Origin of the sequence: Bacillus sp. NP247 (assembly GCF_018966865.1) — a bacterium.
Classification (GTDB): domain Bacteria; phylum Bacillota; class Bacilli; order Bacillales; family Bacillaceae_G; genus Bacillus_A.
In genome coordinates this window covers 3,586,697-3,702,039 of sequence record NZ_CP076653.1, presented here as the reverse complement: position 1 = coordinate 3,702,039, position 115,343 = coordinate 3,586,697, and the positions used below count along the sequence as shown (strand labels likewise).

The following is a 115,343-nucleotide window of genomic DNA, read 5'->3' as shown; positions in this document are numbered from 1 at the left end:
TAACTTAACTCGTAGCTATCGCTCAACAAAACCGATTATTGAATTTACACGGGATCTCGTACCTGAAGGAAAGAACATTCACGCATTTGAACGTGACGGCGAGAAACCTACAGTGACTAAAGTTTCTGATTACAGCGAACTGCATAATTGTATTACTTCCAAAGTTGCTGAACTACAAGAACAACAGCACAATACGATCGCAATTATATGTAAATCTGCAGCTGAAAGCGCCGCTGCCTACGAAGCACTCAGTCATATCGAGAATATAAAACTCGTGAAAAGTAACTCAGCCGAATATGAGCAAGGCATTGTTGTTATCCCTGCTTATTTGGCGAAAGGTATCGAATTTGACGCTGTTATTATTTACAATGCCTCTCAAGATGTGTACAGTGATGCAAGCCTTCGTAGATTGTTCTACACTGCTTGTACGCGCGCAATGCATGAGTTACAGCTTTATAGCGTTGGTGAGGTTAGTCCTTTTGTACTTGGGGCTGATACGGAGAGTTTTGAACTTATTACACCTTGATATTAATCAAGGTGTTTCTTTTTTATGCAGGATTTACAACTTTAAAATAGAATATATCATTTTAGAAAAAAACAAGGAGTGGAAAAATGAATCATTATTTCATTGCTATTTATGACGGTGATTTTTCTACCGAAAAATTACATACCATTTTACAATCTAATCCCACTTTTACCGAACTAAACGTCCGCACCATTTCAATCTCATCATCAAGACCTTTCACCTTATTAGTTGGCGCAGAAAATGATGCACTCACAACTGGACTTACAGACAAATACCACTTATTAACGAAAGAATTACAATCACTTGAACAGCAAGAGAAGTACTATTACGTATACGATTATAAAATTAGAAAGACCATCGAGAACCCTATCCAAAAATGCTTTCCATTAGCCAAAATTAATATAAGTGTTACGAAATTCCATAAGATGATTCAAAAAGTAAAAGACTTAAAACGACCTGTATTTGCGGGCTATAATATCTCTTCTCATGATTCAGACATACTTACAATTGATGTACTTCTTTCTTCACCTTTATTAGATCCTAACACTTCCGAAAAAGATGCGAAAGAATACTTATATTTACAACAACTAGCTGAATCAATTTCTCGTTCTGAATTATGTATTTCTATTGAGGCTAGTTCACTTATTTAAATACAACAAGAGGGTTATTTGTCATAACCCTCCACTACTATCTATTTACGTTTATACTTGATCATAATAATGAATTCTTTTATATACAACTTATATAAGTATCAAGGTGTCTTTTTCCTTCTAAATGAAATATCTTTACGTCGATATACACTTAGCACGATTCCCATTATAAATGCGTGAAACAAAGTTGGTATCAAGCCGTAACTAATAAAGGGTAATGATATAGAAACACGCGGTAATATCCCAAGGATCATGCCAACGTTATAAACGAAATGGAATACGAAAAGAGTTACTCCACCAACGAGAAGCAATTTACCGTATCGATCATTTATTTTATAAGATATAACCATTATTCTTACTACAAAAAGAGAAAGAATTAAGACAAGAATTAGCGTAAGCACATATCCATAATAATAAGTTAAACTTGCAAATACAAAATCAGTATGCGTAGCAGGGATAGACTTTATATTTCCATATGTACCAAACCAACCTGCCGATGACATTGCCTCTTTTAAACGTAAATACCATTGATCATGTTCTGGGTTTAAAAATCCTAAAATTCTAGCTATCCGGTATTCTTTTACGGCAGACCAGGAAAATAAATCCCTGATAATAAAGAAACAAATTGGTAACATTGTAATGAGCCATGCCGTTTTCTTTCCTAGCCTACTCCACCAAAGCATAACGAATACCATCGTGATGTAGATGAAAATTGGTAAAAGAGTTGATGTAGTTAGAAATAGATATAAAGAAAATACGTACAACATGAGAAGATGTATAAACTTTAATCTACTGTTATTAAAAAATGAAGCCCAGGCTAGAAAAAAGAATGGTATTGTCATTAAACAATCAATTGTTATGGAACCAATTTTCATTAATGGTTCTCCATTCAAAGAAGCAGTCGGAAAACATTTTATCATTAACAAGATAAGTACTCCAATTGTATAAAACAGCCACCCGAGTTTCTCTAATCTCCGATAATCAAGTAGCATCAGCCCAATCGCTGTTGCAACGCCGAGAATTACAAATATCATCTTATTCATTAATAATTCAGCATGTCCAAAAGCTATAATTGGCAAAAATCCTAGCCCCATCGCAGCCACTAATAAACCAATTAAGAACCAATCAACCTTTGGCTTATGCAGTTTGTTAAGCTCTTGCCCAAGTTTGACCGGACTTCCCATTTGTTCAACAGCCTTATCTTCAGCAACTTCCTCACTTAAGCCTTTCTCTATCCACATATTCTTCGCCTGTTTCAAGTGAAAATCTAGTTCCGTTGCCACTAAGTCCTTCGCTTCTTTTGATTTAATATGGTTCGTAACTTCTTTTAAAAAACGCTCCCCTTTTTTATTCAATTCCGCCTCACTCCTGTACTAAGCCTTTTAATATAAACCGTGCCTTTGTAGAATCTTTCTCTGCCTTTCGTAGCATCTTTCTTCCTTTATCATTTAATTGATAATATTTCGCCCCTGCATGATCCCAACTTGATTGGATAAAACGATTCTGTTCCAAGCGGTGTAATAAAGTGTATAAAAAACCTTCATTTCCTTCGAATTTTTGAATTCCTCTCCCTCGCAATAGCTGCCCCAGTTCGTACCCTGTTTTTTCATTCATAAGAAGTTGTAAAACCGCTAAAGAGATGTCTTCTTCATTTTCGTATGATGCATTGATTTTTTCGCGCACCTGCTTTCGATGCTGATTAGAAAAACTCAAATGTTTAAACGTTGTATTCTCCATTGATTTTCGCAGGCCTTTTAATCGATCTTCCATTTGATTATTCCTCCAATCCTTTCTTCAAAAGTTCCTTCGCTTTTTTCAGTCTTGTTTTTATCGTGTTTTCCTTCACTTCTATTACAATAGCAATATCTTTAATTGATAATTCTTCATAATAAAATAGATAAATGACTTCTCGATATTTTATCGGTAAATTCATTACTGCAGAAGCCAACCTATGGTCCTCTGCATTTTGAATAACCGTTTGTTCAACACTTTCTTTTTGACTCCCCATAAAAGTAGATTCATCTTCTGTAACGATGACCTTTTTGTTATACCAACTTTTTAAATAGTCCTTACAATGATTAATGGCAATTCTCCACAACCACGTTTTCACATTTGATTTCCCTTTGTATGTATGAAGAGATTTATAGCATTTCACAAATATATCTTGCGTTAAATCCTCCGCAACCTCTTTGTTATTCACATATGAATACACAAGCTGTAAGACTTCTTGTCCATACTTGTTCATTATTTCATCGATAAGGTCCTCCTTATCTTCTATTTCAAACGCTTCTACCGTTAATTCATCCACATTATTTCCTCCTTCCCATATATTAGACGACGCACTGTATGGAAAAGTTTTATAAATTCATAAAAAAAAACGGTTGGCAATGTCCATACCGTTTTATTCATCCTCTACTATTTAATTGTTTCTAAAACAAAACTTTTAATATTCCCCGCACTTTTTATAGCTTGCGATACGTCTGTTTTATTAAGTTCTTCAAAATAAGGATATCTGACTTCAATCGCATAACTATTTAACTCTGCACAATCATCTATCAAATCATTGAATTCCATATTAAATTCAGCACATTCCTTTGCTAACAGCAATAAATTATGCGTTTTAGGCGGATGAGTTCCTTTAAGCGTTAAATACCCCTTTAGATATTTCTCAGCACACTGTTGACAATGATAACAGATAATTGCAAAAGGAATAGGTATTAAAGACAATAAATGATTAGAAGCTCTAAGATCTGAATCTGCAATTTCAAACCATAAATTTGCCTCACTGAAATTTTTCATACAATACCTTACCTTCTTCAGCAATCTTGTATTCCATTGTTACAGGATTACCAGAACGCTCATTAAATTCTTCAGAACCGTAAACAAGTAAATCGACTGGTGTTTTCATTACATCGAATATACTTAAATTCAATTTCTTTAAGGCTTCTCTTTTCCTCTTACCAATACCATCAACCACTACACACAAATCAAAATCACTATCCTCATTAGGCATACCGTAAGCATGAGACCCAAATAAAATAATTTTATTAACATCAGAAAGAGAGGAAGTCATTTTATCTACTAATTGATTTAACTCTTTTTGAACATTAGTATTCATTCCATTCACCTCTTTAAATTAATCATTCTCAATAAATCCTAACTGTAGAAGCAAATTAATAAATTGATTCATTTCAACTCCAATACACTACTACAATTGTTAAGTTATTCAAACGGTATAATAATACTTATTATACCTTTCATATTCATATCCTGTTAAGCAACAAAAATCTACACTCAGCTAATTTCAGTACACTCTGTACAAATATAATAAAAATAATAAAACAAAAAACCACCTAAAGGCTCCCCTTCAGGTGGTTCTCTATTTTTAAGCTAACGCAGCCGCCTGTTCTTGTTGATCTACAGGAATTACAGCGTCTCTTAACGCTTTTTCTAATTCAGCTGTGTATTTCATTTGTTCTTCTTTGCTCCAGCCAAGTTTCGCAGCCATATAGTTGATTACCGCTTCTTTCCACTCGTATACCCAGTGGATGTTGAAGAATACAGCACCTCTGCGGCGTACGAAGAAGTCAACTGGTTTTGCTGTCATTTCGTAATCCATTGCGTATACAAGCGGGATTAGAACGTCTAGCGGCATGTTGTATTCTTTCGCTTCGTCTTTATGTTTTTTCGCTAAGTCAAACAGTACGTCAACGTTAGAGCCGTAGAATTTCGCGAATTCTTCCGCTTGCGCTGTCGTTAAACCGTATTTCGTACCTTCGCCTGCTTTTTTCGCAACGAATGCTGAGAATCCGTGTGAACCACTTACATGTCCACCAGAGATTGGCATATGTTTCGTGTCACTCTTCGGATATGCACTATGACCTTCTTTTTGTAATAGATTCGTTACGTAGTCTACTACCATTTCAGCCATTTTGCGGTATCCTGTTAATTTACCACCTGCGATTGTAATTAAACCAGATTCAGAAGTCCAAATTTCATCTTTACGAGAAATTTCAGATGCGTTTTTACCTTCTTCGTAAATTAACGGACGTACACCAGCCCAGCTTGATTCCACATCTTTTTCTGTAATTTTCACGCTTGGGAACATGTAGTTAATCGCATTAATGATGTATGTGCGATCTTCTGTTGTCATGTGTGGTACAGCTGCGTCTTTATCATAGAACGTATCTGTTGTACCTACGTACGTTTTTCCGCCGCGCGGAATCGCGAATACCATACGTTTATCTGGTGTATCGAAGTAAATCGCTTGGCCTAATGGGAAACGTTTTTGATCAATTACTAAATGAACACCTTTTGATAATTGAAGTACTTTCCCTTTTTTAGAGTTATCTTTTTCACGAAGTGTATCTACCCAAGGGCCAGCCGCGTTTACAATTTTCTTACCGTAAACTTCGTACACTTCTCCGTCTAGTAAATCGATTACACGTACACCGCATACTTTTCCATCTTTATATAAGAAACTGTCTACTTTTGCGTAGTTAACAGCTTTCGCACCATGCTCAATCGCTTCTTTCATTACTTCAATTGTAAGACGCGCATCGTCTGTACGATATTCTACGTAGTAACCGCCGCCCTTTAGTCCTTCTTGTTTTACAAGAGGCTCTTTATTTAGCGTTTCTTCACGGTTAAACATCTTTCTGCGCTCGCTTCGTTTTACACCTGCTAAGAAGTCGTATACACGAAGACCAATTGATGTACTGAATGATCCGAACGTACCGCCTGTATGGAACGGAAGTAACATCCACTCTGGTGTTGTTACATGGGGACCGTTCTCATATACGATCGCACGCTCTTTCCCCACCTCTGCTACCATTTTCACTTCAAGTTGTTTTAAATAACGTAAACCGCCGTGTACAAGTTTCGTTGAACGACTTGATGTACCTGCTGCAAAGTCCTGCATTTCAAACACAATTGTTGATAAACCGCGTGTTGCCCCATCTAATGCAATACCAGAACCAGTAATACCTCCACCAATTACGATCACATCTAACTCTTGTTTATTTACTCCGTTTAATACGTCTTTACGTTGTTTACTTGAAAATTTCATGGTAATTCCTCCCTTTGATAACGAAAAAAGAGACCACGAACTCCGCTATAGATTTCGCCTCTATAGCGTGTTGTGGTCTCTCCAAATCTCCTACCGAATTATTAACTTGTCATCATTATAACACTGTTTATGATTATTTGAAAGCTTTTGTTGCTTCAATTGCTTTTTTCCATCCAGCATATAGCTCTTCGCTTGTTTCCGCTTCCATTGCTGGTGTAAAGCGTTTATCCATATGCCACTGCTCTTTAATTTCGTCTTGGTTTTTCCAATATCCAACCGCAAGACCAGCTAAGTATGCTGCACCTAAAGCTGTCGTTTCATTGATCACTGGACGCTCTACAGGAACGTCTAACATATCACTTTGGAACTGCATTAAGAAGTTATTCTTAACTGCTCCCCCGTCAACGCGTAATGTGTTCAGTTTAATACCTGAATCAGCTTCCATTGCACATAATACATCTTTCGTTTGGTATGCTAAAGATTCTAGCGTTGCACGAATGAAGTGCTCTTTCGTCGTACCACGTGTTACGCCAAACATAGCGCCGCGTACTTCACTATCCCAGTACGGTGTACCTAATCCTACAAATGCTGGTACAACGTATACACCGTCAGTTGATTCAACACGTGAAGCGTATACTTCACTCTCACTTGCATCTTTAAACATGCGCATTCCGTCACGTAACCACTGGATTGCAGAACCCGCTACGAAAATACTTCCTTCTAATGCGTAATTTACTTTACCATCTAAACCCCATGCAATTGTTGTTAATAGGCCATGCTCAGAAGCAACTGCTTTTTCACCTGTGTTCATTAACATAAAGCAACCAGTTCCGTAAGTATTTTTCGCCATACCTTCACCGAAACAAGCTTGTCCAAATAATGCTGCTTGCTGGTCACCAGCTACACCTGCGATCGGTACATTTTGACCGAAGAAGTGATAGTCAATTGTTTCACCATATATTTCAGATGACGGACGTACTTCTGGAAGCATGCTCTTTGGTACTGTTAACATGTCTAGAAGCTCATCATCCCACTGTAAGTCGTGAATGTTAAACATTAATGTGCGTGATGCATTTGAGTAGTCTGTTACGTGCGCTTTACCGCCAGACAATTTCCATACAAGCCATGTATCAATTGTTCCGAATAATAACTCGCCGTTTTCCGCTTTTTCTCTTGCACCTTCAACGTTATCTAAAATCCATTTTACTTTCGTACCAGAGAAGTATGCGTCAATTAAAAGACCTGTTTTTTCACGAACCATATCGCTATAACCTTTTTCTTTTAACTCATCACAAATTTCCACTGTTTGACGAGATTGCCATACGATTGCGTTATAAATTGGTTTACCAGTCGTTTTATCCCATACAACCGCTGTTTCGCGTTGATTCGTAATACCGATACCAGCGATTTGTTCTGGCTTCACATCTGCTTCACTTAAGCAAGTTGCGATAACTGCTAAAATAGATCCCCAAATTTCTTGTGCATTATGCTCGACCCAGCCTGGCTTTGGAAAATGTTGTGTAAACTCTTTTTGAGCTGAATGAACGATTTTTCCTTCTTTATTGAAAAGAATTGCGCGTGAGCTTGTTGTTCCTTGGTCTAATGAAAGAATATATTTTTTCATATCAGTTTCCCCCTATGCTACTTTTCTACTATTTGTAGTAGCTCCACTTTTTTTACTTGTCATATAAGAGATTGCTAGTACAATCACAGTTGTAATAATCACATAAATAAGTGCTGGATTTTGTTTCCCTTCAAATACAACTTGATGGAATAATCCTGCAAGTGATCCACCTAGAATTGGACCAACTACTGGAATCCATGCATACTTCCAATTTGAACCGCCTTTTCCTGCAATCGGAAGGAAGAAGTGTGCAATACGCGGACCTAAATCACGAGCCGGGTTGATTGCGTATCCTGTTGTTCCACCTAATGATAAACCAATACTTACAATTAAGAAACCTACGATAAATGGATTTAAACCATCTGCAAATTTATTTGCTCCAATTGCTAATATACCAAATACTAAAACGAATGTTCCAATCATTTCACTTAAAAGGTTTGTAAATGTGTTCGGAATTGCTGGACCTGTTGCAAATACACCTAACTTTGTTCCTGGATCCTCTGTTTCTTTCCAGTGTGGTAAGTAATGTAAATATACGAGAACTGCCCCGATAATTGCCCCAATCATTTGTGCTGCGATATACATAGGTACGTCACTCCATGGGAACGCTCCCTTAAAAGCAAGTCCTATCGTTAAAGCCGGATTCAAATGTGCCCCACTAATTGATCCAACTGCATACGCTGCCATAGCAACCGCTAAGCCCCAGCCCATTGTAATTACAATCCAACCAGAATCTTTCGCAAACGATTTCTTTAAACTTACACCAGCGCAAACACCGCCACCAAGTAAGATTAACAACGCTGTCCCTATTAATTCCCCTAAAAATGCTGACATAAAATCCCTCCACAATCAATTTAAATGCTTTCGAAAAGTGATAGAGGTAAAATGAATGGCCATTCGTTTTTTTTCAAAAGAAAAAGATCCACAGCTTACATGCTTCTATAATATATATATAGAAACAATAAAATGTGGATCTCTTCTTTTCTCCGTCACGTTTATTAACTTGTCTATAATGTTAACCTCTAATGAAAGCGGTGTCAATAGAATTTTTTCACATTTTCGTCACTTTTTTTGGTAATGTTTCCATAATTCTTTTTTCGATGTCGTAATTGCTGTCGCACCAGCATTTAACGCTCTTTCAACGTCTTCTACAGTTCGAATAAAACCACCTGCTAAAATCGGTACACCTGTACGCTCTTTCACCTCAGCGATTACACCCGTTAACGCACCGGGAAGCACCTCTATATAATCCGGCTTCGTCTTTTCTAACAAATTACAGCTCTTTTCCATTGCGCTAGAATCAATTAAAAAGATGCGTTGAATGGAGACGACACCTTTTTGCTTCGCCTTCATAATTACGCTCGCCTTTGTCGACAATAACCCGTACGGTTTATATTCCTGACATAAAAACTCCGTCGCATGCCCATCACTTTGTAATCCATGGATCAAATCCACATGTAAAAATACTTTTTTATTATGCTGCTTCGCAAGTGACACAACACTCTTCAATTGACCAACATGAATATCTAAAATAACAATATACTCATACGTACTATGTAATAGCTTTTCCAAATCTTTAATTTGCCTCACTGCTGGCAAAATCTTTTGCTCATGAAATTCCATTCTAAATGTCCCCTTCTTTATATCATCCTATCCTTTATAGTACACAATTTAAGTGAAAAGAACAGCTAGCGTGGAGAATTTCTTTCCAATCTTTCCTTTACCTATATATTTTCTTCAACTTATCAGAAACCGTACCACCTATAATCATTAATAAGAGAGGTAAAAAATTCATCACATATGGTGCATCCGCTACAATGGTAACGCTGGCTCCGGCAAACTTATTTAACATCCATATACCGATTTTTGTAACAAACAAAAATACGCCCATCATAAATAGACTATCAAAAAACACCTTCCATTTTGGATACGCCAATTGTTTACTGTCTTCAATTACTTTCTGCGTCAATTCCTCATCACTCCTTAGCAACTCATCAATCGTAATACCGAACAGATCACTTAAATGAATAATAATTTCAATGCTCGGATAGTTCTTTCCTGTTTCCCATTTCGAAACAGACTGCCTACTTACATGAAGTTTTTCAGCCAAATCATTTTGCGACCAATTTCTTTTTTCCCTTTCTTCTTTTACACGTTCGCTAAAAATCATACTGTTCTTATCACCTCTCTACGTCTAGTATGGTCAAATAAATGACCAAGAGTAAAGCTAGTTATCGTTGCGTAACCTGTGCAACTTGTGCGTTACACTTTAAAATGGCGCCATTTCATACTCTATGCCATTCAGATTTCACATGTTTTTCTTCTATAATAATTTCCCGAACAATAATACAAATAACGAATACTAGTAAAGACAGAACTAGACATAAAAAATACGCCATTCCTTCCTATCGTTCTCCAGAAAGAATAACGCATATATCTATGTTTACTCATCCGTTTTCGGTTTATAAGAAAACCCCGGATATTTCACAACAGGCCATTTTTGCTTACGTAAGGAATCCATCAATTGCGGGCCAACATGCACATTACTTTCCACTATTTCTTTAGGAGTCAGTGCCATCCATTGATTTAACGATACATCTTCAAAAAGATTACTTTTGAACATCTCTAAAAACCATAATGTTTCGCTACCAGTGTTTTGAATATAGTGTCCGGTAGCAAACGGTACATATCCAACATCACCAGCTCTATAATCAAATGTACGAGCTGCACCATCTCCAAGAAATACAGTCATTCTTCCTTGCCCAGTAAGATAATACTGCCACTCATCGTTGTTAGGATGCCAATGAAGTTCTCTCATTCCGCCAGGCCCAATTTCAACTAGTGCTGCTGCAATTGTTTTTGAAATAGGAAAATTAGTAGAGTCTACAATTCGGACACTACCACCAGGGGTCTTGATAGGTGTTTGTTTTAACAATTCGTGCTTGAAGGTTAAAGGAATTTCTCCTTCAGGTGACTGGACTTCCTGACTCTCAAGCGAACCCGGTACATCTCCTTGATAAATATAGATTTGCTCTGAAGGAATAGAGTTAAAAGTACTTTCTGGTACTCCGAAATTAGCCGATAGAACTTCTTTTGGCGTATGTGCAAACCAGTCGGAAATAGATAAAGTAGATAGATCAGAAAAATGTCCATCATCGAAGACAAGCAGAAATTCACAGTGTTCCAATCCTTGAATCGAATGCGGGATGCCAGGGGGAAAGTACCAAATATCACCTGGACCAACGTCAGCAATGAAATTTCGCCCTTCTTGGTCAACGGCAGTTATGCGTGCCTTTCCTAAAAGCATATATGCCCATTCTGCTTGTTTATGCCAATGGAGTTCACGTACTCCTCCGGCCGTTAAACTCATATTTACACCAGCAATCGTAGTCGAAACCGGAAGTTCCCGGACAGTAATCTCCCGAGACCACCCACCGTGTTTTAAAATCATAGAAGTGTCTGAGAATGAAAATTTCAAGTTAGGAACTAATCCAGCATCAGTTATAGGCGGAACGAGCATATTCGGATTTTGAATGTCCCGCATAACATTACGCGGCCCTGAATCAAGCGCACCAGCTCCATCGCTACGGATTGGCTGTGGTATACTCCCTCCCGCTTCGTTAACAGTACGTTTTTTCATCATTACACTCCTTTTCCATCCGATTTTTAAGTAAAAATCTTCCATCATAGTGTATGAATTGGACTTTGGATGGTTACTGTGACTATGGATACAAGGGGTTCTGCCTTAACAATCCGCTAAAGCTTGATGCTATCTTAATTTAAAAAGGAGTATCCAACACACTAACATATAAAAAAGAAGAGAAATCCCTTTCTCTTCTTTACAAGTTTTTATTAAAGCAGTACCGAATCCTTATCACTATCCTGATTACGTTTCTCTCGTTCTTCTTCTAAGCGCTTCATATATACTTCGCCTTCTTTTTCGATAAAATCATTATCCATCTCTTGCTCTTTTTTCGAAGTATATAAAACCATGTAGCCACTCAATACAATCCCAATGATTACAAGATAAATCCACCATGGTAAAATTTCCACTTTCGTTCATCCCTTTCCTTAGACAAGCCTTATTAGTTTCACTTTATGAGGAAAGAAGTGGATTTATGCTTAAAATTTTATTGTGGATTCTTCGCGAAGAACGCTTGTACATATTCCATAAACTCTATTGGTTCCTGGCGAAACGGTGCGTGGTATCCTTTTTCAATGATATGGAACGTACTATTTGCAAATAGCTCATGATACAGTTCACCATTTTTCCAAGAAACACTCTTATCGTGTCGTCCCCATATAATTAAAGTCGGTACCTTAATTTTATCTGCTTCCATCGCAATGCGGCGCTCTCTCATTTTCGTAAGCTGATCATAATGCTCTTTATCATCGCGACTATTTTTCACTTCATTTTTATTATAATCCGTAATCTCTGTTACAGTTTGTAAGTCCGTTGATAGCGGCGGCACTTCATAACTTTCTTTTTGCTGGAAAGACTCTATCCCTGTAGAATCCGCTAAAACGAGATGCGTTACTGCATCCGGATATAAATACGCTAAATTTAGAGACATCTCTCCGCCCATCGAATGACCAAGTACTGCGAATTGATCGTATCCGAGTTTCTTCATTAACTTATAATATAAATTCACTTGCGCAGGAAACGAATACTGAAAATCAACCGGCTTCGAAGAACGTCCAAATCCTAAAATATCAACCGCGATAATCGTATGGTCCTTTACAAGTTCCGGATAAATATCATTAAACCCATCTGAAGAACCACCGAACCCGTGAAGCATAAGTAAAGGCGGTTTCCCCTCACCAATTTGCTTAAAATAAATCGTCTGCCCATCAATCTGCGCCATACTCTCTTTCGTATTCAGCCTCATCATCACAGTATCTTTCACTTCTTCAACCTTCGCAATCGGCTTATCAACGAAGTTACATACTATTAATAAAACAAGAACAATACCGCTAATCATATAAAACTTAAACCGTTTCAAAATCCCCGTCTCCTTTCTCATGTTGCTATTTAAAGGTTTTACATTATTTGGTTGTTTTATGATTAATTTTAATTGTAACCAATGTAGTTACAATTATATTAAAAAAATATTACTCACTGCCATTAGTGATGGTTACTTTGTAACTATTATAGTTACACATTTAAAGTAAGTCAATTCTTTTTACGACCAAAAAGAAAAGGGACCTCGTTATGAGGTCCCTTCACTTTATTAATTAATTTAAAAATGGTCAGCGTGTGAGTCTTGCTTGCTAATACCGCCACCGTCACCTTTATTGAAGTTAACTGGTGCTCCTCCATCGCCTCTATTGTCTGCTGGTGCTCCTCCACCGTCACCAATACTTACATAGTCTGGTCTTGCTGGTGCTCCTCCGTCGCCTTTATTTAGTGCATTGTTACTAAATAGATTTGAGCTCAAGACCGATAACGTAAACACAAACCCTGCCACTGCAAATACAATTTTTCTCATTATTTTAACGCTCCTTTACTCATTTGTTTATGTCTAGCCTCTTTACTTATGTGATAATACTTACTAGCTTTTTCATGATTGTTCTCATTGTAAAATCTATCTGCCAAACGATCTGTATATTCTTCAATACAATCAAATAATTCTTCTTTTTCAAAGTACATAATTCCTGCTAAAACAGATTTTTCTAGCTCTTCAGTACTTGTACTCATTTCTTTTAAAATCGTAAAACGATATTGATATTCTTGATTTTCCAACTGATTACAAAGATATATTCCTTTCTCTATCAGCGGTTCAGCTCTACTATATTCATTTAATTTTAGATATTCATCCGCTTCCAAATATAGTGCTCTGAAATGATTTGGAGATTTTCTTGTAACTTCTGATAAGTGACGAATTGCAAGTTTTGATAAGTTTTGATTGGCATACATCAAACCTAAATTATTACGAACCATCAATGTAAATCGTTCAATACCTACTTGTTGAAACACATCCAATGATGTTGTAAAACTTTCTTCTGCTTGCTCAAATTGTCGTAAGTCAATACAAGCCATTGCAAAAATATTCTCACATAAAGCAATACAAACTTCATATCCAGCATGTTTTTCATATTCATTTTTTGCTAAACGTATTTGATCAATCGCCATCAATGGTTTATACGTTTGATAAGATAGATATGCAAATCTATAATTAAATTCAGCATGTTCCAACGAAGATGTTATATGTTTAAGTGATTTCCCAGCCTCTTCAATGTGATTTTGTGACTCAATATAATTTGATATATACATTGCATGAATACCTTTGAATAAGTAATAATAATGTGTTAAAAGTGCGTCATCAGGAAGTATAAGAGTATCAATTTCATCAAAACTATTCTTTGTAATACTCAAACTATCAATTAGCACATGATAACGGAATTTTAATAATGCATGATAAAATGCTGCATACTGATCTTCTTTAATATAGATAACCTTGGACTCTATTTCTTCATTTAGCGCTTTTGCTTTAACAACATCTTGTTTTAACATTGAATGATACCAATCATCCAATAAGTGTTTCATTTGCTCCTTCGTTACTACATCTGTTCCCATACCTTCGCATCCCCTTTTCTCCAAACTTACAAAATTAGGATATTTATACAATTATTCAAATTGTATATTATCACCTCTTTTCTATGTATTGAAAAATAATTGTCAGAAAATTTATAATTTAAATGAATTATACCAAATATTTCTGTTTAGAAAACTTGAGAAACATTTTTCAGAAAATTTTATAGACCAAATAAAAAAACAAGCAGTTCCAGTGATTCGCTAAAACTACTTGTTCTTCTACTTATTATTTCTATTTTTACTCTTTAATAAATTCCTTAGTACTTCTCACTGTATCAATCGGACGAACTAATTTTTCGATTTCTTCACGCTTTGGCTCTAAGAACGGAGGTAAAGATAATTTCTCTCCAAGCGTTTCATAAGGCTCATCTCCCATAAAACCAGGACCATCTGTTGCAAATTCAAATAAAATTTGTGGTGCAACTCTTGCGTATAATGACTCGAAGAAATGACGATTTACATAGCCAGATGATGGAAGTTGGGCGCTACCGATTCTCTCAATCCACTCTTCTAATACAGCGCGATCTTCTACGCGGAATGCAGCATGGTGCACTGTACCAAAACCTTGTTGTGCTTCAGAAAGAACCGTATTATGTTCTACAATAACAGATGCACCGTTTCCACCTTCATTCACTTCAAATAAATAAAATTCTCCTTCTTGAGCAATCTCTTTAAATAATAGAACTTTTTCTAACACTTCTTTGAAGAAACTAAAGTTCGCGATACGAATAAATACAGGTCCTAAACCAGTAATTGCATATTCTAATGGAACTGGTCCATTTTGCCACGGTGTACCTGATTCTATCCCGTTATCTAATTCATCTGAGATTAATTGATAGTGTTGATCATCAAAGTCAACGAAAGAAAGAGTTTTCTTACCAAATTGCTCTTTAATTCCTGTATGTTCCACTTCAAGACGGTCAAAACGTTTCACCCAATATGATAACGCTGCATCAGTTGGAACGCGGAATGAAGTTTTTGAAATTTCATTTGTACCGTGTACTCCTTTTGGAACACCTGGGAAGTCAAAGAATGTCATATCTGTTCCTGCACTACCTTTATCATCTGCAAAGAATAAATGATACGTTTGAATATCATCTTGGTTTACTGTTTTTTTAACTAAACGCATTCCTAAAACGTGAGTGAAAAACTCATAGTTCTTTTCTGCACTACTTGTAATTGCTGTAACGTGATGAATTCCTTTTAATTGGTTCATTTTATATTCCTCCAATGGTTTTAAATTTTATATTTTCTCTTCTATTATTTCTCTTCAATAGGGGCTAAATTTGCTTCAATTTCTGCGCGCTGTTCTTCTAAGAACGGCGGTAAATCAAGTTTTTCTCCTAAATGCTCTACATCTCCATCAACTGTAAATCCTGGTCCATCTGTCGCAATTTCAAATAGAATTCCGTTTGATTCACGGAAGTATAAGCTTTTAAAGTAGAAACGGTCGATAATGCCTGAAGAATGGAAACCTTTTTGTATCACCTGTTCTTCCCAATAAGCTAGCTCTTCACTGTTTTTCACGCGAATCGCTAAATGGTGAATGCTACCGCGGCCTGGCTTTTCAGTAGGACCATCTAAATATTTCACAACGATTTCTCCGAAGGCTTCTCCTTTAATAGACTGGAAAATCGCTTCTTCGTCGCTTCGGCTAACTTCTTTATAACCAAATATATCTGTTAATGTATTCGCTAGCTTATCAAGTCTACGCACTGTCATTTCCACTGAACCCATTCCTTGAATTTGATGTTCAGCTGGAACTTCGGATTTCTCCCACGTTTCCCAGTGCTCCACTTTTTCTCCGTTTGAAACGAGTAGCACGAGACGAAGACCTTCCGCATCCTCAAATTGCAAAGCAGGACGATTTGCATATGTTGTCATTTCACTATGTTTCACATCAAATTTCTCAAATCGTTCTTTCCAGTAATGTAAGCTTTCCTCTGAAGGAACGAGTAATCCGATTCGCGTAATTGCATTCGTACCACGGTACGTTTTTCCTACTAAAGGCATTTCAAAAAATGATAGTTCAGTACCTGGACTTCCTGTTTTATCTCCGTAAAATAAATGATACATGGATGGATCATCTTGGTTTACCGTCATTTTCACACGGCGTAAACCAAGCACGTTTTTATAAAAATGGTTATTCTCACTTCCGTTTTTTGTAACCATTGAAATGTGATGATGCCCTTTAATTTCATACATTGATAATTCCTCCGTTTCATTTTACTAGTCAAGTGATAACTAAAAAAATAACATTTCCCACCACTAATATGGTTTTTAGCTTTTCAATTTATTCTCATTATATTTTTGTAAATTCATCTTAGTTTTTACTGAATAAGTTACTTTGTTTTGTAAATCGAAAGCAAGTGAGTGTATGTTTTTCATATGACTCAATCGCTTTCGTTACTATCACTTTACACTTCAAGTGATTAAAAAGCAAGTAATTTATCTCAAATTCGAGATATTTTTTATTGCATAAAATTTCGGACTAAAAACACAAGAAATTCTCGGTTTGGAGACATTATAAAATTCATAAGTTGATGGATGTAGGATATCGCCAGCATTAAAAAAACACGCTAAGAAGTATGCAAGGTTTTATACAGTTTTTCAGCTAATTCAGTAACAAACAGAAATCTTAAAATCCCCTTCAGGATAGGAATGTATAAAAAAATGTATAGATCCATAGAACGTAAAAAGGAGGTTCCCTTGTGAGAGCAGGGTTCCTCCTTGTCCTTGCTACCGATAATGTTACGTTATATTAACTGAATGCGAATACCATATACATCCAAAAATCATAACAAATCGATTCTCCTAAATGGTACAATTAGGAAAAGGGGGAAAGGATATGTACGATTACAAATTCGTGAAAGTCGAAGTTAATAACTGGAAAGGGGAACCTAAAGAAGATTATAAGCGTATTATTGCCGAACATGCTGAAGACGGTTGGAAATTTGTTCAAATCTTTGCACCATCAATCGCAGGATACGCGCAATATTTTGAGATTATCTTCGAACGAATCAAATAACCCCTTTCGAGAACGAGAGGGATTTGCTTTGAATAACATAAAAAAAGAACTGAAATATTTGGGAATCTAATTGTTCTCAATTTAACTTATAAGACAAATAAGCTAATATTAATCAACTTCCAATAACGAGAATTATGTAAATAAGCTGCCCATATGGACAGCTTATTGTATTTTTTCTGAAATGCTGGCGTTACTCAACTAAAAAGTTGATATGCTCCCATTCTAGTGGCAAGATATGTTTTATTAGTTCTTCGTTACACCCATGCGTACTTCTTAACTATTTTATTTCATTTTCAATACAAAAACAGCCTCACTAAGCTCTTAACACTTAATGAGGCCATTCTATTCACAATCTTAATTATGGAAAGTTGGCTTATAGAACGAACGATTATCAAGCGCAAAGACACGTTCTGTGTATTCGCCTGGTTTTGTGCGTCCTAATGCGCGGTCCATCATGTTCATTTTTGCATCTAAGTTATCGATGTAGTGCAGAATTTCTGCTTCTTTCACTAATGGTGGTTTTGGGCTACCCCATTCTGCTTTTCCGTGATGGGAAAGGACGATGTGCTGAAGGATTAATACTTCTTCTGCATCGATTTGTAGTTCATCTGCTGCTTTACCAATTTCGTTCACCATGATAGAGATGTGGCCTAGTAAATTTCCTTCTAACGTATACGTTGTAGAGATTGGGCCAGATAGTTCGAATACTTTACCAAGGTCGTGTAAAATAACGCCTGCATAAAGTAAATCTTTATCTAACGATGGGTATAGAGCCGAGATAGCTTTCGCTAAATCTAACATCGATACGACATGGTAAGCTAGTCCAGATACGAACTCATGATGATTTTTCGTCGCTGCTGGATATTCTAAAAATTCATTTTGATGCTTATTTAATAAATGTCTTGTTAGACGCTGAATGTTCGGGTTTCTCATTTCAAATATGTATTGCGTAATTTTCTCAACCATATCTTCTTTTTTTATTGGAGCTTTTTCTACAAAGTCCGAGATGTCCGTTACTTCATTCTCATTCGCAACTCGAATTTGTTTCACACGTAATTGAATACGTCCTTTGTAGTTTAGAATATCGCCAGCTACTTTAACGATCGTTTCCGCTACATATTGTTTCTCAACTTCTGGTGATACATCCCATAGCTTCGCTTCAATATCTCCACTTGGGTCTTGTAAGATCACTGTTAAAAACGGCTTCCCATTACTTGCGAGACCTTTTGTCGCTGTTTTAATTAACAAGAAAACATCGACTTGTTCTCCAACTTCATATTCTACAATTTTCTTTTTCATTCGAATTCCTCCACCAAATCAATTACTTTTAGTATAGCATACTACAACTCATTTTCTTTAAGCTTACGCGTTAATTTTATAATCTGATTTTCTTTAAAATATGTTAATAAATGCGCATGGCATGTAAAGAAGATTACTTGTCTATCTTTCGCAATTTCCTTTATAAGTTCAATCGTTCGATTCGTCCTTACCGCGTCAAAATGTACGAAGCTATCATCAATAATAAATGGATAGTCATGCTCAAACGTTTTCGCTAGCGCAAATCGCAATGATAAATATAACTGCTCCGCTGTCGCTTGGCTTAGTTCATGGCTGTAAAAACGCATACCATCGTTACGTTCGACAATAAAAGGTTCCGCCTCTGACGGTGAGAATATTTTACTATATCGTCCGCCCGTTAAATACACGAAATACTCTTCAGATTTTTGTAAAATGCGCGGCAAATGCACTTCATGATAATATTGCTTCGTTTTCGTTAATACTGTCTTCGCGGCCGCATATGCAGCCCACTTCTTCACTTGTTCACGCACTTGTGATTTTTTCATTTCCCACTCATGTAGTAAATCACCATACGTACTGCCTTCTTCTAAATTCGCAATTTCTATTCGATGCTTCGCAATACGCTCTGTCAGTTCTTTCTCCCCTGCCAGACAGTTTTGCGCGGCTGTAATTTCTTGCTTTAATTTTTCATCATAACCGTCAGCCTCATAATGCTCAGCTAATGACAAACTCGTTAAGCGCTGTTCTAACAGATCAATTTGAGGTAATAAACGCCCCACTTGCTTATCTGCATCTTCACGTTTCTCTGCCAGTTTACCCGCTTCTAAAAACATCTCTTCATCTGTAGATTCTGCGATATGCCATAACCCATCTCGCTCTACTAGCAGTTGTTTTAATTGCTCTTGCATGAACTCATATTCTTCTTGCCATTCCGCCAGCTTCTCTTTCAGCAGCTTACAAGTTTGGTGCTTCTCTTTTTCATTTTGTATACGACTTTGCGCCTCATGTAAATTACTATACTCTTTACTACCGATAACAGTTTCTAGTTTATGCTCAAAGTGCGAAATCATTTCATACAATGAAGATTTCCGCTTACTTTGCTTCTCTAAATCACGATATAATTGCTGCATTTTTTCAATACGCTCAAACGCCGGTAATATGTGTGCATACGTATAAAATTCAGGGAACATATAGCGCGTTTTATACGCATCTACTTGTTCTCCTATTTGGAACGTTTCTCTCTCCCATTCCTCATAGGATGAAACGACTTTATCATACGCTCGCTCCATTTGCTGCAACTTATACGATTCACGCTCAAATAGCTTACGAATCTCTTCATCTTTTTCTAACTGATAACGAACGGACATCGCCTCTTCACTTTGACGCCCGCCAGCACTTTGCTGAAGAGTAAGAAGCTCTTCTTGTAATCCACCCGAAGGATCTTTATATAAAACGAGTGCTAAAACAATCCCTACAAAAACAATCACACTAATAAATAACAGCAAGCGGTTATCTATAAATAAACTCGTGAATAAAACAAGCGTGTTAATAAGAAGTAACAGAAGACAAATTCTTTGCCACTGTTTTTTCTTTTGCATAGCCGCCCCTGCTTTTTCCTCATACTTGCGCTTCATTCTCTCTGCACCCATTCCTAAAAATGCCGCATCCTGAAATGATTTTTCTTTCTCAACTAACGTATTTCGTTCTTCATCAGCTAGCATTTGCTGGCTGATTTCTCTTATATTTTCTTCTTGCTCTTCTAATTGCTCCTGAGCCGTTTTAAAACGTTCATCTAGTTGTGCTTTTTGCGATTCTAATTCACGCGCCTTTTGCACAGTTTGCGTAATTAATTCTTTCGTCGCTAAACTTATATCAAATGAAAGAACAGTCTCTTGTTCAAAAGTTGCACCAATTTGTTGCTCTAGTTCTGCGATTTCTTCTTTTATATTCGCAATACTTCCCGTCATATCACGCATTTCTTGGCGTGCATTTTCATAAGACATGTGCTGCATACGAAGTTCTTCTACGTAACTTTCTTTTTGTAAAAATGCTTCATCTATTTCTGTGGAATCAATTTCTGATTGCACTGTTTCTATCTTTTTTTGAAGTGAATCTACTTGTACTTGGAGCGGTTCTATCTTTGCCTTTACCGCCTCATAGCGCGCCATTCCGTTTACAGGAAACTGCCCGTTCTCGCTTTTCAACACTTTCTCGTGCGCACTCTTTTCAATAACGAGAGGCTCAAGCGCCGCTAATATTTCATAATCTTGCTTTCGTCTTTCGGCTGACTCTTTTTCCGCACGAACAGAAGCAAGTTTCTCTTCACTTTCTTTTAACTGCTCGACTTGTTTTTCATACGTGCCAATTTTCCCTTGCCACTCTTTCATCTTTTCCTCAATTTTCTTCATCTCTTGCAGTGACACATTAATTTCAGGATTACGACCACTCGGCTTAAAGCGCTGATTCATTTCTTTTTCTAATTTTTTATCTAACTGCAATAACGCATCACTTCCGACTGCGCTGGCCGAAAATAAATAATTGCCGATATCCGCTTCGCCGAGCTGATGAATATTTTGAAGACCATGCATATCAAATGAAAAAACAGAATCAAATAAGCTTTCATTCACACCGCTTAATATATCGTTTAAAATATCTTCGCCGCCAATTTTCCCGTCTTCAAAATAAACGGTCACCGCGCCTACTGCCGTCTTTGGCAATCGTTCAATTTTCAAACGGCCGTACTTCTCTGTTTGAACAGTCATCGCTCCGCCGTACTTCCCGCCTTCTTTCGGCTCATAACGGCGTTGTCCTCTCGTTGGAAAACCGAATAAGATACTTTTCATAAACGAGCGAATTGTCGATTTCCCCGCTTCATTTTCACCGTACAGTACCGTCAGCATTGACAGATCCATTTCCACATTTTCTAGTTTTCCATAGCCATAAATATGGAGTTTTTCAATTCTCATTTTTTATCCCTCTCTTGCTGGAATAATTGCTCTAAAATAATATTTTCCGCTTCCTTTTGAATCTCTTTCTTCTCTTCTTCCGTAAAAGCTTCAATACTATTACGTGCTACAGGAGATGTCCAAATGGTGCGCAATACTCCATCCATATTTGTGAAAGCTTCTAACTCTTTCAGCACACTACCGACGAAATGATTTTCTTCTTTCAAACGTTCAATTTCCGCAAAAGAAACCGTCTCATTTTTCCACTTCATCGCATACACAAAGTCTTTTCGCTCTTCGCCAGCTGCTAAAATATGAAAAATCTCTTCCACGCGCTTGTCTTCACGCAAATAAGGAGAAAGTGGCCCCTGCCCTGTAAATACGACAGTTAAAAGCGTGCCTTCCTCTTCTCTTCGACATTCATTCATCGCACTTGACGCGCTCGTCATAAGATCATCAACAGTTTCAAGTCCATCGATACTAACTTCAATCTCATCCCACACTACATCCCCAGTATGGAAAAACGAACAATGCGATCCTTGTTTCGTGAGTTCAATAAGGTACGCACCCTTCTCGCCTGTTTCCTTACGATGACGACCTTGTATATTACCTGGATAAATAATGCATGGCTCTTCTGATAAAATTTCACGTTTATGTATATGGCCGAGAGCCCAATAATCAAACTGCTTTTCCTTCAGCTCACGAATTTGAAACGGTGCATAACGATTATGTTCTGCATCCCCTTCCACACTTCCGTGAAGCATTCCAATATGAAAAGGCGCATCACTCATTTTCGTATACTGCACTGTCATATTATCCGTTACCGCTTGCTGCAAATAACTAAACCCGTAAATAGAAGCTAACAGCTCACCATTTTTATAAAACGACTTCTCTTCTACATAAGGCTCCGTAAACACATGAACATTTTCCGGAAACTCAATTGCCGCCCAGCTTCCCCCTAAATGATCGTGGTTACCGTGAATAATAAAAACGGGAATATCGTACTGCGAAAGTCTCTTCATTTGCTCACGTACAAACACTTGCGCCCTCAAACTTCTCGTCTCCGCATCATACAAATCCCCAGCTAATAATACAAAATCAACGCGCTCTTGAATCGCTTTATCAACAATACGCTCGAACGATTCAAACGTACTTTGCTTCATTCTCTCCCAAACAGACTGCGCTACATTCATTTCCATTCCTTTAAACGGACTATCCAAATGCAAATCAGCCGCATGTATAAACTTCACTTGTTTCACAAATAACGATCCTTTCTATAGTTCAAAAGTTTCATCTTATCCGCATGAACACAAACAATAAATGCTCAATTGGTGAAAACTAGTAATAAGCAGGAAATAAAAAATCCCCCACTGATTAAAGTTTCACTTTATTGTAACACGCAATGTCATATATTTCTTTGCATATTCTAGTGATTTATGCCAAAATAGTTATAAGATTCTGATTTTAATTATTGGAGGGAATTTTCATGGGAGTATACGTTCTAACAGTCTTTGAAAAAGATGGTTCAAAAGCATTAGATGAATCATTCGAGGCGGCAACTGAAAAAGAAGCGAAAGCAAAAGGCGAATCTATTTTACAAGAAAAAGGATTGTATGAAAAAACACATCGCTGCACATCTTCCGCAGGTAAGCTCGTTTTATTCCAGCGCTAAAAAAAGAAGCGTCATCCGCTTCTTTTTCATTCTACTATATCTTCGTCACACCACGTAAACTCCACATCTAGAATACGATTACCGATACGTACGCGCTTATTCCATTTTCCTGTTTGGATCTGATGTTGCAATTCTTTCTTCATCTTTTCCGTCCAGTCGTGAATCGTTTCACTACGGTCGTACGGATATACGCTCGGAAACTCTTCCTGCAGAAGATGAAGGCTCTCTGCATCAAAATGAAAATGGAAGAAGTAGTTTGCTGTAAGCGATGGTTCTTGCAATCGTAAAAAGTAATCGTCAATTTGCTTTCTATTTCGATAGAAAGTAAAGATATTCACTTTACCGCTCGTAATTTGGTCAATTTGAATTTCGTGCTTCTCTATAATCACGTCTTGCCCACCTCGTTATATACTACCCTTAGTATATATGTCTTTTGCAACAAAGTTAACCATTTTCGCGCGAAATTCATTTCCTTCATTATATTACCCGTACCTCCAAGTACAATCAGGACAAATAAAAAAAGTTGAAGGGGAGCGATCACATGTATTTCGGAAGCAAAGGTTGGTATGTAAAAGAACTAAAAAAATTAGGGATTCGTACTTATGAAGGTAAAAAACTAGAATCTTATCGTACGCATATTTTATCTAGTTTACTTGAGAGAATGAAGAAAGCTTCGGCTTGATAGAAGAAGGAAGCAACAATTTGTTGCTTCCTTTTAATTTTATTTACTAAATAAAAACTGGAATCATTATAAATTAACAATCTACCTTTACTATTATACTCTCTTGATAAAAACCATCTAATATCAATTGAACTTTTATTATCAAGTACTCTTCCAGATGATTATTCGTATATATTTTAAACTCTCCATACTCATTAACCCGTCCACTTCCAACAAGCATATCGCCGCTCGTTATGATAATTGTTGCATAAGGTTTCGCATGGCCCGATACATAATTATCACCATATTTCACAACATCTATCGTTATTTTCTCATGAATATTACTAACTGAATCTATACATTTCTTTTCATACAAATTAGCATTTAGTTCTTCGGCCCTCGAAAACGCTCGATTCCTGCTAACCTTTTCTGAAGAGAAAGCAAAACTCCCCAGCCAACTAAACCTATAAAATGTAGTAATAGGTAGCAACATCTGTGTTACCCCCCCATTTCTTATGAACTGTAATCTTTGAATGAATTTACAGCAATACGTTCTATGTTGGGATAAAAGAAAACAGCTTTGATTTTCCAGTCAATTTCGCACTGTTAATTTGTACAGAACACATAGAATACTGGTTTTCACCCCAGATGTAATGACAACACTACACAAAAGAAACCACGGTCCATTAAATGTAAATCCACCTTCAAATATATTAATAATAATTATGTTGCCAATTATTAAGAGAATCCATGAAATGGAATACTGTTTTCCATTTGTAATATATAAAATTTCATCCTCATAACAGACTGTAATTCCCCCACCTTGCCAAATACCAATAGCGAAAGAAAAAAGCGTAACTGCCAGTAGCTCTGCTTGTAAATCCCTAGTCATTGGTTGCGGCGCCGTATAAGTAATAATCCCTATCATCATGAGAAAAGTTATAATATCTATCCAGTTTATTTTTCTTTGTTTGCTTTGCAGCCAAATAAAGAAAATTAATACAGGAATTAAAAGCAAAGTTTCCATTTAATTATTCTTCTTCCTTTCCTACATTAGAAACGTCTGTAATTGTAATGCAATTAGATTGTTCTTAAATCTCTCATACTTTCTGAAGCATAACATGAGAAAGAAATAAAAAAATCGTACAAAAGGGCAAGCCTATAATGTACGATTGGGCATATATAATGTTTTAAAAATGAATTAACTTCCTTTCAATAGATACAGCTACTGCTTCTGACCGAGAATTAACACCTAATTTATTGTATATATTTGTTAAATATGCTTTTACCGTTCGCTCAGCTATCCCCATATCGAATGCAATTTCTTTATTTTTATATCCGCGTGCAATAGCTTTCAACACAAACAATTCTTTTTCTGTTAAGTTATTCCCTTCAACCTTATCAGCATGTACTTCTTTCCTTTTATACTTCACTATCTTTTCCATAATATCTGGTTGTAGTAAAATCTCACCTCGAATAGCCGCTTCCAACGTTCGAAACAAATTCTCACGATCCGTATCTTTTAGCAAATATCCTTTTGCCCCTAACTCAATTCCCTTTAACATTAATTCGTCTTCGTTATAAGTAGTTAATATGATAATCGGCGTATGGTTTTGTTTTTTATTCAAAGCCTCAATTGTTTCTAAACCACTCATTTTAGGCATATTTAAATCCATTAAAATGACATCAGGTTCCTTTTTCTCTATGAAAGAAAGGGCTTCTTCTCCGTTTGCAGCCTCACCTATAATTTGAAATGAATCACTCGTTTCTATTATTAGTTTCAGACCTTCTCTTACAACGAAATGATCATCCACAATTAATACGTTATACTTCATGGCTATCTCCTTCTTTATTTATAGGCACTTGAATATACACTTTCGTACCCTTCATCTTTTCACTCAATATATGTATTTCTCCCTTAATCAATCGAACACGCTCATTTAAGCCAATCAAACCATAATGTCCAGGATTCTTACCGATATATCCAGTGTCAAACCCAATTCCATTATCTTCAACTTCAATAGTAAGTTTTTCAAGATCATCGATATATTCAACTTTTAAATTTACATCTGTTGCCTGTGAATGTTTTGCGATATTCGTTAAACATTCACTAATTATATATAAACAATGCTCTTTTACTAAGCTTGAAATATGCGGGGGGCTTTGAATAGTAAATCTCACCTGTATAGACGTAGCCTCAGAAAAACGTTGAACCTCTTCCTCTACTGCTTCATTAAATGAATTAGTAGTATGACGCAAATCATCAATAACCAACCTTGCATCATGTAAAGTTTGTCTCGCTCTTATCATAGTTTGTTTCATAATCTCTTGAGATCGTCCTGTATTCCCTTTTTGCATATGGGCATCTATTGCTTCCAATTGCATAATTAAGCTTGCTAAACCTTGTGCTAACGTATCATGTAAATCTCTTGCCATTCGCTGCCTTTCATTAGCTAATGTCAATTCTTCCAATCTCATATATGCAGACTCTAACTCTTGAATATAACTCTGTATACGATTACGCGCATCAAATTGCTGCTTATTAATATAAGAAAAAGGAACAATAATTGCTAATACTAGAAGGAACATAGAGAGAAGAATAGCTACTTTATTCACACCATAATTAATACTAATTGCAGCACAAAATATTGCATACATGAGAGTAAAAACTGCCATTACTTTAAATATATTGTGATAAACATATAAACTTTGGGCAATTAAAATAGGAGTTAATCCAACAAAAATCGCTATCGAAGCATTTGTTGCAATAAATGCAGCCAAAAACACAATGAAGAGTTGTATAAAAAAGAAGTACAACAATTGCCTATTCTTTAATGAACTCGCATACCAATGAAAAATAGTATGAATAACAATGACTATTGTAAAAAAGAAACTATCCATAGAGAAAATATTATTACGAAATTCTAAAAGCATTGAAGCTATATATACGAGGATAATCCATAAAATAATAAACCTTCTTGGAATAAATACCGCTTCCAATACATTTGTATCCAAATCTATATTTGAATTTATTTTTTTCATATTCGACCTCCACCATTATATTATACAAGATACGACTTATATTTTGATAGGTTACTGATTCCTCATTACCGAATACAAATATAAAATATTGCATATCGAAATGCATTGATGTATTTGTAAGCGCTTACTATAATGAGAATATAAAGATTTATTACCTCTTACTATTTCAAAAAGGAGGCCATCTTATGGAAATCGCAATGGCAGTTTTAAAATTTGTAGGTGGAGTAATTCCATTGGTTCAAGAACTTTTAAAAGCATTTATGTAAAATTATTATTCAGCAATTATCTATAAGAATTATCATACAAATGATCTGTATATCAAAAAAATTGATACACAGATCATTTGTGTGATAAAACTTTAAACGAGAGCTATGTATCCTAACAGAACAATAATGATACATCTATCTCAAGTTGGAAAAAGGCGCTCACAAGGGCGTCTTTTTATTATATTACTATGTACCTAATAACTTATTCAGGAAATCGATTTTACAATCCATACAATGCTACATAATTAATGTATCTTTTTGAAATTTGCACAATAAAAATCCCCTCAAAGCATAAACTCCAAGGGCCGAGCCTATTTTTCATTAAATTTTTCAAACACAGCAATACCATTTTCTACGATTTTATCAGATGTATAAACGACGACTTTCTGTTCCCTTTTATTTAGTGCTAATGGAATAATCAATCCAACCAAAAATGCTATAATTAATCTAATCACACTAAGGGGGAACAATTATTTTGCTTGGAAAATGCATTCAATTTCATGAGTTTGGCAATCCGAAAGATGTGTTACAGGTTGAATATAAAAATATAGAACCATTAAAAGATAATGAAGTTTTAGTTCGTATGCTAGTTAGACCGATTAATCCATCTGACTTAATTCCAATAACCGGAGCGTATGCACATAGAATCCCTTTACCTAACATACCTGGTTATGAAGGTGTTGGTATTATAGAAAATGTAGGAGCTTTTGTTTCTAGAGACCTTATCGGTAAACGTGTTTTACCTTTACGCGGAGAAGGTACTTGGCAAGAATATGTGAAAACATCAGCTGATTTTATAGTCCCTATTCCTGATTCCATTGATGATTTCACAGCGGCACAAATGTATATTAATCCCCTTACAGCGTGGGTTACGTGTACAGAAACGCTAAACTTAAAACAGAATGATGTTTTATTAGTGAACGCTTGTGGATCCGCTATTGGACACCTTTTTGTTCAATTATCACAAATTTTAAACTTCCGATTAATTGCAGTAACTAGAAATAGTAAACATACAGAAGAATTGCTTCAGCTTGGTGCCCATCATGTAATAGATACTTCCACTGCCCCGCTTTATGAAACAGTTTTGGAATTAACAAACGGAATCGGTGCAGATGCTGCGATTGATTCTATTGGAGGCTCCGACGGGAATGAATTAGCATTTTGTGTACGTCCAAATGGACATTTTTTAACTATAGGCCTTCTATCAGGCGTACAAGTAAACTGGGCAGAGATTGTCACGAAAGCAAAAGTGCACGCGAATATATTTCATTTACGACATTGGAATAAAGAAGTGTCACCATATAAATGGCAAGAAACGTTTCGTCACTTAATCCGCTTAGTAGAAGATAAACAATTACGTTTCATGACAGTACATTCCACATATGACTTAGTAGATGTGAAAACGGCGGTTGATGTTGTGCAGTCTGCTGAAAAAACAAAAGGGAAAGTATTTTTGACGAGTGATTAAATAAAATTGAAGAAGTCTTTTTGATCGACCTTTTAAATAGATTAGATAATACGTTTAGGAGTACAGAATTGTAAGTATCTGGTATAATTCTATTGAAAGGCGAAAGGAGATTCTACATGTGGTTAATTACGGTAATTGCGCCTGTTGTAATAGTCGGAGGAATTGTAGTATATGTGATTGGAAGGCTTAAACATAAATATAACAACGGTAACTTAGGTAAGAAAAAATCAAAAAACGCTCAAGTTTTATTAGATAGTTTAATACCAATGGGAATGCTTTTAGGGTGTTTAATCGGTATAATTGTCGACATATTTTCCCCGGATTATTCACTGTTTACAGTTGGTTTAGGAGCTGGAATAGGCTATTTATTTGGATTTTTTGCTTATGAAATTTATAGCAAGACAGGAAACAATTATTCATAATCGAGAAACAGACGCGATTGTGGCATAAACGGGGGCAGTACATATGAGTCATATAAAGTGAAACCTTAATCAGCCCGCACCAATCGAGCGTTTACGGGCAGCCCGACTCCCACAAATAGCGGGATAAAATATGTGCTGTCCTTTCATTTATTCATCAACGTTATCCCCTCCCGCTTCAACTACCTAAAAAATAACATTGTCAACAGAACTTAAATTGGTTATCATAAAAGCGAATATAACAGGAGATGAGCAGATGAATATAAACGAAAAGAAATCTTTTTCAAAAGTTTCTCGACGGAAATTAGTCGATGAAGTGTTGGAACGTTTACAAGAAAAAATCTTTTCTGGCGAGTATGAAGTTGGTGATCGCCTCCCTACAGAGCCGCAATTAATGGAAGAATTAGGTGTAGGGCGTTCGACGCTGCGAGAAAGCATAAAGATATTAGTACATGCCGGCATCTTAGAAGTTCGACAAGGACAAGGTACTCGTATTGTCTCACTAAATACAACACAAGATTCATTTGAAAAACGATTGCAAGCAGCTAATATTAATCATGTGTATGAAGCAAGAAATATGCTAGATAAAGAAGTAGCGATGTTAGCGGCACAGCGCCGAAGCGAAGAGGATCTTTTATACTTAAAAGGACATTTGAATAAAAGAAAAAATGCCCTTCAAGAAGGAAATTATGTAGCATACATAGATGCAGATATTCAATTTCATCTAGCGATTGCAAAGGCGAGCAAAAACGAAGTTCTACTTGATTTGTATCAATCTTTCGTACCTGCCCTTCGCCACATTTTAAGCCAATTAATATTAAATACAGCGAACTATGAAGATAACTCTGAAATTCATGAAAAATTATTCCAAGCTATTTTAAAACAAAATACCGAAGAGGCACGAACATTCGCCGTTCAAAATTTGGAGCTGAAATAAGCTCCTTATATATTACACTAAAACATCAGATGATATACTCAATAACGTCTGATGTTTAAGATGGGAGAAAATTAAATTGAAACATCAAGGACGAACTTATTTGTATATACTAGCACTATTTTTTGTTTCCATTAATTTACGTATCGGAATTACATCTATTTCACCTTTATTAGAAACAATCCGACAAGACTTAAATATAAGCAATTTTTCCGTTAGTTTTTTAACAGCTATTCCTGTGTTTTGTATGGGGACATTCGCCTTACTGACTGGGAAGGTAATTAAAAAATATGGGGCAGAAAAAGCAATTATGGCTTGTCTTATTTTAATTGGCTTGGCAACATGTATGAGAGCTTTTACCTTTTCCATTTTCACATTATTCGCGAGCTCTTTATTTATCGGTATTGGAATTGCACTTGCAGGTCCGTTACTATCAGGTTTTATTAAAGAAAAATTCCCTACGAAAATCGGCTTAATGATTGGAATATATTCAGTAGGTATGGGGACAGGCGCTTCTTTAAGTGCAGGATTAACGATTCCTTTACAACATGTATTAAAAGACGATTGGAATATGGCACTCGCTTTTTGGGGTGTACTTACTATTATCGCTATTCTATTTTGGTATCCGGTTATGAAACGAAAAAAGAATACGAGTACACAAGATAAAAAGAATAATAGTTTACCTTTAAGAAATAAAAAAGCATGGTTGTTCACAATCTTTTTCGGACTACAATCAGGAATCTTTTACTCCATTACGACGTGGCTTGCGCCAGCAAATCAAAGTATGGGTGTCAGTAGCGAACAAGCTGGTACTCTTATAACTGTTTTTACAGTTGTTCAAATGATATGCAGCTTTTTAATTCCAACATTAGCGGATATTTATAAAAACCGAGCACTTTGGTTATTAGGGAGTATATGCTTCGTACTCGTAGGTTTATCGCTTATGGTTTACCCACTAACTACACCATGGATCCCTTCTATTTTACTAGGTATCGGGCTCGGCGGCGTATTCCCACTCGCTCTCATGCTACCGCTATATGAAACAAAAACTTCAGAAGATGCGAGTGCATGGACTGCTATGATGCAGTCCGGAGGGTACATTATGGGCGGATTTATTCCTGTCTTAGCAGGAATCGCTCGTGATTATTTTGATGGTTATACGCAAGTTTTTATTATAATGGCACTTTTAAGCTTAATTTTGTTCATTTTAACTTTAGTCATGAACAAAAGAAAAATAAAAGCGAAAGATCTTATAGCTTAAATTAAAAGAATGGGCTTTTTCCTAAAGGATCAAGCTCATTCTTTTTACTTCTACTACTTGAAAACAAAAAAATCCCCTTAAAGCATAAACTTCAAGGGGTGAGCCTGTATTTTTATTTAATTATATACGTACAGCTGTACCACTTACAGCAACCATTAACATTCCATCACGAACAACTTCATAATCTACGTCAATACCAACGATAGCGTTCGCACCTTTTTGTTTTGCAAGTTCTTTCATTTCATCCATCGCGATATCACGAGCTTCTTTTAGCTTGCTTTCATAAGAACCAGCACGGCCACCGACAACATCACGAACTGAAGCAAATAAATCACGAACAATATTTGCACCCATAATAGCTTCACCATTTACAATATCAATATACTCAATAATTTCTTTACCTTGGATTCCAGACGTTGTTGTTACAATCATGACTGACACTCTCCTAATAAGTTGTAGTTTTTAATGTGCTTTCTTATGTCTTTATTATGACATGGAAAAAGTATCTAATCTATTGAATTACCTTACATGAATGTGACAATTTTGTAAGGGTGAAATATTATTCTACCTTTTCCTTACAATAACTACCTAAATTAACAGAATATTGTTATAATTGAATTAGAGGAGGAGATAAAATGAAAAAAATCACTTACATATGTGCTCTAAGTTTTCTATCTTTAACTTTAATAGGTTGTACAAGCACTTCTACTACAAATAATACTCCAAAAACTAAGCAAGAAAATACGAAAAATGCCATTCAATTAAACTCTGCCGACATTACAAGTATTGAGTTACTTAGAACAACAAGTAATACTAGTTCCAAATCTCAAACAGATAACGAGGAAATGATACAATCAATCACTTCAGCAGTCCAAAAAGGAACAACGAAAACAATCACACTAGATCAAAAAAAGAGAGCATCTGCACATTCTACTATAACCGTTACATATAAAGATGACTCAAAAGAAGAATTTCTTGTGTGGGTTGATAATAAGGAGCAAATTACGATTGCTAAAGATGAGAAGAAAGATAAGGTAGAAGGTGTGACATTGAACGTTAAAGACGCTAAGATAATGAAGGATTTTTTTAAAAATGATAAAATGTAAAAGGATCCCCATCAACTTAAGGATTCAAAATTAGCACAAAATTTTGTTCAGAAATACTATAAAATTTTAGCCTAATAGGTCAGTGGCGAGAGCGTATATTATTAAACTTAAAATGTTTCAAATCGAAGGAGGACACCTTATAAGGTGTCTTTTCTTTATTTTCAAAAGGACCTGCTCAATTCATGCTTAAAAACATAAAGTAAAGTGAACCCGTTAAAATACATGAGTGACCCCTTGTTTTATCCTCTTATCTAAAGGAGGAACTATTATGGGCTTTGGTGGTAGTTGTGGTAGTTGCGGCGGTGGCGGCTTCGCTGGAGGATTTGCTTTATTAGTTGTATTATTTATTTTATTAATCATAGTTGGAGCTAGCTGCTTCTGCTAAAAAACTATCGGAAAAGACACTCATGTGAGTGTCTTTTCTTCATAAAAAAATCCCCGTGCTAAACAAAAAATAAAATAAGCTGCCCATATGGACAGCTTATTTATATAATTATCGTTATTGGAAGTTGTATGGACTGTTCTTTATTTACAGGCTTTGATACTGTTTGTTAAAACAGGTAACCCTAACTTCTCGGTCTTGGAATTGGATGGGCGTACTTGAATCTGTACCCCTTTCATTTCTGCTGTAATAATGTCAATTCTCCCGGCCCAAGTAGGACCATCATCTTCTTCAGAAGGATAAAGTCTGAATCGCCAACTAATTTTCTCTGGAATGAAGGCAAAACCTTCGTATGTATCATAATTACCCAAAGTGTTTGGGTCAGATAGGTGTACACCCAGAATGCTTATATTTGTTCGTGGAAAACTCGCTGTTAACTTCACTTTATAGACCAAAGCAACTCCTTTGGCATTTTTGTCTGCTTTGTTGAGTGGATTTAGTATAACACTGCATGGTAGGGATGCCGATGTACTCGCTTGTGCCTGATACGGATTTACAACAATGGTCATACATATTACTAATGCTACGATAAACTGTCTCATAAGTTCCTCCAAAGGCTTTTTAGGTTAGTTTGCCTTTACAGAATTTAATTATGAAAGAGCATAGCGAACGTGCCAAATTAAATGTATAGGATATTCATGTTAGGTTAACATAACGTCCCATTATCGGTAGCAAAAATAAGGAGGAACCCTAATCTCACAAGTAAATCTCCTTTTTTTGTTCTATGGATCTATGCATTTTTTATACATTCCTATCCTAGCGCGGTTTTAGGGTTCTCGTTTGTTATTGGATTAGCCGAAAAACTGTATAAAATCTTGCATGCTCTTAGCGGGGTACCGCCAACAAAACGCGATTTCGTACGCTAAGAAAAAAGCCTTGCTACATAGGTAATGTAACAAGGCTTTTTTAAGTTGTTTAATTCTCGCTCCACTATCGGCTTTGTTAACTAACACTTTAATTGTTTTAACAGCCTTTTGTTTAATTCCCACAATGCTGTTTTGTTACTATCCCATTTCAAAAGTGTTACTGCTTCCTCAAAGCACAGCCATTTATAATTGAAGTGTTCTTTAGATAATTTAATATTTTTTGTAGGAACTTTAACTCCAAAAGAAAATTCTTTTATTACATAAACATCTTCGCCCCAAAGAAATTCACCAACTACATCCTCTACTGGTAGTGAAGACACAGAATCTAGTTTTATATATGGACTTTCTCTTGTAATACCAGCCTCTTCAAACGCTTCTCGTTTTGCTGATTCAATAGGAGTCTCACCATCTTCTCCACCACCAGCTATTCCTTGCCAATAACCATAATCACTTCGATTAAAAATGGCATATTGAATGGAATCGTCAGTTTTTATATAAGGAAATATCAATACTTGATACGGTGCTCTCATTGCTTAACATCCTTCCGAAAAAATATGAACAATTTATTCACTAACTTGCTATTTTAGTAAATAAAGTATTTGCATTTAAACTTTATAAAACTCAAATGTATTTTTTTCTAAACATATTGTTTCATTGGAATTTTTGATAATAATATCAAAACGTTGACTATACGGATGCATAAACACTTCATACTGAATCCGACGTTCTTCATGAGACTTCCTTAAGTAATTAATATCGGCTCCTCTTTCAATAATATCACGGCTAGACCTTCTCATTAATTCTGTTTCTCCATCTGTATAGAAGTAAATTTTCAAATCAAATAAATTTGGATTAATAAATGCGACACTCATTCCTTCTACAATCGTCACCTTATTTTTCGAAGAAATTAACTCACTTTTTATATAATGTGTATCCATTGTATAAAAATCTAAACCAGCTCTTACCATTTGAACATCTCTTTCTAACGCAGACAAATGATGGGCTGATGGATGACAAGCTGTCATTTTATCATAATGATTTTCATTCTGATATGTATAGTGGATATTTGTATACTTTCGTACATTTGAACTAACAATGTATGGATCTGTATTAATATAACTCACTTTATTTTGATTTAATTGGTTTATGAGCTTATTGGCGAACGTTGTTTTTCCGGCAGCACCGTGTCCTGAAATACCAATAACAATCTGTTCATCGGTCATACTGATCCAATTTATAATTTCTTGTAATAACTTTTTCATTATTCTCCCCCTGTTACTAATATACCCTCTTATTCACATCATCTTAATATAGAGGTATTCTACTATAAAATCATACATGAAGCGAAAAAATGGTATTATTATCCATCATATCATCTCTATTTTTAAAAAACTATATTAATTTTCGAAGGATTTTATTGTTATTTTGGGTAGTACCCCTACTAAACGAGCAATTACCTGGTGTTAATTTACATTTAAGGTTTTCCCATCTATATTTTCATAAGATGGGCCTGCTGCTTGCATAACTATTTCGGTCATTATTGGAGCCGTGACACCTACTCCTAAATTGATTATTGAGAAAATAATTACTAATAACAAATGTAGCATATATGGATAAATTAACCAAAAATCCCTTTTTTGTTGTATGATTAATTAGGTGGTATTATTTCTAAAATTAATCACGGAATTTCTTTAGCAAATCCTGAACTGTTTAATAGCTTAGTCGAAAACTGGATTGAACATGATGCCCTGCCGAAAGAAGTAAAAGAAGTTAATTAAGTTCTCTTTTAACCCTAGATAAACAGCAATATATGTTCTAATTCCCTTAAATGTTGCAAGGAGGTGGTGAAATTATGAATAAAAAAACTTGGTTTATATTTACTTTTTCAGCTATTTTAGTAGCTGGTTATGCTGTTTTCCAATATTTTATTATGGATGGATTTCAAGCAGGGTTTGTTCAAATGAAGCTTATGTTTCTATCTAAAATGAGTGCGTTTTGGTACAATATGTTATTTCTACATATTGCAACTAGTGTAGTAGCGTTAGTAATTGGTCCTTTTACATTATCCACAAAATTTAGAGAAAAGAATATCAGTCGCCATCGAATGATTGGAAAAATCTATATGATTGGTGTATTATTTGGCGGCGTTTCAGGACTTTATTTATCCTTTTACGCTACGGGAGGCTTAGTAGGAAAGCTTGGTTTCGGTTTGTTATCCGTATTTTGGCTAACATCAGCATATCAAGCATTAAACAGAGTTAAGAATAAAAAAATTCAAGACCATCGGAATTGGATGATCAGAAATTATTCCTTAACCTTTGCGGCAGTTACATTAAGAATTTGGCTACCTTTATTTGTATTGCTATTTGGACTGAAGCATTTCGAACTTAGTTATGCTGTTATTGCTTGGTTAGCGTGGGTGCCAAATTTAATCATTGCAGAATTATTTATAAGACAAAGTCGTAATAAAGGACAACAACAGAAAAATGCTGATTTACATTTTTGATGCAATTTATACGTAACTCGGCTGAATCCCTTGATGGCAACCCGATGTCTTCCCACCCTACATAAGAAAATCACCTTAGGGTGTCTTTTTTTATTTTCAAAAGGACCTGCTCAATTCATGCTTAAAAACATAAAGTAAAGTGAACCCGTTAAAATACATGAGTGACCCCTTGTTTTATCCTCTTATCTAAAGGAGGAACTATTATGGGATTTGGTGGTAGTTGTGGTAGTTGCGGCGGCGGCGGCTTCGCTGGAGGATTTGCTTTATTAGTTGTATTATTTATTTTATTAATCATAGTTGGAGCTAGCTGCTTCTGCTAAACAAACTATTAGAAAAGACACTCATATATGGGTGTCTTTTCTTTATGGGATAGCGTCAGAAAAATGCTGATTTACAACGTTAAGGAAATTTCAATATTAAAAAGCCTAATTTCTCAATTAAATATGAAGAAATTAGGCTTTTTTCATTTAGTGATGAAACCCATTATCACATTTCGTATCATGTGGCATAGGCCCGTCCATGGAATCCAGAAAGGCAACGGTCTGTTTGAGGTTCCTCAAAAATAAATGCGCGAGATCCATGGAAAATCCATTTCGAACCACAACGCGCATAATCGTCACCGCTTCCATATCTGGAGGCAATGGATAGGCGGGTACTTGCCAGCCGAACACACGCAATTGTCGAGATAAATCATAAAGATTCCAGTTTAATGTGTAACCATCTTTCAGTCGCCAAGCGAAAACCGGAATATCCGAACCATCGGACAAAAGTTCGAACGGTTCCATCTTCTGAATCTCCTTGCTAAGAAAAAGAGCGACTTTCTGAGAAGCCCTTTGGACATCATAGTACCCACTTTTCCCCAAACGCAGATAATTGTAATATTGCAGGAGCACTTGTGCGCCAGGACGAGAGAAATTCAGGGCAAAAGTCGGCATGTTCCCGCCCAAATAGGAGACGCGGAAGATTAGATCCTCAGGGAGATCTTCAGCTTCCCGCCAAATTATCCAACCCAACCCAGGATAGACTAATCCATATTTATGTCCGGATACATTGATGGACTTCACCCTCGGTAATTGAAAATCCCAGACTAAATCTGGTTGAAGAAACGGTGCTATAAATCCCCCCGAAGCCGCATCCACATGCATGGGAATGTCGAGGCCCGTCCTCTCCTGTAAATCGTCCAACGCCTTCGCAATGGCGGACACCGGTTCGTAAAGCCCGGTATAAGTCTCACCGAGAATCGGTACTACACCAATCGTATTTTCATCCACGACAGCGAGGACCCCCTGAGGATCCAATCGGGGATGCTCAGGGCTAATCTTCACATAGCGTGGTTCAACCTCCCAATAGTTCGCGAATTTTTCCCAAACAACTTGAACAGCAGAACTAAACACAATATTGGGCCGATCCACCGGCTTCCCTTCGCTTTTGCGTGCATTTTGCCAGCGTCTCTTTAACGCAAGCCCCCCGAGCATACATGCTTCCGACGATCCAGTTGTTGAAACGCCCATAGTCGTAAGGGGGCTGGGCGAATGCCAGAGGTTTGCTAAAATGCGAACACACCGCTCCTCAATTTCGGCTGTCTGTGGATATTCATCCTTGTCAATCATGTTCTTGTCGAATGATTTGGCATATAAGTGCTCTGCGGCAGGCTCCATCCATGTGCTAACGAATGTTGCAAGATTCAAGCGGGCATTGCCATCAAGGGCAATTTCATCATGGACGATTTGATACGCTGTTTCTGGTAACATGCCTTCATCAGGCATGTGAAAGCGCGGAACGACTGATTCTCCTTCGCGGGCAAACAGAGGATTTACAGAAAATTCGTGAGGCAGCTCCATTTGCACGTGACGCGGTAGATATTGTGGATTATCTGGTATGATCTCTTTTCCTTCGTATGCATCGTTTTGAACTTCTGCTTTTCGATCCTTTGGCATACAAGTCCCCCTTAATTAATTTTTTAACAAACATATTATTTACAAAAAAGCAGTTGTTAAACCAAGGGGACAATTCTAATAAAAGGTGCTGCCACCATTCGAATTAAAGGAGAATCCATGAATGGACTTGCAAGAGCTATTTTCTTCGATAAACAAGGTGAGCTTAGGAAACGAACCATACAGCATCAATTGCAAAGAGCCAGTGCCTTAAACATAATTATCAATGCCATCAGTATCTGGAATACTTTACATCTAACAAAAGCAGTTAAATATCAAACACGGATAGGTAGTTTTGATGAGAACTTATTGCATCATATGTCACCTTTAGGTTGGGAACATATCAATTTACTAGGAAAATACCATTTTAATTCAGAGAAAGTGGTCTCATTAGATTCTCTAAGACCATTGAAATTTTCTTAGCGTTGTTAAAAATAGGGGAATCGTCTTGGAAATGGGCTTAGCGTTGTAAATCCGCATTTTCCTGACGGTCCCCCTCTTTATACTATTAATCATAGTTGGAGCTGCTTGCTTCTGCTAAAAAACCATCAGAAAAGACACTCTTATATGCAGTGACCCCTGTCAAGTAGACAGTATTTAAAAAGCGCAACTAAGCAACCTGAGTTCTATATTTATATGGACTCAGGTTATTTAATTTCTTTTGAAATCTTTGATGATTATAAAAGTGCATATATTTACGCACGGCAAGTTTGACCTCATTCGCTTTATGGAAGGAGTGTAAATGAAAACACTCTGCCTTAAAGTGACTGAAGAAGTTTTCCATACAAGCATTATCCCAACAGTTGCCTCTTCGAGACATACTTGCCTTCATCTGATATTTTTTAAGTAATTGATTATATTGACGAGATGTATACTGGGACCCTTGATCTCTATGTAAGAGGATTCCCTTCACATTTCGTTTTTTCTTTGCCTTTTTCAGTGTATCTAACACAAGTTTCAAGTCGTTTCTACGACTGGTTTCATAGGCAACAATTTCATTATTGTATAAATCCTTAATAGCGGATAAGTACAAGCGCTGTCCATTGAAAATCAAATAGGTAATATCGGTTACCCATTTCTCATTCGGTTTTGAAGCTTGAAACTCCCTATTTAGATGGTTCTCTGAAATCACATAAGCTTCTTTTTTTCCGTAATAAGGTCGTTTTTTCCTAATTACGGCTTTGATACCTAGTTCACGCATCAATCTTTGGATGCGCTTATGATTCAAATAAAGGTTATATGTGGCTTTCAGCCACACTTGTATTCTTCTATATCCATAAATTCCTCTTAATTTTTTATGACACGCCAATATCTTTTTCTTAATTTCGATATCCTCTGATTGTTTTTTTGAAGGCGTCGTATGCCGTTTTATCCATTTGTAGTACCCACTTCTGGTTACACCAGCAATATCGCATAGAATGGTCACTGTATAACCTGTTTTTGTCATTTCATGGATGACTTCGAATTTTTTCGTTTTGGATACGACTTTCATTCCTCCTTTTACATCCCTAAGAGCTTTTTTAACATTTCATTTTCCGCTTCTAATCGTCTGATCTTAGCTTCTGGATCTTCGGGTCTAACCCTTGGTCTACCTAAACCTGGTCCTTTCGCTTTACCGCGTTTTTCTTCTAGTCCTTTGATTCCTTCAGCTTCAAAGTGTTTCACCCAACGACTTACAACCGAGTGATGAATACCTAATTCTTTCGCAATGTTTTTATAACTCATGCCGTCTTTTAAGTATAAATCTATAGCTTGTTTCTTAAATTCTACATCGTAAGTGACTCTAATTTTTCCCATAAAAAATCCCCTCCATAGTAAACAGGGTAATGTGCTTTCTTTTTCCTGTCTACTATAAGGGGATCATATCAATATGGGGGTCTTTTCTTTATGCATTAAAAAGCCCACCTATTTCCGTAGGTGGGCTTTATCTTTATTACACAATACCAAAGTATACTCTCTTTTTCTCGTAAACTTAATGCAATTATACATATTCAGTAAAATTACACCAAATAAATATTACATGTAGTAAAATATAACTTGTGGACACGTTCTATAAAGCAGATTCTCCGATTAGAAGGCGTAACACATCTCAACCATATAGATGTGGCGTTGCTTTAATCTAGCCAAACAAACGATCTCGATTCTCTTGTATTTGTACACTAACAATCTGGTGAAAATAAATGATTCTGTTTTATAGGACGTGTTTACTTAATGTCCAATACATATTATTACTTTACCATGTTAAGTTGTTTTGTTCATTGAGAAATACAATAGTTTATTTATGCCGGTCTTCTGTATTAGGTCTTTTTGTAGTCCATGCAGCGATTAACAAGAGGACAATAGTAGTGATGATACCTAAAAGTCCTTGCTTGAGCCACATAGATAATGCGGCATTTGAGCCAATGGCTAGAAAAATAAGCATTACTGTGTATTTATTGAATCTCGTTATAAACAACCTCCCAATGAAACTATGCCCAAGAAATTTTTACCATTTTTTGTTCCGTAAAAACATTGTACTTCCTAGTGGAATGCAATCCAGTTTTATTTCTATAACTCTCCATGTTTCCACTCTTTATTATGAATATCTATTCCTTCTTGACCAAAGAAATGGAGAATAAATTCTTCTTCATCACTATCAGTTTTTTTAGCTAGTTTAGATCCCTCCATACTTTGCTTTGTTCCAGAACGTAAATAATGAATTTCTCTAAAGTCTTCAACTGCAAATTCGAAATTTCCATCGTACCATTTGTTCAAAATAGATTCATATTTTGGTCTTTCATTATTATTAATAACATTTAAGTTATTTTTTAAGTACTGAATGTTTTCTTTCGTCATTTGAAATCGCCCTACCTCACGGGTACCAGGAACATGAAGATTATTCCCATTGAATGTGAGTTTTTGTAATGACATATGTATCATCATGTCATTTATAGTTTGCTCGTTTTGGATTTCCCCAATCGACTGTGCCGCTTTAGATAATTCATCTTCACTTACTACATAACTATCTTTTTGCTGCTTTTGAATGGTTTGAACTTTCGTTTTTTCCTGAACCTTTTCTTCTTGTTTAGGTTTTGATTCAGTTGTAGTCTTCTCATTTAAGCTACAAGCAGCCATTCCCATAAGCAATGTACCGCATGTTAACGCCGTAAGTAACTTTCGTTTCATTTTTTTCCGCCTATCTGTATTCGTTATTTAAAATAGTTTTTTAAAGTGTAAGATTTCTCATCTCATAGTAACAAACGATTCATTTTTATATTGTTATATTTTGTCGACAGATAATAAAAAAAAGACACCATAAGGATGTCTTTTCAAATCTATATTTCATTTAAACTATCTCTTTAAAGCTTCTTCCAGCATTCCCTCTAGCTCTTTTTTGATTTCTTCAGGCTTCATTGGATTTGCGGATTTATAATTACTGTTAGCATCGTAGTTAGAATAGCGGGATAAAAGTAGAAATAGTTCAATAATCCATTTTAATAAGATACCATTTACAAAATGCAAAATAATCCCCTCAAAGCACAAGCTTTAAGGGGATCTCTCCTATCATCTTCTCTCTTCATACAACCTATTTGCCTTATACGAGCAAACGAAAAACATAACAATCGCAACCGGAATAAATAGCCCTGCAATTCCTCTCATTAATGCAAATGGTGTTTCAAATAAGAATGACCCTAAAAATGCTGCACCTTGCTTATCCCATAAACCCGGTGTAAAGTACAGTTCTCTTGGATTTATAATCGCTCCTATATTAACCGTATTATTAAACATAAATAGGATTAACAGTGGCAAATAACATATCGCCAATTCTAAAAATGTCTTAGATAGACGCTTGTACTTCCCTGCTCGTGACATTTGATCTGAAAAAATGTCATCTTCGCTTTCCTCATCTACCTTTTTAAAATATTGCGTGCCTGACCACCAATTACCGGCTATATGCTTCCAGCCACTATCTTCAAATAACGTACAATAATTAATAAAATCACTTCGTCTATTAAATACTCTATGATCTATTTTAATTTCCGTATCTTCCGGTTCTGCGATTTTAAATTTATAACCAAATGTATTACTTTTTAGTTGATAACCTTTCCAAGCCATCTCTTCTAACCATTTCTCCTCTTTCTCAAAGTCTAAAAAAAATTTCAATCTCCACATCAGCGCTTCCCCCTAACTATACATGTAATAAGCTTTTTGTAACCCCAATAATATGCTGCATCCTCATAAAGTCTAAGTGTAATACTTCTTTCCCACGCTCAGTAATTACATACACTTTTCTTCGTTTATCTTCACTTTTTACCGATTCTATTAATTGTTGCTTTAATAAATTTTCAACCGCACCATACAATGTACCCGCTGCGATTTTCACTTGATGATCACTAAGTTCCTCCACCTTTTGCATCATTAAATAACCATGAGCTGGCTCCAGTAAAGCTAAAAGAACGTAATACGTTGTTTCCGTTAATGGTAAATTTTTATCTCTATTCATAAAGACCTCCAGTGTAACGATAAATATATAGCCAAACTATATAGTTGAACTGTATAGTTTGATTTTATACAGTTAGACTGTATATATCAAATGTAGGTAAGTTATTTGATCCACAATAAATAAAAAACGCTACCTTTTTAAAAGATAGCGTTTTTAGTTAATCTGTACCCTTTGTAAAGGACATTTTAAAAAAAGTTAGGCGGCATCAAGAAGATGATTTCTGTATTCAACAGGAGTCATCTTCTTTAAATTCCATTGATATCTATGCTGATTATAGTATTTCATATAGTCTTTAATTCCTTGTTTTAACTGAGGGAAAGACGTACAAGTTTTTATGTGCGCTTCATCTTTAAAGTGCCCGAAAAAAGATTCTTGAGGGGCATTATCCCAACAGTTTCCTCGTCTTGACATAGATTGTCCCAGCTTTAATTTTTTGACTAATTTTTGATAAGTAGGACTTGTGTAATGAGCTCCTTGATCTGAATGAATATAGGCACCTTCCGTTAATCGCACTCTCTTATTCTTCTTTAGTTTGTGAAGAGTCGTCGTTGCGATATCTAGTGTAAGTCGTTCTGAAACATGATACGCCAAAATTTCATTTGTGGACCCGTCTAGAATGGTAGATAAATATCCTTTCTGATTTTTACCATAAAACAGGTATGTGATATCTGTCAGAAGTACCTTTCCAGGTGCACCTTGCCTGAATTCTCGCTTTAATTGATTCGGTACCACGAAGTGTTCTTTCGTCGCTTTCAACATTCTTTTATAGGGATTCGCTTTACGAATGGGACAGATTATCCCATATTTTTTCATGATTCTACGGATACGTTTCAAATTGTAGACAACTTGAAATTGACCCGCCAATGTCATTTTGATTTGGCGCGCCCCTTTCTTTCGATTTTTAAATTGAAATGCCTTTAATATGAGTTTCTTCACCACTTCATCTTGATGTATTCTTTCTTCTCGCCTACTTTGAGAAGTGGTGGAAAAATAATTATAGTATCCAGAACGCGAAACACCTGCAATTTTACACAAATATCTCACCATATTTTTTAGGCTATATTTTTCAATAATAGAACGAATTAATAGGTACTTTTGACTAGGTTGTAACGTTATTTTTTTCCCATCCTCCCTTCCATAAATTTGATCTTTTTTAACAGCTCATTTTCAGCTTTTAATAAGTTTCGTTCCGCTTCCAAACGTGCATATTTCTCTTCTAATGTAAGCTCTCTTTCTAGCTTTCTTCCCGAGTTTTCCTTACGTGTATCTCTTAAACCAAACACACCATTTTCCTTATAGGAAGTACGCCATCTATTTCCTGATGACACAGCACGTTGTAGACCGATGATGTCTATATCAAATCCACATTCTTCAAAAATAATACGAGGTGGTTTTCCCTTTTCATTTTCTTCAATAAAGATACGTTTAAATTCATCTGTGTAGGTAATGCCTTTCTCACTTACAGATTTTACGTATGGATTCTTCGATAGGTTTTGTGTTTCCTTTGTGGTGAATAATTTTTTTGTCATTCTGAATGTTCTCCGATTCTAATTTTCTTCTTATTATACAAGAAATACCCTATCGAATAGACTTTTTTAAGTGTCTATTCGATAGGGTACAGTTTATAGTATTACCCTTGCTTATTCTTCGCTTTCATTTGCTCTTCATAAACAAACTTCACTGTCATAAAGTCATTTGAAAAATCTTTCAATGCATTCTTCATCACATTCAATTCTTCTTGTGATTTAATTTCAATCCCATTTAAAAAGTCAAATGCTTTTGATTGCTCCTCAGCAACAAAGTTTTGCGTCATGTAGTCATCTTGGAAGTCTTGCTTCGCCTTTTCTTTCACTTTATTCATTGCCTCTGTTTTATTTATACTTTTCACAGGATTTACGAATGCACCCGTAGGCTGTTCCGGTTTAGGCTCTTCTTTCGTTTCTGGCTGTGGAACTGGTGCTGGTGCTGGTTGTTGTGGTTGTTGCTTAGGTTGTTCTTGTTGAACTGGCTGTTGCGCTACTTGTTGCTCTTTTTTCGCTAATTCATCTTTTAACTTCTTAACTTGTCCATCAAGAGATTTATTTTCAGTTTCTAATAGCGTCTTATCACTTTTTAACTTTTGTGTTTCTTCAAAATGCTCATCTACTAATTTATTGTATTCTTTCTCAGTGTACATTTTTTCACTAGTTGATGTCCTTTTCCCTTTCGTAACAACTACATTAATAATTACAATTAAAACTGCGATTCCTATTAACGCAGCAAAAATCTTCTTTTTGTTCATTACTGATCCTCCAAAATGTAAAATTCCCAAAGTTATCATAACAGATGCAGTTACGTCCCTTTGTCACATTATGTCGAATCAAAATAATAAAAAAGCATCTGAAATAGATGCTTTTTTCACTATCAATACATAAACGTAATCGTCACCAAAGAATACCCTTCTTTTGCATTATACGGCTCCGCTTTATAAGAAACACGGTTCGCTCCTTGCGGATAACCAATTTCTCCAATTACTTTTTTCACATCTTGCAATGCGCCATCCATTGATTGTTTATAAAGGATTTCAATCTTTGCTGACTTTGTGCTATAACGTTGCTGCATTTTATTTTTGAATTCATTATAGTTATTTGCAATGTATTCATTTCCTAAATAATTTAACTTTGTATCTTTTAATATTTGCTGATATGCAGGGGTTTTCGTACCACCTGCCGCAATTTTATTTGTTAATGTACTATAATAGTTTGTTGTAGCTTGCGGATAATCACTTCTGTTCCACACGTGATTTCTTGCAATTTGCTCATCTGATAAGTTGAAATATGAATACGTTACGCGGCCTTGTACATCTGGCACTGGATCATCAAATGTTGTATCAAGATGGTACCACTTGCTATCGATTTTCACTAAATTCCAAGCATGAGGCTGACCGTCTCCAGTTCCTACTACAAAATGATTCTCAATTCCAGCTTCTTTTAATAATTGATAGGTTAATAGTGTGTAACCTTGGCAAACGGCAGAACGATTCGCGAGTGCCTCATATGCTGTATAAGCTTTATATGACGTATCGTAAGAAACATTTTTTACGACGTAATCATGAATCGCCTTCACTTTTTCATGATCATCCATCCCGGCTTGAATAATAGAAGAAACGATCGCTTTCGCTTGTTTCATCACATACTCGGTTTGTTCTTTCGTTTCGCGATATGTAATCTTTAATGTAAATGTATAATTTCCAGGTGATCCAGAAAGTCCATATGAAACATTCGATCTATTATAATTTGTATACTCATTTTTACTCGCGACTTCTTTATATGCGTTAAAGAGTGTATTCATCACTTCTTTTGTATTACTATTTTCCGTTTTATATGGAAGTGTAATGTTCGTTTCATACGTATTAATACGCTTTTGCACTTCATTTTTGAATGCTGTTAATAGTGCCGCATCCTCTGTATCTTGCACCGCAACTTCAGGCTTTTTATATTTCAATGCATTATATAAAAACTGTGCATACTGTTCACGTGTTACCGTATTATATGGCCCAAATTTCCCTTCCCCTGTACCAGCTGCAATCTCGTTTGACTGCACGGCACTAATCGCATTTTCTGCCCAAAAACCACTTGGAACATCGTTAAATGTGTGTTTTTGTTTAGCAGAAATGTGAAAAGCATTTGTAAGAATTTGTGCCATTTCCGCACGACTCACAGAAGCTTTAGGTCTAAATCGGCCATTTTCGTCACCTTTAAAAACCCCTAAATTCGTTAAAGTTAATACCTCTTCTGGAAACATTGTAGAATCTCGATTAATATCACCGTAAGGATTTTTAAACGTAGAGCCATCTTCTAATACGTAACGAGTTCCATCATTACTAAAGGAACCGCCTTGCTTATTCGGCACTAGCACTCGATAAACTAACGCTGCCACCTGCTCCCTCGTCGCAACATCCCCAAAGCCAAATATCCCATTTCCATAACCTGAAATAATATTTTTGCTCGCTAAATCTTTAATCGCAGGATACGACCAATGCGATGTAGGCACATCAGAAAAAACGCCGGCTTCAGCAGCTTTTATCTCACCAACATTTGTATATAATAAAGCGCTACCAATAAGCGTTAATGACGTAATTGATTTTAATAGTTTTGTGTACATAATACCCTCTCCCCATACGTCTTCTATTGTTGTTATTTTTTGTCGAAAAATCTAAAAAACTACGACAAGACACATTATACAATTAAAACTTTTCGGAGGATATATTAAATTTAAAAATATGCAAAAACTCATATTACTATATTTTTTCGTATTAATATTATGCTAGTTTACTTGCGAATATATAAATAAAAAGAAAAACACTAATGTAACATTGTTAATATACATATCGCTTTTTGAGCTTTTATTTCGCTAAAATGTAGCCTATACAAACAATGCTATCCCCATTAAAATCGCAATATACTCCTGAGAACATACCTTTAACATAATTCATTGTATGATTGCCAATTTCATATCCTTTATTTAAAACAGTTTTTACTAATTGTAATTATTGGAATCCACTTCATACCTCCATGCAATATTCTTTGGAACTTTTGGATACATTAAATATGCATAGCATTGTAGTTTGCATATATTTCACTTTTGTATTTTTGAACCAAGTATTAGGAGGGTATTTATGATGAAAAGCTGTACAGCATTCCTTATTATTGATGTACAGGTAGGTTCATTTGAGGAGAGAAAAGTCCTATATAATAGAACGGAATTATTAAGAGTCATTCAATTATTGATTTCTAAAGCCCGTTCTGCTTCAGCCCCTATTTTTTATATGAAGTTTAATGGGAAGTCTGGTTCTTCGCTTAGACAAGGGACACCTGGATGGGAAATTCATAAATCAATTACTCCAGCAACAGGAGATGTCGTTCTTGAAAAGAGTCATCCGGATTCTTTTCATAAAACGAGTCTTCAACAAGAGCTGGAAATGAGAAATATAAAACGAGTTGTTATAGCAGGAATTCAATCTGAAATTTGCATAGATGCAACATGCCGGCGTGCATACAGCTTAGGATATGACGTTACTCTTGTAAAGAATGGACATAGTACATATAATTCTACAGTTTTATCGGCGTCTCAAATTATTAAGCATCATAACGAGATAATAGGTCAATGGTTTGCCCGTGTAAAAAATTCCGAAAGTATAGAGTTTTAATTCTATTTCCATATTTGATAGTCTATATATTTTTTACTATAGCCTCTTTCACTTTCAAAGAATTTCTTTCCAATGAACTGGCTCCTAAACTGCCCGTTTCTACAATAAGAAGAGAGCTGCCCATAAGTCGGTTTCACCAACTTATGGGGCAGCTCCCTCATAGTTTCACCTTATTCTATCGATGAATCCAAACTGCACCTGCAGACTTGTCTTCTGCTTGGCCTACTACTTCAAACTTTAATCCTAGTTTCGGTAACTTACGTCCTGCATCTGGAATCGCGCTGTTGATGTACTGCTTAGAATCATCAAATTTTGCAACTCCTGGTAATCCTTTATAGTCAAAGATACCGCGAGTTGGCGAATCTACTCTCCATGCTGGCGTTTGATCAAATGAGAATGCCGCATCGGCAATTTGATAACGCGTACTGCTCTTCACAGTCGGTTGCCCGTTTAATGTACCTACGATTGCCTCTGGATGAGAATCTACTACTCCTAAGAATCCTTCACCTGGATGAACGCCTACCCAGTTATCTGTAAAGCTTTGATCCGCATACCATACAACCATTCCTGTATTAAATACTGGACCACGCGCATGTTGTAACGCCGTGTCAGAACCAGCGTAATTTCTCCACTCTACATAGTAGTTATTTTTTTTCTGTTCCAATCCGTTAGATACAGTAAATCCTTTTAATGTCATTGCTGGTTGGCCTTCTGCATCATCTGAGAAAACAACTTTGCCATCTACAGTTAATGCTGCATTATCTAACGCAAATCCTTTATAAGCTACTGCAATATCTGTTAAATATTCAAATTGCAGTTTTACTTTTTTCCCTTTGAATTTGCTTAAATCGTATGATTTATCAACCCACTTACCATCAGTTGTATCCATACCGCCTTTTACATCTTTTTCGCCAATTCTATCAATACGTGTCTTCGTTCCATCTTCTGTAATCGCATTTACGTCAAGGAAATCATACTTCGCTTCAAGTTCGTAGAATGTCTTATAATCGAACTTAGCATCTTTTGCATTTGTTAAGTCAAATACTGGTGTTTCAAGTGTTGTATGAATGTCATTTCCTTTTGTGCTGTAATAAAACTTCTTACCAAATGCCGATTCGATATTTTTGATATCTTTGTCTGGCAAGTTAACACGAACGATTCCTGGTCGTTTTGATTTTGTAACACTTTGATCTAAATATGTTGCAACACCGACTCCTGTGCGAAGTTTATCATAATCTACCTCAACGATATTCGCCCAGTTGCCATTCATATTCTTTTGGAAAAATTCTTTATTTTGTGGTGAGAAACTTGTTGGCTCTGTTCCTGCAATTTTTCCAGCCCAGCTTCCGCCGCTCATAATAGACCATGACTCAACAGGTTCACCTTGTCCTGAGTACTTCGTATCGTACTCATCTGGTAATCCTAAATCATGACCATACTCATGCGCAAACACACCAACTGCTCCGTCCTCAGGCTCGATTGTATAATCGTATGCAGCCATCTTTCCGCCCCAATTTGAAACAGAAGATTTTGTGCCATCAATCGCATATGGTTTTGATCCAAGTTTTGAACGATGAGACCAAATCGCATCATCTTTCAATTTACCGCCGCCAGCTTCTTGACCCACGCCAGCATGTACAACCATTAAATGATCAATAATGCCATCTGGCTCGTTTTTATTTCCATCACCATTTTGATCGTACTGATCATATTGATCAAAGTCTGCTAAATTTATCCCTTTTGCTACCGCTGCTTTTAATGCTTCTTTCACAAGATCGCGTGGCCCTAAAGGACCCTTATTATCATGACCAGTGCCCGCATCCGCACCATAATCTGAAGCTTTCCCTGGAACAGTAAGCCATTCCGTTACAGTTCCATCAACTGTGTAGCTACCACCAGATTGTTCTTCATAATATTGTTTAAATGTATTAATTTTCGATCCATCAAATAGAGTAAATGGTTCATCACCAAATAACATTTTTTGATAATGTTCACGATTAAAGTCCTTAGAATACATGTATCCTGGCTCTTGATCAATATTGTTATGCTTAAAATCGCTAAATTCTACGAGTAAAACAAGTACTTTATCTTTTCGAACAGCACCATTGTACTCTTCTTGCTTCGCTGGTGCAGTAGGTACTTTTCCATTTAATTTACTAGAATTCAATCCAGCACCTTGTCCAGCTGCTGGCCCTACTGCCTGCTGCTGCGCCTGTTCATTTTCCTTCATTTTTGCATCTTTAACTTTTTTCATAAAATCAGAAGCTTCTTGCGTAAGACTATCTCCTGTCAAGATTTCTTTCCCAGGGTTTTCCCCTTTCTTTTTCTCAACATATTTCTCAACAGCCTTTGACGTCTCAGCTTGTGATGCAGATTGATCAATTACGCCCCGTTGTTTTAGCGCTTCTGCCAAACGCTCATCCGGTATTAAATGCTCATCTATTGGTAGAGATGATGGCGCATCAGCATAAGCTGCATGACTTCCAAAAGCAAAACTACTACTTAGTACTGCCGCTGTTGCTAAAACTGATAATGGTTTTAACTTCTTATTCTTTTTCAATGCATTTCCTCCCCAGTGTCTGCGAATTATTGTTTTTTTTGCCGATAGAAACATAATATTCTTTATAATAAGAATATTCAATATTTTTCAACAGGTAAAATGTTGAGAAATATTTTTTGTGCAGGGTGGGATACGTAGGATAAGAAAATACAAAACTTCTACTAGTTTATGTTTTGCACATAACAATAAAGTCGGATCACTCGTTCTTTTGTTTTGATGGCGATAGAGTAGTGCTAGGAAAGGAAATAACAAACAGCCCAAGTTCCTCATTGGAACTCGGGCTGTTTGTTATTTGAATGAATACTTTCCATATGGATTCTTATAAGATTCTGAATCAGTTTATGCAGATTCACTTTACAAAAAAGCTGTTATTTATTTTAAGTGCAATAGTCATACTTACTCGATTCACTTATTTTTTGGCAATAAATAAATGATCACCACCTAAGGAATCCGATTGAATTCCTTTTCTATTTATATTTATATTCTAATTACCTTTTAAATTATCAGAAAATTATTGAAAAAGTTTTTTTCTTTCAATATATTACTCTATCACACTTAATTTCTTACTAGTATATACATACCAATATACAAATAAATATAGTAGAAAGTGGGGAGAATTATGGTAAGTCACCTAAAAACAAGAGATATGATCACACAACTTTTAAATAATTGGTATCAAGAGATACGTGCCCAACACCTAAAGGAAGCACAACACTTAAAAGACGAGATTGCTAAATACATAAATAGCATTAATGAAGATTCAAATTTACTATTCCATTACTCACTTCTTACTTTTCGCTTTAAAGTTCTGCTTAATCATTTAAGCATCACACCAACAAGCTTCCAGGCAATTGATTCACTGAATATACCAAAAAAAGAATCGTTGTCTTATTATTATCACTTTTTCAAAGGGATTCACGCCACACTAATTTCAAACAACAATGAAGCCTGGGAATACTACGAAAAAGCCGAAACGCTATTACAACATATTCATGACGATCTTGAAATAGCCGAGTTTAGCTATCGTTTTGCTAACTTCTATCTTCATACCTATCAACCTCTATTAGCAATTCAACATGTGACTAAAGCTAAAGAGATTTTCTCTAAATATAATGGTTATGAAAATAATGTTGCCGCTTGTGAGAACTTATACGGTTTAGCATGTATTGATATAAGACAATTCCCTGTGGCAGAAGAAAAATTTAATTCTGCAATAGATATTTTACGTAAAAATAATGAGGATTCCCTAATATTAAGAGTCCGTAGTAACTTAGGGTTTTTATATAGTAGCCAAAACTTATCCACTTTAGCAATCCGACACTTATCAGAAGTAACAACTAAAACTCCGGAGCATTTTAAAGCCCTTTTCCTTGAAGCTAGAGAACATTTCAAGCTCGGTGAAGTTAATCAATCGGCCGAGTTGATCGAACGAGGATTGGCGATTTGTGAGCAATTAGACAATAAAGAATACCTATATCATTTCAAAATTTTAGATTGTATGAATAAAGTTGTTCCAGCTGCTATTCTCGAAGAATTATCTTGGGAAGCTATCTCATTTTTTGATAAGCAACAACTATTTAATTACACACAAGAATACACTGAAAAATTAGCAATCAAGTTTTAAGAAGAAAGAGACACTGTAAAAGCTAGTAAATACTTTTATATTAGTCATCAAGCTAAAGAAAAAACTTTCGAAAAAGGAGCGTTAAAATAATGAAGAAAATTTTCGGAACGATTTTAGGTTTAACCCTTTCAGCTGCTTTATCTATAGGATTAGCATTCCCTTCACAATCAGAATCCAAGGAACAAGTTGATTCGACTAAATCTAGTACAATTATGTACATGCAATCCAGTCACGGTGACTCCTGGTAATATAAAGAGATTCTATATCATGAATTACGAAAAGGGCACTCCCTCAATGGAGTGCCCTTTCTTAAACAACATATAGCAGACTACTTATTAACTTCAGCCCATTTAACCTTAAACTCTGCACCGAAATTATTTGCAACTAAAGTAACTGATTTGCTTCTAAACCACATTAATATATCATTCAACTATATTAGAAGATCCCCTCCACCTTAAGGCAGAGGGGATCTTCTCATTCCTATCTCAAACTACCCGCAATCTCCGTAAAGATAACCCCAAGTGCATGCGCACCTGCATCCGGATATCCTAAACTTCTTTCGCCAACTGTACCAGCGCGGCCCATGCGAGCGACGATTTCTTTCGTATACTCTGCTCCTTTAACCGCTGCTTCTGCTCCTTTTTCAAAGGCAGTTTTTATGTCTACTTCGTTTGAAGCGCTATCGAACCAAGAGTCTACACATGGAGCAAGTGCGTCAACAAGTGTTTTATCACCAACTACCGCTCCTCTGCCGAACGATCTTTCACCGATAGATTGTATACCTTGAAGTGCTGCTTGTAACATTTCAGCGAATTCTTTAGCTGTTAGCTCACGTTTTTCGCCTGCTGCTTTACTAGCTGCGCGGAATGCACCACCCCAAATTGGACCAGAAGCGCCGCCGCAATGTTCCATAATAATCATTGAACAACCGTCAAGAAATGATCCGATTGTTACATTCTCTTGTCCTACAATAGATTGCCACTCACGTTTTAATTGCTTAAATCCTTTTGCTACACTCATTCCGAAGTCGCCGTCACCTGCATGTGTATCTAACTCACAGAACGGTACTTCATTTTTAATAATAATGTCGCTCATTTTATCAACGAGATAGATCATGTTGTTTAATGTAATGACATTGTCTTTAATCACAGCGTGCTCTTCCGCTGTTTCTATTTCGAAGGAAACTTCCTTCTCTTCTACATCTTCAAGTACATTCACGTACTCAACACTTTCAACTGGTCCATCTACTTTAAACGCTGGTGTATTACACTTTTTCGATAATAAAGTTTTTAGCTCATCATCTAATTTCATTACTGTTAAAGACATACCAGCCATATCAATACTCGTCATATAGTTACCAACGAATACTCTATTAATTTTAATGTTTCTAGCAGCTAATTCTCTCGTAACTGCGTTGTTAAATAGGTAAAGTTCTTGCAGTGGTGTTCCGCCAAAACCGTTTACTAGAACCGCAATTTCTTCGCCATCTTTTACTCCTAAATCTTTTATTAAATCATTTGTCATACGGTTAGCTAATTCATCAGCTGACATCGTTTTTTCACGCTTAATTCCTGGTTCGCCGTGAATACCAACGCCGTATTCCATTTCATCTTCCGCAAGTGTAAAAGTAGGTGAACCACTCGCTGGTACTGTACAAGAAGTTAACGCTAAACCAATTGTGCGCACGTTAGCCGCTGCTTTTTCAGCGATAGCTTTCACCGCTCCTAAATCCATACCTGCTTCCGCTGCTGCGCCAGCAATTTTATGAACTAAAATAACTCCCGCAACGCCGCGGCGTCCTACTGTATACAAACTATCTTCTACCGCAATATCATCGTCCACTTTTACGTAGTCTACTTCAATTCCATCTTCAGTCGCTAAATGCGCACCGTTTTTGAAATTCATAATATCGCCGCTGTAATTTTTAATAATTAATAATGTACCTTTTTTACTAGCTGTCTCTTTAATTGCTTGATAGACCTGGATTTGTGAAGGCGAAGCAAACACATCTCCGCACACTGCCGCATCTAACATTCCTTTTCCGACTAGCCCTGCATGCGCTGGCTCATGACCACTACCGCCGCCGCTAATTAACGTTACTTTATTTTCATTCATTTCTTTCTTCTTAATCACTTTATATTTTTTCAAAAGCTCAAGCTCTGGATGAGCCATAACCATTCCGTTACACATTTCCATTACTAATGTTTCTGGTTTGTTTATAATCTTTTTCATTGTGATTCTCCCTCAATTCCTTTAATATATTGTGATATATTTGAAATCTTCTTCTTACTACTCATGTTAAAATGAAAGCGTTTTATAGTAAACGGACAAAATGGACAATCTGTCTAAAGACACTTCTTTCATTTGTAGATAGGATTTGTATATTACTAACATTCTAGGGATGATTCTGATGACCTCTTCTATAATTTCTAAAAAGATAATCGCGAACTCGTTGAAACATTTAATGGAAACAGAGTCGTTTCATAAAATATCAGTGAGCGATATTATGATAAACTGTCAAATGCGTAGGCAAACTTTTTATTATCATTTTAAAGATAAATTCGAACTATTGAGCTGGATTTATAGAGAAGAAACGAAAGAAAATATTATAGACTTTCTCGACTATGAAACATGGGAAAATATTTTTGATTTATTATTTGATTACTTTTACGAAAATCAAAAATTTTACCGAAATGCTTTTAAAGTCATTGAGCAAAACTCGTTTAATCACTATTTATTTGAGCATACGAAAAACTTATATATGAAGATTATTGATGAACTATCTATGAGCTGTAGATTAACTCTTTCTATTGAAACAAAAAATACGATTGCCTCCTTTTATAGTCACGGCTTCGTTGGAACGATAAAAGATTGGATTGAAAGCAAGTGCGAAGTAAATCCGTCCATCATGTCTTCTCTCATGAAAAATATGATAAATAATCAATTACTACTTTTACTCGAACAATCAGCAAACAAATCATAAGGTGGCCAAAGCAATGAAAAAGATTATGAATGATGTAGAAAATATTGTTCAAGATATGCTGCATGGCTTTTATTTTGAACATAACGACAAAGTAAATTACGACGAAACAAATAACATCATTTATGTAAAAGATATCGCCAAACTGAAGCAAAACGTTGTCATTATAAGCGGCGGTGGTAGCGGACATGAACCAGCCGATATTGGTTATGTAGGAACAGGAATGCTTACAGCGGCAGTAAACGGAAGTATCTTCACTCCGCCTACAGTCGAACAAATCGCAATGGCAACTCGCCTTATACCAAAGGATAAAAGTATTTTATTCATCATTAAAAACTTTAAAGATGACGTTGAGAACTTTTTAGCAGCAAAGCAAATCGCTAAAGAAGAAGGAAGACAAGTTGGCCACGTTATCGTAAATGATGACGTTTCAATTGAAGATGATGCTTCCTTTAATAAAAGAAGACGCGGCGTAGCTGGCACAGTTTTCGTTCAAAAAATATTAGGTGCAGCCGCTCTTGAGGGTCATTCTTTAGAAGAACTAACAACCCTTGGGCAAGCTGTCATCAAAAACTTGCACACATTAGGAGTCGCCCTTTCATCTGCAAACGATCCAGTCCAAGGAAAAGCTTCATTCACATTAAACGACGATGAAGTGTTTTACGGAGTCGGGATCCACGGTGAACAAGGATATCGTAAAGAAGCGTTATCCTCTTCTGAAATATTAGCAATCGAACTTATGAACAAACTAAAAAGCATTTACCGCTGGAGAAAAGGTGATAACTTCGCCATCCTCATTAATGGATTAGGTGCGACACCATTAATGGAACAATACATTTTTGCAAACGACATTCGCCGTTTATGTGAGCTGGAAGGGTTACATGTGAAGTTCGTAAAGGTTGGTACACTCCTAACTTCTTTAGATATGAAAGGTGTTTCGCTCAGTTTGCTTAAGGTAGAGGATTTGGATTGGGTGAAGTGGTTGAAGGCGGATGTTGGTGTGGTTAGTTGGTAAGATTAAATAAAATTGATCAGAGAATATAGGGGTTTATACTATCCAATATAAATATCCACCCCTTCTTCTCTTCCATTGGCTTATTCTATAGTAATTATAAATCAGTTAGTAAAATGAAGCCTGGAATTTTCAAATCGAAATTGTGCAATGCATTATATAAATTATAGATTTAATTATTAAAGACACCATAAATGGTGTCTATTTGCTTATGTAACTATGATTTGTCCTTATTTTTATAAATATATATTTAGCAAATACTTCCTTATTTTAAACTATTTTCAAAAGTAATTTCATCTCTTTTATTTGTTCTATATGACGCTGTTCATGCAAGTATATCAGTTCTATCCATTGATCAAGAAATAATTCTCCCAGAGCAGGATGCTTCACTGATTTTTTCGCCAACATAGATTCATCTTCTATTGTACTAAGAAAAGTCATCAATTTTTTTCTCGAATCGTTTAACAAATCAATCATTTGTTGCACTTCAAATGGTTCCAAGCTTGGTTCAAGAATTTCTGGGGCTGTAAATTTTTTCGTTCTATCTAACAATATAGAGTGAATTTCTTGACGCTCTTTTTTGGTACTATCAATCTCTTTTAATCCAAATGAAATAACTTTTATAGCTGCCTCATCTAATAAAACTAAGTGATGACAAACTTGTGCTATACTCCATTTATTCATATCTGGCTTACTATTGAATCGAGCATCACTCAATAAATTAATCTCCTTTAATAGGTCATTTCTCGTTTCATAAAACTTGTCATTTACAAATTTATTCATGAGATTTCTCCCTCCACCTGAAAGTACATACTTAAATTCCTATTCCGTATATATTCTCTACGATAAAAAGGTTTCCCTTTACCACTCTACGTTAAGGGATAGTACCATCTCCCCTGTCACCACCCCTATTTATCAGTTCAACAAGTTGTATCTGGGAATAAAAGTAAGATTAAACCTATTTTTGCACCAGAACCACATATCTTGAATAACTGTAAAAAAATCAAATTTCCGTTATGGAGAACAATGAATTTCTTCATTTTACGGTGTAGTACCCTATAAAGAAAAGACACTCTCATGAGTGCCTCTCCTTAGCAACCGAATCCGCTGCAGCTAGCTCCAACTATTATTAATAAGATAAAGAGCACAACAAGTAATGCGAATCCGCCACCAAAGCCACAGCCTCCACCGCAACTACCGCCATATCCCATATTAATCCCTCTTTTTTAGGAGAAAACGTGAGGTCACACATGCATTCCACTGGGGTCACTTCAACAAGATCGACTTTTTTAATGGGTTAAAAATTCCTAAACGTTGTAAATCCGCATAAACCTGACGCTACCCCTATAAACAATAATGCACGGGAACAGTTGGGCATTATTAATAAGAGCCAAATAAAAGATTCTCTTGGATGCAAGAGGATTTTTTTATTGGGAATAGTAAGGGTGAGGGGAGGTGCATTACATATGGGAAAAGGTAGAAGTAATAATGCTGGTAAAAAGCAACCGAATTTCGATGACTCATCTAATTTTGCTAAACAAAGTCAACCGACAGAAAAGAAGAAGAAATAGGAAAAGAAGCTCTCTTGATAAAGAGAGCTTCTTTTTAAGATATATTGACGTTTCAGCACAACATATGCATTTTTACATAAAAAATTCTTATTATTAAATGCTATACTAAAATAGGAGTCGACAATTGTTATTTTCTTCTTAGTTTTAAAGCAATATGATATACCTTCTTAACTCATTTGGATTGTACAAGTAAAAGAAGACATCTTCATTGATGTCTTCTTTTCTTATACAATCATTACTATATTAATTCATACTTAAGAATCAAGACTCTCACCATTCGTCTCAATTACTTCTTTATACCAATTGAAACTGTTCTTCTTCGATCTTTTTAATGAACCTTTTCCTTCATTATCTTTATCAACGTATATATATCCGTAACGCTTCTTCATTTCTCCAGTAGAAGCACTTACAAGGTCAATTGGGCCCCAGCTTGTATATCCGATAATATCTACTCCATCTTGGATTGCTTCTGACATTTCAATCATATGCTTCTGCAAATAATCAATACGGTAGTCGTCGTTCACTTCATCTTCAGCATTTAATTGATCGATTGCACCAAGACCATTTTCAACGACAAATAAAGGTTTTTGGTAGCGATCGTAAAGTTGGTTTGCGGTAATGCGGAAGCCTTTCGGATCAATCGTCCATCCCCACTCTGATTTTTCAAGATACGGATTTTCAACAGAACCAAATACATTTCCGCTCGTTATACTTTTTAGCACTTCCGGATCTGTACTTGTTGCTCGGCTTGAATAGTAGCTAAATCCGATATAATCAACTGTATTATCTCTCAAGATTGACTCATCGTCTTTTCCCATTTCAATCGTCAAATTGTTGTCTTTAAAGAAACGTTTCGCATACCCAGGATATGCTCCTCTTGCTTGTACATCAATGAAAAAGAATGATTCACGGTCTTGTTCCATCGCGCGTAAAACATCATCCGGATTGCATGTATATGGATACGTTGCACCAGCAGCAAGCATACAACCGATTTTTGCATCTGGAATGATTTCATGACACGCTTTTACAGCTAACGCACTTGCGACAAGTTGGTGATGCGCTGCTTGATACTGAATTTGTTTTTTATTATCACCTTCTTTAAATGCTAGACCTGCTCCCATGAAAGGTAAATGTAAAAGCATATTAATTTCATTAAACGTCATCCAATATTTCACTTTATCTTTATATCTATTAAAAATAGTTTTTGCGTACGTCTCGAAGAAGTTTACAAGCTTTCTACTTCTCCAGCTTCCATACTTTTCTACTAAATGAACAGGTACATCAAAGTGAGCCATCGTAACGACTGGTTCAATACCGTGCTTTAACAGTTCATCAAACAAATTATCATAAAACTGTAATCCTGCTTCATTTGGCTGTTCATCATTACCATTTGGGAAAATACGTGTCCACGCAATAGATACGCGTAATGCTTTAAATCCCATTTCTGCAAAAAGAGCAATATCTTCTTTATAACGATGATAAAAATCAATTGCTTCGTGTGATGGATAAAACTCCCCTTCTACTGGTGTAAAAGAATGAATATCTCCTTTCATAATATCCCAACGATTTTCACCAGTTGGTAATAGATCAACCGTCGTTAATCCTTTTCCATCTTCTACATATGCGCCTTCAACTTGATTGGCTGCAGTCGCTCCACCCCATAAAAATCCTTTAGGAAAAATAACTTTAGACATATAGAAAAACTCCTTTTTATAAGAATTAACGAGGAAAGGCATTTCAGATTTCAAAAACACCTTTCTTCGTTTGAACCTGTATGAAATGTAACTACTATTTAACTCCTAACTCTAGTAAGGAATCTCCTGCTTGAATCTTTTCTATTTCAGTTCTCTTAATACTATATTTATCATAATTTGTAACAACAATTGGTGTTGTCACAATATAACCCGCCTTTTGAATTTCATATATATTAAACTCAATAAGTAATTGCCCTTTTTCTACTCTCGCTCCTTGTTCAATATGAGAAGAGAAAAATTCGCCATCCAATTTCACAGTATCCATCCCAATATGGATTAAAATTTCAGCACCTGAATCTGCTGTAATTCCTATTGCATGATTCGTCGGGAAAAGTGCAGAAACTGTACCTGAAACTGGTGAAAACAACTTTCCTTCCGAAGGCTCAATCGCAACCCCTTCACCTAACGCACCTGATGCAAATGCAGCATCTTCAATATGTTGGAGCGGCTTAACAACACCGTTAAAAGGACTAAAGATTACTTCATCATGGTTTGATGCAGCTATTTTATCAATTGCTTCAGCTGTTTCTGTAGATGTTTGTTTTTTATTGGAACCAAATAAATAAGTAAGAACAAAACCTAGTATTAAGGAAACAACCATCGCAATAATTGCGCCCCAAAATCCAGCTGTAATACCATCTTTAGGGCTAATAAATGTTGGAAGAGCAAATATTCCAAGACCACCTGTCATATAAGCTTGCGTACCGAATACGCCAAGTATTCCGCCGCCAATTCCTCCAGCAATACAACTCATAATAAACGGCTTTTTAAGAGGAAGTGTAATACCATAAATCGCCGGCTCTGTAACGCCGAAAATACCTGAAATAAAAGCTGGAATACTTAGCGTTTTTAATTTCTGATCTTTCGTTTTCATCCAAACTCCAAGAACAGCCCCAATTTGAGCAAATGAAGTAGCGAATATGAGCGCTAATATAGGATCGATACCGTGCACTGCTAAATTATTAAAGCCAATCGGAACAATTCCCCAATGAAGTCCGAAAATAACGAGTACTTGCCAGAAAGCACCAAGTACTACACCTGCTACTAACGGGCTTAAATTGTAAATCCAAAGTGTAGCCTGTCCTAAAAATTGTCCTGCCCACGTCGCAATTGGGCCAATAACAAGAAATGTGACTGGTACAATGATTAGTAATGTGAAGAACGGTACTAAAAATGTTTTCACAACATCCGGAATAACTTTCTTTAAGGTTCTTTCTACTTTCGATCCAAAATAAGTAGCGAGAATAATTGGAATAACAGATGATGCGTAATTCATTAAAATAACTGGTATTCCTAAAAACGTAATATGAATTGGTGATTCAAACATCGTTCCTGCAAATAGCGTATATAATGGCTCACTTGCTTTTAAACCGGATAAAGCCGGATAAACTAAAGCTCCCCCAATTGCCATACCAATAAAAGGCGATCCTCCAAATTTCTTACTTGCTGTATATCCTAGGAAGATTGGGAAGAAATAAAATAACGAATCGCCAACCGCATTTAATATTTGATACGTTCCTGACTGAGTACTTAACCAGCCTAAAGCTAAAAATAGTGCATTAAATCCTTTAATCATCCCTGTTGCAGCCAGTACTCCTAAAATAGGGGTGAAAATGCTAGAAAGAATATCTATAAGACTACTCTTTCCTTTCTCACTATCAGCTTCTTCCTCTTTTTCCTGAAAGCCCCCGACCGTAACGACCGCCTTATACACATCGGATACATGGTTTCCAATAACAACTTGATACTGTCCACCGCTTTTCATAACAGTCACAATATCTTCCATACTTTTCAGTATTTCCGTATTTGCTTTCCCCTCATCTTTTAATTGAAATCTTAAGCGAGTCACACAGTGAACAACACTATGTACATTTTCTTTTCCACCTACGTTTTTCAAAATATCCTTTGCTAATTTTTCATATTTCATAATAGGTTCCCCCCCTTATAACCATCCCATTTATCATTTATAAAAGAAAAAACCTAAACCAACCCTATCCGCGTGATATGTATTAACCACTCAAATAGAAATTAATTTAGGTTTTGCCTGCCAAACAGTAACAATCCCGTTTATTCAATTACACAATTCATTGCGTTTCGTTACACGATGAATGTGCAACGTTAAATATACTTTTTCATCTTTTGAAAGATGATTATTATGTGCTTTTCGTAGGTATGCCTCAATTTTCTCTGTACAACAATATGCTTCATGATACTTACTTTTCACTTGCTCATACAAAAAATCATCATCTGCCGAATTTAATTCTTTCTGCATTAAACGCTGGGCAAAATATCGTAAATGTGTTACAAACCGACTATAATTAAATGAACTTTCATCTAAGTTCATCTTATAGTGGTACTTTACAACATTTAAAATATCTTGGACGATTTTCGTCATCGCCACCGTTTGCTGCATCGCCGGCTCTCCTTGCTGCGCATTAACGAAATGTAGTGCAATTGAACCTGCTTCATCTTCAGAAAGTCTAAACCCAGTCTCTTCTTCAATAATGTTCAAAGCTTGTAGACCAATTTCAAACTCTTTCTGATAGAACCTCTTAATTTCCCAAAGCAAAGTATTTTTGAGATCCATTCCTTCCCTATGCCGCGTTAATGCGAAGCTTAAGTGATCCGTTAATGTAAGATAAATATAATCACTTAAATCTCCCGGCAAAACTGTCTTAGCAAATTGAATAATTCTCTCTGTAACCTCTAAATTATGCACTGGAATTTCAGTTAACAATTTAGCAAGTTTCTCTGATAATTCTTTTGTCTCTAAGACAAAGGTTTTTTCTATCTTAGATTCATCAATTGTATCGCCTACTTTTTTCTGAAATCCCAAACCTCTGCCCATAAGTACAACTTCTGTCTCATTGTCCTTCATCGTACAAACAACATTGTTATTTAAGATTTTATGGATTCTCATATTGTTCCGCCCTCTTTTTCTACTAAAGTGAAACTTTAATCAGTGGGGGGCATCCCCCACTGATTATTAGTTGAACCAATCGGGATTTTACGGGCAGTCGGCTCCCCCTTAGCTTCTTTGCTTTAGCCAAATATTTGGTTAGGAGTCTTACTGCCCGTTAATTCGGGATAAATTCACAATAGGTAATAAAAAAACCTAAACTGATTCCAAAAGCCACATTACACCCGTAGCCTCCAGATCAATTTAGGTTTTGCCTGCCGAACAGTAACAATCCTTTTAATTATTAACTTAACTTTATTATACACGAAAAGTAAACGTTTACAATGATGAATTGTTGAACATTTTTTTACAAGTAAACTTAAATAAATTAACTCGAAACAATTTTACCTTAAGATAAAATACCGGCACTCTTTTCAGTTCCCCCTCAAAGAAAATTCTATACTTTGTTGGGATCCATTTCATTTAATAATATAGCAAAAACATCTGTCTTATAATTGAAACAGACATTTTCGCTATCGAATATACGTGTATCCCTACGCACCTTCAAGGGAATCCACGTATACCCTCTTTCCTGAAAATCACCAAAACCCATTTACAAATCTATAAAAGTAGATATAATATCCTTATGGAACCTTTATCAATTTATAAAGCATTGTCAAATGAAACAAGATGTCAAATTTTATCATGGTTGAAAAATCCAGAAAACCATTTCGATGAAAAACCTTATCTAGAACAAGGCCTTAACTTTCAAGTTGGAGTGTGTGTAGGAGATATCCAGCTTAAAACTGGCTTAGCCCAATCGGTTATTTCTAGTTATTTATTAACTATGAAAAAAGCAGGACTACTAGACTCTGACCGAATTGGAAAATGGACATACTATCGCCGAAATGAAAAAACAATACGAGAGTTTTCTGAATACGTTCAAAACGAATTATAAAATGAAAGCTAATAATCAACCTACCAATTGATCATTAGCTTTCACACATTCTGCTTTTTTATAAAATTGCACTACTTATAAAAGCAAGAAACATAGAAAGGAGAAAATTTTTTAGTATATCATATCTAGTTATTTAGATATCTGTTATTGTATTTAGAATTACATAATCCTAATAATATTGACATCCAATAATGCTTCTTTGTTAATTAATTTACTTTCAAAATACTGATACGAATGGAGAGTTTTATAAATGAAAAAAGTAAATCCTTTACTTATTCTGACACTCGCAATAGGTGTGTTCGGAATTATTACTACCGAGATGGGTATTGTCGGCGTATTACCACAAATCACTCAGAAATTTGGCATTTCAACTACACAAGCTGGATTTTTAGTAAGTATATTTGCACTAGTTGTTGCTATTTCTGGCCCATTTTTAATTCTGCTCGTCTCTAGTATTAATCGCAAAATGATTTTATTAACAGCAATTTTTACATTTGTTATTTCAAATATAATTTACGCTTATACAACACAATTTGAAATCATGCTTATTTTTCGTATTTTACCGGCCGCACTTCATCCACTCTTCTTTTCAATCGCTCTTGTAACTGCTGCGAAACTTGTCCCTCCAGAAAAAAGCGGTCAAGCGGTTACAAAAGTTTTTATGGGAATTACTGTTGGCTTTGCTTTAGGTGTACCACTAACCTCTTACCTTGCAGACCAATTTTCACTCGAAATTGCTTTCTTATTCGGAGCGCTTGTTAACACTCTTGCATTCATTGGAATACTAATCCTACTTCCTTCTATGCCTGTTACAGAAAAAATGTCTTTCGGCAAACAAATTCGTATACTCGGCAAACCAGGATTATGGTTAAATATTTTAACCGTCACATTCCTTTTTGCAGCCATGTTTTCCGTATACAGCTACTTCGCTGAATACCTTGCAAAAGTAACTTCTATGAATGGATCTCTCATCAGTATCATGCTATTCATATTTGGTATAGTTATGATTTTAGGCAATCATTTATTTGGTAGTCTCCTGCAAAAAAGCATAGTAAACACCGTGATAGCATTCCCTATTCTATATTCTATTGTTTACATATTGGTTTATTATTTAGGTTCCTACCTTGTTCCAATGATTTTTATAGTATTCATTTGGGGAATCGTACATGCTGGCGGATTAATTGTTGGTCAAACATGGTTAATAAGCGAAGCAAAAGAAGCACCTGAATTTGGTAATAGCCTATTCGTTTCATTCTCAAATCTCGGAATTACTTTAGGAACAACTATTGGAGGCTGGTTCATTTCAAACTTAGGTATTCACCAGCTTATTTGGAGCGGATTTATATTCACACTACTTTCATTTCTATTAATTATAATAAAACTAAAATTTTTCAATTCTAATAGCCAGGCTTCATTATCAAGCTAGTACATTTTCAATTTCAAATTTGATAAAAAAACATTATTAATTCTTCTTATAAGATTTTCCAAACTAAAAAGTATAATGCTCAAAGCCTTTAGCCATAATTACGACTAAAGGCTTTTTTGTATATAAAATAAATCTAAAAGGAGCTAATTTTATGGAACATAATCAAAATGGAATACTTGCTTTAATTGTTTTGTTTTTAGGATTAGTGTTTTTTGTTAGTGGAATGGTTTATCATTTATGGGGTTCTTTTTAATTTCAACTTTTAGACAGAGAAATAATTCAAAAACTAAAACGTGTATTTTAATGATTGATATGGAATATTTCCAAAAACAACAAAATATAGATTTGAATTTTATTTCTCAATGAATAAAACAATTTAACATGGTAAAATAATATTTGGATGGGAGTCCAATACATATTATTAAAATTAAGATGGTTCAAGTCGGAGAAAGGCACCTTAAGGTGTCTTTTCTTTATTTTCAAAAGGACCTGCTCAATTATTGCGTAAAAACATACAGTAATTTGAATCCGTTAAAATACATGAGTGACCAATTGTTTTCCCCTCTTATTAAAGGAGGAACTATTATGGGATTTAGTGGTAGTTGTGGCGGCTGTGGATTTTCTGGAGGCTTTGCTTTATTAGTTGTATTGTTTATTTTATTAATCATAGTTGGAGCTTCTTGCTTCTGCTAAACACACTATCGGAAAAGACACTCTTATATGAGTGTCTTTTCTTTATAATAAAGGAAAGTTTTTAGGTTCATACATTCAATTAGCCCAAATTAGTTATTTACACAACACGTTATCACTTTCGGTCTTTAGTGTGAAATACAAATAATCCTTCCGCTACACAAAGTTGCTCAACTAACTTTAATTCCTTAGGTTCAAAACTTATATAGTTAAAAAAACGATTAGTGTGTGTTGATTAAAGTTTCACTTTATTTCTTCGCATCTTTCATGCTGTAATATCCTAAATTAATAATAATTAAGAAATACCCACCCATTACACAAATTCCATATAGACCCATTATTGGTTAAAATGCTATAATGAAATCACCCTACATAGTTACTCATCGTCAGACTGAGGAACTAACGTCTTATTAAGCAATGCGCATAACTTAAATAAAAAAGACACTGCAAAGTGTCTTTTTTATTTACATCAAGTTTCCTTTTTATCCCAAAACCAATATAATAAAATGTACCATTTAATACATATAAAGAAAAATATAGATGTACTAAATCATTACAACACCCATGAAAGTACTTCTATTTTGGAGGGAAGGAACAAAATATGAACAAAAAGTTATTAACATCATTATTATGTAGCACATTCTTATTTGGATTATCAGCTTGCAGTTCACATAATACATCTAGCAGTAAAACGAAAAATGAACAGGAGACTTCTAAAGAAACAAAGAATGATGAACTTAGCAACAAGGATTCTCAAAAAGAACTTCCCACCCAGGGAGATTTTTCTGATGTATACATATCAATAGGCTCTGTCGATTCATTAAATGTTATAGGAAATGGAGAAATTAAAGCACAAGGTGTATTTAAAGTATTAGACGTCGCAGTTTATAATCGTCAAGAGGAACCCATTACACTAAATAGCAATAACTTTAAATTAATTGACGGAACCGGAAGAGAATATTACATTTCTAATGAATCTCAATTAGTACTTAAAGATGCAAATACCGCTACATTTAAATTTGGTGTTCTTAATCCTGATGAAAATTCGGAAGGGAACATTGTATTCGATGTACCGAAAAATACGCAAGGGTTAACTTTAAAAGTGAGTGGCGATATGTTAGATAAAGGGATCGAGTTAAAAGTGGAATAGTCAAAGAAAATATAAAGTGAAACTTTAATCAGTGGGGGTTTTGTTCATCCCCCACTGATTATTAGCCCTCACCAATCGGGTTTTTCTACAAAATAGATAAACCACCTATCACAACTTATACTAACATAACAAAAAGTACAGCCTCTGTATTAACTACAGTAGACTGTACTTTTTCATTTGTGATTTTGTATAACTCACTATAACAGATTCCTTAATTCTTTTGAGAAGATGCTCTCCAATCACGAAAAGATGTTGGAAATCCAGAATGTCCCCGTTGCTTTGTAACAACTGGTTTTTCTTCAATAGTCGTTGGTTTTTCTTCAATAGTAGTTGGTTTCTCTTCAAGTGTATTCAAAGCTGTCTGTATTCTCTCAACCTGTTCTCTCAATGCCTGTTGTTCAATCTTTAAATCCGTAAGTAAACGTAATATCATCTCAGAATTAGCCATAACGATCTCCTTTCCCCCAATGCACAGAATAAAATACCATATGTAATAAGCGTAATACTCGTGACAAAAATAAGTTCGTCAACTCTCTTAAAATACCGAGTGCTTTTATTTTTTCAAAAGGACCTGCTCAAGTTTATCCGTAAAAACATAAAGTGAAATAAATCCATTAATATATGGACTTTATGGAAGGAGGAGTTAATATGGGCTATGGTGGTAGTTGTGGTGAAGGCTGTGGTTTTGGTGGTGGATTCGCCTTACTTGTTGTGCTCTTTATTTTATTAATCATCGTTGGAGCTAGCTGTTGGGGCGGCGGATTAGGCTGCTAATAAGAGGCACTCTTGAGAGTGTCTTTTTTTATTTCTCAATATAGGGCTAACATATATGTGTTACTATCAAAGTGCGAGATTCCCTAAGCGTAATATAGTAGTTTACCAACTATGAAGGCCACTGTCACAAGAAAACAGTAGGCTTTTATTTTGTTATTTAACAAGATTAGAATAGGGATCACCATTTCCCCTCCGTAACATTTTAAAATTGACATAGCACTTCATGCACCATATACTGTTAACAACAGTATACTGTCATTAACAGTATATATCCCACTTCATTCTAGGAGGTATATTTATGAAACATACAGGAAGACATACAGGTGCATTTCTTTTGTTATTTTTAGCAGAAGGTGATAACTATGGCGGACAGCTACTTCAGAAATGCGTGGAAGAACTTCCGGTCAATCCAATTGATAGTGCCATCCTTTACCGCACGCTGAAGAAATTAGAAAACGAAGCTGCTATTGAATCTTATGTAAGTACATCAGTTCAAGATCAGCCGAGAAAGATGTACAGAATTACTACAGCCGGAAAAGAACAATTAGCAGATTTTCAAATGGATATTGAGGAAAAAATGAAAAACTTATCATTTTTCTTAGACAAATATAAAGACTTAAAGGAATCTAATCATGATTAATGGTGCTATCCTTTACACTTTGGCCATTATTCTTACGGGAATTTCTTTTATGAAGGACCGCAATAAAACGAAAGACGCTCTAATGAAATCATGGGAAGTCTTTCGAAATCTACTCCCTGCCATGCTATCTATTATGCTTTTCGTTGGCTTATCGCTTTCTATCTTAACACCGTCCTTCATCTCTTCCATCATTGGAGAACAGTCTGGATTCATGGGTATTATTTATTCAGCAATACTCGGCTCTGTGGCACTCATTCCAAGCTTTATCGTGTTCCCACTTGGCAATACGTTAGTACAGCACGGCGCAGGCCTTCCTCAAGTTGCGGCACTCATGTCTACACTCATGTCAGTAGGAATTACAACCTTACCAATGGAACAAAAGATATTCGGACGAAGCTTTGCTTACGCTCGTAATGCATCTGCATTACTCATGTCACTCCTATTCTCATATATCATTTGGGTGGTGATGGTATGAATGAACTAAAAAGATATCGCTTCTTTTTCATTTTGCTGATTGGACTTATCGTACTAACTTTTATAAACCAACCTTTAGGATGGAGCGCATTACAATTAACGGGGAATAGCATTTTGGATATGTTGTTTCTACTCCCCCCTGTCCTAATATTTGTAGGGTTACTTGATCAGTGGGTGAAGAAAGAAACACTAATGAAATATATGGGAGAAAAGTCCGGCATATATGGAATCTTATTCTCTCTATTATTAGGCGGAATTGCAGCTGGTCCCCTCTATGTTGCCTTTCCGATTGCAGCACTACTATTAAAAAAAGGCGCAAGTATTAGGTACATCGTATTTTTCTTAGGTGTTTGGACAACTGCGAAATTGCCGATTATCGTGTATGAATTTTCTTCATTTGGGGCTACCTTTACACTCGTTCACATTTGCTTCGGACTATTGTTCTTCTACGTAATGGGTATTATTTTCGAAAAGTTTTACGATCAAAAGCAATTGCTGCAGTATGATATTACGAAAGAAATGTAAAAAGACACCTTTAATCGTAAAGATGTCTTTTTACTATGAACCTTAATTCTCGTTCTGTAAAACCCCCGCTGCTTTTACTCCCTCTTTCTCTTCTTTTAAGAACAACGATACGATAAAAGCAATAACGATAAAGATTAATCCTAGTGTAAATGCACCTTGGAATCCCGATGTTAAACCGTTTAACTTCTCTACTGGATCCATTGGATTTGCGGAGCTTTCCATATACCTAGTTGTTCCTGAAGACATTTTCGATATAAATATAGCTGTACCAATTGCGCCAGCTACTTGCTGTAACGTATTAAACAGTGCTGTTCCGTGCGGATATAGATCTGGTGTTAATTGATTTAAACCGTATGTTTGTGCTGTCATTACAAACATGAGTCCGACCATTAATACGCTATGCATAATAATAATTTGTAGCATTGATGTGTCAGGAGTAATGCCTTTAAATAAGAACATTGCAATACCTACTAACACAATACCGGGAACGATAACAACTTTCGGGCTAAATTTATCAAATAGTTTACCTGCGATCGGTCCCATTATGGCGCTAATAATACTTCCTGGAAGCATTATTAATCCTGATTTAAAGGCTGTAACGAGTAAAACTGTTTGCAAGAACATCGGTAATAAAGTCATCGTTGAAAATAACGACATCATCACAATGACGATTAATCCAACTGATATTGTAAACATCGGAACTTTAAATGCGCGTAATTCTAAAATTGGGTTATCGATTTTTAATTGTCGAACGACAAAAATACATAGTGATATAAGCCCAACAATTAAAGCACCATATACTTTCGCATCTGACCATCCTAAGTCACCTGATGCGCTAAAGCTATACACAATCCCGCCAAATCCTAATGTCGATAAAAGAATAGATGGATAATCTACTTTTGGCCTTGTTAACTCTGAAACATTTTGAATATACTTCATTCCAATTACAATGGAAATAATTACGATTGGAACGACAAAGTAGAATAACCAGCGCCAATTCAATGAATCAACGATTACTCCAGATAATGTAGGACCAATTGCTGGGGCTGACATCATAACGAGTGCGATTAATCCCATCGTAGCACCACGTTTTTCAGGTGGACAAATAATTAAAATCGTATTCATTAATAACGGTGAAATTAACCCCGTCGCTACTGCTTGGACGATACGGCCGACTAATAAAACGGAAAATGTCGGTGCAAAACCCGCAATTAATGTACCGAATAAAAACGTTACCATAGCGATCAAGAACATTTGTCTCGTTGTGAGCCATTGCTGAAGTAACGCTGTAATCGGGACTAAAACACCAACTACTAACATGTATGCTGTAGAAAGCCATTGAATAGTTGAAGCTGTTACGTCAAATTCTTTCATTAATACAGTTAACGCATTACCAAGTAACGTTTCGTTTAACAATGCAACCATTGCCCCTAAAAGTAATGCAATTAAAATGGGGTTATGTTTCATATTAGAAGTATCAACTTTGCCACTTGTAGGGCTCTTAGTTGTAATATTCATGTATTGATTCTCCTCCTGTTTTTTACTTAAAAAGCTTTAAATACACCGGAACACATGTAATATAATATACATATGTAGATTAAAAAGGGAGAATCAATTTTCAGCCATTGTATATTTAATCTACAAAAAAGGAGAATTGTAGATGAACGATAATGAAAAACAACTTGATTTACGTATTAGACGTACACATAAATTACTATGGAATTCCTTATTTGAATTAATGACGCAACCAAAACAAAAATATAGTGCCATCACGATTAACCAAATTTGTGATCGTGCGATGGTACACCGAACAACCTTTTATAAACATTTTGAAGATAAAGATGCTTTATTAGCATTTGGATTTAAACGCTATGGCGAAATGATTGCTGAAATACCACTTTTAGATCGATTAAGTAAACCATTTCAAGTGATGGAACAATTCCTGCATCATGAAGAAATCTGTAAAATATTTGAGGCGCAAATGTCCGATGAACAATTCAATAGCCGCATGTATTATTTAAGCCACGAAACAAGAAAACAAGAAACAGAAGCGCTAAATCGCCTTTGTAAAAATCATACGATGCCAAATGATTTAATAACGGAATTTTATTCAGGAGTAATCACCTCATTAAGTGCGTGGTGGTTTCAAAATGAAAGAAAAGTTCCTGCAGCAGAAATGGATAGGCACTTCCATCAACTTATTAACCGGGATATTTTTCAGTTTGAAAAGGAATAGTATTACACCTTTTCAATCATGTAATCAAATTGACCATAAAATAAGAATATGATATATTTTCGGTAGAATACTATATAAGTGTGACATCGAATGAAATTGCGTATAATAAAAGAAGAGATGCGCTAACATCTCTTCCCTAACTGCTACCGCCTAGGGTGGTGGTTATTATAAGTTATTTCTTTTTGCGGAACCCACCCTTTTGCTTGTGACGGCGCGGAGTGGGTTTTTTGTTGTCCTTATCCAGGAACTGCTTCCGCAAAAAATACGCTGAGACTTCGCGCACAGTCGCTTTCACAAACTCTTTTACAAGATCAAACAAAAACTCCATATTATCACCTCCTTTCCTTCCGAATAGAAAGAAGGGATAACTCTCCACCCTCACAATATGCAGTTAACTTTATTTTATCAAATGATTGTAAAGATATTATGTAAACAAAACAAATGAAATTTTACATATAAAAAAAGCCCTATGAAAATGGGCTTTTTTGCACATACTATTTATTCTCTTTTAACTTCTCTAACTCCAGCTGTACTTCTTCTTGCAAATTTTGATCTAACACTTCTTGTTGATTAGGAGACTTCAAATTATAAAAATAGTTACTAGCAGCTGTTTCAGCTTCTAGTTTTTGCACATACGATTCAATGCGTGCAAAGCCTTTCGCTGTACTTTCTGTATGGAAAGAATCAATTGCCGTGTTGCTCTCTTTTATCGCTCGCGCCGCATTTAACCGTGAAACAAGAACTAGTTCTTTATATTGCAACTCTCCATATTTCTTTTGCAATTTGTCAATTTGTTCATAAAGCGTCGCTGTCTGCTCTTTTGTTATTTCGTACTGCTTGCGATATAGCTCCGCTTTTTTCTCATTCACGATTTTTTCTTGCAGGGCTAACTGTGCCATTTGATCTTCTTCGCGTGATACTGCAAGCTCAGCTTGGCTAGTTCTCTTCGCAATAAGGGCATCCGTTTCTGAAATTAATGCTTCATATTTCTTTTCTAAATAATATTGATGAGCAAGTGCTTTTTGAGCTTTCGTAATTTGCTGTTCTGTTTCACGAAGATAGTGCTTTAACATGTTAATAGGTTTTTCTATCTTATCTAACGTTTGATGTACATCCGCCACTACTATATTTTTGATACGTTTTAAAATACCCATTATTACTTCTCCTCCTTACGAATATTGCGTTCCCATTGATCTAAAATATCTACTTGTTGTTGTACTTGAAAATCGCTGTATAAATCTATATCAGTTGCCATTCTTTTTTCTTTTAATTTTTTATATACCCAAACAATCATTGCAACAAACGCAATCATCGGAAGGACTGGTAATAAACCAATAACTAGGAGCAATATGCCTGTCCATTTTTTAACCGTATTCCCTTCAGACTTACGAAGCATGAACCAGCCGAAAAGAACAAATCCAAATGCTAACAGGAATGGTATAAAGAATAAGCCTTCAAACTCTTTTTCATGGTGTTTTTCATGATGCTGATTTCGCTCAAAGTTATTAAACTTTTCTTTTTGTGTAACGAAAGCTTCTTTTTCTTTATCATGAGAAACCGTATACGCTGCTTGCTTATGTTTCTCGTGATCCCATCTGTCAAACTTCATACTATGTAATCCAAACAATAGTAATGCTAGAAGTAACGGAAGGATCAAAATCCATTTTAACCAACGCAATTTTTTACGTTTATTCTTTTTCATCTGTTCACCACCATCTATCATTCGTTTTGAGATAAGTAAAAAATATATTACCTCCCTTTACCTTTGATACATATGAGTGTAAAACTTAGACGTGAGAAGAGGATGAAAGAAACATGATGAATATATGAGAAATATCTAAAAATTTTCTCATAATTATTCCAAAACGAAAGAACCCAACTTCTCCATATAAAGTGAAACTTTAATCAGTGGGGATTTTGTCCATCCCCCACTGATTATTAGCCTTCACCAATCGGGCTTTTACGGGCAGTTATCTCCCACCTAACTTCCTCGCATTCACCGAATTTTGAGGTGGGAGTCTTACTGCCCACAAATAGCGGGACCAAATAGAGAAATTGGGTTCTTTTTTCATTATTTCTATTCACTTTAGAAACTCACATACCAATCTTCTTCAAATCCAAACTTTCAATAATTGAATGGAGAAAAAAGAGTCGATAAATTTTTGTTCCAAATATTCAGAATTAATATTAAAATAAATAATGGGGCCACGGGTATTACAAATTATACATAACGAGGGAATAGAAATGAAAATTCAATTAAAAGCTGATTTAATGCTACTACTAGTTACATTTTTTTGGGGTGCATCCATCCTACTTACAAAGCTCGGACTTGATGGCATAGAAGAATATAATTTAATCGCATTACGATTTATTATTGCCTTTCTTTTATCAGGTTTAATATTTTACAAACACTTATTCAAAATTGATTTTAAAACTGTAAAGTATGCCTTTATACTAGCTTCTGTTTTATTTATCGTTTACATTTTTGCGACATTCGGCACAAAGTATACTAGTGTGTCTAATGCCGGTTTCTTACTATGTCTCACAGTCATTTTCATTCCGATATTATCAGCTATATTTTTAAAACACATTCCTGAAAAGAAAGTTATAGTAGGAATCATTTTAACGATAATAGGAATCGGATTACTAACATTAACTAGTGAATTCAAGATTGGTAACGGCGATATATTTTGCATACTGTCTGCCTTATTTTATGCGATTCACGTCATCATTACTGGAAGCGTAACAAAACATGTGAATTCAATTGCACTTGGGGTAGTACAACTCGGTTTTGTCGGCCTATTTAGTCTTATTTTTTCATTAGTGATGGAAACCCCAAAACTTCCTGGCACTATCGACTCATGGCTAATCATCTTAGCCTTAAGCATATTTTGCACCGCAGTCGCATTCATTGTGCAAGTTATCGCCCAGCAATACACCACGCCCACACATACAGGACTTATCTTTTCATTAGAACCTGTCTTTTCAGCAGGCTTTGCCTTCTTCTTCACAGGTGAAACACTCACAGGGCAAGGGTATTTAGGGGCGACACTTATATTGTTAAGTGTGTTGATTGCTGAGGTGGATTTTAAGGGGTTGTTGCGGGTTAATTATAAGAAGAATGTGGAGTAAGTATTTTATTAAGATAGATGAACATACCCCCGGGAAAATATTTGTTTGTATTATTTTCATTCTCTTAACTTAAATTTTCTTTTAAATGAGCCTTTTTTTAGATGCTATCTTCGAATAAGGTAGCATCTAAAAAATGTTCAAAATTACTTACTGAATATAGTCATACAGATTTTTCGCCAACAATAAACAAGTTACTGTAATGAAAAGAGCACGAACATACCCGCTTCCTTTTTTTATAGCAAATTTGGAGCCAACAATCCCTCCAGCAATTTGAGCAATCCCCATTATAAAACCATACACATAGTTTACTTGCCCTACATACATAAACATCAACAATGCACCAACATTACTTCCTAAATTAAGAAGCTTCGCATTACCTGCTGCTTTTAAAAAATCATACCCAATAAATAAAAGAGAAAACATTAAAAACGAACCTGTGCCAGGACCTAGAAACCCATCATAAAAACCAATAATAAAAATAAAAAAAGTAAAAATAATGAAGTGTTGACCAGACAATTTCTTATGAGTGGAAACACTACCCCAATCCTTTTTGAAAATCGTATAAATAGCAACCGCACCAAGCATGATCAGCATCAATGGCTTCAGTACTTCTGGGTTCATTAAATGAACGATCCATGCCCCTATTATGGAACCTACGAAAGTGAGTGGAAATAATTTAAACGCCGATTTCAAATCAAGATTACCAGAACGATAAAACACAATATTACTAGTTGCACACCCCATTGTCGACGCTAGTTTATTCGTAGCTACTGCACTTGCTGGATTCAATCCTGTAAATAATAAAGCGGGTAAGGCAATGAGTCCTCCACCACCTACAACTGAATCAATAAATGCGGCTAAAAATCCAAAAGCAATCAAAATAATTAATACTGATGGGTCTAAATAAAGATCCATTTTATCAGCCTCCCCTTAGTCACTATTTGAATAGTAACTAATGATTTGCTATATGTAAAGAGTTATTGTAACGTTAAAATATAAAAGCAAACATCGGAGGACGAAAAAAGTGGACTACATAGTGCAACAGCTTAAAAAAATTGGTTTTAATGAATATGAAGCTAAATCTTATGTATCTCTTGTTAAACAGGGGCCAGTCACAGCCTACCAAGTGAGTAAGGATTCGGGTATCCCAAGAGCGCGAATTTATGAGATTTTGGGTAACCTTGTAGAAAAAGGAATTGTCATGAAGGAAGAAATAAATGACACCACTCGCTATTCACCTCTACCTGTTGAAATCTTTTTACAAAAGGCGCAATCAGAATGGCAGTCTACTTATGAAGTAATCAGTGATTCATTAAAAAAACTAGAAACTTTCGAGGAAAAAACAGATAATCGAGTGATTACTTTAAAAGACAATAAAACAATAATTAGCTACTGTCAGGCATTAATAAAAAAAGCCCAAAAACGTATTGTCATTTCAATGTGGGATGAGATGTATGAAGCGTTAAAAGAGGAACTATCTGAGGTAGCTGATAAAGTTACAGTACAAGGTATTACCCTGCATGTTGAAAATCCCATTAAAAATCTAGAAGCCCATCGTATAACACCTTATACAGAAACCCTGTCTACAGAACATTGGTTTATTTTATCGATAGATTCTAAAGAGATGATTTATGGACCATCACTTGAAGAGCGTAATGTTGCTTTTTATACAGATGACCCCGTTCATATATACTTATTAGAGGATTATGTATGGCATGATGTTTTAGTGAATCGACTTGTCCGACGTAGCCAAGATGATTTGCAGCAATGGATTACTACAGAGCGAAAATCTTTCTTTATGGAAAAATAAGAAACATATTCAAAGAATCGAAAAATAAAGCATAAGTTAATGAAATGGAACACTTATGCTTTATTTTATTTACAAAGTGATACTCCAGTCTTTTAACTATTCCCCTCCACAAACCGCCCAAACTCCTTCAAAAACCTCAGCTTAAAACTACCCACAGGCCCATTTCGATGCTTCGCCACATGAATCTCCGTCATCTCTTTCTGCATCGTTTCCTTATCGTAATAATCCTCACGATACATAAGCATAATGACATCCGCATCTTGCTCAATTTGTCCCGTCTCTCTTAAATCAGACAAAAGGGGACGCTTATCTTGACGTGATTCTACTGAACGAGACAATTGCGACAACGCTACTATACAAACATTTAAATCACGCGCTAACAACTTAAGCTTACGAGAAATTTCACTAATCTCTTGAAATCGATTGCCCTTATGCTTCGGATCGCCCGTAATGAGCTGCAAATAATCTACAATAACTAAAAGCTTTTTATCACCGTGCTTCCTCTTTAACTTACGAGTCTGCATCCAAATATCTTGCACCGTAACACCTGCATTATCGTAAATCTCAAGCGGTAATTCACCGATCTCCGCAAACGCCTTACTCACCTTTTCCCAGTCTTCCATCGCAAAACGATGCTTCGGATTTTTCAGCCTACCTCCTGACACTTCACCTACGCAAGACGCCAGCCTTTTTAGCAATTGCTTACTACTCATCTCTAACGAAAACAATCCAACTGCCGCTCCAGACTTCGCCGCATGCAGTCCAACATTTAACGCAAATGCAGTCTTTCCCATAGAAGGACGCGCTCCAAGAACGACAAAATCACCTTCCTGCAATCCGCACGTCATCTTATTTAACGATGTATAACCAGTCTCAATACCAGTATTCTCTTTCGTATCTTGATGAAGCTCTTCATACAAACCAACTAACGCATCCTTCAAATCAAACTCACATACACAGTCCTTTTCCTCTAACTCACAAAGTTCCGTAATCGTCTCACCAATAATTTTCTCATTCTTCTCCGTAATAAGACGCTCTCCCATCTTGTGCCCAAGAACACCAGCCTGATACATCTTCCAGGCACCTCGAACAAGCCCCTCATAATAAGAGAAGTTGCTAGTCGCAGGCACACCATCCATTAACCCTATAAAATACTCCATTCCTCCGATCCCCTTCAAAAAATTCGGATCTATCCTAGAAATGAGCGTCACAAGATCAATCGGTTGCCCCTCTTCTTCCATTTTTCGCATTAACTGAAATATAGACTTATGCACTGGCATAGAAAAATACTGCTCCGTCAAACGGCACTCCTTAATAAGCTCTCCATCAAGTAATAGAGAACCTAGCACCGTCTTTTCCGCCTCCACATTTTGAATACTCATGGCCGCCACCCGCGTTCCGCTAAAAAGCGCTGCAACTCTTCCTCAGACGGCGCATTCTTCTCCCACTCCTCACACCTCGCCAAAAACTCCTCCGTCTCCCCCGTACTAACAGACGACTCCTTCTTCCGAAACTGAGCCGTATCGGCCTCAACCTCACACAATTTCGTAAACCCTTTCCCGTGCCACCCTCTCAAAATCCCCTTCACATAAGCAACCGTCCGCTTATTATTCTCAAACGCAATTTGAAGAGCCTTCAACACAAGCTCCTCTGACAAATCTTCCATCCACGCACTCAGTTCCTCCACAGTATGCGGAGACAAACTACCGAAATGTTGCTCATAAAAAGAAAACACACGACTTCCCGTTTCTTCCTCTATAACCTCTTCTTCTACCTCTTCTTCTACCTCTTCACAAACCGGCTCTACATCATCCACAGCCAAATCACTTGGCATACCGAAATGTGCTAAAAGCATCGGAACATTCAGCTCCTCCTCCTCGCACTTCTGAAGAAACATATGTACAAACTCCTTATTCTTCACACCCTTAAGCTCACGAAGCACACACTTCTCCACATTCGTATTCGTCACAGGATTATAACGAAGCCAATTTAAAATAAATAACTCCCTCGTCTCCGCATCATAAAGAATCTTTCCATAATCAATGAAGCGCTGCAAGAGCTTATCAACAGTCTCCCTGTTATAACCAGTCTCCATCTCAGCTAACCGCTTCGGAAACGGAAAAATCCCACACTGCGTCGTCTTCGAACAAGTTAACAAATAAACATAAAAATACCGCTCCTCCGGCGTCAAATCCAAAACAAAATCATCCTGCCAAAAATTCACCTGCACATTACGATACACCGCCATCAAAGTTCCTCCCGTCCTCATTCAAAATGAAAAATTCCTCTTTGTACTATATATAGGGAGGAGGGCCAGGTTTTTGGCGTGTTATTTCAAATTTTTTTTTGACTACTACTACGGTGTTTGTTGGTGTTTTTGTTTTGTTGTGTTTTTTCTTAGTGATTTATTACTTGGTAGGGGCTTGGAAGGGGCTTATGAGGGGTTAGTTATCGTTTACTTCCATTAGGAAGACTCGATCTGAGAAGCCGCCTCGTTCTTCTGCTTTCTTTTTGCGGATGTCGTTGATTTCTTCTAGTGTTGTGCCTTCGTGTTCGGCTAGGGCGTTTATTAGTTCTAGTAGGTCGGATAGTTCTTCGAGTTTATGTTCTTTTGTTGTTGCTTCTAGGTATTCGGTTAGTTCTTCTTCTGTTTTTTTGCAGATTTCTTTTATGTATTCGTCTTCGGGTAGGATTCTTGTTGTGGGTGTTTTTCCGTTGGTTTTTATTATTTGTGGGATTTTGTTTCGGATTAGTTTGTTGTAGGTTGGCATGGGAATTTCCCTCCGTTTGATTTTTCTTCTATTATAATGGAAAAGCAGTTTAACTAGGGGTTAAACTGCTGAATTGCTTCTTTTATATAGTTTTCTTCTTCGGTTGTGAAGAGGGTTGGGAATTCGGATAGTGGGAGGTTTGATTTTTGGATTATATCCTCTATATCACTTTGAGGTGCATCAAGATAGTTCGTTACCTCTTCTATTACATTCAAAAATTCCTTCAAGGTAACTTGAACGTCATGATGACTCGGATCCTTCTCTTCTTCCTTATACTTTTTCAACTCCCCTATCACATCCATAAAACGCCGGTCAAACTTTTCTTTTAGTTCCTTATTATTATAAAACGCTCGAACACTATCCGTTGAAAAGTGTTCCTCTAACCATTCCTTATTTTCTTTCTCCCATATAAAAGTTTGCAAAAACGAAGAAAACAAAGCGACATCCACTCGTTCTTCCTTTTGGAACTTCTTCATCATCTCATCCATATGCGAAAGCACCTTCGCAATTCTTTCTTGCTCCGCCAAAAGCAATTCCCTTTGAAAATGCATTTGTCTTAAAAAATCTTTCGTCTCTATATCACGCTGCAATATAATATTTTGAATTTCGCCAAGCGAAAAACCGAGATGCTTAAACGATTGAATTTGCTGAAGCACATACAAATCATCTTTCGTATATAACCGATGCCCACCCTCAGTATAATCGCTTGGGTTTAATAAATTAATCTTGTCATAATAACGAAGCGTCCGCACCGTAACATCCCCAACACTTGCAAACTCACTAATCATCCATGCCATATCATCACCTACTCCGATAACTTCTCTTTCACATACTGAAGCATACGAGAAAAACTCATCTCATTCTGCCTACAATATTGAAGCAAACCTACAACAAGCAATAAACAGGGAGCATTACCTCTATAACGATTTTCATACTCACTAATACCATCATAAAAGTACCCATACTTTCTTTTTCGTAAAACGATATAAATCGCAATAAACAACACTGCGAACATAATAAAAATTCGCTTTCCCCTTATCTCCACTTCTTGTTTCATCACCTATTCTCCTTCCACGACATACTTATCTTCTTTAAATAAAAGAATTCGAATGAAATAACGATATGGTTCATCGCGTATTACTTTCCACGCAACAATGATCACTTGAACTACCTCAAAAGCAAATACGATCCAAAACAAAACATCACTAATACGCGAACTAATATTAAATAGAAGAAAGATTAACAAATGAAAATTGAATGCTTTTCGGCAATGGTATTTGTACACTTCATTTTTCCTTGCCAGCGTGATGTACATGAGTAGTGGTGAAAAGATTCCTATTGTGGCTGAGAGTAGTAGCATGATGATGGTGTTTCTTTTTTCTTTTGTGGTGGTTTTCATGGTTGGTTTCGTCCCCCCTTTTTGATTTGTCTTCTTTAGGTTAGGGGGTGACGTTGGGGGAGATGCAAGAGGATTATATAGATTAAATTTAGTAACACCAATATAAATAAAATATGACCTTTACCTTGACAGGGTGGAGGTCATCATTTTAATTTTACATCCACTTTATTTACAAATAAAAAGAAGAGCATATACCTCATATGCTCTTCTTCCCATAGCTAACAATACACTTTATCCAACTAATATTTATCTATAATATTTAAAGGTTTCTCCACTTCACCTAAAATCATTAGTTCCATGCAAAAATAAATTTGGCCTTTATCCATGACTTAATCACCTTTGTATCTAAGTGCTATTCTTTAACATTTAGCACTTCTAAAACCTCCCTAAACAACACCGAACTCCTACCAACAACCAATTCCAAAGCAACCTCTTTAACTAGCCCATCTCTCCCCACCATAACAACCCCATTCTCATAATCAATCCAAATCTGAACATCCTGCACATAATAACTCTTAATAGAAGAGGCCTCGTCTAAATTGCGATGATCCAGCTCAACCTTAACTTGCTTCGTAAAACGGCGCAGTGTTTTCCAAAGAGTTCTTTCTTCTTTTGATTTCATGAAGAGCTCCGGGAGTTCTTGTACTTCTTTTAATAACGACATAGTTGTTATTGTGTATGCTTGAATGCCATATCCTACTGGGCGGATGAGGTGGTCTAGTTTTTTCCATGGCTCTAGTTCGAAATGTACATACTCATCGTTTTGTTGCATTTGAATGTGTTTAATTTTTGCGAAGTATTGAATGCCACCTTTTTCTCCGTGCCATTTTTTCGGTGCATATAATGCAATGTACTTCGCATCTTGCCATCCTGGTTTTAGCTGTGTGACCGGTAGCTGATATAAGCCTTCTTTCCTATATGTTTCATAGTCATTTTCAGTTTTTGCGCTACCTACTAATACTTTTTCTTCTAGTGAAGAGTCCCATTCTTCTTTTGTTCCTCTTGGAAGGATGCCTTCTCTTATAATTTCTTCTGGGCTTTTTTCAATGAGATGATCTAGAAATTGTTCGACCAGTCTTGTTGCATTTGGTAAGAATGGGAATCCACCGATATTTACTTTTTCGATACTTTTATAAAATGGATGATTCTCATATGCTCCCTCTTGGTTCCACGGAAATAGTACGTACGCTCCGTAAGCTGTTCGCTCAAAAGGTCCCTCTTGTTCTACAACTAATGCATCTCTGTAACGGTGCATTGTATTAATATCTTCTTCCATTGGACCAGGGGTGCCATACTTCCTTTTATAATGAGATCTTTCAGCAAAATCAATTCGGTATTTCGCATCAAAAATGTATTGATATTGATAGTTTTTCCCCTTTTTCTCAATAGCGAGCATCGTATCTGGCTTTTGTGTAACTGTTGGCAGTCTACCGTTTCGTTTTTGGAAGTAAAGTTCGATTACCTCGTCTGTTTCTGGATGTTTGAACGTTCTTTTTGCAGTTTTACTTTCATCAAGCGTTACGTATAAACCATCTTGTTTAACTTGAATAACGTCTTGATGGAGCGGTATATATTTTTTAGATAGAATTTGTCCGAGTTTTAAATACGTCCAGTATTCGTATAACCTTGCGACATCTTTTACCGACATTTTGAAAATTTGTCCTCGTAATGTTAAACCTCGCGATAGCATTAAGAAAATTTGATACGCATCTCTATAGCCTGCTGCCATTTGGATAACGAGTGAAAAAACTGATCGATCTAATTTTCCAATCCCTCTCCAAAATGGATCGTTCAATTCATTTTTCATTCGATACTTCATATTTTTTACACGTTCTAGCAAATCTTCATCAGTTTCACCACGTGTATATCTAGACTTTGGCTCTAACGCCTTAAGTAAATCATCTATTTTATGTACAACTCTTTGAATCATCCATTTAACAAATCGATTTTCCAACGTATCATATGAAACTTCCTTATAAGCTGTAATGCCTTTAGTCGGTATATTATTTTCTCCCTGCAGTAAGTGTGGTCGCTTTCGCAAATAATTCATTCCGACAGAATCCAATTTACGAATTTTTTCTCCTCGTACAAGTTGATGTCTAGTCATAAGTGTATGATGCGGTTGTCTTTTTATATGAGAGATCGACTTCATAAATCGCTCAAAGGAATCATTTAAAATACGATAAAATTCACTTTTCGATGGATTTGTAGCGTAAATTGCAGATGCTCCTAAGTAAGTTCTCTTTAGTAGATGAAACGCTAAATTATAAATTTCATCATTTACCTCATCTAATAAAGCTTTGTAATCATCCTTATAATCAAGTTTTACTGGGAAAACTTCAAATGTAACGGTTAATAAAGTTTCTTTATCATCTTTAATTTCAAACGTTGTATTTCCTACTTCATTCGGAAAAGAAAGATTTCCCATTAACACGTGAAGTGAACCCATTTGAATGGAACTAACTTGTTTTCGAAATCCTGGATGTTCATGATAAAAGGAGAGCTGCTTGTTATTTTTCGAAACAACAACAAGCTGATAACTTCTATTTTCAAAAAAGATCGGCGGATGTTCGTTCCATTTATCTAATCTCTGCAATCTCGCATCAAATACGGCAACGGATTCTGTCTTACCATCTACATGAAAATACATCATTTCATCCGCACTCATAGCGTGATATTCTTTTAAACTCTCGTATTTTTCATGATAAGGATTTCCTTTAATCGTTAATGATAGCTCCTCTGTTTCAATCTTAACTAGCTCTATCTCATTATTAGATCCAGAAAGAGGTGAAACCATCATACTCGAACCTCCTTAACATATAAGACAACTTGTTAGCTGAACGAGGATATTTAGCATAGGAAGCACCACTATTGCCACTATCATATTCTTCATTTGCACATAATACATACAATTGCTTTAATACCTCTTCTGTTCTTCCATCACTTCCTGCAAGACGCGGTAAAATCTTTTGATATATTTGATAATCAAGTGCTTCATCGAACGACAATAACTTTCCTTGTTCGTTGTATGCCATATAGAAACAAATTTCATCTCGTATACGGTATCCAACTTGAGCACCCACTGATTCAAGTATTTTATTTATTTCTATTAAAATGTTCGATATATTTCTCACAAGATCTTCGTTTTCTTCAAAACATTCCTTTAGATGAAGATACTCAGTTTCTAAAGAGCGATTTGAAGCAATTTCAGCTTCCTTCTCTTCTACATCCATTAAGAAATTAAAATATTTTAAGTTAACGGTATTAAACTCAATTGTATTCGCACGATCTAATACTTTTTTACTTAACGGATGTGTCGTTTCATCCATATTTACCGTTCCGATAATATATACATTTGATGGAATTATAACGCGCTTATTCGTAATTGATTCTGGAAGTACTGGTGACGTAACAATTTTTCCATCTTTCCATTTACGACTTTCAATTACACTTAAGAAATCACTAAAGTAGTATTCCACTCGAGCTAAGTTCATCTCGTCCAACACTACAAAATACGGCCTATTTGGATTTGCATCTGCAGCTTCAAGCACCTTAATTAACGGTCTTTCTTGAAACTCGCCTTGAAGATTCACATAGCCAAGCAAATCAGAACTATCACTCCAATCAGGTCTAACCGGAATAAGCGTGAATTGTCCATTCTCTTCCGTAGCCCCTAAACTCTCCGCAAACCACTGAACAATTTTCGTTTTTCCTGTACCTGAAATACCTGATAAAATTACAAATGGCTTTGTTTTTAATGAAAGGAAGAAATTAATAAGATACTTTTTCTCATAAAAGAAACCTTTACTTTGAATATAAGAAGACACATGATCGATAATTGATTGTTGATCTAGATACACTTCTTTCCTCTCATAAACCATTTCATATTTCGTTCCTTCCTCTTTATAAGCTATGAATCCCTCATAATAGCGAAACATTTCTTCTAGATCTTCTACTAACTCTTTTTCATTTGGCATTTTATTAGCATCATACGCAATATAAGCCGCTGTCGAATTCGCATATCCTTTCGCTTTTGAGCTTGTACCAAGGAAAATCTCATCATCTTTTTTCACCTTTTGGGACATATGTATTTGCTCGCGAATCTCTTCTTTAATTTTTTGCATTTCCTCTTTAGTTGTTTCCGTCACACCTTGCGCCAGCGTTAAATATAATCGCTCCATATCTTCACTAAACAAATAAACGATATAATAACCTCTCTGCGTAGATGTCGTAATATCTTTATTCATAATCGCAAGCCATGGAACAGCAGCCCAATTCCCTTGTCCAACTGACCCTGTAACAACATACTGACTATGATCAATAAATGGTAATCTCGTTATTTCCGTTGTCATTTCATTCCTAACAAACGATCCCATCTTATGACCCGCAAATCTTTCTGTTCTTGCCTGTAAATACTCATTCAGAACCGTTAAAAACTTTTCACGTAAATTACTGTTCATACTACCGCCCTTTTCTCCATCGTCTTTTGCATATTGTTCAACAGGAATCCATTCATCATTAATTAGTCCTACTTGTTCAAGCCAATCTAGTAGGTTATTTGTTCGCCGCTTCGCTACTGATTCAACCATCAAATTATCTCCTATTGAATTTCGGACAATCGTCATGCCAAAATCAACTAGAGCTTCTTTCCTTTCACCCTTTGAATATTTCTCTAGCAATCCAAGAACAAATAAAGCATGACGGAAATATTCCTGTCTTAAAACTAGCTGTGCTATATAGGCATTCTTATCTTCAGATTGAACATATTCGTTTAGTAGAAACTTGTTCATTTCATGAGATTCATTCAAAAATCCTAATAATCTCAAATCCTGGCGCGCGTTAGATTTCACTCTATATAAATTCTCATCCGTTTGTTCACGTAACGTACTCGGATTATATGTACCATTCATTATCTCTTCTAAAAAGAGCATGACTTTATCATATTTTTCACTTGGTAGATTATCTGTTTTAAACTCTTTAAATGTAATAGCTCGCGATCCAGTCACATTCACAAATGGAAACTGAGAAAAAAAAGCTACCAAGAAAGCATTACATTCTCCCACTTGCCCAAAATCCTCATGCTTTACCTTACGAACATCAATAAGTTTTTCCCAAGCATTTTTAAGAATTTCAAAACTCACTTTAAAATAAGATATTGCTGTCTCGCCCTTTTCATATTGCTCAAGTGAAAGTTTAGTTTCAACGTATAACCCTTCATCATCCTTATTTATAATCAAATAAGATTTATTACCTTTTATATCTTCAACCTGTTTTTTTGATTTAGCCAATTCAATTATGAGTTGATCTAACATTTTCATCCCCACCGTTACAATTAATTACAATTACTACTATTTTACCAAACTATGTATAAAAGAAAAATCATACAATATGATGTATGATTTTTTACTCTATTATTTAAAATACTTCTGATAATCCTCTTCATTTTTAAATTCAATCGGCCCAACATCCATTCGGAACTTCCCGTTCTCGTACAACAGTGGTGAAGCCTCTGAATGGTCTTTTGAGTAACTTTCTACATGTGAAATTTTCATCTCATTTGAATTGGTGAAATCAATATGCGCAATGCACACCCAATAAGCATGGTCATTTATTTCTAATAACGGTGCTGTTACAACGCTCCCCATATGATTATCAACAACAGCTTTGGCCTTCATAGAATAGAAACTACCTATTCCATTTCCGACAGCGCTATATGCAGCAAATAAAACATATTTTAAAGCTTCTGGTCGATAAATACGGATTGTTTCTTGTCCTGGTTCTTGCGAATCACCGTCCAGCACAATATAAGGTGACACTTTGGAAGAACCTAAATGTTTATAATAAACCTTTCCTATCTCTCCATTAGTTGTTACATAAAAACAATATAAGTCTAAATCTTTATTTGTTTCCCACTCTAAAGTAGCTGTTACCATTTTAGATTTTTGTATATTTATAGATTGTTTTTTCTTCAATTCAACCTTCACTGCATTAATAGTTTTTTGTACTGGAGGCGGAGTAGGAACTATTTTCTTCTCTACAGGAGGCGCAGTTTGTTTTTCATCCTCTGCGATCTCTATTCCAAAACTTGTACACAATGCAGCTAATCCACCAAAATAGCCAGCTCCAATAGGATTGAACTTCCATCCTCCTCCATGTCGATATAACTCTCCAACAATAATGGCACTTTCATCTGTAAATGGATGTGTAATAGGAAAATGAATAATCTCTAATCCTGATTGTGCGTTGCTTATTTTCAATTGAATATGGGAAACTTCTCGTAGCGCCTGTTTCTTCTCTTCAGCATTATGAATTGTAATCGAAAATACAATCTTTTGGACTTCATCTTTTATATGAGTAAAATCTATTGAAAATCTTTGTTTACTTCCATTTGTTATATTTTGATTCAATTGAACAGATCGACAACTAGAATACGGTTGTCCATAGAAAACAAAATCTTCTTCTTTAGTAATTTTCCCGTTAAAACCTACTAAAAAAGCTGATGCATCTACATCCATATTCATTGGGGCATCCCAAGTTAAATCTACCAGGAATCCTCTGATCTCTGGATGATTCTTTGTAACGTCTATCTTTTGTCCTCTTACTAAAGTATGTATCATCATAATTCTCCCGTCCTACACCTTTAATATTTTTTCATTCAGTCCAATTATACTCCTCTTTAGATTTTCAAGGGTGTTTTCAAGATATTTCGTTCCTTAATACTTGTCCAAAGGAAGGTTTATCATAACTTCTAGCATGAATGTATAAATGCTCAGATGATCTTGTCATGCCTACATATAGTAACTTGCGTAGTTTAATATCATTTTGTTCAAGCTGCATTCTCTCAAACTTGTCTACATCCATTAAGAATACAATTGGTGCCTCAAGACCTTTCGATGAATGATACGTCGTTATAATCAAATGTCCTTCAGTAATATTTTTTGTAACTTTTACTTTTTGACGTATCTCACGATGTAATTTCTTCTGTATACTCTCACAATCTTTCCCCTCTCTACACAAAATTAATATATCTTCTGGCTTATAGCCCTCGCGCTTAATAAGCTCGTAAACTTTATTACTAATATCTTCATATGATCCTTCAATAAAACTAACTCCATCTTTCATTTCATTCTCAAAAGATAGTTCACTCATTGGACAATAAAATTTATTTACTTCCTCTTCCAATTTCTTTTCTTGTTTCAAGAAATTAAGGGCTAAATCTATATGTTGACTACCGGCACGATAAGATTTCTTTAATAAAGAACTTCTCCCGCGCATATCAATACCTAAGCTCTTCCAACTATGATCTGAATTATTATAAATGCTCTGTAGTCTATCTCCCGCTAAAAATAAATTTATCCCAGTAACAGTTTCCTTTTGATTATTAACATAGGTATGTTCTTTACAAGACTTCACACATAATCGAATCCAATCATCTAGAAAGTCTTGATATTCGTCCACTAAAACAGCATCATATTATGATTGCGCTCGCTGTATAGCTACTTCCGGCAATTCTTCATTCCACCATTTCACTGTATTTTTTGGGGGTACACATATACTTGCTGTATCTAGCGCAAATTTATGAAAAGTGCTAACGTCTATATTCTCCAAGCGCACATTCATAAAGGCAAGATCAGCTGCTAAGGAATTCAATTTGTTTTCAATTTTTGTTTTTAACGACCTATTATACGTTAATATTTTTATTTTCCATTCTGGATGTTCACGTACTAGATGAATTGCACGAGCTAGCAATAAAACCGTTTTTCCACTACCCGGAACTCCAGTTACCATATAGTGACCGTACGGTACACGCTTTGCAAAACGCTCTTGCTCTGCATCTAGTGCTGTAATTAATTCTTTTGTACTGATTTGATTATCGCTACAACTAACCTTAATTTCTGGAAATAACAGTGTTCGTATTGCAATAATTTCATCTTCTTCTACGAAACTAAATTCATTTTTAAATAATTGATTTATATTTACTGTACTTAACATGTCAGATGAAATACACTGCGCTGGTGGCTGATTAAATACTTGATCTAATCCACTCTCTTCAATCTTATTAGAATGAAGATACGGAAATATAACGTTAGTATGTAATTTAAACTTTAATTCGTTCCGTTCATTTTTTAAAACATCTTGCAAACTAAATAATCTCTGTGCTGCAGTATGGTATAAGTTAGCTTTACAAAACGGATTATCTACCTGTTTCCCATCTGCTAAATCTATTTTTCTTCTATCTGCTCTACTAATGTAAGAAAGTTCCCAATCCTTCACTTCAAAGATTGTTACACCTCTTTGTGAATCAATTAAAATAAAATCAGGTTCTAAATGTCTAATTCTTGGCTGAATATATAAATATGCTTCTCTTTGCACATCTTTATATAAAGACCGAACCTTTTCCAGTACTTTTCTCTCACCTGGAGTCAAGCTTGGCAAATCATTCGGTATAATTTGTAAACCCACAAGAATCCCCTCTTTTTTCATATTATGCTCGTTGTAAATCCATAAAAACTAGATATAAATATATAATAATAAATAATTTAAAATACTAAAAAGTTATCAAAGTTTCACTTTTGCTATTAAAAATATTATTACACGCTATTCTCATTTTAAATTATATACTAAAATATAAATTTTCTGGATTATTTTTCTATATCTAAAACAAAAAAGACACTTTTCATAGTGCCTTTTCCATCAGTCTATACCTAACCTTTTATATCCCTAATTTTTCTTTTTTCGTTTGCCCTGATTAATTAACTTAATAAGTTTCTCTCGATTAATTAATACAACCTGATTCACTTTAGCAAGTTTATATGCTGCGGCTGTAAATTCACTATTTGTAACAACCCATGTTTCATCAGCTTTATAAAATTCTTTTGCACCAACAATCTCTTGAACAGATTTAATCCCAACGTTATTCTTATAGCGTTTTGCCTGTACAATAATTCTTCTATCATTTTTTCTCAAAATTAAATCTGCACCAAAATCGTTAGATGCTTTAGTAATCTCTGTTTTATAACCCAAAGCCGGAAATAGACTTCCTAAATATTTTTCAAACTGGTGTCCGCTCATTTTATCAATATCATAAATTCCTGATTGCCGAAGTTCTCTTAGCTTTTTTACATTCACATACATATATAATAATATAATTGCCGCAGATACCATTACTATCGGTACTAAAAATTCCGGTTTCCACAACACTCCGAAAAACGTCATAACTAGTAAAGTTCCCAATATTGATTCATCTTTCTTTTTCTTTCGCTTAGCCATCTTAACTCCTTTTCACTCATAAACCATAATAATTACTTTAATAACCTATATAAAATATCCCACCTAAAATAACTAATGCTATAGCACCTTTAATTATAGGTAGAATATCATCTGGTATATAAGATCTAATAATTACAAGCAGAGTACATATAATAAATATGACACCAAGGAGTACCCACCCGTCCCAAAGTACTTCTTTTAATGATTCTGGTAACTCTATATTATTAACATCCATTTTATTTCCCTTTCTATCTTAACTTATAAAATTATAATAACGCATTATTTTTATAAAAGGAAATATTTATATAAATGTATATACTAAGAATGATATCGATATTTTATAAGTACAAAGCACTAAAATTACTTATCTCCTCTATCTCCACCAACCATCCCCCATACCACCCACTACTCTCCTCCAAAAATACCTTCGTCTCCCCACTATCCTTATAATAAGAATTCCAACCCCTCTCCCTCAAAATCCCCTTCCAACTATCACTCTCCACCATCCTCTTAATCACATCATCCCAATAAGCAACCTCTTCCTCAGTCATATCCTTCGGTCCCATAATCCCTTTCCAATGCTGGAATACAACGTCGACTCCTTGCTCTTTCCAAGTTGGAATTTCTGGCAGTCTATCTAGTCGTTTTTCTGCTGATACGGCTAGTATTTTTATTTTGCCGGTTTTGTATTGTTTTTCGGCTTCGGATAGGGTCATGGTTGCGGCATTGATTTGTTTGTTCGTTAGGGCGTTTATGATTTTTTCTTTGTTTTCGTAGACGAAGAATTGTAGTTCGGCAGGGTTTATGCCGAAGGCTTTGCTTACTTGTACGAATGATAGGTGATCGTCGTTTCCTAGGCCGGGGGCAACGCCGATTTTGAAGTTTTTCTTGTCTTGTTTTAGTTGTTCCATTAGTTCGTTTGCGTTTTCTATGTTTGAGTCTTTTGATACGACAACGACTTCCCAATCTGATGCGAGTGTCGCGAGCGGCGTGAAGTCTTTATATGTTAGTTTACTGTGGCCTAGTAGGTTGTTCGTTATGAGTAAGCTTGAGTTGATCGCCAGTACGTGACCACCTTTTTGTTTCGTATATTTCCATCCGACGTCACCGCTGCCACCTACTTTGTTTGTGACTATGATTGGTTTTGTGAAGATTTTTTCTTCTGTCAGTGTTTTTTGCATCGCTCGTGCTGTTAAGTCCCATCCTGCTCCTTGAACGTTTGGCGCAACGATTTCTACTTTGTCGATGTTCACTTTATTCGTATGGGATTTTTCCGAAGAACAACCAGCTATTACTCCTGTCATGATCCATATACATAGTAATAATCGTTTTTTCATAGTCCTCGTCCTATTCGATATTTTCGTTCTGGTCGTCCGATAATGCCGTATGTGTACTCTACTGTGCATTCGTTTGTCGCTACTAAGTATTCTAAATATCTTCTGGCGGTTGTTCTGGAGGCCCCCATTTGTTCTCCCATTTCTTCTATTGTAATGCCCTCTTCGAATCCTTTTATAATGCCTTTCACTTTTTGCAGTGTTAACGGATCAACACCTGTCGGTAAGTTTTTTATGTCCTGTGTTTGCGAAGTACCGAAGAAGTTATCGATAAGTGTTTGATTCACTTCATTGTTACTATGTAATAATTGCTTCTTTCTCTTATAGTCTTCAATTGTGCGAACAAATTTTTCTAACGTGACTGGTTTTATAAGGTAGTTGCTTACACCGTTTCGAATTGCTTTTTCTAGCATATGGTTTTCATTTGCCGCAGTAACCATAATGACGTCGACGTTTGGAAAGTCAGCATGAATTTTTGGCAATAAGTCTGTTCCGATTCCGTCTGGTAAATAGTTATCTAATAGAAGTAAATCGATTTCTTCCCTTTGTAGTAGTTCCATCGTTTCTTTCGCGTTCAATGCTTTTCCAATCACTTTTACGTCCTTTATTTTTGATAAAAACTCTTCCTGAATTTGCGCGACGCGGAAATCATCTTCTGCAATTGCAACCTTCAACATATGCCCATCCCCCTGTTTGTTATGTACTTTCTCTCAATGTTTTCGGAAGGTAAATTGTAAAAATAGCTCCCCCATTTTTCTCGTTTTGAATTTCAATTGTTCCCTCTAGTAGATCTACCATTTCTTTCACGTTTGCTAGTCCGTAACCACGATCATTTCCTTTCGTTGAAAATCCTTTTTGAAAAATGGTCGCGATTTTTTCTGCTGGTATTCCTGCTCCACTATCTATCACTTCAAACACAATATCGTGTCCAATATCCGTAACAACGAAGGAAACACTCTTCTCCTCTTGCCCACTCACTGCATCAAACGCATTATCGATTATGTTTCCGAGTATCGTAATAAGGTGCGAAACTTTTATATGGTCTGGTAACGGATGAAGCGCACTATCTCCTTCAATATGAAAATCAATTTTCTTCTCAGACGCTGTTCCGAGTTTTCCTAATAAAATAGCTTGTACTTTCGCATCATGAATTTGATGGAATAAAATATGGTTTTGACTTTGATGAATATTAGATTCTTGCTGGATAAATTCAATCGCTTCTCTGTAGTGCCCTAACTGAAGTAATCCTGATAAGACGAAAAGCTTATTTGTAAATTCATGCGTTTGAGCGCGTAAATCCTCTGAATACTTCCTTACCTCAGATATTGTGTTAACAAGATTTTGCAGTTCTGTTTTATCTCTAAAACTGCATACAACGCCTACCGTACTGTTATTTTCGAGTATTGGTGTCATGTTTAAAATAAACACTTTATCTTGAAACGCGATTTCTTGATCGTTTTCTAGTACTCTCCCCATATTAAAATCAGGTAAAATTTTTAAAATGTGCTGCTGCATATAATCACCATTTACATGAAGCATTTCTTCTGCCGACGTATTCATCATCGTAATAAAACCGTTTTGATCAATAGCGATAATTCCTTCTTTTATAGATAGTAGTATTGCACTTCGTTCCCGGTATAACGCTGCGATTTCATTCGGTTCCAAACCAAGTGTATCCTTCCTAATACTACGTGCTAAAAGAATTCCCCCAACAATGCCGGCTAATAATACCGCTAAGGAAAATAGTATGATTTCTTTCGTTCTACTCAATATGTTAGATTCAATACCTTTTATTGAAAACTCTACTGTTACAACGCCTACTACTTGATCGTAGTCTCCGTTCTGAACAATAATGGGTGCTTTCGCCATTAAAGCTGGTCCACTTGCACCATTTCCTTCGAGCGTATAATAACCACCAAAAGTGAGTGCTTCATAGTTATATGGATTGTTACTCTTTGTACCAATTAGCTCCGAATTAGAATGCGAATACATAACCCCGTAACGATCTTCCACAATTACATAATCCGCACCAGCTTGCTCGCGAACTTGTTCCGCAATGGATTGAATAGTACTTTTATGCTCGTTATTTTGAAAAGCCTCTTTTATAGCTGGCATAAAAGAAAGAGATTTAGCCGTTTGCAGTGCTAGCTGTTCCACTTGGTGCTTCGTATCAACGGACTGAATGTAAACAAATATTCCCGTTAATAGGAGAACGACAAATAAAATTAACGCGATAATTAAGCTTACTATTTTCGTTTGTAATGACACTTTGCGTGATTTTTTCATACTTCATATCCTTTGATAAAATATTCAAAACTATCAATCTCCTTTTTCTATTATTATGACAAAACTGAAAATGAATCAACTATAAAAACCTTCATGTACATAAAGTACAAAAAGAATAAAATTGTCATAATATTGAGATTTCAATTCAAGGACAGTACAATTCAACTATATTGAACGCGCTTTCATAATTATCATTTTATTTATAAGCAAGAGGAGGAATTATTATGGCTCAAGCAAAATCTAACCGAGTCGCCGGCAATATCTTTAAAGGTTCCGTTGGCAATTTAATTGAATGGTACGACTGGTACGTTTACTCTGCTTTCGCTGTTTACTTCTCAGCAGAGTTCTTTCCTAAAGGAGATCCAACGAGTCAATTACTGAACACAGCCGCTATTTTCGCAGTCGGATTTTTAATGCGCCCTATCGGCAGTTTGCTAATGGGACGATATGCAGATCGGCACGGACGCCGGGCAGCATTAACGCTTTCGATTACGGTTATGGCCGGTGGCTCTTTAATTATTGCCTGTACACCGAGTTACGAAAGCATCGGTATTATGGCACCAATTATTTTAGTTCTTGCCCGTTTACTGCAAGGATTATCACTTGGCGGAGAGTACGGAACTTCCGCAACGTATTTATCTGAAATGGCTAGTAGTGGTCGCCGTGGTTTTTATTCAAGTTTCCAATATGTAACGCTCGTTGCTGGACAGATGGTTGCGTTAGGCGTTCAAATTGTTCTTCAGCAATTACTAAGCGAACCAGATATGAAAGCTTGGGGATGGCGTATTCCATTCATTATTGGTGCGATGGGAGCAGTAGCTGTATTATGGCTTCGACGTACAATGGATGAATCAGAGCAGTTCTCAAATATGGAATCGAAAAACCGCGAAAGCGCAGGAACCGTTCGCGCTCTTATGAAACACCCGAAAGCAGTATTAACAGTAGTCGGCCTAACACTAGGAGGCACTGTTGCATTCTATACGTACACAACATATTTACAAAAGTTCATGGTAAACACAGTCGGTCTCCCGAAAGAAGTTGTAAGCTGGATTAACTTTGCCGCACTACTTATATTCGTTGTACTTCAACCAATTGCAGGGCTATTATCCGATAAAATTGGACGCCGCCCACTATTAATGGCTTTCGGTATTCTCGGAACGTTACTAACAGCACCAATCTTCTTCTTTATGGAAAAAACAACAGACCCAATGGTGGCATTTTTACTCATGATGGTCGGTCTCATTATCGTTACTGGTTACACATCCATTAACGCAATTGTAAAAGCAGAACTCTTCCCAACTGAAATTCGCGCACTAGGCGTAGGTTTACCATATGCTCTAACCGTTGCGATATTCGGCGGAACAGCGGAATTTATCGCATTATGGCTAAAAAGTATCGGAATGGAATCACTATTCTATTTCTACGTAGCTGGATGTATCGCGATAAGCTTTATTACGTATTGGCGTATGGATGAGTCATCGAAGACTTCGCAGATTGAGGCGGAGCTTAATGGTGGAGATAAACTAGCTAATAATAAATCTAGTTAAAATTACGTATGCTATGTTCTTCGTTTAACTGAACTCAATTTGCTTTATCTAAAAAAGCATAATTCATTCATATATAATTTAAAAACCTCTACTTATATGTAGAGGTTTTTGTATGACGAAAAAACACGTAGTTCCATTGTTATTTTACAAGCCCCAAATTCTTCCTCATCTTAAAGTGGAACAAATTTATCCCTTAGAGTGTCTAATAAGTGTATTTCTAACATTAGTTGTCCAGATTGGATACAACATATCCCGTTTGACATCTATTTTTATGTATTACCAAAAAAAGAAAGGAGTTATTATCCCAAAAAGTGAAAAAAATGCATCGTAATACTACGGTTAAGTATTACAAGTTTAATACTTTCACAGGTGAACCATTACAAGTGAAAAAAAAAAGAAACAACCCAAACCGTGACTTATCAATCATATAAAGTGAAACTTTAATCAGTGGGGGTTTTGTTCATCCCCAGCTGATTATCAGCCCTCACCAATCGGGCTTTTACGGGCAGCCCGACCCCTGCCTAACTTCTTTGCTTCCGCTGAATTTTGAGGTGGGGGTCTTACTGCCCGGCGAATAGCGGGATAAACGTTTTGGATGTCATTTAACCTGTGAAATTTTAGCTGCAGTAGTATTGTTACCCTATGCCATCCTTAATTGCATTGGTATTTAGAATACCTAGACAAAATCCATATATTCTTGAAAGAGGTTGAAAATTTATGTTCGTTTTAAACAAGTTCTTTAACATTTTACATTACAAAAAGATTGTACCTGTAGTATTACTTTCATGTGTATCACTTATAGGCTGTTCCAATAGTAACACTCAATCTGAACCACCTAAACAAACGAATCAAGCTAATCAAATTAAACAAGAGAATACAGGTAATCAATCTTTCGCTAAGCTTGAAAAAGAATATGATGCTAAGCTTGGTATTTATGCACTGGACACAGGTACAAATCAAACTGTTGCTTATCATTCAGATGATCGTTTTGCATTTGCATCTACATCTAAATCATTAGCTGTGGGCGCTCTTTTACGCAAGAACTCATTAGAAGCTCTTGATCAAAGGATTACGTATACTCATGAAGATCTTTCTAATTATAATCCAATTACTGAAAAGCATGTTGATACAGGAATGACGTTAAAAGAACTTGCAGATGCTTCTGTTCGATATAGTGACAGCACAGCACATAATTTGATTCTTAAACAGTTAGGGGGGCCCTCTGAATTTGAAAAAATCTTGAAAGAAATAGGAGATACTGTTACTACTTCAGAACGATTTGAACCTGAATTAAATGAAGTGCATCCAGGAGAAACACATGATACCAGTACACCAGAAGCGATAGCTAAGACACTTCAATCATTTACATTAGGAACTGCACTTCCAATAGAAAAACGTGAACTATTAGTAGATTGGATGAAGAGAAATACAACTGGAGATAAATTGATTCGTGCGGGCGTACCAAAAGGATGGGAAGTAGCTGATAAAACAGGCGCGGGATCTTACGGAACAAGAAATGATATCGCAATTATTTGGCCACCAAATAAAAAGCCGATTGTTCTTGCTATACTTTCTAATCATGATAAAGAAGATGCTAAATACGATGATAAACTTATTGCAGACGCAACCAAAGTCGTGTTAAATACCTTAAAAGCTACGGAATAAATGATACTAGGTCAAAAGTTTTCTATTTTAGGCGGGTGTTTTCATCAACTAAAAATTTAATAGTGTCCCAAAAACGAAATTTGGTGCTAGCTTGTAATAAAAAGCTCGTTTTTATTGTTTGGGGATAAATCGTTCTTTAAGCTTGATGGCGATTTGGCGCTATCCCTAAAACATCTGGACTTTAATAGCCAACTAAAAAATGCAAACAAAAAGACCTTTAATCAGTCGTTTTGTTTGCATTTCCTTTTTCTAAAACCACAGAAAAGATAAGTACTATAGTTAACACCATAATAAACCTTACTTCACTTCCATCACTTACAAAAAATGAATACAAAGTATAAATTAAAATTAATATTCCATAAATAACTTTGTGCAATGAACTCCCCCCTTTTTGCCGTATATATTTTAGTGTGAAAATTTAATTCAAGCCCTATATCAAAATGAAAATAAAAAGCACCTGTGATATACACAAAGTGCTTTTCTCTTGTCAATTTATCTATTTTCACTATATTTATCTATTTTCTTTTTATAACTCAAATTTCTTCGAATCGTACTTTTCTAGAGTTTGCTGCAATTCATTTTGTTCATATGGAATATGTTTATCTGTCTGTACATCTTCAACATTTTCTCCACCTTTTAATAATCTCCTGTACTTAAAAGAGTGCCCTGTTAATACTGTTGTAATCATTTTGTATTGCCCTCCTTTTGTTTGATTACTTGTATCATAAAACAAGTATCTGAAGTTGATATGTAGTTTATCTAGAGTGTATGTAAATTCAAAAAATCTCTAATAAAATGTTTATGTTGTAACGTTACCACCAAAACTAGCGCTTCAAACACCATGATTTGAAGAGACAGTAACCCATATTCTAGCTTGAATTCCCGCTACAGTTCTATATTGAGTAAAACCAGTTGATCCCTATAATATAAAAAGAGCACCACTTTTTGGATGCTCTTCGTTATAACTATATATTATTTAATTTCCTTCTTTTGTTGGTACCATTTTTCCTTCTTGAGAGTCTGTACCCTCTGTTCTTTCAACAGTTTTTGCATGTTCTGGTTTTTCAGGGGCTCCCATTTCAAATCCAGGTTGAGAATCTGTACCTTCTTTTGTTGGTACCATTTTTCCTTCTTGAGAACCTGTACCCTCTGTTCTTTCAACAGTTTTTGCATGTTCTTTAGGAGTTGCTGGCACTGCATCTTTAGGTAAATCAAAGTTTTGTGAGAAAGACGTTGTTCCATCTGCACTTTGTGTAATTACTTGATTTGAACTATCTTCATTTGACTTTAAATTGTCCATTTTCGCATCATCTGCACCTACTGCACCTCCCGCTACCAATCCTGTACTTAAAAGTGCTCCTGCTAATAATGTTTTAATCATTTTTCATTACCTCCTGTTTATTTGTAATATTCATCAAAAAAGTATCTAGAGTTAATGTTTTAGTCATTATCTTTATCTACTTGCTTTTTGATTACATTTAGCATAAGCCAAGAATCTATAGTTGATATGGACTGTATCTGGAGATTATGTAAAGAAAAATGGATGATCAATTGTATATCCTAATGGATGCTTAGACAAGATTGAAACTTTATATGAGCTTGAACAATTGAGTTCCCCTTTGTTTTTGGGTGTGAGGTTTTTAGCTGGAGTGGAGTGAGGGACTAACCTTTTCTAATTTGAAAGCAAATTTTTTATTATTAGTTTACATTCAAAACACTGTAAATAAAGATGTTAAAAATCCGTGAACAAAAAACCACATCTCATTGATGTCCACCCCATCAGAAGTAAAGAACAGATTGAAGATATGAAATGGGCTCTCAAACGTCATTATTCTGAACGAGACTATATTCTCTTCCTTATTGGGATCCATACAGGATTACGTGTCAGCGATCTACTCCAAATTGAAACCCAAACCATAGTAAAGTTAAAATGAAAAAAAAGAAAAGAATTTAAGATCAAAGAAGGAAAAACAGAGAAAGAACGCATGATTAACCTTACTTCTATTTTTGATGAAGTCTATTCGTATGCCCAAGCACTAGAAAGTACCTGGTTATTCCCTTCAAGAAAAGGGGATCAATCCATTAGTAAGATCCAGGCTTATCGACAATTGCAAAAAGCCGGAGATTTTGCTGATGTAGAATCCATCGGTACTCACACCATGCGGAAAACCTTCGGCTATTGGTTCTACAAACAAAATATGTAGCTATGTTACAAGAAATTCTTAATCACAGTACACCACAAATTCCACTTAAATACATTGGTGTCAATAAAGAAGAAAAGGATAATATCCTTGATACATTTCTCCTTTAATTTCTTTTAAAATATATATCAACCTATTAAAAAGCAAAAAACTTTAATACAAATTCAAACCCATAAATAAAATTTAATTACTTTTCTTACATTATTCTTTTAACATACTTAAAAAATCACTAAAATTATCTGCAACTTCACTAGTTACTGGATTCAACTCTTCTGATTCTTCATGATACCATACCACAACAGATGGTATTTCTTTTTCTCTAAAATCTAAACAAAGAAAATCACCTGCGAATAAAACAGCAAACGGAATAACATTTACTCCTGTTAAATCTTCATCATCCGTTAAACGAGTATCGATATCAGATAATACAACCTCTATATCATACCAACCATTTTCATCATCATCTTCTGGGTCCTCCAACAAACATAAGAAACGTTCAATTAAAAGTTCGTTTTTTTCATGTAAAAAAACATTAGTAATTGGAATAGAACCATTATATTTTTTCAAAAAATCTATAAAATCAGTTGGTAATTTTATCTCACAATATTCCTCAAATGATTCAATTAATTCATCATTTGGTGATTGAAGTTCACTACCATTTTTAATCTTCATTTTAATTCCTCCAATTCTTTACCTACCTTTAGATCTATAAGACCAATGCCCTTCACTCCGCCCACCTTTATGAAATATGCTATTATGTATTCCAAATGGTACTAATTCCATTTTACCTGGAATCTCAGAATGATGCCAGGTAGTACCAGGTGGACGTCCACCAGATATTCTATCATCTAACCATTTAAATTGTTGTTTGTCACTTGCCAACCACATTTCCTCTGGTAACTCATCCAATTTAATAATTAAACTAGCTTTCTTAAAATCAGGATATTGTGTACCTAATTTCATAGGAACATCAGGTATTAAACCTTTCTCAATAGCAACCTGCTTAATAATAGCTTTTTGGGGGGCTGTTAATTTTTCTCCACCACTAATCTTCCTCCATTTCCAAGGACTATTAGAATTTACTGCTGCAGCATAATTATCTAGATGTTTCTCAATAATATCAGCATGTTTATTTTTTAACTTTTCAAGATTTGTTTCAGTTTTATTATTTAGTCCTTTACTTTTTACACTACTTGATTTAACAAAGTAATCTTTAATTGTAGGTATTTCAATTCTCATAGAACCCATACCTGCAAGAGCAAAGCGATCTCCCAATTGTAAATTACTTGTAATATGTGAAATAGCTTGCGGAATCTTATTTTTTGCTAGTTTGGTTACTTTACCCGCTTGACCTAATTTACTTGCTTTACTTAATCCTTTATCACCAATAAGTCCTAATCCAACTTGTGTTAAAGCATAACTTCCCCATTTAGCACGACTTTCAGCATCTCCATTTATTACATCATTAATAAATGAATCTGACAATACATTATACATCGTACTGAGGGTATCAATAGGATGCAACGCAGCATTCCCCATGTTTTCCCACGTTTCCCATTTACCAAGTGCCTTAAATCCTTCTATAGTATCTTCAACCGCTTCCCCTGCACCTTCTACAATACCGTCCCGAATTTTTTCGAAAGTAGATTTTTCAGGTAGCTTACCACACATTGCCCCTTCTTCAATTGAACTACTTTTTAGAAGATTTTCAGACTGACGTGCCCTTTTTTCTCCAATCGCTTGAATAGAAGTTGTCCACTCCATATTCAACCCTTGCGTACTAAATGTACCACTTGCAGGACTAAAGCCTTTTCCACTTTGAACTTCCGCCAAACCCGTCGCAATGCTAGCGGCTAGTTGAAGTGCTGTATCATAATTACTACTAGAAGTATAATTAAATTCATATAGATGTTCTAATTTTTCTTGCAGTTTTTTCCTCATGACAGTAAAAAGATTTGCCATAGCTTCCATACCTGGGATTGGCATAGCTTGACTGACGGCTTCCATACTTGCTTTCATTCGGTCAATTTCTCGAATTTGTTCTAAGATTTCTTGTTCAATTACATCTGTGGAAGCGACTTGTGATTGAAATTGACTTGGAAAAGCATCGTTCTGACGAATTAACTCTTCACATAAATAAATGATTCATTGCGCTAAAGGACGAAAGGTTTGAACAAAAAATGCTTTTGCACTACTATATGTTTGCCCTTGTAACACAGTATCAACTGTAAAAGCGTCAATCGACTGAATCGCTTGTTCCATACCTTGAATGGTAGCGTTACATACAGCATTCATGCTTTGAGTTTGGCTTTGTACTTCTCCTAAATACATATTTAAATCATGCATTGACCTCCTGTGCTAGATTTTGTTGTTGATAATAAAGGTCATTTTCTAAATCACTCAGACTTCTTTTTTCTTCGCTTTAAACTTTCAAGGGATTTAATGGTGAATGTTTTTGATACTTTTTACCTATTTCTGAATCTGTAAAATCTAAATAACCTTTTTGAGTTACCTCTACACTAGAATGACCGAAAATACGTGATAACGAGGCCCATTCTCCACCATTTAGAGTCTGATCATAGCTTTTCAGCGTTTTTGTCAATAAGTTTTTACTTGAACAGTACAGCATAAAATTATCTAGCTGTAATTCAAATTCAGTCAAAACAAAAAACACCGCCTCTCATTAGTTTGATTTACAAACCAATAAAAGACGGTGTTTATTAAAATGCATTAACATTATTTGTTGGTACGAAAAGAAATTTGTTGGTAACTTTACATTACCGCTAAACAATCAAAAACACTGTTATATCAGCGTTTACGAAGCCTTATGTTCAAGTCTCAGCTTATCCGCAACCATTGCGATAAACTCAGAGTTCGTAGGTTTTGCTTTTGACATGGATACTGTATAACCATCGCTATATCAAGGCGTTTTGTATTTCATAACAATTATTAAAAACCTCTATTTATTGGTTAGAAGTGTACAATCTATTGCTTATCTAAATTTAATTGTACCACCTATTTGAAGTACCTTCAATTATATTCAGACATTATTTTTTAGCCTGTTGAATACTTGCACATATAACTTATTAGTAATCTATTACAACATAGGATGAATCCAACTTCCTCGCAACTGAATAATAGTTAATCACTTACAATTTCCTACAAGAATTTTTTTGCTTTATTCTATAATTTTATTAAATCAAAAATAAACTCCATTCAAATTCATGATTTATACTTATACACTGTTTCTAATGTAAGGTAGTAAGTGTTAGAAGCTTTCCCATGTCCTACCGTAACAGATAGTAGCCCTTGTTCTTTCAGTCCGTTTATTGCTTTTGTTGTTGTATTACGGTTCGCACGTAAATAGTCTTGTAATTGGTTATATGATAACTTCACTGGTGCTTTATCCGCTTCTAATTCTTTCATAATATATAGTAACAATAGTTCTGTTTTATCTAAGTTAGTGCGTTTGAATAACCCCAATAATAGACACCTTTCTTCCTTATTATATGTTTTAGTACTTACACTAATGACACCTAGCCTTCTATATAGCACAAATTAATTACTACAAAAACAATAAAAACTTCCTCTTAACTGTGGGGTAATATTAAAAAGACTTATGTGAATTACGCATAAGTCTTACTTTTGTTACTCATAATTAATTATTATTTGTCTTCGCAATCACATAAGCTAGAAAACAATTCTTAAAATAATGAACTAATAATGCCCGACTCTACAAAGTAGAATTGATATCCATTAAATATAATAGTCAGGATTTTCTTCCATTTTTATTAAAAATTCTTCTAAAGAATCTGCTATTTTCGTTGAACCATAATATATAGGACATTGACCTAATTCATTTTCCTGCTTAAATTTAATTGTTAAAAAGCTAATCTCTGATACTTCAAAAAATACTAGTGATTCTTCATCATCGACATCGTCCAAATTAGGATTGTATTCATAAATATCTTGTCTTAAACGAAAATCTGCAACAGAAAATGGGTCCATGAATCTGTTAATAAGAGTCTTATTAGTCTTTAAAAATCCATAGCCAATTTCCTCATAGAAACGTTTTAGTTCTTTTGAGAACTGCATTTTCAACAAATCTTCTGCTTCTGCTATCTCTTCTTTTGGTAAAGGATAAAAAATAGGTGTTTGATTAGATTTAACACTCTCGTCTGCTACAATATGTTTTTTCAAAAAATTAAACATGTTTTAATTACCTCCGTTATTTATTTTTAAAGATTTCTCTTGAAATTTTATCTTTCCCGTGTATTCCACCTTGATGTTCATTAGGATATTTAGCGGGGTGCATATTCCACCATTCGTGTTCTCCACCATATGCATTTTCTACCAGATGATGTGCATCATAAGGTCTATCAACTTTTCTTAATACTCTACCTCTTCTTGAAAGAATTTCTTCTTCATAGGTAGGCCATTTTTGTCCAGTCCTAAGTTCCCATTCTTTAATTAAATCTTCTCTTAGGCTGTTAAACTCCTCTCTTCTTGCCGCTACTTCTTCTTTACTTAATCGTTCATAACCATTATTTTCTAAGTGTTCTTGCAGTAATTCCCTTTGGTTTTCTGGAATTTCTCTTTTTGTAATTTCTTCTACTTGGCTAAGGTATTCTTGGAATCTAGGTGTATTTAAATTACCAGAGTCAGCAAACATAAATGTATCACGGGCTTCTTGTAAAGAATTAAAAGAAGTTTTTGGAATATCTTTAAACTCACCAACGCCAGCATATGCAAAGCGGTCTCCTATTTGCAATTTATTTGTAAAATGTGAAATACTCTGTTCGGCTTTTGCCCCTAGTGTAGTTACTTTACTCACTTGACCTAATTTACTTGCTTTACTTAATCCTTTATCACCAATGAGACCTAGCCCAACTTGAGTTAAAGCATAACTTCCCCACTTTGCCCGACTTTCCGCGTCACCATTTATTACATCATTAATAAATGAATCCGACAATGCATTATACATGGTACTAAGGGTATCAATAGGGTGCAAAGCAGCGTTCCCCATGTTTTCCCACGTCTCCCAATCTCCTAAAGCTTTTATTCCGTCTATTGTATCGCTAACTGCTTGTCCCGTACCATCTATAATACCGTCCCAAATTTTTTCACCAGTAGATTTTTCAGGTAGCTTACCACACATTTCACCTTCTTCAATTGAATTGGCAGCTTGTCGTGCCCTCTCTTCTGTAATCGCTTGAATAGAAGTTGTCCACTCCATATTCAACCCTTGCGTACTAAATGTACCACTTGCAGGACTAAAGCCTTTTCCACTTTGAACTTCCGCCAAACCCGTCGCAATGCTAGCGGCTAGTTGGAGTGCAGTATCATAATTATTACTAGAAATATAATTAAATTCATATAGATGTTCTAATTTTTCTTGCAGTTTTTTCCTCATGACAGTAAAAAGATTCGCCATAGCGTCCATACCCGGGATTGGCATAGCTTGATTGATAGCTTCCATACTTGCTTTCATTCGGTCAATTTCTCGAATTTGTTCTAATATCTCGTGTTCAATTACATCTGCCTGAGCTACCTGTGATTGAAATTGACTTGGAAAGGCATTGTTTTGACGGATTAGCTCTTCACATAAGTAAATAATTCCTTGTGCTAAAGGACGAAAGGTTTGTACAAAAAATGATTTTGCACTGCTATATGTTTGCCCTTGTAACACAGTATCAACTGCAAAAGCGTCAATCGACTGAATCGCTTGTTCCATACCTTGAATGGTAGCGATACATACAGCATTCATGCTTTGAGTTTGGCTTTGTACTTCTCCTAAATACATATTTAAACTCATGCATTGACCTCCCTTGCTAATTGTTGTTGTTGATAGGAAAGGTCGTTTTCTAAATCACTAAGGTCTCGTCTTTCTTTAAGCAGCGTTTCTTTTTTGTTTTCCAATTCAAATGTGACTTTTCTTTCAATATGTTTTGCATCTTGATATGTATTCATAAAAAACTGAGACATTTCTCTATCATCATGCCAAGTTCCTAAAATTCGATCAAACAAACGATGGCTTCGACCTCTCCATTCATAAAAATCTGCTTCCGCTTGCTCCTGAATGTGAATCGCGGATTGATTTCGGTCTTGTTCTTCAAATACACTTCTTAACTTTTGATTTACTTGATTGATTTGTTTTTCAATATCTTGACTCATCATATTCCTCCTACCATTTTACCTTTATGTAGGTTGTCACATTAGCGAAAAGTATTGTGAAGTTCGTTATCCATTCTCTCAAACTCTTGGGCTACTGAATGAATATTATCGACCGCTTGTTGAAAGGCAGTAGAAAATTGTTTCGTAAAATCTAACATTTGTTGATTCGCTTCTTGTGCTTTGGAATTAACAGATAGTGTTGTACGCGTCGCCTTTGTTATAGAACGAGTTGTTGCACTTTGAATCCTATCAGAGGCTGATCCCATTTTCGTGGCAATTTGCGTTGCTGTTTGAAAATTACTTTGAAATTGTCCCATCACTCAAATCCTTTCTCTAATTTTCAGAACATGCCAAAGAAATCCCAATAGATATATGAAATTTCTCTATCAATATCACTCTTTGTAAACGTGTGCCCAGCTAAGCTGGGCACGCAATCAAATGAGCCATACAATATAAGCTGTATGGCTCATTTGAAATGCTTGTTATATAGAGTAAAACAATTTTTATTTCAAACCGAAATTACGTGATAATTCTTCATCATGAGAAGCAACAGCCTCTGCAGTTTTATTCAGCTGCATATTAATTTCTTGTAATAGCTGTGCGAAGTTTTGTACTTTCGGCTTTAATTCATTGAACTGTTGATCAAAACCTTCGAAAGCACGACCTTCCCATTCTCCTCTTAATTCATTTTGTAAGTTTTGTAATTGACGTAAAATATCCTCAATTTGATTTGCACCTTGTCCATATCGAGTCGCTTTTGATTTAAGCTCCTCTGGTGACATACGAATTTGTCCAGCCATTTTCATTTCCCCTTTAATACATAATGAGCAAAATATATATTGGTTAATTTTACTAAATATATTATAATATATTATTCTGAACTTTTAAATGTTTTATCTTTCTATTGAATATTAGAATATGAATATTCAATTCTAATCATTAAATATTCTACTTTTTCTTGCTTTACAAGATTTTATGCAAAAAAGACCACCAAAAGGCCGTCCCTCAAAACTCGATCCTATCCCACACTCCACCGCTTTCTCATACAAATAATTCGCAACGATAATATCTACTACAGCCAAACCAACTGATTTGAAAATAGTAATCTCTTCGTCTAGGGATAGCGTCCTATCTCCATCAACTTAAAAATTTAATAGTGTCCTCAAAACGAAATTTTGTGTTAACTTATAACAAAAAAAGAGGAGCCATCTCCTCTTAATAAATAAACACTATTTAATTTGTTCCTTATACTCATGGTTAACAAGTACATACCATTTTCCTGTATCAAATTTTTCTTTATTAATCACGTAAACTTTATTTTGTCTCTTTACCTCCCCTGGTTTTAATTCCTTAGTAATAGTAGAGGTCTCACCTTTTTCAACCTCATAACTACTAGTTGCCAACACATCACTTTGGTAAGCATTATCATTTTCATCCACTAAATCCACTGATGGTAAAACAGCTAATTTCATCGATTCGTTTGTGATGTTTTTCCCTTCTACTTCTACAACAATAAAGACATGTCCATTTTCAGGTTCTTGGATTCCTATACTTTCTTTACCAACCTTATCTCTTTCTACAACTCTTTTTACAGTTACATCAAATTTAGGTGTATGAAAATCCTTGTTTACAGCATACTCTTTTTCTTTTACCTTTGATTTCTCTTTTGTTTGTTCTGTATTTTTCTGCTTTGCATTCTCTTTCGGTTTCGCCTCATCAGTTGTTTGAACTTTCTTTTCTTCTTGTTTAGAATTGGTTTCTTTAGATTCTGAAGAAGTTTTGTCGGATGTATTGCCGCAACCAGATAAATTGAATACTAAAGCGCCCCCTAAAATACATGTAGTAAATTTTTTCAACATCTCTTTTTATCCCCCAATAACACGATATATAAATTCCTTACTTATCATAGCAAAAAATACGATCTTAAATTGTTGTATTTTGTCGAATGATTAAGAATAATCAATCGTTTTTATTGCATATAAAAAACATGATCTTGATGTAGTACCAAGATCATGTTTTACGTTGATGTTATTTATAAAATACTTTATCCACATTATACTTCGCTTGAAATTCGTTAATCATATATGTTTCGTAAATTTCTCTTTCCATCGGATCTTCTACAATACATACATCAATACGATACACTTCATCACGATGATTTTTAATTGGTGATACATTATCTTCAAAATGTTTTTTAATACGTTGTCTTACTTTACGTGCTTTCCCAACAAAAAGAAGTTCGTCATTCAAATTATAGTTAAAAAATAAGGAGAATTATATGATAGGAGATGCAAATATAGACATTCACTGACCATTAGTCTACAACCAATCCCACACCCCCACACAAAAGAAAAAAGCACCCGGTCCCCCCCTAGTGCTTTCTCCTCTAAAATAAATGACAAGCCACCTGATGCCCCTTCGCAATCTCCACCATTTTTGGTACTTCCTGCGTGCATTTTTCAGTGGCGAATTTGCAGCGCGTTCTGAATTTGCAGCCGGATGGTGAGTTGAGCGGGCTTGGTACTTCTCCCTCTAAGATGATCCGTTCTTTGCCTGTGTTTGTTGGATCTGGTTCTGGCATGGATGAGAGTAGTGCTTGTGTGTATGGATGTGCCGGTTTTGTGTATAGGTCTTCGCTGTCGGCAATTTCTACTATGTTTCCTAAGTACATAACTCCGATTCGGTCTGATATGTGTCTTACCATGGATAGGTCATGTGCGATGAATAAGTATGTGACGCCTGTTTCTTCTTGAATATCCTGCAGCATGTTTACGACTTGTGCTTGGACTGAGACATCTAGTGCTGAGATTGGTTCGTCACATAGGATGAAGTCAGGTTTTACAGATAGTGCGCGCGCGATGCTGATGCGCTGTCTTTGGCCTCCGCTAAATTCGTGCGGGTAGCGATATAGGTGTTCTTCTTTTAGGCCTACTTTTTTGAGAAGGTCTAGAATGATTTCTTTTCTTTCTTCCGCTGTGTAAGATCCGTGAATGTTCATCGGTTCGCTAATAATTTGGAACACGTTCATTGCCGGGTTTAATGATGCGTACGGGTCTTGGAAAATGATTTGCATTCTTTTTCTATATTCTTTTAGTTCACTTTCTTTTAGATTTGCGATATCTTGTCCGTCGAATAGAATGTTACCTGAAGTGACGTCGTGTAAACGAATGATGCTTCTTCCTGTCGTTGATTTTCCGCAGCCTGATTCTCCTACTAGTCCGAATGTTTCACCCTTTTTAATTGTGAAGCTTAAGTCATCGACTGCTTTTAATTGCTCTGTTTTTCTGCCGAACAGTCCTTTTTTAATAGGAAAATACTTTTTTAAGTTCCGAACTTCAATTAAGTTTTCTTCATGCATGGGAATCACCTACCGCCCTATCATTTAGCCAGCACATAGAACGCCTTCCGTTTCCAATTTCAAAATATGGCGGACGTTCTTTTTCACAAATGTCCATTTTATGTGGGCAACGCTCTGCGAACGGGCAACCTTTCGGCGGATGTAGTAGGTTTGGTGTTACACCTTGAATTGGCGCTAGTCTTTCTTTTACGCCGTTCGATATTTTTGGCAGAGAGTTTAATAGCCCTTTCGTATATGGATGATTCGGCGATTGGAAAATATCAAGTACATGTCCTTCTTCCATAATAAGCCCGCCGTACATAACGATAACGCGTGTACAGTTTTGTGCAACAATTCCAAGATCATGCGTAATGAGCAGCAACGACATATTCGTTTCGTTTTTTAAGTTTTTCATTAAATCTAGTATTTGTGCTTGTATCGTTACGTCAAGCGCTGTCGTCGGTTCATCCGCAATGAGCAAGTCTGGATTACAAGACATTGCCATCGCGATCATAACCCGCTGCTTCATACCACCGCTTAGTTCATGCGGATATTGTTTCACCCTTTCTTCTGGTGAAGAAAGACCGACTTGTTTTAGTAAGTTGACCGCGATATTTTGTGCTTCTTTCTTTTTCACTTTTTGATGCCGAATAATTACTTCCGTCATTTGCTTCCCAATTTTCACAACTGGGTTTAATGCCGACATTGGATCCTGGGATATAAGTGAAATTTGATTTCCTCTAATAGAGCGTAATTCTTTCTCCGATTTAGAAAGCACGTTTTCATTTTGAAAAAGAATCTCTCCTTCTTTCACTTTCCCTGGTGACGTAACGAGAGCCATAACAGATTTCGCCATAACACTCTTTCCGCTTCCCGATTCGCCAACAATCCCAACGACTTCACCCTTTTTCAAGCTAAATGAAACGCCGCGAACCGCTTCTACTTCGCCGTCTTCTATGAAAAAAGAAGTCTTTAAGTTTTTCACTTCTAATAGTTTTTCAGACACGCTTTTCACTCCCCCTCACTTAAAGCATTAGTTCTCATGATGAGCCCCTTTTGGCGCGAAAGCTTTCTTGAGCGCTTCACCGATTACGTTAAAACTTAGTACTGTTAATAAAATAAGGAACCCTGGGAAGAGTGTTAAATACCAAGCTTCACCTATGTATCCTTGCGCATTATTTAGCATGCTGCCCCAAGAAGAATCTGGTTCTCTAATACCTAATCCTAAGAAGCTAAGTGATGATTCCATTAAAATCGATGTCGCAATCGTTAATGTCGCTGCGATTATAATCGTCGATAAAATATTAGGAATGATATGTCTTACAATAATCATAAGTGACTTTTGTCCCGACACTTTTGCGTATAAAACGTACTCACGCTCTTTTACAGATAACGTTTCTGCCCTTACAATGCGGGCGGTGTCCATCCATGTTAGTAATCCGATAATAAGAACTAACGTCGTAATTCCTGGTTTTAAGTAAGCATTTAATAGTAGCATTAAGAAGAATGATGGAATCGACATAAGAACTTCAACAATTCGCATTAAGAAGTTGTCTAACTTTCCGCCAAAATATCCGCTAATTGTTCCTACTGCGGTCCCGATTGTAATGGAAACAACCATCGCTAGAAAACCAACCGCAAGGGAAACTCGTCCGCCATATAACGCTCTCGTTAAATAATCCCTTCCGTAATCATCCGTGCCAAACGGATGACTTAAACTCGGTTCTTGTAAACGATCTGGAATAGACATTTTGCTAGGATCGTACGGTGATATGAATGCGAAAAGAGACGCTATTGTTAAAACACTAAGTATAATAACTCCCATTACTACAAACTTATTTTTCGTAAAACTATTTTTTATCGTTTGAAATCTCCTATTGTTCATTCCATCACCCCCTCATTCGAATGCGCGGATCTACTACGCCATATAAAATATCAGCAATTAAATTACCGAGAATTAACATGAACGATGATAATAATGTGATTGCCATAATAATTGGATAATCAAATCTAAAAATAGCATTTACCCCGAGTGAACCAAGTCCCGGCCATGAGAATACTGTTTCCGTAATGAACGCTCCGCCTACTAAACTTGGAATGGATAATCCGAAAATTGTAATGATCGGTATTAATACGTTTCGAAGTACGTGATTAAATAAAACTGTTTTCTGTGAAGCACCGTACGCATATTGAATTTGTACGTAATCTTCTTCTAATTGCTGGATTGTGCTTGAACGAATATATCTCATATAAACAGAGACGTTTTGGAACGCTAGCACCATGCAAGGTAAAATGCCGTGCTGGACAATATCCCAGAAGGAATCTTGACCGACTGTGCGCATACCCATACTCGGAAGCATGTTCAATTTTAAAGAGAATAAGTAGATTAATAGTAACGCGAACCAAAAGACTGGCATTGAGATTCCCACATAGGAAATGCAGTTCACGGTGCGATCAAAGAACGAATTCTTTTTCACACCTGTAAATAGTCCAAGCGGTATTGCGATTACAAATGAGACAAGTAAAGATGATCCCATTAATCCAATTGTTGCGGGTAATCTTTCTGTGATAAGTTCTAAAACAGGGCGGTGATTTTGAAGTGAGTACCCAAAATTCCCTGTTAAAATATTTTTTAACCATAAAAAATATTGCACGTAAATCGGTTGATCTAGTCCTAAACTTTTGCGAATACGCTCGACATCAATCGGGCTCATATTCGGCGTTACAAAGTTTCGAACGGGATCGCCCGGCGCTAGTTTTATTAATAGAAAAGAAATAATAGAAATAACAAATAAAAGCGGAATTGCATTTAAAAGCCTCTTTGCAATTACTTTATACACAAACTTCCCCCCTCAAGATAAAGTGAAACTTTAATCAGCCTTACTTCCACCTAACTTCCTCGCATTCGCCGAGTTTTGAGGTGGGAGTCTTACTGCCCATTAAAGCGGGATAAAGAAGCTGATTTCCACCAGCTTCTTCATAGTCTCTTATTTCACTTCATAAATCTTCGATAGATCTTCAAACATTGTAACTGGAATTGCTTTTGCTTCTTTTAATCCATCAAACTTTTTATCTACTGCAATAACTGCTTTCGGATATGCGATTGGAAGATAAGGTAAGTCTTCTCTCGCTGTATCTTGAATTTTATGGTATAGCTCTGCGCGTTTCGTTTTATCTGTTTCAACTGCAGCTTCTTCCCATAACTTATCGAAGTCAGCATTTTTATAACGTGCATAATTGTATTCTGCATTACTTAAGAATAAGCTCTTATATGAATCTGGCTCTGGTCCCATTATGTAACCACCGAATGTAATGTCATATTCTTTATTCTCTTTATCTAAGCCTTTTTCACTTGCCGCACTAGCATCTAATGCATTTAGTTCAACTTGTAAGCCAACTTCTTGTAATTTTTGTTGTGTATATAGCGCTAAGCTTTCCATGATTTTATTATTCGTTACATACATAACGCGTACTTTTTCTTTATCTTTCACACCAGCTTTTGCTAGTAAATCTTTCGCTTCTTTTTGATCATACTTATACTCTTTAATATCTTTCGCATAATACATAGCGTCTGGTGTTAAGATTGAATTTGCTGGTTCTGCAAATTGACTAGAAACGAAAGCTGAGTTAATCATTTCTTTCTTATCTAATGCATGCGCAATTGCTTGACGCACTTCTTTTTTCTTCATAAGGTCTGTATTAAAGTTATAAGCTAAGTAGAATAATCTACCTTCAGGGAATGTCACCATTGAGAAGTTCCCCGTGCTATCTAATTTCTTAAAGTCTTGTGGTTCGATCATCTTCATATTGATTTGACCATTTTGTAGTGAAACGTTTGCTGTATTACGGTCTTTTACAACGCGGTACACGATAGAATCTAATTTCGCTTTACCAGCAAAATAATCATCGAATCGCTCTAACGCAACATATTCATCTGATTTAAACTCTTTTAATTTAAATGGACCTGATCCAACAGGTTGTAGGTTTTTCTTACTCTTCACTAAATCCGCTTCACCTTCAAATACATGTTTCGGAATTGGGAAGAAATCGTTCATAACCCCTTCGAAAGATGCACTTACTTGTGGTAATACAAATTGAGTTGTTAACTCATCTACTTTTTTCACCTCAAGCGGTTTCCCTTTAAAAATAAAGTTTTCACGACTTGAACTGTTTTGCTTCTCATCTAAAATAGATTGGAATGTAAATACTATATCGTCTGATGTAATTTTCTTACCATCATGCCATTTTAAATTATCTTTTAGTTTTAACGTCCATGTTAATTGATCTTCTGAAGGCGTAAAGCTCTCAGCAAGAACAAACTTTTTCTTACCGTCTTCCATATGATATAGCGGCGCATATAAAGCTTGCTGTATCGTTAATGACACACGATCGTTCGCATAAAGCGGATTCATCGTATCTGGATTATCGCTAACACCAATTGTTAACGTTCCTCCATCTTTCGGAGTCCCTGACGTACTAGTTCCTGCTTGCTTCGAAGAATCTTTTTCCCCAGAACAAGCCGCTAATGCAATAAGTAGTATTAGGACAAATGGTAATGCAAATAACTTCCGTTTCATCTTTCGGCCCCCTTGAACTATTTATACCCATAAGAAAACTCGGATTTAATCCCGAGTTTTCTTATAAGTTTTAAATTACCACTACCCGTATATAAAGTCAAACTTTTTTGTAAATGTGGAAAGTTTGAAATCTATTAACAGAAACAAATACTATATCCCCAACAAAAAAAGACCACCAAAAGGCAGTCTCTCAAAACTCAATCCTATTACCCACTCCACGCTCCATCGCTTTTTCATACAAATACTTCGCAACAATAATATCTACTACCGCTAAACCTACTGATTTGAAAATAGTAATCTCTTCATCGTTCTCTCTACCAGCTTTTTCCCCGCTTATAATTTGACCAAGTTCAGCGTGGATGTCGCTCGCTTCAAATAAGCCCTCTTTTATCGGAACTTGAAGGTCGCCTGTTTCTTCTAGTGCGGCCTCTATTGATTCGACTATTACTTTGTTTGCGTTAGCGATGGCGTGAGATGGTAGTTCTTGCATGCTCGGTCTGAATGAGCCGACGGCGTTTATGTGGACGCCTTTTTTTAGTGCTTCTGTGAAGACTGGTGTGGATGCGTTCGTAGTTGTGACGATGATGTCTGCTTCGCTTATTGCTTCATTTGGATTTGTGTAAACGTAAGCCGGTTTGCTGAATTTCTCTTGTATATATTGCGCGAATGCATACGCTTTTTCTTCCGTTCGGTTGTATAAGATAATTTTTTCGATGTCCCTGACGGAGAGTACAGCTTCAGCAATCCCTTTCGCCTGTTCACCGGTGCCGATGATGCATAAAGTTTTTGCGTTATGACGAGCTAAATGTTTTGTTGCTACGCCTGATAAGGCGCCTGTTCGGATCATCGTTAAGTACGATCCTTCTAAAAGTGCGAGCGGTTCTCCCGTTTGAAAGTCTGATAGCATAACGATCCCGTTTATCGTTTTTTTTCCTATTTTCTTGTTCCCCGGGACTACTGTTACTACTTTTAAACCAAGAGCTTCAAGTCCTTCCGCTACTGAAGGCATAATTAACGCGGTATTTTGTTCGTTCGCAAATGGTAATGAGCCGCGTATTGGTGTAATCGTTCTTTCTGCGGAAAATTCTTGTAAAGCAAGCGCCGCGTATTCAATGACTTCGTTCATATTTACTAAGTTTTTTTGTTCGTTCGCGCTTATGACTAGCATATCTTTCCACCTCCTCCTTCTATCCTAACAAAAACCCCCGCTTCAAAACATCTCTCGGGTCTACAACGAACTGATGGAACCCTGTAATAAATGCATTCCCCGTTACTTTTGGAACGACAGCTTCATATTTATCTACCTCTGTTACAGATAATACTTCTCCGATAAATTGGCCGTCAGTAATGCATTCATGGACGAAAGTTTCTCCCTTTTGTAAGGCATCTTTTTCAAAAAGGGTTGCGATTCTTGCGGAAGTTCCTGTGCCGCAAGGGGAACGGTCTACTTGCCCATCAGCAAAGATCGTTACATTTCGTAAAGTAGCGTCTTTTCCTTTTGGCTCATCTGAGAAAATAACACCGTATATTCCTTTTAAATCTTCTTCAAGTGGATGTTTTACTTCCATTTGGCTTTCAATGTAGTGTTTAATTTTACCGCCCCACGTTTGAATTGCAGCTAAATCTTTGAAATCGACTTTCAAACCAAACTCTTTACTATCTACAACAGCGTAGAATGCTCCGCCAAACGCAATATCTACTTGAAATTCATAGTCATCTATTTTAATAGGAACGTCTTTCTTATATACAAACGAAGGAACGTTTTCAAATGATACGGATTCAACTTCGCTCCCGTTAAATTTTGCGTACGCAATAACTTCCCCGGCAGGGCTATCAATAATGAATTTTTGTTTTTCCCCTGTCACTTCAAACATACCAGTTTCAATTCCTACTGTAATAACAGCGATAATTCCGTGACCACACATCGTACTCCAGCCTTCATTGTGCATAAATAATACGCCAAAATCAGCATGAGCACTTGCGGGCGGAGTAATGATACAACCGTACATGCCGTGATGTCCTCTCGGTTCATACATAAGAATCTCGCGAAGATGATCCAAATGTTCCATGCAGTATGCGCGTCTTTCCAACTGCGTTTCTCCTTTTATTTCCGGCACGCCGCCCGTAATAATTCGAAGTGGTTCCCCAGCTACGTGAGCATCAATTGTTGTGTATATTTTACTAACCTTCATTCCTATCTCTCCCCTATATGTTGATACTATTTTCATTGCAAGTATCATGCCAACGTATAAGGGCGAGATTTGTATACATTTTTCAAAAAAACATACACTACTGTCTATTTTTTTATACAGTAGACAGTCGGCAATCGTTAGCCTACAACCAATCCCACACCCGAGCATCCAAAACTAAAAAAATCCCCCGAGACCAGGGGACCCAATCAAACCCTCACCGCCACCACATCAGGCACTTGCTTAGCAACCTCCTCACCAATCTTTATACTAGCCGTCGCAGCTGGAGATGGCGCATTACAAATATGCAGAGAATTGATGCCAGGGATAATGCAGAAATCATCCACCATATTTCCGTTTGATAAAATAGCTTGTGCCCTTACACCTGCATGGGT

At 35.8% G+C, this 115,343-nt stretch carries 121 protein-coding genes and 10 pseudogenes (2 of these 131 running past the window's edge); 36 read left to right on the top strand and 95 right to left on the bottom strand.

Annotated elements, in window-relative coordinates; translation table 11 throughout:
- Positions 1–526, top strand: partial view of an RNA polymerase recycling motor HelD gene (helD, locus tag KPL75_RS19315; RefSeq protein ID WP_219917384.1) — the 3' portion only. 1,805 nt of this gene lie to the left of the window's left edge; 526 of the gene's 2,331 nt are visible here — the last part of the coding sequence; the start codon falls outside the window, past its left edge; the stop codon is at positions 524–526.
- A gap of 86 nt (positions 527–612) precedes the next feature.
- On the top strand, positions 613–1,176 hold the full coding sequence (locus KPL75_RS19310; protein WP_219917383.1) for a hypothetical protein: 564 nt from the start codon (positions 613–615) through the stop codon (positions 1,174–1,176).
- A 101-nt stretch (positions 1,177–1,277) separates the two neighbouring features.
- On the opposite strand, the gene KPL75_RS19305 is transcribed toward KPL75_RS19310, so the two are convergent.
- From KPL75_RS19305 to KPL75_RS19225, 17 genes are all read right to left on the bottom strand, one after another.
- Positions 1,278–2,531 (bottom strand): FtsW/RodA/SpoVE family cell cycle protein, encoded by a 1,254-nt coding sequence (locus tag KPL75_RS19305; protein WP_219917382.1) that lies wholly within the window; start codon positions 2,529–2,531, stop codon positions 1,278–1,280.
- A gap of 7 nt (positions 2,532–2,538) precedes the next feature.
- A complete protein-coding gene (locus KPL75_RS19300; RefSeq protein WP_219917381.1) occupies positions 2,539–2,946 on the bottom strand; it encodes a PadR family transcriptional regulator in 408 nt (135 codons plus the stop codon).
- Between the two features lie 4 nt (positions 2,947–2,950).
- Positions 2,951–3,484 carry a sigma-70 family RNA polymerase sigma factor gene (locus tag KPL75_RS19295; RefSeq protein WP_219917380.1) on the bottom strand — a complete coding sequence of 178 codons (534 nt, stop codon included), beginning with the start codon at positions 3,482–3,484 and terminating at the stop codon, positions 2,951–2,953.
- Positions 3,485–3,591: 107 nt separating this feature from the next.
- A complete protein-coding gene (locus KPL75_RS19290; RefSeq protein ID WP_002150089.1) occupies positions 3,592–3,975 on the bottom strand; it encodes a HEPN domain-containing protein in 384 nt (127 codons plus the stop codon).
- Positions 3,959–4,294 carry a nucleotidyltransferase domain-containing protein gene (locus KPL75_RS19285; protein WP_002087180.1) on the bottom strand — a complete coding sequence of 112 codons (336 nt, stop codon included), beginning with the start codon at positions 4,292–4,294 and terminating at the stop codon, positions 3,959–3,961. The genes KPL75_RS19290 and KPL75_RS19285 overlap by 17 nt, the downstream gene beginning before the upstream one ends.
- 267 nt (positions 4,295–4,561) lie before the next feature.
- Entirely contained in the window at positions 4,562–6,244 is a 1,683-nt protein-coding gene (gene glpD / locus KPL75_RS19280) for an aerobic glycerol-3-phosphate dehydrogenase (RefSeq protein WP_219917379.1), read from the bottom strand.
- 133 nt (positions 6,245–6,377) lie between these two features.
- Positions 6,378–7,868, bottom strand: coding sequence for a glycerol kinase GlpK (glpK, locus tag KPL75_RS19275; RefSeq protein ID WP_144505600.1), 1,491 nt, complete (start codon positions 7,866–7,868; stop codon positions 6,378–6,380).
- 12 nt (positions 7,869–7,880) lie between these two features.
- Positions 7,881–8,702 (bottom strand): glycerol uptake facilitator protein GlpF, encoded by an 822-nt coding sequence (gene glpF / locus KPL75_RS19270; RefSeq protein ID WP_002064105.1) that lies wholly within the window; start codon positions 8,700–8,702, stop codon positions 7,881–7,883.
- Positions 8,703–8,930: 228 nt separating this feature from the next.
- Positions 8,931–9,491 (bottom strand): glycerol uptake operon antiterminator GlpP, encoded by a 561-nt coding sequence (gene glpP / locus KPL75_RS19265; protein ID WP_219917378.1) that lies wholly within the window; start codon positions 9,489–9,491, stop codon positions 8,931–8,933.
- 97 nt (positions 9,492–9,588) lie between these two features.
- Positions 9,589–10,038 carry a helix-turn-helix domain-containing protein gene (locus KPL75_RS19260; protein WP_219917377.1) on the bottom strand — a complete coding sequence of 150 codons (450 nt, stop codon included), beginning with the start codon at positions 10,036–10,038 and terminating at the stop codon, positions 9,589–9,591.
- Between the two features lie 273 nt (positions 10,039–10,311).
- Entirely contained in the window at positions 10,312–11,508 is a 1,197-nt protein-coding gene (locus tag KPL75_RS19255) for an oxalate decarboxylase family bicupin (RefSeq protein ID WP_219917376.1), read from the bottom strand.
- 212 nt (positions 11,509–11,720) lie between these two features.
- The gene (locus KPL75_RS19250) at positions 11,721–11,921 is read right to left on the bottom strand and encodes a sporulation YhaL family protein (RefSeq protein WP_002064098.1); all 201 of its coding nucleotides are present in this window, start codon (positions 11,919–11,921) and stop codon (positions 11,721–11,723) included.
- A gap of 77 nt (positions 11,922–11,998) precedes the next feature.
- Complete coding sequence (locus tag KPL75_RS19245) at positions 11,999–12,871, bottom strand: alpha/beta fold hydrolase (RefSeq protein ID WP_002166206.1); 873 nt, start codon at positions 12,869–12,871, stop codon at positions 11,999–12,001.
- Between the two features lie 237 nt (positions 12,872–13,108).
- A complete protein-coding gene (locus KPL75_RS19240; protein ID WP_219917375.1) occupies positions 13,109–13,357 on the bottom strand; it encodes a hypothetical protein in 249 nt (82 codons plus the stop codon).
- A complete protein-coding gene (locus tag KPL75_RS19235; protein ID WP_219917374.1) occupies positions 13,357–14,445 on the bottom strand; it encodes a response regulator aspartate phosphatase in 1,089 nt (362 codons plus the stop codon). Before KPL75_RS19235 ends, KPL75_RS19240 begins: the two co-directional genes overlap by 1 nt.
- A 256-nt stretch (positions 14,446–14,701) precedes the next feature.
- A complete protein-coding gene (locus KPL75_RS19230) occupies positions 14,702–15,679 on the bottom strand; it encodes a ring-cleaving dioxygenase (protein ID WP_219917373.1) in 978 nt (325 codons plus the stop codon).
- Between the two features lie 44 nt (positions 15,680–15,723).
- Positions 15,724–16,668 (bottom strand): ring-cleaving dioxygenase, encoded by a 945-nt coding sequence (locus tag KPL75_RS19225; RefSeq protein WP_219917372.1) that lies wholly within the window; start codon positions 16,666–16,668, stop codon positions 15,724–15,726.
- A gap of 643 nt (positions 16,669–17,311) precedes the next feature.
- Here KPL75_RS19225 and KPL75_RS19220 point away from each other — a divergent pair.
- Positions 17,312–17,491 (top strand): DUF4177 domain-containing protein, encoded by a 180-nt coding sequence (locus KPL75_RS19220; RefSeq protein WP_000272495.1) that lies wholly within the window; start codon positions 17,312–17,314, stop codon positions 17,489–17,491.
- A 354-nt stretch (positions 17,492–17,845) separates the two neighbouring features.
- On the opposite strand, the gene yhaM is transcribed toward KPL75_RS19220, so the two are convergent.
- The 3 genes from yhaM to KPL75_RS19205 are packed head-to-tail and all read right to left on the bottom strand — an operon-like array spanning position 17,846 to position 22,994.
- Entirely contained in the window at positions 17,846–18,790 is a 945-nt protein-coding gene (gene yhaM, locus KPL75_RS19215; RefSeq protein WP_002011096.1) for a 3'-5' exoribonuclease YhaM, read from the bottom strand.
- Positions 18,791–18,831: 41 nt separating this feature from the next.
- On the bottom strand, positions 18,832–21,756 hold the full coding sequence (locus tag KPL75_RS19210; RefSeq protein WP_219917371.1) for an ATP-binding protein: 2,925 nt from the start codon (positions 21,754–21,756) through the stop codon (positions 18,832–18,834).
- Entirely contained in the window at positions 21,753–22,994 is a 1,242-nt protein-coding gene (locus tag KPL75_RS19205) for a metallophosphoesterase family protein (protein WP_219917370.1), read from the bottom strand. Before KPL75_RS19205 ends, KPL75_RS19210 begins: the two co-directional genes overlap by 4 nt.
- A gap of 227 nt (positions 22,995–23,221) precedes the next feature.
- Here KPL75_RS19205 and KPL75_RS19200 point away from each other — a divergent pair, with 227 nt between their 5' ends.
- Entirely contained in the window at positions 23,222–23,407 is a 186-nt protein-coding gene (locus KPL75_RS19200) for a YhzD family protein (protein ID WP_000539551.1), read from the top strand.
- A gap of 26 nt (positions 23,408–23,433) precedes the next feature.
- Here KPL75_RS19200 and KPL75_RS19195 read toward each other — a convergent pair whose 3' ends face one another.
- Complete coding sequence (locus KPL75_RS19195; protein ID WP_219917369.1) at positions 23,434–23,796, bottom strand: hypothetical protein; 363 nt, start codon at positions 23,794–23,796, stop codon at positions 23,434–23,436.
- A gap of 152 nt (positions 23,797–23,948) precedes the next feature.
- Here KPL75_RS19195 and KPL75_RS19190 point away from each other — a divergent pair, with 152 nt between their 5' ends.
- Positions 23,949–24,089 (top strand): YflJ family protein, encoded by a 141-nt coding sequence (locus KPL75_RS19190; protein ID WP_000273535.1) that lies wholly within the window; start codon positions 23,949–23,951, stop codon positions 24,087–24,089.
- Positions 24,090–24,162: 73 nt separating this feature from the next.
- On the opposite strand, the gene KPL75_RS19185 is transcribed toward KPL75_RS19190, so the two are convergent.
- The 4 genes from KPL75_RS19185 to KPL75_RS19170 all read right to left on the bottom strand — a co-directional run bounded on the left by KPL75_RS19185 (position 24,163) and on the right by KPL75_RS19170 (position 27,110).
- On the bottom strand, positions 24,163–24,561 hold the full coding sequence (locus KPL75_RS19185) for an Ig-like domain-containing protein (RefSeq protein WP_219917368.1): 399 nt from the start codon (positions 24,559–24,561) through the stop codon (positions 24,163–24,165).
- A gap of 99 nt (positions 24,562–24,660) precedes the next feature.
- The gene (locus KPL75_RS19180) at positions 24,661–25,095 is read right to left on the bottom strand and encodes a hypothetical protein (RefSeq protein ID WP_219917367.1); all 435 of its coding nucleotides are present in this window, start codon (positions 25,093–25,095) and stop codon (positions 24,661–24,663) included.
- Positions 25,096–25,258: 163 nt separating this feature from the next.
- Positions 25,259–25,903 carry a response regulator gene (locus KPL75_RS19175; protein ID WP_002150129.1) on the bottom strand — a complete coding sequence of 215 codons (645 nt, stop codon included), beginning with the start codon at positions 25,901–25,903 and terminating at the stop codon, positions 25,259–25,261.
- Positions 25,893–27,110, bottom strand: a complete 1,218-nt coding sequence (locus KPL75_RS19170) for a sensor histidine kinase (protein ID WP_219917366.1) — start codon at positions 27,108–27,110, stop codon at positions 25,893–25,895. Before KPL75_RS19170 ends, KPL75_RS19175 begins: the two co-directional genes overlap by 11 nt.
- An 80-nt stretch (positions 27,111–27,190) precedes the next feature.
- On the opposite strand from KPL75_RS19170, the gene KPL75_RS27690 reads away from it, so the two are divergent.
- From KPL75_RS27690 to KPL75_RS19150, 5 genes are all read left to right on the top strand, one after another.
- Positions 27,191–27,376 carry a hypothetical protein gene (locus KPL75_RS27690; RefSeq protein ID WP_309137456.1) on the top strand — a complete coding sequence of 62 codons (186 nt, stop codon included), beginning with the start codon at positions 27,191–27,193 and terminating at the stop codon, positions 27,374–27,376.
- 475 nt (positions 27,377–27,851) lie between these two features.
- Positions 27,852–28,844: a zinc-dependent alcohol dehydrogenase family protein gene (locus tag KPL75_RS19165; RefSeq protein ID WP_219917365.1), complete on the top strand. Its 993-nt coding sequence runs from the start codon at positions 27,852–27,854 to the stop codon at positions 28,842–28,844.
- Between the two features lie 116 nt (positions 28,845–28,960).
- Positions 28,961–29,266 (top strand): hypothetical protein, encoded by a 306-nt coding sequence (locus tag KPL75_RS19160; RefSeq protein WP_002150133.1) that lies wholly within the window; start codon positions 28,961–28,963, stop codon positions 29,264–29,266.
- Positions 29,267–29,519: 253 nt separating this feature from the next.
- Positions 29,520–30,200 (top strand): FadR/GntR family transcriptional regulator, encoded by a 681-nt coding sequence (locus tag KPL75_RS19155; RefSeq protein ID WP_219917364.1) that lies wholly within the window; start codon positions 29,520–29,522, stop codon positions 30,198–30,200.
- Positions 30,201–30,270: 70 nt separating this feature from the next.
- Positions 30,271–31,458 carry an MFS transporter gene (locus KPL75_RS19150; protein ID WP_375141035.1) on the top strand — a complete coding sequence of 396 codons (1,188 nt, stop codon included), beginning with the start codon at positions 30,271–30,273 and terminating at the stop codon, positions 31,456–31,458.
- Positions 31,459–31,578: 120 nt separating this feature from the next.
- On the opposite strand, the gene KPL75_RS19145 is transcribed toward KPL75_RS19150, so the two are convergent.
- Positions 31,579–31,890 (bottom strand): YbjQ family protein, encoded by a 312-nt coding sequence (locus KPL75_RS19145; protein WP_000637510.1) that lies wholly within the window; start codon positions 31,888–31,890, stop codon positions 31,579–31,581.
- 203 nt (positions 31,891–32,093) lie between these two features.
- On the opposite strand from KPL75_RS19145, the gene KPL75_RS19140 reads away from it, so the two are divergent.
- Positions 32,094–32,564, top strand: a complete 471-nt coding sequence (locus KPL75_RS19140) for a hypothetical protein (protein WP_219917362.1) — start codon at positions 32,094–32,096, stop codon at positions 32,562–32,564.
- A gap of 268 nt (positions 32,565–32,832) precedes the next feature.
- The gene (locus KPL75_RS19135) at positions 32,833–32,949 is read left to right on the top strand and encodes a YjcZ family sporulation protein (RefSeq protein ID WP_002069235.1); all 117 of its coding nucleotides are present in this window, start codon (positions 32,833–32,835) and stop codon (positions 32,947–32,949) included.
- A gap of 140 nt (positions 32,950–33,089) precedes the next feature.
- Here KPL75_RS19135 and KPL75_RS19130 read toward each other — a convergent pair whose 3' ends face one another.
- The 3 genes from KPL75_RS19130 to KPL75_RS19120 all read right to left on the bottom strand — a co-directional run bounded on the left by KPL75_RS19130 (position 33,090) and on the right by KPL75_RS19120 (position 35,134).
- Entirely contained in the window at positions 33,090–33,548 is a 459-nt protein-coding gene (locus KPL75_RS19130; protein WP_219917361.1) for a YoqH family protein, read from the bottom strand.
- Between the two features lie 404 nt (positions 33,549–33,952).
- Positions 33,953–34,402, bottom strand: coding sequence for an NUDIX hydrolase (locus KPL75_RS19125; RefSeq protein ID WP_060750962.1), 450 nt, complete (start codon positions 34,400–34,402; stop codon positions 33,953–33,955).
- A 75-nt stretch (positions 34,403–34,477) separates the two neighbouring features.
- Positions 34,478–35,134, bottom strand: a complete 657-nt coding sequence (locus KPL75_RS19120) for a uridine kinase family protein (RefSeq protein ID WP_002202909.1) — start codon at positions 35,132–35,134, stop codon at positions 34,478–34,480.
- Between the two features lie 393 nt (positions 35,135–35,527).
- On the opposite strand from KPL75_RS19120, the pseudogene KPL75_RS27475 reads away from it, so the two are divergent.
- The 3 genes and pseudogenes from KPL75_RS27475 to KPL75_RS19110 form a co-directional block, all read left to right on the top strand.
- Positions 35,528–35,650, top strand: a pseudogene (locus tag KPL75_RS27475) (alpha/beta hydrolase); the annotation flags it as partial.
- Positions 35,651–35,724: 74 nt separating this feature from the next.
- Complete coding sequence (locus KPL75_RS19115; protein ID WP_219917360.1) at positions 35,725–36,378, top strand: DUF2306 domain-containing protein; 654 nt, start codon at positions 35,725–35,727, stop codon at positions 36,376–36,378.
- Positions 36,379–36,581: 203 nt separating this feature from the next.
- Positions 36,582–36,698: a YjcZ family sporulation protein gene (locus KPL75_RS19110; protein ID WP_002069235.1), complete on the top strand. Its 117-nt coding sequence runs from the start codon at positions 36,582–36,584 to the stop codon at positions 36,696–36,698.
- Between the two features lie 147 nt (positions 36,699–36,845).
- Here KPL75_RS19110 and KPL75_RS19105 read toward each other — a convergent pair whose 3' ends face one another.
- Complete coding sequence (locus tag KPL75_RS19105; protein ID WP_219917359.1) at positions 36,846–38,315, bottom strand: glutamate decarboxylase; 1,470 nt, start codon at positions 38,313–38,315, stop codon at positions 36,846–36,848.
- Between the two features lie 105 nt (positions 38,316–38,420).
- Between KPL75_RS19105 and KPL75_RS19100 the strand changes: the two are divergent.
- Positions 38,421–38,735, top strand: a pseudogene (locus KPL75_RS19100) (Tn3 family transposase); the annotation flags it as partial.
- 61 nt (positions 38,736–38,796) lie between these two features.
- Positions 38,797–38,853, top strand: a pseudogene (locus tag KPL75_RS19095) (YjcZ family sporulation protein); the annotation flags it as partial.
- 69 nt (positions 38,854–38,922) lie between these two features.
- Here KPL75_RS19095 and KPL75_RS19090 read toward each other — a convergent pair.
- The 10 genes from KPL75_RS19090 to KPL75_RS19045 form a co-directional block, all read right to left on the bottom strand.
- Positions 38,923–39,804 carry an IS3 family transposase gene (locus KPL75_RS19090; protein ID WP_219917358.1) on the bottom strand — a complete coding sequence of 294 codons (882 nt, stop codon included), beginning with the start codon at positions 39,802–39,804 and terminating at the stop codon, positions 38,923–38,925.
- Positions 39,805–39,812: 8 nt separating this feature from the next.
- Entirely contained in the window at positions 39,813–40,109 is a 297-nt protein-coding gene (locus tag KPL75_RS19085) for a transposase (protein ID WP_016096828.1), read from the bottom strand.
- A 478-nt stretch (positions 40,110–40,587) separates the two neighbouring features.
- The gene (locus tag KPL75_RS19080; RefSeq protein WP_219921180.1) at positions 40,588–40,767 is read right to left on the bottom strand and encodes a hypothetical protein; all 180 of its coding nucleotides are present in this window, start codon (positions 40,765–40,767) and stop codon (positions 40,588–40,590) included.
- Between the two features lie 92 nt (positions 40,768–40,859).
- A complete protein-coding gene (locus KPL75_RS19075; RefSeq protein WP_002150148.1) occupies positions 40,860–41,477 on the bottom strand; it encodes a DUF6241 domain-containing protein in 618 nt (205 codons plus the stop codon).
- 165 nt (positions 41,478–41,642) lie between these two features.
- On the bottom strand, positions 41,643–41,813 hold the full coding sequence (locus KPL75_RS19070; protein WP_215570672.1) for a hypothetical protein: 171 nt from the start codon (positions 41,811–41,813) through the stop codon (positions 41,643–41,645).
- Positions 41,814–41,855: 42 nt separating this feature from the next.
- Positions 41,856–42,464 (bottom strand): DUF2812 domain-containing protein, encoded by a 609-nt coding sequence (locus KPL75_RS19065; RefSeq protein WP_219917357.1) that lies wholly within the window; start codon positions 42,462–42,464, stop codon positions 41,856–41,858.
- Positions 42,465–42,480: 16 nt separating this feature from the next.
- Positions 42,481–42,795 (bottom strand): PadR family transcriptional regulator, encoded by a 315-nt coding sequence (locus KPL75_RS19060; protein WP_219917356.1) that lies wholly within the window; start codon positions 42,793–42,795, stop codon positions 42,481–42,483.
- Positions 42,796–42,990: 195 nt separating this feature from the next.
- A protein-coding gene (locus tag KPL75_RS19055) for an IS3 family transposase (RefSeq protein WP_258236972.1) occupies positions 42,991–44,324 on the bottom strand; the annotation gives its coding sequence in 2 pieces (ribosomal slippage) (positions 42,991–43,937 and positions 43,937–44,324; 1,335 coding nt in all).
- A 101-nt stretch (positions 44,325–44,425) separates the two neighbouring features.
- Positions 44,426–45,076 (bottom strand): hypothetical protein, encoded by a 651-nt coding sequence (locus tag KPL75_RS19050; RefSeq protein WP_219917355.1) that lies wholly within the window; start codon positions 45,074–45,076, stop codon positions 44,426–44,428.
- 122 nt (positions 45,077–45,198) lie between these two features.
- Positions 45,199–46,938 carry an S-layer homology domain-containing protein gene (locus KPL75_RS19045; protein WP_219917354.1) on the bottom strand — a complete coding sequence of 580 codons (1,740 nt, stop codon included), beginning with the start codon at positions 46,936–46,938 and terminating at the stop codon, positions 45,199–45,201.
- Between the two features lie 514 nt (positions 46,939–47,452).
- Here KPL75_RS19045 and KPL75_RS19040 point away from each other — a divergent pair.
- Positions 47,453–47,983, top strand: coding sequence for a cysteine hydrolase family protein (locus KPL75_RS19040; RefSeq protein ID WP_219917353.1), 531 nt, complete (start codon positions 47,453–47,455; stop codon positions 47,981–47,983).
- 175 nt (positions 47,984–48,158) lie between these two features.
- Here KPL75_RS19040 and KPL75_RS19035 read toward each other — a convergent pair whose 3' ends face one another.
- Entirely contained in the window at positions 48,159–50,543 is a 2,385-nt protein-coding gene (locus KPL75_RS19035; protein ID WP_219917352.1) for an immune inhibitor A domain-containing protein, read from the bottom strand.
- A 619-nt stretch (positions 50,544–51,162) separates the two neighbouring features.
- Here KPL75_RS19035 and KPL75_RS19030 point away from each other — a divergent pair.
- Together KPL75_RS19030 and KPL75_RS19025 are read left to right on the top strand one after the other, a co-directional pair.
- Positions 51,163–52,257: pseudogene (locus KPL75_RS19030) on the top strand (hypothetical protein).
- The gene (locus KPL75_RS19025) at positions 52,257–52,415 is read left to right on the top strand and encodes a general stress protein (RefSeq protein ID WP_088077832.1); all 159 of its coding nucleotides are present in this window, start codon (positions 52,257–52,259) and stop codon (positions 52,413–52,415) included. The pseudogene KPL75_RS19030 and the gene KPL75_RS19025 overlap by 1 nt, the downstream one beginning before the upstream one ends.
- Positions 52,416–52,647: 232 nt before the next feature.
- On the opposite strand, the gene dhaK is transcribed toward KPL75_RS19025, so the two are convergent.
- Positions 52,648–54,399: a dihydroxyacetone kinase subunit DhaK gene (gene dhaK, locus KPL75_RS19020; protein WP_219917351.1), complete on the bottom strand. Its 1,752-nt coding sequence runs from the start codon at positions 54,397–54,399 to the stop codon at positions 52,648–52,650.
- A gap of 178 nt (positions 54,400–54,577) precedes the next feature.
- On the opposite strand from dhaK, the gene dhaS reads away from it, so the two are divergent.
- Both dhaS and dhaQ read left to right on the top strand, forming a co-directional pair.
- Complete coding sequence (dhaS, locus tag KPL75_RS19015) at positions 54,578–55,150, top strand: dihydroxyacetone kinase transcriptional activator DhaS (RefSeq protein ID WP_219917350.1); 573 nt, start codon at positions 54,578–54,580, stop codon at positions 55,148–55,150.
- A 13-nt stretch (positions 55,151–55,163) separates the two neighbouring features.
- Positions 55,164–56,162 (top strand): DhaKLM operon coactivator DhaQ, encoded by a 999-nt coding sequence (dhaQ, locus tag KPL75_RS19010; RefSeq protein WP_219917349.1) that lies wholly within the window; start codon positions 55,164–55,166, stop codon positions 56,160–56,162.
- Between the two features lie 267 nt (positions 56,163–56,429).
- On the opposite strand, the gene KPL75_RS19005 is transcribed toward dhaQ, so the two are convergent.
- From KPL75_RS19005 to licT, 5 genes are all read right to left on the bottom strand, one after another.
- Complete coding sequence (locus KPL75_RS19005; protein ID WP_219917348.1) at positions 56,430–56,942, bottom strand: DinB family protein; 513 nt, start codon at positions 56,940–56,942, stop codon at positions 56,430–56,432.
- 308 nt (positions 56,943–57,250) lie between these two features.
- Positions 57,251–57,370 (bottom strand): YjcZ family sporulation protein, encoded by a 120-nt coding sequence (locus KPL75_RS19000; protein ID WP_070141115.1) that lies wholly within the window; start codon positions 57,368–57,370, stop codon positions 57,251–57,253.
- Positions 57,371–57,984: 614 nt separating this feature from the next.
- Positions 57,985–59,424 carry a 6-phospho-beta-glucosidase gene (locus KPL75_RS18995; protein WP_219917347.1) on the bottom strand — a complete coding sequence of 480 codons (1,440 nt, stop codon included), beginning with the start codon at positions 59,422–59,424 and terminating at the stop codon, positions 57,985–57,987.
- Positions 59,425–59,518: 94 nt separating this feature from the next.
- Positions 59,519–61,411: a beta-glucoside-specific PTS transporter subunit IIABC gene (locus tag KPL75_RS18990; RefSeq protein WP_219917346.1), complete on the bottom strand. Its 1,893-nt coding sequence runs from the start codon at positions 61,409–61,411 to the stop codon at positions 59,519–59,521.
- A 144-nt stretch (positions 61,412–61,555) separates the two neighbouring features.
- Positions 61,556–62,404 (bottom strand): BglG family transcription antiterminator LicT, encoded by an 849-nt coding sequence (gene licT, locus KPL75_RS18985; protein ID WP_219917345.1) that lies wholly within the window; start codon positions 62,402–62,404, stop codon positions 61,556–61,558.
- A gap of 625 nt (positions 62,405–63,029) precedes the next feature.
- Here licT and KPL75_RS18980 point away from each other — a divergent pair.
- The 3 genes from KPL75_RS18980 (at position 63,030) to KPL75_RS18970 (ending at position 65,460) form a co-directional block, all read left to right on the top strand.
- Positions 63,030–63,341: an ArsR/SmtB family transcription factor gene (locus tag KPL75_RS18980; RefSeq protein WP_219917344.1), complete on the top strand. Its 312-nt coding sequence runs from the start codon at positions 63,030–63,032 to the stop codon at positions 63,339–63,341.
- Positions 63,342–63,591: 250 nt separating this feature from the next.
- Complete coding sequence (locus KPL75_RS18975; protein WP_219917343.1) at positions 63,592–64,767, top strand: MFS transporter; 1,176 nt, start codon at positions 63,592–63,594, stop codon at positions 64,765–64,767.
- A 585-nt stretch (positions 64,768–65,352) separates the two neighbouring features.
- The gene (locus KPL75_RS18970) at positions 65,353–65,460 is read left to right on the top strand and encodes a YjcZ family sporulation protein (protein ID WP_219917342.1); all 108 of its coding nucleotides are present in this window, start codon (positions 65,353–65,355) and stop codon (positions 65,458–65,460) included.
- Between the two features lie 245 nt (positions 65,461–65,705).
- Here KPL75_RS18970 and KPL75_RS27470 read toward each other — a convergent pair.
- Positions 65,706–65,774 (bottom strand): annotated as a pseudogene (locus KPL75_RS27470) (ATP synthase subunit I); the annotation flags it as partial.
- Positions 65,775–66,058: 284 nt separating this feature from the next.
- Here KPL75_RS27470 and KPL75_RS18965 point away from each other — a divergent pair.
- Positions 66,059–66,607: a DUF4352 domain-containing protein gene (locus KPL75_RS18965; RefSeq protein WP_219917341.1), complete on the top strand. Its 549-nt coding sequence runs from the start codon at positions 66,059–66,061 to the stop codon at positions 66,605–66,607.
- A gap of 211 nt (positions 66,608–66,818) precedes the next feature.
- Here KPL75_RS18965 and KPL75_RS18960 read toward each other — a convergent pair whose 3' ends face one another.
- Positions 66,819–67,055 (bottom strand): preprotein translocase, encoded by a 237-nt coding sequence (locus tag KPL75_RS18960; RefSeq protein WP_219917340.1) that lies wholly within the window; start codon positions 67,053–67,055, stop codon positions 66,819–66,821.
- Between the two features lie 200 nt (positions 67,056–67,255).
- Here KPL75_RS18960 and KPL75_RS18955 point away from each other — a divergent pair, with 200 nt between their 5' ends.
- From KPL75_RS18955 to KPL75_RS18940, 4 genes are all read left to right on the top strand, one after another.
- The gene (locus KPL75_RS18955; RefSeq protein WP_219917339.1) at positions 67,256–67,381 is read left to right on the top strand and encodes a YjcZ family sporulation protein; all 126 of its coding nucleotides are present in this window, start codon (positions 67,256–67,258) and stop codon (positions 67,379–67,381) included.
- Positions 67,382–67,679: 298 nt separating this feature from the next.
- Entirely contained in the window at positions 67,680–68,021 is a 342-nt protein-coding gene (locus tag KPL75_RS18950; RefSeq protein WP_219917338.1) for a PadR family transcriptional regulator, read from the top strand.
- Positions 68,014–68,496 (top strand): hypothetical protein, encoded by a 483-nt coding sequence (locus KPL75_RS18945; protein WP_219917337.1) that lies wholly within the window; start codon positions 68,014–68,016, stop codon positions 68,494–68,496. Before KPL75_RS18950 ends, KPL75_RS18945 begins: the two co-directional genes overlap by 8 nt.
- On the top strand, positions 68,493–69,020 hold the full coding sequence (locus KPL75_RS18940; RefSeq protein WP_219917336.1) for a permease: 528 nt from the start codon (positions 68,493–68,495) through the stop codon (positions 69,018–69,020). Before KPL75_RS18945 ends, KPL75_RS18940 begins: the two co-directional genes overlap by 4 nt.
- A gap of 42 nt (positions 69,021–69,062) precedes the next feature.
- Here KPL75_RS18940 and KPL75_RS18935 read toward each other — a convergent pair whose 3' ends face one another.
- Complete coding sequence (locus tag KPL75_RS18935; protein ID WP_375141034.1) at positions 69,063–70,487, bottom strand: MDR family MFS transporter; 1,425 nt, start codon at positions 70,485–70,487, stop codon at positions 69,063–69,065.
- Positions 70,488–70,680: 193 nt separating this feature from the next.
- Here KPL75_RS18935 and KPL75_RS18930 point away from each other — a divergent pair, with 193 nt between their 5' ends.
- Positions 70,681–71,256: a TetR/AcrR family transcriptional regulator gene (locus tag KPL75_RS18930; protein WP_002169016.1), complete on the top strand. Its 576-nt coding sequence runs from the start codon at positions 70,681–70,683 to the stop codon at positions 71,254–71,256.
- Between the two features lie 172 nt (positions 71,257–71,428).
- Here KPL75_RS18930 and KPL75_RS18925 read toward each other — a convergent pair whose 3' ends face one another.
- The 3 genes from KPL75_RS18925 to KPL75_RS18915 form a co-directional block, all read right to left on the bottom strand.
- Positions 71,429–71,584, bottom strand: a complete 156-nt coding sequence (locus KPL75_RS18925) for a hypothetical protein (RefSeq protein ID WP_219917334.1) — start codon at positions 71,582–71,584, stop codon at positions 71,429–71,431.
- 166 nt (positions 71,585–71,750) lie between these two features.
- A complete protein-coding gene (locus KPL75_RS18920) occupies positions 71,751–72,410 on the bottom strand; it encodes a PspA/IM30 family protein (protein WP_219917333.1) in 660 nt (219 codons plus the stop codon).
- A gap of 2 nt (positions 72,411–72,412) precedes the next feature.
- A complete protein-coding gene (locus tag KPL75_RS18915) occupies positions 72,413–72,958 on the bottom strand; it encodes a hypothetical protein (protein ID WP_219917332.1) in 546 nt (181 codons plus the stop codon).
- Between the two features lie 542 nt (positions 72,959–73,500).
- Between KPL75_RS18915 and KPL75_RS18910 the strand changes: the two genes are divergently transcribed.
- Positions 73,501–74,388, top strand: coding sequence for a DMT family transporter (locus tag KPL75_RS18910; RefSeq protein ID WP_219917331.1), 888 nt, complete (start codon positions 73,501–73,503; stop codon positions 74,386–74,388).
- Between the two features lie 147 nt (positions 74,389–74,535).
- On the opposite strand, the gene KPL75_RS18905 is transcribed toward KPL75_RS18910, so the two are convergent.
- Entirely contained in the window at positions 74,536–75,303 is a 768-nt protein-coding gene (locus KPL75_RS18905) for a TSUP family transporter (RefSeq protein WP_219917330.1), read from the bottom strand.
- 109 nt (positions 75,304–75,412) lie between these two features.
- On the opposite strand from KPL75_RS18905, the gene KPL75_RS18900 reads away from it, so the two are divergent.
- Entirely contained in the window at positions 75,413–76,198 is a 786-nt protein-coding gene (locus KPL75_RS18900; protein ID WP_219917329.1) for a TrmB family transcriptional regulator, read from the top strand.
- A 92-nt stretch (positions 76,199–76,290) separates the two neighbouring features.
- Here the strand turns inward: KPL75_RS18900 and dnaB are convergent, their stop codons facing one another.
- From dnaB to KPL75_RS18825, 16 genes are all read right to left on the bottom strand, one after another.
- Positions 76,291–77,580 (bottom strand): replicative DNA helicase, encoded by a 1,290-nt coding sequence (gene dnaB, locus KPL75_RS18895; protein WP_219917327.1) that lies wholly within the window; start codon positions 77,578–77,580, stop codon positions 76,291–76,293.
- Positions 77,577–78,446 (bottom strand): DnaD domain-containing protein, encoded by an 870-nt coding sequence (locus KPL75_RS18890; protein ID WP_219917326.1) that lies wholly within the window; start codon positions 78,444–78,446, stop codon positions 77,577–77,579. The genes dnaB and KPL75_RS18890 overlap by 4 nt, the downstream gene beginning before the upstream one ends.
- 196 nt (positions 78,447–78,642) lie before the next feature.
- Positions 78,643–78,969, bottom strand: a complete 327-nt coding sequence (locus tag KPL75_RS18885; RefSeq protein WP_219917325.1) for a nucleoside triphosphate pyrophosphohydrolase — start codon at positions 78,967–78,969, stop codon at positions 78,643–78,645.
- 53 nt (positions 78,970–79,022) lie between these two features.
- Positions 79,023–79,766, bottom strand: a complete 744-nt coding sequence (locus tag KPL75_RS18880) for a MerR family transcriptional regulator (RefSeq protein ID WP_219917324.1) — start codon at positions 79,764–79,766, stop codon at positions 79,023–79,025.
- 8 nt (positions 79,767–79,774) lie between these two features.
- The gene (locus KPL75_RS18875; RefSeq protein ID WP_144507759.1) at positions 79,775–80,026 is read right to left on the bottom strand and encodes a hypothetical protein; all 252 of its coding nucleotides are present in this window, start codon (positions 80,024–80,026) and stop codon (positions 79,775–79,777) included.
- Between the two features lie 3 nt (positions 80,027–80,029).
- Positions 80,030–80,368 carry a magnetosome magnetite crystal formation protein family gene (locus tag KPL75_RS18870; RefSeq protein ID WP_219917323.1) on the bottom strand — a complete coding sequence of 113 codons (339 nt, stop codon included), beginning with the start codon at positions 80,366–80,368 and terminating at the stop codon, positions 80,030–80,032.
- A gap of 352 nt (positions 80,369–80,720) precedes the next feature.
- On the bottom strand, positions 80,721–83,165 hold the full coding sequence (locus KPL75_RS18865; RefSeq protein WP_219921134.1) for a restriction endonuclease-like protein: 2,445 nt from the start codon (positions 83,163–83,165) through the stop codon (positions 80,721–80,723).
- Positions 83,140–85,680 (bottom strand): MrcB family domain-containing protein, encoded by a 2,541-nt coding sequence (locus KPL75_RS18860; RefSeq protein WP_219917322.1) that lies wholly within the window; start codon positions 85,678–85,680, stop codon positions 83,140–83,142. Before KPL75_RS18860 ends, KPL75_RS18865 begins: the two co-directional genes overlap by 26 nt.
- Before the next feature lie 99 nt (positions 85,681–85,779).
- Complete coding sequence (locus KPL75_RS18855; protein WP_219917321.1) at positions 85,780–86,985, bottom strand: TerD family protein; 1,206 nt, start codon at positions 86,983–86,985, stop codon at positions 85,780–85,782.
- A gap of 79 nt (positions 86,986–87,064) precedes the next feature.
- Positions 87,065–87,826: a 3'-5' exonuclease gene (locus KPL75_RS27465; protein ID WP_258236970.1), complete on the bottom strand. Its 762-nt coding sequence runs from the start codon at positions 87,824–87,826 to the stop codon at positions 87,065–87,067.
- Positions 87,827–87,841: 15 nt separating this feature from the next.
- Positions 87,842–88,831 (bottom strand): UvrD-helicase domain-containing protein, encoded by a 990-nt coding sequence (locus KPL75_RS27460; protein WP_258236968.1) that lies wholly within the window; start codon positions 88,829–88,831, stop codon positions 87,842–87,844.
- Positions 88,832–89,089: 258 nt separating this feature from the next.
- Positions 89,090–89,638: a restriction endonuclease gene (locus KPL75_RS18845; protein WP_219917319.1), complete on the bottom strand. Its 549-nt coding sequence runs from the start codon at positions 89,636–89,638 to the stop codon at positions 89,090–89,092.
- Positions 89,639–89,675: 37 nt separating this feature from the next.
- The gene (locus tag KPL75_RS18840; RefSeq protein WP_219917318.1) at positions 89,676–89,873 is read right to left on the bottom strand and encodes a hypothetical protein; all 198 of its coding nucleotides are present in this window, start codon (positions 89,871–89,873) and stop codon (positions 89,676–89,678) included.
- A 103-nt stretch (positions 89,874–89,976) separates the two neighbouring features.
- Positions 89,977–90,975, bottom strand: coding sequence for a tripartite tricarboxylate transporter substrate binding protein (locus KPL75_RS18835; RefSeq protein WP_219917317.1), 999 nt, complete (start codon positions 90,973–90,975; stop codon positions 89,977–89,979).
- Positions 90,972–91,649, bottom strand: a complete 678-nt coding sequence (locus KPL75_RS18830; RefSeq protein WP_016094655.1) for a response regulator — start codon at positions 91,647–91,649, stop codon at positions 90,972–90,974. The genes KPL75_RS18835 and KPL75_RS18830 overlap by 4 nt, the downstream gene beginning before the upstream one ends.
- A gap of 19 nt (positions 91,650–91,668) precedes the next feature.
- Positions 91,669–93,258, bottom strand: a complete 1,590-nt coding sequence (locus KPL75_RS18825) for an ATP-binding protein (protein WP_219917316.1) — start codon at positions 93,256–93,258, stop codon at positions 91,669–91,671.
- Between the two features lie 224 nt (positions 93,259–93,482).
- Between KPL75_RS18825 and KPL75_RS18820 the strand changes: the two genes are divergently transcribed.
- Together KPL75_RS18820 and blaIII are read left to right on the top strand one after the other, a co-directional pair.
- Positions 93,483–94,805: an MFS transporter gene (locus KPL75_RS18820; RefSeq protein ID WP_088291272.1), complete on the top strand. Its 1,323-nt coding sequence runs from the start codon at positions 93,483–93,485 to the stop codon at positions 94,803–94,805.
- Positions 94,806–95,522: 717 nt separating this feature from the next.
- Positions 95,523–96,470 (top strand): class A beta-lactamase BlaIII, encoded by a 948-nt coding sequence (gene blaIII / locus KPL75_RS18815; RefSeq protein ID WP_078175225.1) that lies wholly within the window; start codon positions 95,523–95,525, stop codon positions 96,468–96,470.
- A 217-nt stretch (positions 96,471–96,687) separates the two neighbouring features.
- Here blaIII and KPL75_RS18810 read toward each other — a convergent pair whose 3' ends face one another.
- The 3 genes from KPL75_RS18810 to KPL75_RS18800 form a co-directional block, all read right to left on the bottom strand.
- Entirely contained in the window at positions 96,688–96,846 is a 159-nt protein-coding gene (locus KPL75_RS18810) for a hypothetical protein (RefSeq protein ID WP_002087303.1), read from the bottom strand.
- Positions 96,847–96,996: 150 nt separating this feature from the next.
- Positions 96,997–97,158 carry a hypothetical protein gene (locus KPL75_RS18805; protein ID WP_219917315.1) on the bottom strand — a complete coding sequence of 54 codons (162 nt, stop codon included), beginning with the start codon at positions 97,156–97,158 and terminating at the stop codon, positions 96,997–96,999.
- 288 nt (positions 97,159–97,446) lie between these two features.
- Positions 97,447–97,851, bottom strand: coding sequence for a hypothetical protein (locus KPL75_RS18800; protein WP_002064026.1), 405 nt, complete (start codon positions 97,849–97,851; stop codon positions 97,447–97,449).
- A gap of 361 nt (positions 97,852–98,212) precedes the next feature.
- Here KPL75_RS18800 and KPL75_RS18795 point away from each other — a divergent pair.
- Positions 98,213–98,781, top strand: a pseudogene (locus KPL75_RS18795) (tyrosine-type recombinase/integrase).
- A gap of 91 nt (positions 98,782–98,872) precedes the next feature.
- On the opposite strand, the gene KPL75_RS18790 reads toward KPL75_RS18795, so the two are convergent.
- The 22 genes and pseudogenes from KPL75_RS18790 to lhgO all read right to left on the bottom strand — a co-directional run.
- Positions 98,873–99,343 (bottom strand): SMI1/KNR4 family protein, encoded by a 471-nt coding sequence (locus tag KPL75_RS18790; protein ID WP_070141085.1) that lies wholly within the window; start codon positions 99,341–99,343, stop codon positions 98,873–98,875.
- An 18-nt stretch (positions 99,344–99,361) separates the two neighbouring features.
- Positions 99,362–99,454 (bottom strand): HNH endonuclease, encoded by a 93-nt coding sequence (locus KPL75_RS27860; RefSeq protein WP_088351714.1) that lies wholly within the window; start codon positions 99,452–99,454, stop codon positions 99,362–99,364.
- A 435-nt stretch (positions 99,455–99,889) separates the two neighbouring features.
- Positions 99,890–101,017 (bottom strand): annotated as a pseudogene (locus tag KPL75_RS18780) (T7SS effector LXG polymorphic toxin); the annotation flags it as partial.
- A gap of 76 nt (positions 101,018–101,093) precedes the next feature.
- Positions 101,094–101,240: pseudogene (locus tag KPL75_RS27455) on the bottom strand (integrase); the annotation flags it as partial.
- A 246-nt stretch (positions 101,241–101,486) separates the two neighbouring features.
- A pseudogene (locus tag KPL75_RS18770) lies at positions 101,487–101,582 on the bottom strand (sporulation initiation factor Spo0A C-terminal domain-containing protein); the annotation flags it as partial.
- Positions 101,583–101,893: 311 nt separating this feature from the next.
- Entirely contained in the window at positions 101,894–102,154 is a 261-nt protein-coding gene (locus KPL75_RS18765) for a helix-turn-helix domain-containing protein (protein WP_033707437.1), read from the bottom strand.
- Between the two features lie 273 nt (positions 102,155–102,427).
- Entirely contained in the window at positions 102,428–102,883 is a 456-nt protein-coding gene (locus KPL75_RS18760; protein ID WP_219917314.1) for an SMI1/KNR4 family protein, read from the bottom strand.
- Between the two features lie 16 nt (positions 102,884–102,899).
- Entirely contained in the window at positions 102,900–104,486 is a 1,587-nt protein-coding gene (locus KPL75_RS18755) for a T7SS effector LXG polymorphic toxin (RefSeq protein WP_219917313.1), read from the bottom strand.
- Positions 104,483–104,845, bottom strand: a complete 363-nt coding sequence (locus KPL75_RS18750; RefSeq protein ID WP_016094664.1) for a DUF3958 family protein — start codon at positions 104,843–104,845, stop codon at positions 104,483–104,485. The genes KPL75_RS18755 and KPL75_RS18750 overlap by 4 nt, the downstream gene beginning before the upstream one ends.
- 41 nt (positions 104,846–104,886) lie before the next feature.
- Complete coding sequence (locus KPL75_RS18745) at positions 104,887–105,162, bottom strand: TIGR04197 family type VII secretion effector (RefSeq protein ID WP_215574498.1); 276 nt, start codon at positions 105,160–105,162, stop codon at positions 104,887–104,889.
- Between the two features lie 186 nt (positions 105,163–105,348).
- On the bottom strand, positions 105,349–105,645 hold the full coding sequence (locus KPL75_RS18740) for a WXG100 family type VII secretion target (RefSeq protein ID WP_000918596.1): 297 nt from the start codon (positions 105,643–105,645) through the stop codon (positions 105,349–105,351).
- Positions 105,646–105,777: 132 nt separating this feature from the next.
- Entirely contained in the window at positions 105,778–105,927 is a 150-nt protein-coding gene (locus KPL75_RS18735) for an ornithine cyclodeaminase (RefSeq protein ID WP_258236962.1), read from the bottom strand.
- A 147-nt stretch (positions 105,928–106,074) separates the two neighbouring features.
- Positions 106,075–106,704 (bottom strand): DUF4352 domain-containing protein, encoded by a 630-nt coding sequence (locus KPL75_RS18730; RefSeq protein ID WP_219917312.1) that lies wholly within the window; start codon positions 106,702–106,704, stop codon positions 106,075–106,077.
- Positions 106,705–106,873: 169 nt separating this feature from the next.
- A pseudogene (locus KPL75_RS18725) lies at positions 106,874–107,113 on the bottom strand (nucleotide excision repair endonuclease); the annotation flags it as partial.
- Between the two features lie 118 nt (positions 107,114–107,231).
- The gene (locus KPL75_RS18720) at positions 107,232–108,203 is read right to left on the bottom strand and encodes an ABC transporter ATP-binding protein (RefSeq protein WP_219921131.1); all 972 of its coding nucleotides are present in this window, start codon (positions 108,201–108,203) and stop codon (positions 107,232–107,234) included.
- On the bottom strand, positions 108,196–109,188 hold the full coding sequence (locus KPL75_RS18715) for an ABC transporter ATP-binding protein (protein WP_002169052.1): 993 nt from the start codon (positions 109,186–109,188) through the stop codon (positions 108,196–108,198). Before KPL75_RS18715 ends, KPL75_RS18720 begins: the two co-directional genes overlap by 8 nt.
- 27 nt (positions 109,189–109,215) lie before the next feature.
- Complete coding sequence (locus tag KPL75_RS18710; protein WP_219917311.1) at positions 109,216–110,067, bottom strand: ABC transporter permease; 852 nt, start codon at positions 110,065–110,067, stop codon at positions 109,216–109,218.
- A 4-nt stretch (positions 110,068–110,071) separates the two neighbouring features.
- On the bottom strand, positions 110,072–111,022 hold the full coding sequence (locus KPL75_RS18705; RefSeq protein WP_219917310.1) for an ABC transporter permease: 951 nt from the start codon (positions 111,020–111,022) through the stop codon (positions 110,072–110,074).
- Positions 111,023–111,169: 147 nt separating this feature from the next.
- Positions 111,170–112,759, bottom strand: a complete 1,590-nt coding sequence (locus tag KPL75_RS18700; RefSeq protein WP_219917309.1) for an ABC transporter substrate-binding protein — start codon at positions 112,757–112,759, stop codon at positions 111,170–111,172.
- Between the two features lie 190 nt (positions 112,760–112,949).
- Entirely contained in the window at positions 112,950–113,927 is a 978-nt protein-coding gene (locus KPL75_RS18695; RefSeq protein ID WP_219917308.1) for an ornithine cyclodeaminase family protein, read from the bottom strand.
- Positions 113,928–113,946: 19 nt separating this feature from the next.
- A complete protein-coding gene (locus KPL75_RS18690; protein ID WP_219917307.1) occupies positions 113,947–114,999 on the bottom strand; it encodes a proline racemase family protein in 1,053 nt (350 codons plus the stop codon).
- A gap of 158 nt (positions 115,000–115,157) precedes the next feature.
- Positions 115,158–115,343, bottom strand: the 3' portion of a protein-coding gene (lhgO, locus tag KPL75_RS18685) for an L-2-hydroxyglutarate oxidase (RefSeq protein WP_219917306.1). 1,017 nt of this gene lie beyond the right edge of the window; only the last 186 of its 1,203 coding nucleotides appear in the window; the start codon falls outside the window, past its right edge; the stop codon is at positions 115,158–115,160.

What these genes read in the sequence shown, in the direction of transcription:
- KPL75_RS19005 (WP_219917348.1), bottom strand. Translation starts at nt 56,942, where the DNA reads ATGAATAAATTTGTAAATGACAAGTTTTATGAAACGAGAAATGACCTA.
- KPL75_RS18720 (WP_219921131.1), bottom strand. Translation starts at nt 108,203, where the DNA reads ATGCATGAAGAAAACTTAATTGAAGTTCGGAACTTAAAAAAGTATTTT.
- KPL75_RS18890 (WP_219917326.1), bottom strand. Translation starts at nt 78,446, where the DNA reads ATGGCGGTGTATCGTAATGTGCAGGTGAATTTTTGGCAGGATGATTTT.
- KPL75_RS18730 (WP_219917312.1), bottom strand. Translation starts at nt 106,704, where the DNA reads ATGTTGAAAAAATTTACTACATGTATTTTAGGGGGCGCTTTAGTATTC.
- KPL75_RS19300 (WP_219917381.1), bottom strand. Translation starts at nt 2,946, where the DNA reads ATGGAAGATCGATTAAAAGGCCTGCGAAAATCAATGGAGAATACAACG.
- KPL75_RS18990 (WP_219917346.1), bottom strand. Translation starts at nt 61,411, where the DNA reads ATGAAATATGAAAAATTAGCAAAGGATATTTTGAAAAACGTAGGTGGA.
- KPL75_RS18820 (WP_088291272.1), top strand. Translation starts at nt 93,483, where the DNA reads ATGGCTCAAGCAAAATCTAACCGAGTCGCCGGCAATATCTTTAAAGGT.
- KPL75_RS18905 (WP_219917330.1), bottom strand. Translation starts at nt 75,303, where the DNA reads ATGGATCTTTATTTAGACCCATCAGTATTAATTATTTTGATTGCTTTT.
- KPL75_RS27860 (WP_088351714.1), bottom strand. Translation starts at nt 99,454, where the DNA reads ATGGAATTAGTACCATTTGGAATACATAATAGCATATTTCATAAAGGT.
- KPL75_RS19210 (WP_219917371.1), bottom strand. Translation starts at nt 21,756, where the DNA reads ATGAGAATTGAAAAACTCCATATTTATGGCTATGGAAAACTAGAAAAT.
- glpP (WP_219917378.1), bottom strand. Translation starts at nt 9,491, where the DNA reads ATGGAATTTCATGAGCAAAAGATTTTGCCAGCAGTGAGGCAAATTAAA.
- KPL75_RS19065 (WP_219917357.1), bottom strand. Translation starts at nt 42,464, where the DNA reads ATGTGGAGATTGAAATTTTTTTTAGACTTTGAGAAAGAGGAGAAATGG.
- KPL75_RS18940 (WP_219917336.1), top strand. Translation starts at nt 68,493, where the DNA reads ATGAATGAACTAAAAAGATATCGCTTCTTTTTCATTTTGCTGATTGGA.
- KPL75_RS19085 (WP_016096828.1), bottom strand. Translation starts at nt 40,109, where the DNA reads ATGGGAAAAATTAGAGTCACTTACGATGTAGAATTTAAGAAACAAGCT.
- KPL75_RS18995 (WP_219917347.1), bottom strand. Translation starts at nt 59,424, where the DNA reads ATGTCTAAAGTTATTTTTCCTAAAGGATTTTTATGGGGTGGAGCGACT.
- KPL75_RS18920 (WP_219917333.1), bottom strand. Translation starts at nt 72,410, where the DNA reads ATGGGTATTTTAAAACGTATCAAAAATATAGTAGTGGCGGATGTACAT.
- KPL75_RS18950 (WP_219917338.1), top strand. Translation starts at nt 67,680, where the DNA reads ATGAAACATACAGGAAGACATACAGGTGCATTTCTTTTGTTATTTTTA.
- KPL75_RS18755 (WP_219917313.1), bottom strand. Translation starts at nt 104,486, where the DNA reads ATGAGTTTAAATATGTATTTAGGAGAAGTACAAAGCCAAACTCAAAGC.
- KPL75_RS18855 (WP_219917321.1), bottom strand. Translation starts at nt 86,985, where the DNA reads ATGATACATACTTTAGTAAGAGGACAAAAGATAGACGTTACAAAGAAT.
- KPL75_RS18690 (WP_219917307.1), bottom strand. Translation starts at nt 114,999, where the DNA reads ATGATACTTGCAATGAAAATAGTATCAACATATAGGGGAGAGATAGGA.
- KPL75_RS19000 (WP_070141115.1), bottom strand. Translation starts at nt 57,370, where the DNA reads ATGGGATATGGCGGTAGTTGCGGTGGAGGCTGTGGCTTTGGTGGCGGA.
- KPL75_RS18710 (WP_219917311.1), bottom strand. Translation starts at nt 110,067, where the DNA reads ATGAACAATAGGAGATTTCAAACGATAAAAAATAGTTTTACGAAAAAT.
- KPL75_RS18860 (WP_219917322.1), bottom strand. Translation starts at nt 85,680, where the DNA reads ATGTTAGATCAACTCATAATTGAATTGGCTAAATCAAAAAAACAGGTT.
- KPL75_RS18930 (WP_002169016.1), top strand. Translation starts at nt 70,681, where the DNA reads ATGAACGATAATGAAAAACAACTTGATTTACGTATTAGACGTACACAT.
- KPL75_RS18700 (WP_219917309.1), bottom strand. Translation starts at nt 112,759, where the DNA reads ATGAAACGGAAGTTATTTGCATTACCATTTGTCCTAATACTACTTATT.
- KPL75_RS18865 (WP_219921134.1), bottom strand. Translation starts at nt 83,165, where the DNA reads ATGGTTTCACCTCTTTCTGGATCTAATAATGAGATAGAGCTAGTTAAG.
- KPL75_RS19175 (WP_002150129.1), bottom strand. Translation starts at nt 25,903, where the DNA reads ATGAAGTATAACGTATTAATTGTGGATGATCATTTCGTTGTAAGAGAA.
- dnaB (WP_219917327.1), bottom strand. Translation starts at nt 77,580, where the DNA reads ATGAGTATTCAAAATGTGGAGGCGGAAAAGACGGTGCTAGGTTCTCTA.
- KPL75_RS19160 (WP_002150133.1), top strand. Translation starts at nt 28,961, where the DNA reads ATGTGGTTAATTACGGTAATTGCGCCTGTTGTAATAGTCGGAGGAATT.
- KPL75_RS18935 (WP_375141034.1), bottom strand. Translation starts at nt 70,487, where the DNA reads ATGAAACATAACCCCATTTTAATTGCATTACTTTTAGGGGCAATGGTT.
- KPL75_RS19200 (WP_000539551.1), top strand. Translation starts at nt 23,222, where the DNA reads ATGGGAGTATACGTTCTAACAGTCTTTGAAAAAGATGGTTCAAAAGCA.
- KPL75_RS18975 (WP_219917343.1), top strand. Translation starts at nt 63,592, where the DNA reads ATGAAAAAAGTAAATCCTTTACTTATTCTGACACTCGCAATAGGTGTG.
- KPL75_RS19170 (WP_219917366.1), bottom strand. Translation starts at nt 27,110, where the DNA reads ATGAAAAAAATAAATTCAAATATAGATTTGGATACAAATGTATTGGAA.
- KPL75_RS19130 (WP_219917361.1), bottom strand. Translation starts at nt 33,548, where the DNA reads ATGAGACAGTTTATCGTAGCATTAGTAATATGTATGACCATTGTTGTA.
- KPL75_RS19045 (WP_219917354.1), bottom strand. Translation starts at nt 46,938, where the DNA reads ATGTACACAAAACTATTAAAATCAATTACGTCATTAACGCTTATTGGT.
- KPL75_RS18955 (WP_219917339.1), top strand. Translation starts at nt 67,256, where the DNA reads ATGGGCTATGGTGGTAGTTGTGGTGAAGGCTGTGGTTTTGGTGGTGGA.
- KPL75_RS18825 (WP_219917316.1), bottom strand. Translation starts at nt 93,258, where the DNA reads ATGAAAAAATCACGCAAAGTGTCATTACAAACGAAAATAGTAAGCTTA.
- KPL75_RS18870 (WP_219917323.1), bottom strand. Translation starts at nt 80,368, where the DNA reads ATGAAAACCACCACAAAAGAAAAAAGAAACACCATCATCATGCTACTA.
- KPL75_RS18970 (WP_219917342.1), top strand. Translation starts at nt 65,353, where the DNA reads ATGGGATTTAGTGGTAGTTGTGGCGGCTGTGGATTTTCTGGAGGCTTT.
- KPL75_RS19140 (WP_219917362.1), top strand. Translation starts at nt 32,094, where the DNA reads ATGAAAAAAATCACTTACATATGTGCTCTAAGTTTTCTATCTTTAACT.
- KPL75_RS18915 (WP_219917332.1), bottom strand. Translation starts at nt 72,958, where the DNA reads ATGAAAAAGAATAAACGTAAAAAATTGCGTTGGTTAAAATGGATTTTG.
- KPL75_RS18980 (WP_219917344.1), top strand. Translation starts at nt 63,030, where the DNA reads ATGGAACCTTTATCAATTTATAAAGCATTGTCAAATGAAACAAGATGT.
- KPL75_RS19235 (WP_219917374.1), bottom strand. Translation starts at nt 14,445, where the DNA reads ATGGGAACAGATGTAGTAACGAAGGAGCAAATGAAACACTTATTGGAT.
- KPL75_RS18945 (WP_219917337.1), top strand. Translation starts at nt 68,014, where the DNA reads ATGATTAATGGTGCTATCCTTTACACTTTGGCCATTATTCTTACGGGA.
- KPL75_RS19110 (WP_002069235.1), top strand. Translation starts at nt 36,582, where the DNA reads ATGGGATTTGGTGGTAGTTGTGGTAGTTGCGGCGGCGGCGGCTTCGCT.
- blaIII (WP_078175225.1), top strand. Translation starts at nt 95,523, where the DNA reads ATGTTCGTTTTAAACAAGTTCTTTAACATTTTACATTACAAAAAGATT.
- KPL75_RS18760 (WP_219917314.1), bottom strand. Translation starts at nt 102,883, where the DNA reads ATGTTTAATTTTTTGAAAAAACATATTGTAGCAGACGAGAGTGTTAAA.
- KPL75_RS18745 (WP_215574498.1), bottom strand. Translation starts at nt 105,162, where the DNA reads ATGGGACAATTTCAAAGTAATTTTCAAACAGCAACGCAAATTGCCACG.
- KPL75_RS18790 (WP_070141085.1), bottom strand. Translation starts at nt 99,343, where the DNA reads ATGAAGATTAAAAATGGTAGTGAACTTCAATCACCAAATGATGAATTA.
- KPL75_RS18840 (WP_219917318.1), bottom strand. Translation starts at nt 89,873, where the DNA reads ATGGATGTTAATAATATAGAGTTACCAGAATCATTAAAAGAAGTACTT.
- KPL75_RS18965 (WP_219917341.1), top strand. Translation starts at nt 66,059, where the DNA reads ATGAACAAAAAGTTATTAACATCATTATTATGTAGCACATTCTTATTT.
- KPL75_RS19050 (WP_219917355.1), bottom strand. Translation starts at nt 45,076, where the DNA reads ATGAACAAAAAGAAGATTTTTGCTGCGTTAATAGGAATCGCAGTTTTA.
- KPL75_RS18925 (WP_219917334.1), bottom strand. Translation starts at nt 71,584, where the DNA reads ATGGAGTTTTTGTTTGATCTTGTAAAAGAGTTTGTGAAAGCGACTGTG.
- yhaM (WP_002011096.1), bottom strand. Translation starts at nt 18,790, where the DNA reads ATGAAAAAGAAAATTGTAGAATATGAAGTTGGAGAACAAGTCGATGTT.
- KPL75_RS18885 (WP_219917325.1), bottom strand. Translation starts at nt 78,969, where the DNA reads ATGCCAACCTACAACAAACTAATCCGAAACAAAATCCCACAAATAATA.
- glpF (WP_002064105.1), bottom strand. Translation starts at nt 8,702, where the DNA reads ATGTCAGCATTTTTAGGGGAATTAATAGGGACAGCGTTGTTAATCTTA.
- KPL75_RS19120 (WP_002202909.1), bottom strand. Translation starts at nt 35,134, where the DNA reads ATGAAAAAGTTATTACAAGAAATTATAAATTGGATCAGTATGACCGAT.
- KPL75_RS19105 (WP_219917359.1), bottom strand. Translation starts at nt 38,315, where the DNA reads ATGCCAAAGGATCGAAAAGCAGAAGTTCAAAACGATGCATACGAAGGA.
- KPL75_RS19185 (WP_219917368.1), bottom strand. Translation starts at nt 24,561, where the DNA reads ATGTTGCTACCTATTACTACATTTTATAGGTTTAGTTGGCTGGGGAGT.
- KPL75_RS19230 (WP_219917373.1), bottom strand. Translation starts at nt 15,679, where the DNA reads ATGAACCAATTAAAAGGAATTCATCACGTTACAGCAATTACAAGTAGT.
- KPL75_RS18835 (WP_219917317.1), bottom strand. Translation starts at nt 90,975, where the DNA reads ATGAAAAAACGATTATTACTATGTATATGGATCATGACAGGAGTAATA.
- KPL75_RS19260 (WP_219917377.1), bottom strand. Translation starts at nt 10,038, where the DNA reads ATGATTTTTAGCGAACGTGTAAAAGAAGAAAGGGAAAAAAGAAATTGG.
- KPL75_RS19190 (WP_000273535.1), top strand. Translation starts at nt 23,949, where the DNA reads ATGTATTTCGGAAGCAAAGGTTGGTATGTAAAAGAACTAAAAAAATTA.
- KPL75_RS19220 (WP_000272495.1), top strand. Translation starts at nt 17,312, where the DNA reads ATGTACGATTACAAATTCGTGAAAGTCGAAGTTAATAACTGGAAAGGG.
- KPL75_RS19125 (WP_060750962.1), bottom strand. Translation starts at nt 34,402, where the DNA reads ATGAGAGCACCGTATCAAGTATTGATATTTCCTTATATAAAAACTGAC.
- glpD (WP_219917379.1), bottom strand. Translation starts at nt 6,244, where the DNA reads ATGAAATTTTCAAGTAAACAACGTAAAGACGTATTAAACGGAGTAAAT.
- KPL75_RS18910 (WP_219917331.1), top strand. Translation starts at nt 73,501, where the DNA reads ATGAAAATTCAATTAAAAGCTGATTTAATGCTACTACTAGTTACATTT.
- KPL75_RS19115 (WP_219917360.1), top strand. Translation starts at nt 35,725, where the DNA reads ATGAATAAAAAAACTTGGTTTATATTTACTTTTTCAGCTATTTTAGTA.
- dhaS (WP_219917350.1), top strand. Translation starts at nt 54,578, where the DNA reads ATGACCTCTTCTATAATTTCTAAAAAGATAATCGCGAACTCGTTGAAA.
- KPL75_RS18845 (WP_219917319.1), bottom strand. Translation starts at nt 89,638, where the DNA reads ATGGCTAAGCGAAAGAAAAAGAAAGATGAATCAATATTGGGAACTTTA.
- glpK (WP_144505600.1), bottom strand. Translation starts at nt 7,868, where the DNA reads ATGAAAAAATATATTCTTTCATTAGACCAAGGAACAACAAGCTCACGC.
- KPL75_RS19310 (WP_219917383.1), top strand. Translation starts at nt 613, where the DNA reads ATGAATCATTATTTCATTGCTATTTATGACGGTGATTTTTCTACCGAA.
- KPL75_RS19025 (WP_088077832.1), top strand. Translation starts at nt 52,257, where the DNA reads ATGAAGAAAATTTTCGGAACGATTTTAGGTTTAACCCTTTCAGCTGCT.
- KPL75_RS19240 (WP_219917375.1), bottom strand. Translation starts at nt 13,357, where the DNA reads ATGAGAAAAATTGTATTTGCAGTGGCAGGGTTTGTGTTTACGTTATCG.
- dhaK (WP_219917351.1), bottom strand. Translation starts at nt 54,399, where the DNA reads ATGAAAAAGATTATAAACAAACCAGAAACATTAGTAATGGAAATGTGT.
- KPL75_RS19145 (WP_000637510.1), bottom strand. Translation starts at nt 31,890, where the DNA reads ATGATTGTAACAACAACGTCTGGAATCCAAGGTAAAGAAATTATTGAG.
- KPL75_RS19090 (WP_219917358.1), bottom strand. Translation starts at nt 39,804, where the DNA reads ATGAAAGTCGTATCCAAAACGAAAAAATTCGAAGTCATCCATGAAATG.
- KPL75_RS19285 (WP_002087180.1), bottom strand. Translation starts at nt 4,294, where the DNA reads ATGAATACTAATGTTCAAAAAGAGTTAAATCAATTAGTAGATAAAATG.
- dhaQ (WP_219917349.1), top strand. Translation starts at nt 55,164, where the DNA reads ATGAAAAAGATTATGAATGATGTAGAAAATATTGTTCAAGATATGCTG.
- KPL75_RS19075 (WP_002150148.1), bottom strand. Translation starts at nt 41,477, where the DNA reads ATGAAACGAAAGTTACTTACGGCGTTAACATGCGGTACATTGCTTATG.
- KPL75_RS18695 (WP_219917308.1), bottom strand. Translation starts at nt 113,927, where the DNA reads ATGCTAGTCATAAGCGCGAACGAACAAAAAAACTTAGTAAATATGAAC.
- KPL75_RS18800 (WP_002064026.1), bottom strand. Translation starts at nt 97,851, where the DNA reads ATGATTAAAACATTATTAGCAGGAGCACTTTTAAGTACAGGATTGGTA.
- KPL75_RS18960 (WP_219917340.1), bottom strand. Translation starts at nt 67,055, where the DNA reads ATGGCTAATTCTGAGATGATATTACGTTTACTTACGGATTTAAAGATT.
- KPL75_RS19155 (WP_219917364.1), top strand. Translation starts at nt 29,520, where the DNA reads ATGAATATAAACGAAAAGAAATCTTTTTCAAAAGTTTCTCGACGGAAA.
- licT (WP_219917345.1), bottom strand. Translation starts at nt 62,404, where the DNA reads ATGAGAATCCATAAAATCTTAAATAACAATGTTGTTTGTACGATGAAG.
- KPL75_RS18740 (WP_000918596.1), bottom strand. Translation starts at nt 105,645, where the DNA reads ATGGCTGGACAAATTCGTATGTCACCAGAGGAGCTTAAATCAAAAGCG.
- KPL75_RS18875 (WP_144507759.1), bottom strand. Translation starts at nt 80,026, where the DNA reads ATGAAACAAGAAGTGGAGATAAGGGGAAAGCGAATTTTTATTATGTTC.
- KPL75_RS18805 (WP_219917315.1), bottom strand. Translation starts at nt 97,158, where the DNA reads ATGATTACAACAGTATTAACAGGGCACTCTTTTAAGTACAGGAGATTA.
- KPL75_RS18880 (WP_219917324.1), bottom strand. Translation starts at nt 79,766, where the DNA reads ATGGCATGGATGATTAGTGAGTTTGCAAGTGTTGGGGATGTTACGGTG.
- KPL75_RS18830 (WP_016094655.1), bottom strand. Translation starts at nt 91,649, where the DNA reads ATGTTGAAGGTTGCAATTGCAGAAGATGATTTCCGCGTCGCGCAAATT.
- KPL75_RS19290 (WP_002150089.1), bottom strand. Translation starts at nt 3,975, where the DNA reads ATGAAAAATTTCAGTGAGGCAAATTTATGGTTTGAAATTGCAGATTCA.
- KPL75_RS19180 (WP_219917367.1), bottom strand. Translation starts at nt 25,095, where the DNA reads ATGGAAACTTTGCTTTTAATTCCTGTATTAATTTTCTTTATTTGGCTG.
- KPL75_RS19255 (WP_219917376.1), bottom strand. Translation starts at nt 11,508, where the DNA reads ATGAAAAAACGTACTGTTAACGAAGCGGGAGGGAGTATACCACAGCCA.
- KPL75_RS19060 (WP_219917356.1), bottom strand. Translation starts at nt 42,795, where the DNA reads ATGAATAGAGATAAAAATTTACCATTAACGGAAACAACGTATTACGTT.
- KPL75_RS19040 (WP_219917353.1), top strand. Translation starts at nt 47,453, where the DNA reads ATGATGAAAAGCTGTACAGCATTCCTTATTATTGATGTACAGGTAGGT.
- KPL75_RS18750 (WP_016094664.1), bottom strand. Translation starts at nt 104,845, where the DNA reads ATGAGTCAAGATATTGAAAAACAAATCAATCAAGTAAATCAAAAGTTA.
- KPL75_RS19135 (WP_002069235.1), top strand. Translation starts at nt 32,833, where the DNA reads ATGGGCTTTGGTGGTAGTTGTGGTAGTTGCGGCGGTGGCGGCTTCGCT.
- KPL75_RS19225 (WP_219917372.1), bottom strand. Translation starts at nt 16,668, where the DNA reads ATGTATGAAATTAAAGGGCATCATCACATTTCAATGGTTACAAAAAAC.